We start from the raw sequence: 113347 nt of genomic DNA, 5'->3' as shown, positions 1-113347 counted from the left end.
GTACGCGGCCACGATCGCGATGAGCACGGAAAGCACGCTCGCGCCGAGCGAAATCCACAGGCTGTTCGCGAAATACTGAGCCAGCGGAACGGTCTTCCACATTTCCACGAACGGCGTGAACGTGATCGCCGAGGGCCAGAAGGTGAACAGACCCTGCACGTCGGCCAGCGGCTTCACCGAGGAAGTCACCATCACGTACAGCGGTACCACGACGAACACCGTCAGGACGACCAGGACCACGAAACGGATGGCCCGAACCCATTGAGGGTCACGCATTCCGCCTCTCCCCCCTTCCGGAAGCCCACATGTAGACCAGCGACACCACCAGCAGGAAGGCCAGCACCAGCACCGACATCGCGGAGCCGAGGCCGAAGTTCCAGGTCACGAACGAAGACTGGTAGATGTGCACGGACAGCACGTCCGCCTGGGCGGGCGCGGAGTCGCCGAACAGGGTGAAGGGCACGGTGAAGTCGTTGAAGCTCCACAGAAAGAGCACCAGCACCAGCACCCGGTTGACCGGCCGCAGCATCGGCAGCGTGACACCACGCAGTTTCCGCCACGGCCCGGCGCCGTCCATCTCGGCCGCTTCGTAGAGCTCGTCCGGGATGCTCTGCAGCCCGGCGGTGATGGTGAGGAACGCGTAAGGCCAGATCCGCCAGACCATCACCACAACCAGGCTGAGGAAACTGTTCCCACCGACCAGCCAGAACGGCCGGTCGTGGCTGAGGCCCAGCATGTCCACGATGACGTGGTTCACCACGCCGGTGTCCCGTTGCAGCATGAACTGCCAGGTGATCACCGCGGTGAACACCGGCAGCGCGAACGGGATCAGGAACAGCGTGCGAAGCAGTCCGCGCCCGGGAAACGGTTTGTTGAGCGAGATGGCCGCGGTCAGCCCGAGCACCCAGCTCACGGTGACCACCACAACGGTGAACGCCGCGGTCACGCCGAACGAGCGCAGCAACTGCTGGCCCACCGGTGAGCCCAGGTCCGCCGCGAGCTGGAAGTTCTTCGGACCGACGAACGGTGCCCTGGTCCAGTTCCGCAACGTGAACTGGGTGACCTGCTGAACGCTCATCCAGACCCCGACCAGCATCGGGATCACGTGCACCGCCAGCTCGGCGATCAGCGCGGGCAACAGCAACAGATAGGGAAACCAGCGGATCGCCCGCCGCCGGCGCGAAGCCGACGGCGGGGCGACCGGGGCGGTTCCCGGAGGGGAAACCAAGGTGGTACTCATCAGCCACCGCTACGCATCTGCTGGTTGGCGGTGGTCAGCTTCGCCTTGATCGCGTTGTCGTCCGGCTTCTGCCCGACGGCGGCCTGCGCCAAGAGGTCCTTGACCGCGTTGCCGATCAGCGTCTCGAACTGAGACTCCTGCGGGATCATCGGCATCGACTCGGCCCGGTCGGCGAGAACCTTGCGATAGGTGCTGATCGCCGGCGTGGAGAACTGCGGATCGTTGTAGGCATCCTTCACCACGGGCAGCGATCCGAGCTGAGCGTTGAGCACCTTCTGCTCGTCCAGGCTGGTCATGAAGTTGATGAACTTCAGGGCGCCCTCGGAGTTCTGGCTGCCCGCGAACGCGGTGATGTCGATGCCGGCCACGTGGCTGGACACCGGCTTGCCCCCGGCGGGCAACGGATCGATCGTCGGGATGGGCACCACACCGTACTGGCTCTCGTCCATGTTCTGGGTCTTGAGCGTAGCGGCCGCGTTGTTCTGCATCATGATCATCGCGGCCTTGCCCGCGGCGAACTGACCGGTGGTGTTGGTCTGGTTCTGAGCCTGGGCGTCACTCGGGTTGGCGACCCCACTGGTGATGAGGTCGGTGTACTGCTTGATACCGGCCACCATCTCCGGCGAGTCGAACTGCGGCTGGGTGCCGTTGAACAACTGCGCTCCGTGCTGACGGCCGAACATGAAGGCGAAGTGCGCGCCTTCGGTGTAGCTGGCGCCCTGGACGGCGATGCCCCACTGGCTCTTGGCGGGGTCAGTAAGCCTCTTCGCGTCGTCGAGGAGCTCCTGCCAGGTGGTCGGCGGGTTCAGATGGGCGTCGCTGAACATCTTCTTGTTGTAGAAGAGGGCGTACGCCAGGCCGTAGAGCGGAACGGCGGCGGGATCCTGCCCCGGGGCGCCGGTGGCCGTCATGCTGCTGGCCAGGAACTTGTCCTTGCCACCCACCTTGGCCAGGGTCGCGGCGTCGAACTTCTGGAACGCGCCGGTCGCCTGCAACGAGGCCGACCAGGTGTTACCGATGTTCAACACGTCGGGCCCCTGGCCGCTGGTCGTCGCGGCGAGGATGCGGTTCAACAGGTCGGACCACGGGATGACCTCAAGGTTGACGTGGATTCCGGTCTGCTTCTCGAACTTGTCGAGCTCGGGCTGAAGGATCTTGCGGTCGGCGTCCAGGCTGGTCGACTGGTTACTCGCCCAGTAGGTCAATGTCTTGCCGTCGCCCGAGGAGGAACTCGAACATGCGGTGACTACTCCAACTATCAGTGACAGGGCGACCATGATGGCCGCGGTCTTCGGTGACCTCACGTTTTACTCCCCAGGAATATGGGCTGCTGAAACGTGGGACACACGATGTCAGTTAACCGGTTAAGTGTCAACGATCGTGTCGCGATGGGATAGTTTCGAAACCTTTGAGGCCCCTCCCCGGCCAACGGAGGAGCGCTCTCATCCGTCCGCCACCAGCCCAGGGGCCCCTCCGTCGCAGTCCGGCCGCAACGGCACTACCTCGCGAAAGCCCTTTCACGCCAGGCAAAACGTCCCTGGGCGCCGTTGCCTGGGAGCGCTCCCCGTCCGCGGCCGGGTCCCCTTGTCAAGGAGTGTGCGCCCCGTTACAGTCGGGATGTGGGAGCGCTCCCAGACAGTGATGTCGAGCAAGGGGTCCCTATGAGATCCGATCCTGTCCACCCGCGCCTGAGACCTGCCTGGTGCGGGTCGGCGGTCCTCGCCGCCGGCCTGCCGGTCGCCGGCCTGATCGCCGCACCGGCCGCCGGTGCTCAGGTCGCGCCCGGGCCCCGTGCCCATCTGGACGCGGCGCTCGCGCAGGGCGCCAACCTCGTCGTCCACGACCTGCCCGGCCGGGACCGCTCGGCCCTGGCGTCCAACGGTGAACTGGGCCCCGACGACCTGCCCCGGTACGAGAAGGAGTTCATCGACCCGATCGCGGAACTACAGCGCCTTGAAGGAGCCGTACTTCACGATCGACGACAGCGTCAACGGCACCTCCGTGCGACAGTCCAAATGGGTCGACTGGAACCGCTATGTCGACGAGTTGTCCTTCGCGCAGGCGTTCCGGAAGCAGTTCGTGAGTGCCGGGTTCCCCTCGGACATCGGCATGATGATCGACACCTCGCGGAACGGCTGGCCAGCTCGAAGATCGACGACAACGAGGGCAAGGGGTTCGACCAGATGTGCGACCCCAGCTACGGCGGTACTGTGCCGCTCGTTGCCAATCCGACGGCAGCCACGGCGGAAACGGATGTCTGAAGGTGGTCGGCCGCACGCCCCGGCTCCGCCTGCTTTCGGTCCGATTGACAACGGGCGCAACGGCAACAGCAAATCGGGTGCGCTGCCCGGCGCGCCACTGTCCGGGCACGGGTTCTCGGCCCGGTTCCAACAGCTCCTGGCCAACGCCTACCCACCACTGTAGGCGTCGGGAGGGTGGCTTCCGGTGACCCGTCCCCTCACCGGAAGCCACCCTTGTGAACTGCGGAAAGGGCTCAGGAAAGCGCTTGCGCGGTCATCTCCCCGGGAAGGCATGGCGATACTCGGGGCTGACGTAGCGCCGCCGCTGAACCGGGACCCGCACCACCGGCTGACAAGCGTCCTCGTCCTGGTCGCGGTCGGGCCAGACCCGGCCGCGCGCCAGGGCGCCGCGCGGACGGCGCAGCCGTGGGGTGGAGGTGGACTCGGCCGCCCGCTCCCATGCGATCCTGGCCAGAATCTGCGAAACGGGTACGCGGGGCTCGCCGGATGGCGCCGCCATGGCGGCGCGACGGGCCAGGACCCTTCTCCGCACGATCAACAGGATCAGGAAAGCGACCGGCAGACCGGCCACCAGGAGTAGATAGACCGCCAGCAGGACATTCATGGCTGCCGCCCCTCCCACGTGCACGTTCCCCTCAACGCGAACACGAAGAAGGGCCGCAGACGGTTCGGTTCGGCAAGATCACCACCGGATCGGCTCAATCACGTGACCACGGGAGTCACTCTCCGCAGTCACCTGTCGTTCGACGCGACCGAGCGCACCTGCCGGACCCGCGCGGGCGCGAACCCGGCGACCAAGGACACGGTGAAGACCGAATAGGCGGTTCCGGCCGGACCACGGGTGACGCCGCCGTCTCCGAGGCCGGCCGAAACCGCCTGGCAGGCACTCGAACCGGGGAGCGGGCGCCTCTATTCCCTGCAATAGAAACGACCATCTGCGAACCCGGGCTGAGCGCCACGCTGAACGGGCAACTCGGTGCTTTATGTTGAGTCCGAGTGTATTACCACCCTATCGCCACGTCAATATTTCGGTTACCACGAATTCATTCGAAACACTTTCGAATGAAGACGGCCCGCGTCCGGCGAGAGGACCCCGACAGTCGGCACAGCCGGCCGCGGGCCGAGGGGAACCGGCGCGGCCCCGCGCCGGCACCGGATCCCCAGCAGGCGAAAACCCGCTTACCCCGTGTGGAGAAGCCTCCACCTCCCTCAATGATTGGGAGCGCTCCCAGCATGCCGTCGGCGAAGTCGCCTGTCAACAACCGGACGGGTTCGCCGATCTCGCCCGGACGGCGGTACCGCCGAGCACTCCCTCACTCACCGTGGGAGCGCTCTCACAGCACTGATCCAAAACGGTCGGAGGATGCGTGAAGTGTGCACTTCCGTGTTACCGATCGCCTTTGCGGGAGTCACCGTACCGCCGCCATACACGCTCCGCGAAATGGGGGGTAAAAGGCGGAAAACCTTCCGGTCCGTGCGCCAAAAAAAGCGCCGACATTCTGGTTGACTTGTCCATAAGGGAAAGAACGACCGGCCGGCCAAGGCAAAAGAGATCCCGTGATGTCGAATAGTCCCGAAACCGGAGACCATCCCCGGCTACCTCGGGCGAGCGGGCTCCGCCGGAAATCACTCCGACGCGCGGAGCCCGGTACACCAACCGGAGCGGGTGGTCGCGACATGACGCCGGCGAGGCGGGACCAGACGCCCGTGCAGCCTGCCATCCAGACCCCAGTGCAGAAACTCCTCTTCCCACGGCCGGTTCAGCAGCGCCTGACGTTCGATCAGCTCCACCTGCTCGTCGTGGAACTCCCGGAAACCGGCCAGCAGCCGCCGCAACCGTGTTCGTACTGCCAGAACACTCATAAGGCCCATGGTCGCGCCGATCCGGGTGGCCGCAAAGTGGCAGATCTGCACGCCTCCATCAAGATGCTGCCAGCGCGTGCCGTGCCGGATATGCGGCGTCCGTCGCGTTCGGTCACCGTGATCGGCTCCACGCTGAACCACCTGTCACCGAAAACCGTAGTGAGAATGACCGGCACTTGTCCCGACCGGACGAAAGGAGCACCAGCCTTGCGGTCCCTCGCACGCTTCCGGCGGCTGCTGTCCCACGACGACGCGACCGGGTGGCGCCGGGCCCTGGCCTGGACGGTCACCGTCCTGGCAGGCCTGCTCGTGCTCTTCGCCCTGGTGGCACCGAACCAGGTGGACCATCTCACCCCCGCGGCGTTCGTGCGCATCCCGTTGGAAGGAATCCTCGGGGCAGCGCTGGTACTCGCCCTCCCGCCGAAACCGAGGCGGATCACGACCGCGGTCGCCGGGGCCGTCCTCGGTCTGCTGACCATCGTGAAATTCGCCGACATGGGCTTCTTCACGGCTTTCGACCGGCCGTGGGATCCGGTGTCCGACTGGAGTTTCGTCTCCGCGGGAATCGACCTGCTGACCAACGATCTCGGCCATCTCGGCGCGGTCGCGGTGGTCGCCGCGATCGCCCTGCTCGTCGTCGGCCTCCTCCTCGTGATGGCGCTTTCAGCCCTGCGCCTGACCGACCTCGCCGCCGGGCACCGCGCCGCGACCACCCGGACCGTGGCCGTGCTGACCGCCGCGTGGCTGGTCTGCGCGATGCCCGGGGCGCAGCTCACCCCGGGGCAGCCGATCGCCTCCACCAGCGCGGCGGGACTCGCCTACGCCGAAGCGCGCCAGGTGCGAACGGAAATTCAGGACCAGCGCGCCTTCGCCAAGGAGGTGACCGCCGACGCCTTCCGGAACACGCCCGGCGATCAGCTGCTGACCGGCTTGCGTGGCAAGGACGTCCTGCTCACCTTCGTCGAAAGCTACGGACGGGTGGCGATCCAGGACTCCGACATCGCGCCCCGTATCGACGCGCTGCTCGATGACGGCACGAACCGGTTGCGCGCGGCCGGATTCTCCGCACGCAGCGCCTTCCTCACCTCACCGACCTTCGGCGGCGGGAGCTGGCTGGCGCACTCCACGTTGCAGTCCGGTGTCTGGATCAACGGCCAGAAGCGTTACGACGACCTGATGAAGACCGACCGGCTGACGCTCAGCAGCGCGTTCGGCCGGGCGGGCTGGCAGACGGTCGCCGACGTGCCCGCTCATTTCGACGACTGGCCGGACGCGTCGTCGTTCTATCACTTCGACCGGTACTACGACGCCCGCAACGTGGGTTACCAGGGCCCGAAGTTCTCCTACGCGTCCATGACCGACCAGTTCGTGATGTCGAAGTTCCAGCAGAACGAGATGCGGCCGGGCCACGCCCCGCTGATGGCGGAGATCGACCTGGTGTCGAGCCACTGGCCGTGGGCGCCGCTTCCCCAGTCCGTCGACTGGAACGCCGTGGGCGACGGCTCGGTGTTCAACCCGATGCCGGCCGAGGGGAAGACACCGGACCAAGTCTGGACCGACAAGGCGAACATCCGCGCCGCCTACGGCCAGTCGATCGAGTACTCGCTGAACACCTTGATCTCCTACCTGCAGAACTACGGCGACGACAACACGGTGCTCGTCTTCCTCGGCGATCACCAGCCCGATCCGGCCGTCTCCGGTGCCGGTGCCAGCCGGGACGTGCCGATCACCATCGTGGCCAAGGACCCGGCCGTGCTCGACCGGATCTCCGGATGGAACTGGCAGGACGGCCTGCGGCCGGACCCGAAGTCCCCGGTGTGGCAGATGAGCACCTTCCGGGACAGGTTCCTCACCGCTTTCGGCCCGCAGGTCCCGCCCGCCCGCTGAGTGAGGAGACCCCGCGGCCGCGAGGGCCGCGGGGTCCGCGATCGGTGCCGGCGGGTGGCGCTTACGCCGCGTCCTGCCGGGCGTGCACCCGGCGGCGCTCCCGTTCGGTCAGCCCACCGAAGATTCCATGATCCAGCCCATTTTCGAAGGCGTAGTCCAGGCACTCGGCGCGTACGGGGCACCGGGCGCACACGGCTTTCGCCCGCGCGGTCTCCCGTGCCCCCGGGCCCGTCTCGGACACGGGAAAAAACAGTTCAGGATCCTCATCCCGGCAGGCGGCCCGATGCCGCCAATCCATCATCACTCGGTTCATCCGCTGCCGCCTCCTTCCGGCGTGGTCGGGGCACGGCTCATCCCCTGTGGAAAAGCGCGTCATGAGCCCGAACTGGTACAACGCGCTTCCCCGGGGGCTTTGTTCCCGTGCCCTGGCTATGGTCCTACCCCCTGGGCCCGAAACCCAACCTCTTTTTCCCACGATCGTGCTCGCCGGTGCCCGAATCCCCCGGACCGGTGATCAGGACGGGCGGCCGCCGGCCGCCCGGTCTCCACTGTGGACCGGCTCGGGCGCGAGATGGAAGTCCGCCGGGTTCACCCGCGCGGTCCGCCGGTGGTACTCCCAGACCAGACCCGGCCAGTTCGTCGAGATCCGTCCGTCTTCGTCGACGTACCAGCTGTGGCAGCCGGTCCAGACGGTGTCCGCGAGACGACGCTGGACCTCGTCGTCGAACCGCTCGGCGACCTCGGCCCGCACATCCACATAGGACAGATGATGGGTGAGGATCTGGAGGATGTACCGGAACTGGTGTTCCATCATGAAGATGATCGAATTTCCGCCGAGGTTGGTGTTCGGCCCGTACACCAGGAACATGTTGGGGAAGCCCGGGACGGTCATCCCGAGATAGGCCCGTGCGCCCGAAGCCCACTCGTCGTGCAGTTCCCGTCCTCCGAGCCCGCGGATCCGGATCGGCGTGAGGAACTCGGTCGCCCGGAACCCGGTGCCGTAGATGATCACGTCGGCCGGATGCTCCCCCGACGCGGTACGAATGCCGTGCTCGGTGATGGCCTCGATCTTTTCGGTGACCAGGTCCACATTGGAGGCGGCGAGGGTGGGGAACCACTCGTTGGAGAACAGGACCCGCTTGCACCCCGGCGGGTAGTCCGGGATGAGCTTGGCACGCAGGGCCGGGTCCGGCACCTGCCACCGCAACATGAGGCGGAACGCCAGCTCGACCAGCTTGCCGAGCGGCTTGGCGCTGGTCAGCGCCAGCGTCAGCAGTTCGCCGAGCAACCAGGTCAGCAGGCGCATGGCCGCCTGAGTGCCCGGCACCCTCCGGAACAGCTTGTGGTGCCAGGGCTTGTAAGCGATGTCCGGCTTCGGCACGACGTAGGGCGGGGTCCGCTGGAAAACGGTTACTCGCGCGGCGTCCGGCCTGATCCGGGGGACGAACTGGAGCGCGCTGGCGCCGGTGCCGATCACCGCGATGCGCTTGCCGGTGAGATCGACGTCGTGGTCCCATCGGGCCGAATGGAACGCCGGGCCGGAAAAGCGGTCGGCTCCGGGGATGTCGGGCAAGGCGGGGTGGGACAGCTGTCCGACGGCGGGCACCAGCACATCGGCCTCGAACCGCTCCCCGGAAGCCGTCTCGATGTGCCAGCGACCGTCGTAGCTGGCCCCGGTCACCTCGGTGTCGTACCGGATGTGATCCACCACTCCCGCTTCGGTCGCGGTGCGGCGGAGATACGCCAGGATGTCCGGCTGCTCCGAGTACCGGCGCGGCCAGGCCCGGTTCGGCGCGAAGGAGTACGAGTACAAAGAGGACGGAATGTCGACCGCCGCTCCGGGATAGGTGTTGTCGCGCCAGACGCCACCGAGATCACCGGCCCGCTCGAGAATCGTGAAGTAGGTGAAACCGGCGCGTTTGAGCGTCATCGCCAACCCGAGCCCGCCGAAGCCGGCGCCGATGATGACCACCGAGGGGTGTGCCGTACTCACCGGTAACATGATAGCCACACCAGGAGTCCAGACCAAACACCGGGTACGCCCAAATGATCTTGGGCTTCGGTCGCGCAATCCGGATCACTTCACCGAGAGGTTTGAGCCTGTCCCCTGCGGGCACTCCGGGGTCCGTCACCGAAGACCGGGAGTGAGACATGGCAAGGCATCGGTTCGAAGAGAAGGACGACCGGGTGCGTTGGGGCGGCCCGGCACTCGTCGAGGACTACGTCCGCCGTGCCCACCAGGGCGGTGCTCACAGCGTGAAGGCTCCCCACGAGCCTCCCGCGCACGAACGGCTCGCGGAGCACAGCGTGTTCGCCGGCTCCTTGCCCGCCGGGGCGTGATCCTTCCTCCAGAGACGGTCCGCGCTCTCGTCAGGGCGCGTAGGCGGCCAGCCCGAACAGGTCGAACAACCGTTGCTGTGTCTGCCCTCGCATGGTCAGTACGCGGCGAGTGCGCGGCCTGCCGCCGGTCGACGGGTACCGCAGCACGGTTTCCCCGATCCCGGAAAGCTGGTCCAGCAGTTCCCGTACGGACAGGTCGAGGCCGGCCCGGTCCGCTTCGCGTCGCATGAGGTGGGTGACCGCGGTCGTCAGCACGGTGACCAGCGCGTGCACCGCGATCCGCCGGTCACTCCAACGGCCTTCCACGAACGAACCGTTGAGCATCCGGAACGTCGAATCCAGGTGGTAGCGGGCCCGGTAGGCGCTGATCACGTCCGCGACCGGCCAGTCGTCGCGGTCGGTCACCAGCAACTGCTTTCCGAAGAACTCCTCGTCCAGGCGCGCCCGCCCGTTTTCGTCGAGGCGTGATTCGAGGCGCAGTTCCCCCGGCCTGGTCCCGGTGAGCCGCGCCGTGAGCACTCGGTCGACCCAGCGCACGCGGGTGATCCGGGCGATCTCGGTCAGCAGTTCCTCGCGGGGCCTGCGGTTGCGGCCGGTGGCCAGCGCCAGCGCGAGCCCGTCGAGTTGCCGGGTCGCGCCGCTCAGTGCCTGCGCGAGACCGCGCGCCTGAGCGGCATGCAGGCGGGCCGAATGGGTGAGGACCACCCTGCGGTCGGCGCCGGAGATCATCGCCCGGGTGTCCAGCGCGGTCAGCCCGGCGAACCGCGCGGGATCCACCGGGCGCCGGGCCGAGGCGGGCCGCGCGAGCAGATCGGGATAGTCACCGAGGGGAAGCGCGCCGACGAACGGCATTCCGGCGTCGAGGTCGAGTTGGGCGTGCTGACCGGTGTCGAAGACGAGCGTCACCGGACCGCGGCGCCGTCCGGCCAGCCGATCCGCGGCGACCCCGAACGGCACCACACCCGCTCCGCCGCGGCGGTACACGTTGGACACCAAGGGAATCGCGCCGTCCCTGGTCACCACCGCGCTCAGGCCGACCAGTGTCGCGGCCGCCGTCTCGGACTCCGCGTAGGTGGCGAAGTTCGGCACGTCCACCGCGAGCGTGGTCGGTTCCCCTTCGCCGATCCGATCGGCAACCGCCTCCTCGATGCGCCTGAGACGGGACTCGTCGAGGCGCCGGACCGCTCGCCAGAACTCTTCGTCCCGCACCGGGTGCGCCGGCCGGGGGCGCACGAACCGGCCTGCCGCGGTGCCGGCCCACCAGTCTTCGAGTGTGGCCCCTCCAGCCGTGGCCCGCTGGAGTACCGCGAGCGCGAAATGACCGCCGATCGAAACCCTGCGGGCACCCACGGCTTCGTCGATCGCGGCGACCACCTGGAGTCGCTCCAGGGTCGACCACACCGCGGCCACATCGCCGAAGGCCAGATGCCGAGTGGATTCGGGCACGCCGTGGCCGCCGTCGAGCGCGGCGGCGATGTCTTCGGCGGATCCGAGGTAGCGCTGCGCGGTGATGCGGGGCCTTCCCGACACCCGCGCCGAGGAGACCAGGTAGTAGTAGGTCCTCCCGTTGACTCGCTTGCCCACCACCGATGCCACCCTTTAGGTAATACGCGCGCCCGTACCCCCGCGCAACGTGAGCCCACACTCTGAGCAGGAAAAACGGGCTCGCCGGAGTAGCACGTGACGAAATCGCCCGGACCGGTCCTGGAGAACGCTCGCCAGGCGCACCTAGCGTTTACGGTATGGGATCCGAGTATTCGCAGGCGCCTTCCGCCTCCGCGATGCGGCGTGCGCTCGCCCGTGCCCGCGACGGCAAGACCCTCGACGTCACCGAGGCCACCGTGCTCCTGCACGCCCGCGGTGAAGACCTCGAAACCCTTTCCGGGCACGCGGGCCGGATCCGTGACGCCGGCCTCGCCGCGGCGGGCCGTCCCGGTGTCATCACCTACAGCCGCAAGGTGTTCATCCCGCTGACCCGGCTGTGCCGGGACCGGTGCGGCTACTGCACGTTCGCCACCGTCCCGGGCAAAGTGGACAGTCCATTCCTGACTCCGGACGAGGTGCTCGACATCGCCCGCCGGGGCGCGGAGATGGGCTGCAAGGAGGCGCTGTTCACCCTCGGCGACCGGCCGGAGGACCGGTGGAAGGCCGCCCGTGAGTGGCTGGACGCGCACGGCTACGACGACACCCTCTCCTACGTGCGGGCGATGGCGATCCGCGTGCTGGAAGAAACCGGCCTCCTTCCGCATCTCAACCCCGGTGTGCTCACCTGGCAGGATTTCCAGCGCCTCAAGCCGGTCGCGCCGTCGATGGGCATGATGCTGGAGACGACGGCCGCGCGGTTGTTCACCGAGAAGGGCGGGCCGCACTACGGCTCTCCGGACAAGGATCCGGCGGTGCGGCTGCGCGTGCTGGAAGACGCCGGGCGCTGCTCGGTCCCGTTCACCACCGGCATCCTGATCGGCATCGGGGAGACCATCGCCGAGCGGGCCGACGCGTTGTTCGCGATCCGCGGTTCCGCCCGCGCCTACGGCGCGATCCAGGAAGTGATCGTGCAGAACTTCCGCGCCAAGCCGGACACGAAGATGCGCGCGACCCCGGACGCCGATCTGGAAGAACTGGCGGCGACCATCGCGGTCGCACGGCTGGTGCTGGGGCCGAAGACGCGTATCCAGGCGCCGCCGAACCTGATCGGCAGCCAGTACGGGGCGATGGTGCGCGCCGGGATCGACGACTGGGGCGGGGTTTCCCCGCTGACCCCGGACCACGTCAACCCCGAGCGCGCCTGGCCGCAGATCGACGAACTGGCCAGGCGCACCGAGGAAGCCGGCTTCCGGTTGGCCGAGCGCCTGACGATCTACCCGGAATACGTTCTCGCCGGCGAGCCCTGGCTCGATCCCCGCGTGGCGGGTCACGTCGCCGCGCTGGCCGAGCCCGACACCGGGCTGGCCCGTGCGGACGCCATTCCGTCCGGGCGGCCGTGGCAGGAACCGGACGGCGGCTGGCAGGCGAGCGGGCGCACCGCGCTGCACGTCGAAGTCGACACCCTGGGGCGCACGGACGATCGGCGCGGTGACTTCGACTCCGTCTACGGGGACTGGAACGAACTCGCCGCGAAGGTGCCGTCCGCGCCGCGCCGGATGGACACCGACATCGCGGAGGCCCTGCGCCGCGCGGAACGCGATCCCGCCGGGCTCTCCGACGACGACGCGCTCGCGCTGCTGCACGCCGACGGCGCCGAACTCGAGGCACTGGCCGGAATCGCGGACGGTCTTCGCCGGGACACGGTGGGCGACGACGTGACGTTCGTGGTCACCCGGAACATCAACTTCACCAACGTCTGTTACACCGGCTGCCGGTTCTGCGCGTTCGCCCAGCGCCGCACGGACGCCGACGCCTACACGCTTTCCCTGTCCCAGGTCGGAGACCGGGTCGACGAGGCATGGGCGGCGGGGGCGACCGAGATCTGCATGCAGGGCGGCATTCATCCGGACCTGCCCGGCACCGCGTACTTCGACCTCGCGGCCGAGGTCAAGCGGCGGCAACCCGGAATCCACCTGCACTCCTACAGCCCGATGGAAGTCGTCAACGGCGCTTCGCGGACCAATCTGTCCATTGAGGACTGGCTGGCCCGCGCGCACGAGTCCGGAGTGGACTCCCTGCCGGGCACGGCCGCGGAGATCCTGGACGACGACGTGCGCTGGGTGCTCACCAAGGGCAAGCTCCCCACCTCGAGCTGGGTCGAGGTGATCACGACCGCGCACCGGCTGGGCATTCCCACCACGTCGACGATGATGTACGGGCACGTCGACACCCCGGCGCACTGGGTCGGCCACCTCAAGCTGATCGCCGATCTCCAACGGCGCTCACTCGAGAACACCGGTCGCCGGGGGTTCACCGAGTTCGTGCTGTTGCCCTTCATTCACCAGAGCGCCCCGATCTACCTGGCGGGCCTGGCCCGGCCCGGCCCGACACCGCGTGAGAACCGGGCGGTGCACGCGCTGGCGAGGATCCTGCTGCACGGCCTGATCGACAACATCCAGTGCTCGTGGGTGAAACTGGGCGAGGACGCCTGCCGGGCGGTGCTGCGAGGCGGCGTGAACGACCTCGGCGGGACGTTGATGGAGGAGACCATCAGCCGCATGGCCGGCGCGGCCAACGGGTCGTACAAGACCATCGGGCAACTGGAAGCGCTCGTCGAGCCTCTGGGCCGGCCGCTGGTCCAGCGCACCACGACCTACGGGACGCCCTCCGACGAGCGCGTCGCGGCCGCTCGCGCCAGCGACGGCGTGACACCGGCGGTGATCCACCCGCTGCCACTGGCGACCTGACCGGGTCCGAGCCGGTTCCGGCAAGCGTGCTGGCTAGGGTGCGGGCATGCGTTCGCCGAGCTATCTCTCGGAGCTGTTTTCGCTTGATGGCCGCGTTGCCGTGGTGACCGGCGGTAGTTCCGGCATCGGCCGGGCCATCGCCGCGGCCCTGGCGCAAGCGGGTGCGAGTGTGGTGGTCGTGGCCCGCAAGGAGGCGGAGCTGGCCGCCACGGTCGACGCGCTCACCGCAAAGGAATGCCGGGCGGCCTGGGTGAGCGCGGACCTCAGCACGCGCGACGGGGTCCGTGCGGCGGCAGAGCAGGCGTCGGCGGTGTTCGGCGAACCCGACATCCTCGTCAACAGCGCCGGGATCAACCTGCGGCCGCCGATGGGCGAGATCGGCGACAGCGTGTGGGACGCCACGATGGCGGTGAACCTGGAGGCGCCTTTCCTGCTGGGGCAACGGTTCGGGCCCGGCATGGCCGAACGGGGCTTCGGGCGGATCATCCATATCACCTCACAACAGGCGCACCGGGCGTTCGTGCAAAGCGGTGCCTACGGGGTCTCCAAAGGGGCGCTCGAGTCGCTGGCCCGTTCCCAGGCCGAGGCGTGGTCGCCCTACGGCGTCACCTGCAACACGCTGGTTCCGGGCTTCGTGATGACACCGCTCAACGCGCGGCTGTCATCCGACCCGCACAAGGTCGCCGAACTGGCCGCACGCACGATGATGGGGCGCAACGGCCTGGCCGAGGACTTCGCGGGTGCCGCGGTGTTCCTGGCCGGCCGCGCCTCCGCCTACATCACCGGGCAGGCGATCTTCGTCGACGGCGGGCTCTCCGTCCACTGAATCGCAAAACAGGGTCCTTCGGCCCTGGTGCACGTGCGCCGGGTCGAAGATCCTGTCATCGGGCAACAACGTTCCCGGACTTGTGGGTCGACTTGACCGGGGACGTGGCCGGAGGGGCGCTACTCCCATTGCCCTGCCTCTCCGGCCGCCCAAGCCCTCTTCGTGACGACGCTCACGTGAGGTAGGTTCTGGGCCGACCGGGGAACCTTGCCCAGGAGGCCGCTCATGTCAGTCCTGCCATCCGTCGCGCATCTGTCCGAGGGCCAGACCATCCCCGCGCTGTTGCGCCGCAATGCGGTGGAATACGGCGATCTCCCGGCGTTGACCTCACTCGACGAAGCGGACCGGCCCACGTTGAGCTGGGCGGAATTCCGGCACGAAATCGCGATCGTCTCTCTCGCGCTGGCCGATCTCGGGCTGCGGCCCCGCGACCGGATGCTGATCATGGCGCCCAGCAGCCCCGACCACCTCATCGTCGATCTGGCGGCCGTGCACCGCGGCGCCATCCCGTGCACCGCCTACGCGACGCTCAGCCCGGACCAGATCCGTTACGTCGCCCGGCACAGTGCCGCCCCGGTCGTGGTCCTGCAGGGCACGGCGGAACTGGACCGGTGGGCACAGGTGCTCGACGACCTGCCCGCGCTGCGGCGCATCGTGATGATCGACGAAGCGGCGATCCCGGCAGGCGACGACCGATTCGTCAGCCTGGCGGCGCTCCGGCGTCGCGGCGCCGAACTGCACGCGGCGGATCCGGAGGCCTTCGAGCGGTCGTGGGCCGGCATCCAGCCCCACGATCCGTTGTCGATGATCTACACCTCGGGCACCACGGGCGAGCCGAAGGGTGTCGTGCTCTCCCACCAGAGCGCGATCCACGAGGCATACGCCGTGCACAGTGTGCACGGGAGCCCGATGCACCTGTCCAACATCGCCTACCTCCCGCTGGCGCACGTCGCCGAACGCGAAGTGTCGATCTACATGCCGATCGTCCACGCGGGACACGTGCACACGCTCGCGGACCCGACCGGGATAGCCGCCGCGCTGCCCAAGGTGCGTCCCCAGGGTCTCTTCGCGGTACCCCGGGTCTGGGAGAAGATGACCGCCGCGCTGAAGACCATGCTCGCGGCCGCGCCGGAGGACCGCCGGAAGACTCTGCTCGACGCGAGCGAACTCCTGCTCCGCGGTTACAAGGCACGCGAAGCGGGCGAGGAGGTGCCGCCCGAACTGGCGGAACAGATCGCCGAAGCCGACCGGAACGTGATGGCGCCGGTGCGCCAGTTGCTCGGCCTGGACCGGCTGCTCTTCTGCAGCAGCGGGGCCGCCGCGCTGCCCGTCGAGGTGCTGTATTTCATGGCCGGGCTGGGCGTGGAGATCCACGAAGTGTGGGGCCTGTCGGAGACGACGGGCGCGGTCACCACGAACAGTGCTGAGGCGTTCCGGGCAGGCACCGTCGGCCGCCCCGTGCCGGACACCGAGGTGAAGATCGCCGAGGACGGCGAGTTGCTGGTGCGCGGGCCGTTGGTGTTCCTCGGTTATCTCGCCGAGGACGGCACGATCGAGCCCGCGACCGATTCCGACGGCTGGTTCGCCACCGGGGACATCGGCACCATCTCCGACGGGTTCGTCAAGATCACCGACCGCAAGAAGGAACTGATCATCACCTCCGGCGGGAAGAACATCGCACCCACCCGCCTCGAAGGCCTCCTCTCCGAGCACCCGCTGATCGGGCAGGCGGTCGCCATCGGGGACGGACGGCCGTATGTCACCGCGCTCATCGTGCTGGACGACGAGATCCTGCCAGGCTGGGCGAAGGCGCGCGGCATCGAAGTCACCGACATCGCCGCCCTCGCCGAGCATCCCGTGGTGCGCGAGGAGATCGAAAGCGCGGTCGCGTCGGCCAACGCACGGCTGGCACGGGTCGAGCAGATCAAGCGGTACCGCGTGCTCCCCCGTGCCTGGACCCCGGAATCGGGCGAGGTCACCCCGACGCTGAAACTCAAGCGCCGGGTCATCGCCAGCCGCTACGCCGACGACATCGAGGCGCTCTACCAGGCCGTCTGAAGCCGCGGAAGTCTTTCCGCCCTGGGTGAGTTCGCGCGCCTCGAGAAGGCAGAGTCAGGCCGAGCGCAGCGGTGTGGTCGGCGGGGTCTCCGTCCACTTGCGCAGGCGCGGCGGGACCCGTTTCTCCAGGCCGTAGGGCTCCAGATGCGCGCCGAAGACCTCGTCGAAGGCGCGGCGGACGGTGTCGGCGTCCCACGTCGTCCGTTCCAGGATCGGGGCCTTCAGGTGAGGCTGGCCCACGATGTGCAGTTGCGGGCCGTTGCACCGGACCATCTGCCCGGTGATTCCCTCGGCGTCGTCGGAGAGCAGGAACAGCACCAGCGGCGCGATCCGCGAGGGCGTCCGGTCGGGCGGGCATGACCGCAGCGAACGCTCGGACTGCCACACCATGCGCGTGTGCGCCAGCGGGCAGACGGCGTTGACCCGGATGCCGGCCTCTTCCAGGTCGAGCGCCCACGAGTAGGTCAGCGACGCGACCGCGCCCTTGCTCGCCGAATAGACGCCGAGCTTGCGCTGCCCCAGCGAGGCGCCGGAAGAAACATTCACGATCGCGCCGCCACGGCCCCGCGCCATCATCGCCTTCACCGCCGCGATCCCGGTGTAGATCACCCCGAGCACGTTGACCTCGACGAGTTCGCGCACCCGGTCCGGCTCCTCCTGCCACGGCAGCGCCTCATAGTTGAGCCCGGCGTTGTTGACCAGACCGTCGACGGCGCCGAACTCGGCGACGCAGCGCTCCACCATCTCTTGCGCCTGTTCCGGATCGGTCACCGTGTGCCCACTGGCGATCGCCCGGCCACCGAACCCGCGGATGGTTTCCGCCGTACGTTCGGCCAGTTCGGCGTCGATGTCGTTGACCAGGACCGCGGCGCCGGCCTGCGCCAGGTGCAGGGCGAACGCTTCACCAAGGCCACGACCCGCGCCGGTGACGACCATCGCCCGGTCGCGCAGGCCTCGCAACTGCGTGTTCATAATCCGCTCCCCACTGGCCGGCCCCGACGAGAGCCTTTATCGGCTCCTACCGGCCTTCACTCAGTCTCTGCGGGCCGCGCGTGCCCAGGGAGGCGAATGCCGACGAGCGGTGGCCGGACTGCGCTGAGCGAAGCGGTGATGACCAGTGGGGCATACCGGTGCACCGGTCACCCCCTGGAACGATGCCCGCCGTTCGTCGTAATCCGAATGCCCGACTCCGTTCCCCCGATGGCGGGCGATCCCATCAGGTGCCGTGCAGTGACTGGCTGCTTTCACTCAGTAGCGGCATACTGGCCGTGGTCTCGCCTGCCGGTCGGGCACGGCCCTTGGCTCACTGCGCGGCTGACGAGGCGACCACTGTGGACGCCGGCGCGCGTTCACTTGACCAGGGGGAGATCGGAAAGGTGAAGACCGAGAGCCGCCCCTCGTTGGGGGCCACGCTTGCCAACCACGAGTTCCGCACCGTCTGGCTCGCCGAAGCGCAGTCCGTGCTCGGCGACCAGCTCACCACCGTCGCGCTGGCACTGACCGTCTACCAGCGCACCCATTCGGCGCTGCTGGCGGCGGTCGCCTACGCGCTGACCTTCCTGCCCGCGCTGGCCGGCGGGCTGGGTCTGAGCCACCTCGCCGACCGCTACCCGCGGCGGACCGTCCTCGTCGCCACCGCCGCCGCACAGGCGGTGTTCGTGGGCGCGATGGCGATTCCGGGAATGCCGCTGGTGCCGCTGTGCGGGTTCCTCGTCCTCGCCCGGCTCGCGGGCTCTCCGTCCAACGCCGCGCAGAACGCGCTCACCCGGGAAATCTTCACCGACGACGAGTTGTACCTGCGCAGCCAGGACATCCGCGGGATCACCACCAACACCGCGCAACTGGCCGGACTGGCCGGCGGTGGCTTCCTGGTCACCATGGCGGGCCCCTCGGTGGCGCTGGCCGTCGACGCGGCGACCTTCGCGCTCGCGGCGGCCGCGCTGTACCGGTGGGTGCTGCCACGGCCGGCGGCGGGAGACGGAACGGCCCGATGGTCCGGGGCGATCCGCTGGGTGGCGGCGCAACCGCGGTTGCGGGTCCTGCTCGGACTGTCCTGGCTGGTGGGACTGGCGGTGGTGCCCGAAGGTCTGGTGGCGCCGCTGGCGCGGGAAATCGGGGCACCGGACGAGGCGGTGGGGTGGCTGCTGGCGGCCGACCCGCTCGGCTTCATCGCCGGGGTCTTCCTCCTGTCCCACTACCTGTCCGCGGAAAGGCGCAAGCGCGCTCTGGGCGTCCTCGCCATCGTGCCGCTCGTCGTCCTGCTCACGTTCGCGGGCAGGCCCTCGCTGGGTGTCGCGCTGGCGATCATCGCGGCGGCGGGGGCGGCCGGCGCCTATATCGTCACGGTGGGCGCCACGTTCATCACGTGGGTGCCGAACGAACTTCGCGGTGGCGCGGGCGGGCTCTACCGGACAGGGCTTCGGGTGGCTCAGGGAGTGGGGGTCGCGATCGGGGGCGCACTGGCCGAGTGGACCTCTTCGGCGAGCACGGCGATCACCATCGCGGCCGCGACGGGGGTCGCTCTCGGGGCTCCGGTCGCGGTCTCGTGGGCGCGTGTCCGTCTCCAGGAAACAGGAACGCCGGGGTGAAAAGTACTCTCCGCGCTCAGCCCGCTCGCGCGAGCAGGGCGGTTTTCGCCACGTCGGCCTCCCGACCCCGCGACACACCGTCGCCGGGCGGACTCACCTGGTATCCGGATTTCCCGGTCTTCGGCGCGGACATCTCAGAAATCACGGCTCGACACCTTGCACACCTCCCCGGCGATCGAATTCGAGCGGTTACGAGCGGTCACGGATCGTCAGAAGTCGCGGCTGGACAACTCAATCACCTCTTACCTGTTTCAAAAAGCATGAGCAGTTCCACGGAACGGGATTCAGAAGTCACGGCTCGACACGAGAAGCACCTCCACAGACACGAAAACGAACGGGCACGTCCCAAAGGTACGGATCAGAAGTCGCGGCTGGACAATGAGAACACCTCCGATCGACGTTCTCGCGATTGGCGAAGCGGCCGCGCAGGCCCGGGTCCTCGCCGGCACGACCCGTCTGGTGCGGTGGAATGATACCTGTCGGGGAAGTCGCCGGGTCCCCGAGTGGGTACCGAAGATGTTACCTACACACCATGGCCGGCGGGGAGAGGAGGTAGCCGATGACCCCGGGCCCACGCCGCCCCGCACCCGCTGCGTCCTCCGTCGGAGAGGCGGCTCGCGGTGCCGCGGAAAGCGACGGCACACGGAGCGGAACAGAACGGACGCCCTCCGCCACACCCGGCCCGGGCAGTGAGCGGACCCCTACTGTCCGAGACCGAAAATGGCTTCCCGGACAATGGGCGCTGTGGCGACGGCCGAAGATTTTCATCGGCTACCTGCTGGTAATGGAAACGCTCGCCATCGTCTGTCTCGCCTACGTGTTCTCGGCGACCGCCACGATGCCGAAAACGCGCGATTGGATCGGGCTGGCGATCCTCGCCGCGGGCGCCACCGTTCATATCCAATTAACGCAGCGGCAGGAGGAGCGCAGACGAAATCGGACGCGCACGGTACTCATCGACCTCACCGCGGTCTGGACATTTCCGGCGGCCCTTATTCTGCCGGCGCCACTCTCCGTATTGCTCGTGGTGGGCCTGCGTATCCAGCACTGGTTCATCGCCCGCCGCCCGGCGCACAACTTCATCTTTTCCTCGGTCTCGCACTGTGTGTCCGTCGCGCTCACCAGCCTGACCTTCACCGCGCTCGGCGGGCAGCACTGGAGTTCCGGCGGCTGGGGGTCACTGCGCGAGTTCGGCATCGTGGTGCTCGCGGGCCTGGTCTTCGAACTCGTCCAGCTCGTCTACATCAGCGTGATCCTGGCGCTGAGCGCCCCCGGCAAGGTCTCCGTCCACAACGTCCTGGGCAGCAAGGCCGACAACCTGCTGGAGGCCATCACCATCGGCCTCGGCGCGGTGACCGCGGTACTGCTGGTGGTGCTGCCGCCCGCGGTGGCGATCATGGCGGTGGTGACCGTGGTGTTCAACCGGCTCGCCGAACTGGACCAGTTGCAGGACGACGTCCGCACCGACCCGAAGACGCAGGTCTTCAACATGCGCGGCTGGACCGAGTCGGCGGAGCGCGCGCTGGCAAGAGCGGTGAAGTCCTCCGACAGCCTCGCCATCCTGATGATCGACCTCGACCACTTCAAGTGGATCAACGACACCTACGGCCACCCGGCCGGTGACGACGTGCTGCGTCACCTCGCCCATCTCCTCGACGAGGTCACCAGGCCCACCGACGTGGTCGGCCGGTTCGGCGGTGAGGAGTTCCTGGTGCTGTTGCCCGACACCGACCAGGCCGCCGCCGTGGTGGCCGGCGAACGGATCCGCGGCGCGGTGGCCGGGCAGCGCATCGCGACCACCGACAAACGCGGCGACGAGATCGCCATCGTCGAACGGACGACGTCCATCGGCGTAGCCGTCTACCCCGACCACGGAACCTCGCTCAAATCCCTCATGCAGGCCGCCGACGCGGCGGTCTACGAGGCGAAGGAGGGCGGCCGCAACCAGGTCCGCGTCGCAACCGGTCTCAACCAGCCCTCGGTGACCCCATCTCCGGTTAACAAGGTCACCCACTAAGGTGGCGACCCAACTCGGGGGTTTTCCCCATGTCCGCCGGCCGTCGCCTTTGCCACTCTGGAGATCATGCCTGCCACCGCCGAAGTCCCACGGTTGAGACAACGCCTGTCGACGACGGCGTGGCTGCTGGTGCTGGCAGTCAGTCTCCTGGGGTTCGGGTTCGTCGCGTCCCGTCCGACCGCCCCGCCCGAGCGGCCGCTCACCGGGGGTGCCCTCGCCGCGCAACACGCGATCGACGCGCTGGCTTCGCCGGGCCCCCGCGCGACCGCCCTCGATCTCCTGCCCGCCGACTTCACCGCGGTCACCGGCGTGGTCCCGACGGTGTTGCGAGCGCGTGACGGCACCGTCCGCGCGGCGCATCCGGACGGCGGTTGTTCGGCGCCGTGGGGCGACGACGACACCGAATGGGACTACGGCGTCCCGTGCAAGGCCCACGATCTCGGCTACGACCTGCTGCGGTACGCGGACAAGATCGGGCAGCCGCTTCCCGCCTCCGCGCGGGCGGCCCTCGACAACCGCCTGACCGCGGACATGCACGCGACCTGTCACCTCAACCCCATGGGCTCGCCCGGAACCTGCCAGGTGGTCGCTTCCCTGTACGCGGCGGGCCTGTGGCTGAACTCCTGGCACCAGCGGTGGGGACCGCCGGTCGGCGATCCGATCGGGCCGCTGTTCACCGGCGTGGCGGCCATCGGTTGCCTGCTGATCTTCCGTCTGCGCGGCTGGCTGAGCGTCCGTCGCCGTGGTCGTCCGTCCAGGCGGACGGAGGCGGCCAGGGCGGGCGTGGAGTCGCCTTGGGTGACGCTCGGCGTGGCCGGCCTGGTAACGCTGATCTCCGGCGAATCCGTGATCGCGCTGGCGCGGTGGGCCGGCGCGAACGGCGCGTGGCTGTGGCCGTTCACCTGGCTCGTCCAACTCGCCCCGGTGTTCTTCTTCGCCGGCGGCCGGGCCAACGCCGTCGGCTGGCACGAGGTGCGCGAAAGCGGCGGTGGCTACCGCCAGTACCTGGCGCACCGCGCGTCCTGGCTGTTACGCCCGGCCCTGGTCTTCGTCGCGGTGGCGGTGATCGTGCCGATGGCGCTGGAACTGCTCGGCATTCCCGACGGCACCAACAACGCCGTCGTGCGCATCGCGCTGCATCCGCTGTGGTTGCTCGCGGTGTACCTGCTCACGGTGGTGGCGACCCCGGCCATGCTGGTCCTGCAGCGCCGGGCGGCGAAGACGACGGCGCTCTGCCTGCTCGGCTTCATCGTCCTTGCCGAACTCGGCGCCACCTGGCTCGGTTCGCCGGTGCCCCGCTATCTGGCCGCGTTCGGGCTGGCCCTGCTCGCGCAGCAACTCGCGTTCGGCCGGGTACCGGGGCGGCGCACGCTCGTGACGGGCGCGGTCGCCGGTGCGGCCGGGCTGGCCCTGCTCTGCACCGTGGGTGGTGCCGACCCGAATCTGCTCGGCACGCCGGGCGCGCCACCGGCGCTGGCCGCGAACGCGGTGCCGTTGGTTCTCCTCGGAACCATTCAGCTGTCGGTGCTGGCGCTACTGGCCAAACCGCTGTCGGCGCTGGCGTCACGGCCCGCGCTCGGCTCCGCGGTGCGGTTCGCGTTACGCGCGCCGATGAGTCTCTACCTGGGTTTCCTGGCCGCGATGCTGCTCGTCGTCGCGCTCGTCTACCTCCCGGACAGTCCGATCGACGCCGTCGCATGGCTCTCACGGCCGCGCACGCTCACCGCGCTGGCGATGCTCGCGGCGCCCGCGTTGATCGTGTTCTGGTGGTTCGAACGACATTCCGACGGCTATGCCCCGCTGCACCTTTCTCGGCCGGAAGGCTGGCTCGCGTACGCGGCGACGGCACTCGGCATCGGCTTCGCCACGCTCGGCCTGTTCGGTTTCGCGCTCACCAGGTTCGGCGGTGACGGTGGCGCGACGTTGCTCGGCATGCCCCTGGATCCGGTCCAGAACCTCATCCAGCTGCTTCTCGGGGTATTCCTTCTGCACACCGCGCGAATCGGTACCAGTGCGGCGGCAAGTACCTGGGTCGTCGCATGCTTGGCTTGCGTGCCTGCTCTACTGGAAGCAGCGGACAGCTACGACGCCGACGCGATAACCGTTATCGTGCACGGCGTCACGGCGGTGTTCGCGGTCGCCGCCGCGGCGAGCACACTGCTCACGCCGAGACCGGTGGCCGGGAACACGTGATCCTGGTGGTGTCGATCAGCGTCGGAACCGGGTGTGCGACGCTACAAACGGGTAGGTAGAGCCGGGGAAGGGAGACCGGGCGTGAGTCATCCGCCGCGAGACCCACGGGGCGGCCGCCGACCCACCCCTCCGCCGCGACGGCCGATGCCTGCCGACGCGCGCCACGAAGGCCCCTTGCCGGGCACACCCGCCAGGCCACCGCGCCCACGACCGATGCCGCGCTCACCGAAACGGAAGGGCGGCAAGATCGCCCTCGGCGTGGTGTCAGTCCTCGTGCTGAGCCTCACCGGCTACGCGTGGGCGCAGATGCAGGGCCTGATCAACGGCCTCACCACGGCAGACGTGATCAATTCGAACCGGCCCGCGGACGGCGCCACCGACATCCTGCTCGTCGGCATGGACAGCCGGACCGACACGCAGGGCAATCCACTGCCCGAAAAGCTGCTGCGCGAGTACAACGCGGGTTCGTCGGACGGTGAGGAGAACACCGACACGCTGATCATGGTGCACGTCCCCAACGACGGCAGCAAAGCGGTCGCCATCTCGTTGCCGCGTGACTCGTACGTGGCCATCCCCGGCTACGGCAAGCACAAGATCAATTCGGCGTACACCCGTGCCAAGAACGACGCTCGCCAGAAACTCCAGAACAATGGCGTCACCGACCCCAAGGACCTCGAGGTGAAGAGTTCGCAGGAGGGTGCGAAAGAACTCATCTCGACGGTGGAGCAGCTCACCGGCTCCACGATCGACAACTACGCGTCGGTCAACCTGGCCGGCTTCGCCGACATCACCCAGGCCATCGGTGGTGTGGACGTCTGTCTCAAGGCCAGCGTCAACGACCAGTTCTCCGGCGCCCACTTCACCGCGGGCCGCCACACCCTCTCGGGTGCCGACGCGCTCAAGTTCGTGCGTCAGCGGCACGGGCTTCTGCGCGGTGACCTCGACCGCGTGGTGCGGCAGCAGGTGTTCATGGCCGGGATGGCATCGAAGGTCCTGTCCGCGGGCACCCTCACCGATCCCGGCAAGCTGTCGAATCTGGTCGCGGCCATCCAGAAGTCGGTGGTGATCAACCAGGGCTGGGACATCTTCGGCTTCGCCCAGCAGATGAAGGGTCTCACCGGCGGGAAGCTGGAGTTCCGCACCATCCCCGTGGTGAACCCGGACTACACCACCCCGGAGGACGGGAGCGCCGTTCAGGTCGACCCGGCGCAGGTGCACGCGTTCGTCCAGGGCACCACCGGCGCCCCGGTTCCGCCCAAGCCCACCTCCAACCCGAACGCGGGGATCACGGTGGACGTGCACAACGCCACCTCGACGCAGGGCCTGGCGGCGACGGTGTCCCAGTCGCTCGCCGGCAAAGGGTTCACCGCCGGCGAGGTCGGTGTCGCGAGCGGCCACACGAAGACCACCGCCGTCCGCTACCCGGCCGGCGCGAAGGACTCGGCGCAGAGCGTGGCCGACGCGCTGGGCTCGAGCCCGTCACTCACCCTGGACTCGTCGGTTCACAGCGGTCACATTCTCGTCGTGGTCGGCAGCGACTACTCCTCCTCGTCCGGCCAATCGGGATTCCGGCAGGCGGTGGTTTCGCAACAACCTCCGTCACCGTCACCCGATGGTGTGGGCGATGGTGACAAGCCCATTACGGCCGACGGCCTCACTTGTGTGAACTAATTACACTTTTCGGTCTAACGTCAGTCGCCCATTAGGCCTAATCGCACAAGACTCGCCCGCAGCCGCGTAAGAGTCGGCTTGTTACTGGCTTACATACCCGTGGACACGGCTGAGCGGCCGCGATCGCCGAAGCAGGGGTCGGCGGATACGTCAAGGCAGGGACGGGAAGTGCACATCGACAGCGACATTTACCAGCGGGTTCTGGGGGAGGAACTCCGCGATCTCCGGCGGAGACGCGGGTGGACGCGCAAGGAGCTGAACGAGCGTCTGCAGAGCGACATCTCCCTGCAGACGCTGGCCACCTACGAGCTGGGCACCCGGCAGTGTTCGGTGCTGCGCCTGGTCGAACTGTGCCTGGCGATGGACGAACTGCCCGCGGACCTGCTCGCGCGGGTGCACCGGAGGGTGTTCGTGGAAGAGCCCGGCAAGGTGCGGGTCGACCTCGTCAAGATCGTCGGCGACCACCAGCCCGAGTTGCTCTCGCTGCGGAGATGGGCCGAAGACCGCCTACGGCAACCCGGTTCGCCGCACGCCGTCCAGCTGGACAGCTCCGCGGTGGCCCGGATGGCGGAGCTGTGCGACCTCTCGCCGGGAGAACTGGTGGACCGGCTGAAGGCGCTCGAAAGTGGTTGACTCCGCGCCCCCGGCTCCGGGCGCACGCGTCACCGCGTGCTCCCGGTCAGTTCGAAGTCCTCCGGCCGCACGTGGCGGGTGGTGAGCCAATAGCGCCAGGTGAATCCGGGCCAGATGGTCCGGTTGACTCCCTGGGCGTCGAGGTACCAGCTGGTGCAGCCGCCCTGGGTCCACACCCCCCGGTCCAGCTTGCGCTGGATCTCGGCGTTGAAGCGCTCCTGCACGCCGGGCCGTGGCGCGAGTGCCCCGGCACCGGCGGTCTCGACCAGCCGCATCGCCTCGGCCACGTACCGGATCTGGGACTCGATCATGAAGACCACCGAGTTGTGCCCGAGACCGGTGTTGGGCCCGAGGAGGAAGAACATGTTCGGGAAACCGGAGACGGTGATGCCGAGATGCGTCTGCATCCCCTCGGCCGCCCACTCCTTCGACAGGTTGCGGCCGTTCTCGCCGATGATGTCGAGGTGATCGAAAGCGTCGGTGACATGGAATCCGGTGCCGTAGATGATCGCGTCGACCTCGCGCTCCACACCGGCGGAGTCCACCACGCCGTGCTCCCGGACTTCGGCGACGCCGTCGGTGATCACCTCGACGTTGTCCCGGTTGAGGGCGGGGTAATAGTCGTTGGAAATCAGCGCGCGCTTGCACCCCATGACGTAGTCGGGCGTGAGTTTGGCCCGTAGTGCCGGATCGGTGATGGTCCGGTCGATGTGCGCCTTGGCGATCTTCTGGACGATCTTGAGCAGGCGAAGATGTCCGTTGAAGCCGATCGCGCGCACCTCGAGGAGCCAGTAGAGCAGGGTGCGGTAAGCGCGCTGCGCGACCGGAAACCGCTGGAACAGGTTCTTCAGCCGATCCGGAACCTCGTGGTCGGGCTTCGGCATGATCCACGGCGGCGTGCGCTGGAAGATGTGCAGGCGCTCGACCTCGGGCGCGATCCGCGGCACGAACTGGATGGCGCTGGCGCCGGTGCCGATCACCGCGACCCGCTTGCCGCGCAGGGAAAAGTCGTGGTCCCAGCCCGCCGAGTGGAACGCGCGGCCGGCGAAGTTCTCGATGCCCTTGAGTTCGGGGATGTGGGGCACGTGGAGCGCCCCGACACCGTTGACCAGGAAGCGCGCGACGAACTCGTCCCCGCGGCGCGTGGTGACGTGCCAGCGATGTTCGTCGGCGTCCCAGCGGGCTCCCGTCATCTCCTGTCCGAACCGGATCCGGGGGTACAGGTCGTATTTCCGGGTCACCCGGCGGAGATAGTCCCAGATCTCCGGCTGGGGCGAGAAGGCACGGGTCCAGTCCGGGTTCTGTTCGAAGGAGAACGAGTACATGTGCGACTGGATGTCACAGGCGCAGCCGGGGTAGGTGTTGTCGCGCCAGGTGCCACCGACGTCGTCGGCCTTCTCCAGCACCACGAAGTCGTCTCGACCTTCCTTCCGCAGCTGGATGGCCATGCCGAGCCCGGAGAAACCACTCCCGACGATGACCACGCCGGTCTCGGTCCGTTCGCCCATGCGCCTACCTCCGTGACGGGATCAGGTGTTACCGCGCGTCCATCTTACTTGGAGTAGGTTACGTGCGGTAGGGTAAATCCGTGACCAGCCCGAGTCGTAAACGCATGCCCCGGGCCGAGCGCGAACGCCAGATGGTCCAGATCGCCGAAGAGGTGTTCGCCGAGCGGGGTTATGCGGCCGCGTCGATGGACGACATCGCCGAACGCGTCGGTGTCTCCAAGCCGATGCTCTACGAGTACTTCGGGTCCAAGGAGGGCCTTCTGCTGGCCTGCATCGCGCAAGCGAGGGCGGGGCTGCGCGAGCGCACGGAACGGGCGGTGGTCGACGCGCCCAACGCCGAAGAAGCGCTGCGGCGTGGGTTACAGGCGTTCTTCGTCTTCGTCCGCGAGCGCCGGCGCGCGTGGTCGGTGCTGCGGCAGGAGATGAGCTTCCCGGGCGGGTCCGCATGGGCCGAATTCGAGGCGACCAGACGGCAGCAGACCGACCTCATCGCGAAACTGATGGCCGCCTATTTCGTTTCGGATTCACCCTTACGGGTAGAAGCGGACGCGGAATTCGTGGTCGGAGCGTGCGAACGGCTGGCCATCTGGTGTGAACAGCATCAGGAGATGACCCCCGAACAGGTGACCGGCTTCGCGATGGACCTGCTCTGGAAGGGGCTTTCCGGGCGCGCAAGGTGACAACCTGCCCGGTCGCGGCGGTTCTTCTCCCCATCTGGCAGAGCGTTCGTGACCCGCTGAACACGGTGGGTACTCGCTTGTGACCCTGAGTCGCGTGGGGTATCGATAAACCCAGGCAGGAGGCGGGGATGTCGTCGACGTGCGTACGCCCGATCGGGTGAATATGATCTAGCGAGGCTAAACCACGGCGCAGCACTCCTCGTGTCAGGAGCATGCAGCCAGAGAGGGGTGCGAGAGGCATGGCCGAGCCGATCGTGGCGACCTATGGTCAGGACGAGGACGACTGGGTGATCACCGTGTCGGGGCACGGCAAGGAGCTGACCGCCCGCGCACCGGGGATCATCGCCGCGCGGGACCGTACGGACCAGCTCGTCGAGCAACTCGGCCCGAGCGCCCGCAGCGCGACGGTGGTGCACCTGCTCAACGGCAGTGCACTCGAGTTCACCGAGATGTACATGAAGGCACGCCTCACCCGCAGCGAGCCATCGGCGGACGAGGGGAAACCCGCCGCGGCCCGGGCACCGCAGAGCAAGTCGGAGCGGCGGCTCAAGGCCAAGCTCACCACCGACATCGGTGACGCGCTCGCGACGCGGACGCCCGCGGCGGCCCCGGAGCCGGCGGTGGCCCCCGTCGCCACGGCGCCCGCCACTCCGGCCGCCGTGGCCGAAGCCGGGGCGCCGACCGCCTAGCCGGGGTTCAGCGGAAGAGCTTGCGCAGCAGGAGCAGCGCGATCAGCACCGCGGCGCCGATCAGGGGGTACTTGACCTTCGGCTCCTCGACCTTGGCCCGCACGCTGACCTTGGCCGAGTCCGCCAGCCGCTTCGGGCTGGCCTTCTCGCCGAGCTGGTCCAGCGTCGACGCCAGCGCGTTCCTGGCCTGCTCGATCTCACGCTCGATGGTGTCCGGGTCGCGCGCCACAGATCCTCCTCAGCTTCGCAGGGCACCACAGTAGATCACGGCCCGCGCGATAGGCTGACAGGGCTGGGGCCCGTAGCCCAATTGGCAGAGGCACACGGTTTAGGTCCGTGCCAGTGAGAGTTCGAGTCTCTCCGGGCCCACAGGATTACCGAGTCGGAGCATGACTGGGTGGAAATCACCGCCAACACGTCGACGACGGCGCCTACCACCGTCACCACGGGAAAACCAGCAACGCGTTGCCGTAGAGCGCGCGACTAGCGCCATGCCGCGATGATCTCTTCGGGACCGAACGATGCAGCCGGCCTCAGCCCTTGTTCGACGCCGTTGCGGGAGACGGCGATCAGTGGGGTGCTGTGGTCGCGCCCGGGGATCGACATGGATCCGGCGAGCAGGCGTTCCCATTCGCGTTGCCCGAAGGGCTCGTTCTCCAGCCACTTGATGGAACCTGTGAAAGCGATGCGAGTCGCCGCGGGCCGGTCGCGGTCGGCACCGACCAGGTCGATCTCGGGGTTGTTCTGCCGGTTCCACCAACCTCCTACGACCTCTGCCCCGGGCAGGCGTTCGTCGGGCAGAAGCCGCGTGAGGCCCGCACGGATGACCGGCTCGACAGCGCGGCCACGCCAGGACGACCAGGATCTTTCGATTCGCGCGGCAGCCAAGTCACCGCGTCCGCGTTCGGCTTCGGCGATGCTCCGCTGCAGGAACGCGAGCCAGAACCGCAAGTAAGGATCCTCGATCCGGTAGCGCTTGTTCTTGGTGTCCGGGCGAGTGGCCAGGGGGGTGTCGACGGCGACGATGCGCTTACTGATCAGCGTTTTCAGGATGGGAGCGAGAGTGCCTGAAGGGATCGGGTTACCGACGCCGAGGCGGTTGGCGATCGTACCGAACGTGCGTTCGCCGGTACCGATCGCTTCCAGGGCCGAGCGGCTGTGCGATGGCTCGGGGACCTCGCCGAGCAAGGACAGTTCTCCTGCCATCAGCAGCGGCGAAAGCGGGTCGGCGAGTTGGTCACGGAGGAACTCAGTGCGGCTGGTACCGGGGTTCCAACGTTGGACGATCTCCGGAAAACCGCCGGTGATCAGGAACGCGTCGATGGTTTCGGCCGGGTCGAGCGCGGTCATCCGCTGCACGTCGGCTGGGTTGAGGGGACGCACAATCATGCGCGCGGAGCGACCGTGAAACGGGCGGCCGTACTCCTGGAGGGATTCCATCGTCGCCAGGTCACTGCCGACCAGCAACAGCAGTACAGGCTTGGTCGACAGGTACCGATCCCAAACGGTTTGAAGGGCGCCTTCGAACTCATGGTCCTGCTCGACCAGCCATGGCACCTCGTCCAACACGATGATGCTGGGTGTTTGCTCGGGCACCGCGACGGCGAGGGCGCGCAGGGCCTGGTTCCAGTCGGCGCTAACAACCCCGGCAACCAGATCCGCGCCTGGCATCGCGGACTGGGCGAGCGCGGCAGTAAAGTCGGCACGCTCCGCAACTGGATTGCGGCCACGGGACGCCTGGAAGATCAGGTACGGCACACCGGACCGGTCACAGAACTCCTGGACAAGCCGGGACTTCCCCACCCTCCGACGGCCGGTGACGATCACAGCCTGACCAGGAGTAGTCGCGGCGGCATCTCGGACCAGGCGTAGTTGCCTGGTCAGCACCGCGAGATCGTTCGCGCGCCCCTGGAAGGCTACCATAAAGTCTGACCTCAACTAAGTATGATTGGTTCTTACTTAGATTGAATCATACTTTGTCTCAGGATGGCGGATCAGTCGCTCGTCACTCGATCTGAGTGAGGTCAACAGGGGTGAGGCGAGTACGGCTCGCCTGATAGGTGAACGGGCCAGGCTCGCCGAGGCATTTCTCGATGTCGCGCCACCGGCACATCACGACCTCAAGCTGATCGAACTTCGTCCGCGCATCGGCTCCGACCAAGGCGATCATGCGCGCGCCCGACTCGCGAACCGCTGCGATCTCCCGCCTGTGCTGCTGGATGTTGCGATCTCGGGTGATGATCAGCCATTGTCGGCGGGCGGCCTCGGGCAGCCACTCGACATCCAGGGCGCCGCGCTGGATAGGGTACGGCGGTCGGCACTTCTTGAAAACGATGCCTCCGCGATCCCCCGGAAACGTGACGTCGCTGCGAAGTTCGGCCAGGATACGCGCCAAGCCAAGCAGGTCAGCGTCGATGGAGAACCGGATTGTCGCCGATTTGGCGTGCGGGGTCACGCGGCGCGAGCGCTCTCATAACTGACCGCCCACCGGACATCGCGGGGGCTGATCCCGAAGTCAACGGCGACCTCGTCGATCGAAACTCCGGCGTCGACCTGCTCCCACAGCACATTGGTTTCGCGGACGATCGGTTCGTACAGCTTGCCTCGGCGTTCGCCGCCTTCCAGCCAGTAGTTGAGAGTGCTGGGCGACACGGCGAGCAGCCGGGCCGCTTCGGCCTCGGTGTACATCTCCTGATCCAGCACCGTCACGCTCACATCGACAGAGTCGCATGACGAGGCAAGCCGCGACTCCGCGGTCGCCGGAATCACCCGGACGGATCTTCTTCGATGTCGGCTGGATCCGAACCGCACAGGAAACCCGCCAACGGCGAGGCAGTCAGCGTGGGGTGTTGCCGGTTTCGACGACTTGGTGGATCTGGTGCCGGAGCCATTGGTGGGCAGGGTCGTTGTGGTGCCGCGCGTGCCAGGCCTGTGAAACGGGCAGACGCGGCAGGTCGAGGTCGATGGGGAAGACCCTGGCGCCGCTGATTCCCGCGACCTGGCGGGCGTATCGCTCGGGGAACAAGCCGATCAGGTCCGAAGTGAGCACGATGTGCGCGGCGCTGGTGTAGGTCGGCACGACGACCGCGACGGTGCGTTCGAGGTCATGTCGCGCCAGGGCGGTATCCAGTTCGCCCCGTGGCAGGCCACGGCGCGAGACCGCGATATGGGGTACCGAAACGAGCCGTTGCGGCGTGATCTTGCGCCGTGCGAGCGGGTGGCCTGCCGCCATCATCCCGACCAGCCGCTCCTCGTAGAGCGGGCCACTGTGGATCTCGGGCGCGTCGTGCGCGATCACGCCGAGGTCCAAATCGATCCGGCCGTCGCGCAGCGGCGCGATGTCCTCCTCGCCTTCGGCCACGAACCGCAGCCGGACCCCGGGCGCGGTGCCACGGAGGCGTTCCGCCAGAGCGGCCGTGAGCAGACCGACGAGAGTGTCGTTGGCGCGCAAGGTGAAGGTGCGTTCCAGGGTGGCCAGGTCCACCTCGCGCCCGGTTTCCATCAGGGCGCGAGCGTCCTCCATCAGGTGATGGAGGCGCGCCTGGATCGCGAGCGCCCATGGCGTTGGCACCAGTCCACGGCCGGCCCGGACCAGGACCGGGTCGTCGACCGCCTTGCGGATGCGGTCCAGCGTGCGGCTCGTGGCCGGGATGCTCAGGTGCAGCCGCTCGGCGGCTCCGGTCACGCTGCCCTCGGCCAGGAGCACGTCGAGGGCATGCAGCAGGTTCAGGTCCATTTGCGTCATAGACAAGTGATTATTGTGAACATTGCAATAGACACAAGTATCGGCGCGACCGAGACTGGCGGCATGCCTGATTCGCCTTCCGATTCCGCCGGTCACCGGCGCTGGTGGATCCTGGCCGTGCTGTGCCTGGGGGCCCTGCTCGTGGTGGTCGCGAACATGGGGCTCAACGTCGCGCTGCCGAGTCTCGGCCACGACCTGGATGCCGGCACCACGTCACTGGCCTGGATCGTCGACAGCTACGTCCTCTGCTTCGCCGGCCTCCTCCTGCCCGCAGGCGCTCTCGGCGACCGGTTCGGGCGTAAGGCCACTCTCCAACTCGGTTTGCTCATCTTCCTGGCCGCCGCGGTCCTTGGCGCCTACAGCCGCCACACCTGGCAACTCATCACCGCACGGGCCGTGATGGGCGTGGGCGCCGCTCTGGTCACCCCGGGCACATTGTCGATCCTGACCCACGTCTTCCCGCCCGCTGAACGAGCCAGAGCCATCGGAATCTGGGCCGCCGCGGCGGGCGGCAGCGTCGCGATTTCGTTGACATGGTCGGGCCTCATGCTCCAGCACTTCTGGTGGGGCTCGATCTTCCTGGGAATGGCCGGAGTCGCCGGGCTCTCGTTGATCGCCGGGCACTTCGTGCTACCCGAGTCCAAGCCCCCCGGCTCCGCGCGCCTGGACCCGGCCGGTGCGGTGTTTTCGATCGTCGGCGTCACCGGCCTGCTCTATGGGTTCATCCAGGCACCGGACTACGGCTGGACCAGCACGCGCGTGCTGACCGGTTTCGTGGCCGGAGTCGCCGGCTTGGCCGTCTTCGGTGCGATCGAGTCGCGCAGCGCGCATCCCATGCTCGATCCGCGGTTCTTTCGCAGGCGTGGCTTTTCCGCCGGCTCGCTGTCGATCGCGGCGGCCTACTTCGCCCTGTTCGGGATGTACTTCCTGCTCACCCAGTACCTCCAGTTCGTTCGCGGTTACCCGCCTCTGCCTGCCGGTCTCTGTGCCCTGCCCGCCGGGCTGGCTCAGTTCGTCATCGCCACGGCCGGGAAGCCTTTGGTCGCCCGGTACGGCATCAGGACCGTCCTCGCCGGTGGTCTGGTGGCGAGCACCGCCGGACTCCTCGTCCTCGCCACCTCCGGCACCACCACCAGCCCGTGGACTTTGGAGATCGGCCTCGCCCTCACCGGCGCCGGCATCGGACTGACCATGCCACCCGCGACCGAGGCGATCATGTCCTCGCTGCCGCCGGAGAGGGCCGGTGTCGGCTCCGCGGTCAACAACCTCGTCCGCGAACTCGGAGGCGCGTTCGGTATCGGACTGCTCGGCAGCATCACCTTGCTGTGCTACCAGCGGCAACTCACCGACCGCGTGGGCCGTCCGCCCGGAAGCGCCGGCGAGGGACTCGCCCAGGCCTTCGCGGCCGGTGGCGGCGCCGACAGCACAATCGGTGCCGCTGCGCGGCAGGCCTACACCGCGGGCCTCGACCTGGCCATGATCGCCGGAGCGGCCGTCGTCCTGCTCTGCGCAATCGCCGCGTATTTCGCCGTGCCACGCAAAGAATTCGCGCCGGTCACGAGCCCGGCGGGTTCCTGATTCCGCCACGAGATCGAAGGAGATTCGTCCATGACTCGCGTCGCACTCATCACTGGTGGAAACCGGGGCATCGGCCGTGCCGCCGCCCACGCCCTGGCCGACGACGGCATCGATATCATCGTGACCTATCGCTCCAACGAAGAGGAAGCGAATTCGGCCGTTGCCGAACTCTCCGGCCGCCGCCGGAAAGCGATCGCCCTACGGCTCGACGTCACCGACCACGAAAACTTTCCCGCATTCGCCGACGAGCTCCGTAAACGGTTGCGGGAACATTGGCGGCGAGAAGATTTCGACATCCTCGTGAACAACGCCGGATTCGACGGTCTCACGCCGTTCGGCCGGACCCGTGCCACGACGCTCGACTCGCTCTACACCGTGCACGTGAAGGGGCCGATTCTCCTGACCGAACTGCTCGCTCCAATGCTCCGGGACGGAGGCCGCGTGGTGTTCACCTCGACCGGACTCACCCGGTATGTCGCGAATCCCGCCTACTCGGTGTATGCCTCCATGAAAGGTGCCATCGAGGTTTACACCAGATACGCCGCGAAGGCGCTGGGCGCTCGTGCGATCACGGTCAACGCCATCGCGCCCGGAGCCACCGCGACCGATTTCGCGGGCGGGATGATCCGGGACGACGAACAGTACCGGGCCATGGTCACGGCCAACCATGCTTTCGGCCGCGTCGGAGAACCGGACGACATCGGCGGCGCGATACGCGCCATCGCCTCCGAAACCGCCGGATGGATCACCGCTCAGCGAATCGAAGCCTCCGGCGGGCAAAACATCTAGAGGCGTGATCGCGCCGGTTCGGCTTCCCGTGTGTCGCTGACTGTCCAATCGGGACAGCACCTGGATCGCGCGTGGAGTGCGGACGGGAACTCGGGCACGGGTGCGTAACTTACGCGCACAAGTGGGTTGGACCAGGTGGCGACGGGACACGGCGCGAAATGCCGGGTTCCGTGCCCTTTCCCGTCGTGAACGGCTATCCTTGCTGCCTGGTGCGCGTGGGCCAACCCGCCCCGGCGGCTTCCGGTGGCGCCTATGCTTGCGGGCGCAGTGATCACGGGAGGCAGTACCGATGACTTATCCACCGCAGCCGGAGCAGCCGTCCGGGCAGCAGCCCGGCGGGTCTGGCCAGTCCGGAGCGCCGGGTGGTCCGGACTCCTCCGGATTCCCCCAGTTCGGGCCGCCTGGTGCGCCTGATGCCTCTGGGTTCCCCCCGTTCGGACAGTCCGGTGCTCCGGACTCCTCCGGGTTTCCCCAGTTCGGGCAGCCCGGTGCGCCGGACTCGTCCGGGTTTCCTCAATTCGGGCAGCCCGGCGCTCCGGACTCCTCCGGGTATCCGCAATCCGGTGGCTTCCCGCAAGGCGGTTTCCCGCAGGGTGGTTATCCCCAGTCCGGTGGCTTTCCGCAGGGTGGTTATCCCCAGAACTTTCCCGCGAATTTTCCCCAGAGCGGCGGCTACCAGGACCAGTTCGGCCAGCCCGCGTACGGTCAGCCGGCCTACCCCGGCTATGGGCAACCGGGCGGCTTCGGTGCTCCGCAGGAAGAACAGCGCAAGAGCAAGACGGGTCTCTGGATCGGCCTGAGCGTCGCGATCGTCGTCATCCTGGGGGCGGTGGGCGTCACCGGGTTCGTGGTCCCTGGCTTCTTTCTCGTCACCTCCCAGAGTTCCACGCCCCACACCACGTTGCAGGCCATCACCGATGGCCTCAACAAGCACGACCAGGCCGCGCTGCGCGGGACGATCTGCCAGGACGGCAACCCCCAGCTCGGCAACGCGGTCACCAGGGTCGACTCGGTGAGCGACGCGAAGATCACCAGTGAGCCGACCAAGGTCACGGACACCGAGTACACCGGTGTCATCGATGTCGTTTACGACGGCGCCCCCGACACCATCACCGCGAAGCTGGCCAACGAAAACGGCAAGTGGTGCTGGAAGGACGCGAGCGACGCACCGAAGACGCCGGCCGGCGGTTAGGCAGGGGTTTGAACACGCGCCAGGTCCGGTGTTCCGGGTTCGCCGCACCCCCAGCGCGGCGAACCCGGAACACGCTCACGGGCGACGGCCGAGGAACGCGAGCAGGCAATCGCCCGGTGGAGCTCCGGACGGGAGCGTGACCGGCGGGGCGAAGCGTCCCGGCCGGTCGGTGGGAGCGACGAACAACGGCGCCAGTTCCAGCAGTTCTTCGGCCAGTCCGGCGGGGAGCGGGTGATCGGTTCCGCGGGCACGGGCGAGATCCCAGCCGTGCACGGCCACTTCCAGCGCGCCGGTGCCGGTGACGATTCCGGCGGTCAGCGGTGAACCCGCGACGAACACCGCCCCGGGCGAGGACGGGCACGCCCAGGCACCGAGCAGCCGCCCGGCGTGTTCCCGTACCGATGCCACCGGATCACCGTCCACAGAGGACATTTCAAGCCCGACGGACCCGGTCCACGCGGCCTCGTGCAGCGCCAGCACGGCATCGTCGATGTGGGCCAGCAGTGCCCGGAGATCCCACCGAGGACAAGGTGTCGGCCTCGCCAACTGCCGCTGATCCAGTCCTTCCAGACTCCCGAGCAGGTAGGCGACGGCACGTTCGAGCAGGCCGACGCCGCCGCGCAGCGCCGCCCTGTGCGGCTTGGTCATCGTGTTTCCAGGATCTCCGGGAGACCGAACTTCGCGAACAGCCGGGTGTCGAAGAACGAAACCACGTGGGAGACCGCTGCCCCGTCGAGCGTCAGAACGTGCAACTGGAAGGGACGGTGCACGTCACCGTCGATCATGTAGAGGCCGAACGCGGGCTGCCCGTTCGCGGTGGTCGGGATGAGCCGCATGTCGCCGGGGCCCTTCGCCGGGCACTGGGTGTCGATGAGCCGGACGATGTCCTCGACACCGGAGTACCAGCCGGTGAACGGCGGCATCTCCCACACCGCGTCCTTGGTGAACAACTCGACCATCGCCGCGATGTCCTTGCGCTCGAACGCAGTGACGTAGGCATCCAGCAGCGCCCGCTGCTCGGCTTCGGTGGGTTCGGCGACCTTGTCCTCGGCCGGAGTGGCCTCCTGCAACTGGGCGCGGGCCCGCTGGAGAATGCTGTTCACCGCGGCCGTCGTGATGCCCACGGCTTCGGCCACCTCGGCGGCCCGCCACTGCAGGACGTCACGCAGAATCAGTACCGCCCGCTGCCTCGGAGGCAGGTACTGGAGCGCGGCGATCAGCGCCAGCCTGATGCTCTCCTTCGAAGTGACGACGGCGGCCGGGTCGCCGCCGATCAAAGCGTCCGGCACGGGCTCCAGCCACGGCACTTCGGGCCGCTCCTCCAGCGCCCCTTCCGGGTCGGAACTCTCCCCGCCGAGACCGCTCGGCAACGGCCGCTTGCTCTGCTTTTCCAGCGCGGTCAGGCACACCCGGGTGGCGATCCGGTACAGCCAGGTGCGCAGTGACGACCTGCCCTCGAACTTCTCGTACGACCGCCAGGCGCGGATGTAGGTCTCCTGCACCAGGTCCTCGGCGTCGTGCACCGATCCGAGCATGCGGTAGCAGTGCGCGAGAAGTTCGCGCCGGAACGGGTCCGCCGCGCGAAGGAAGTCCTCGTCGGCCGGCCGCTCGGTCAGAGTCATGGTCATAGCTTCTCCCTTGCTCGCCCTGCCTGTACAGACCGGACCGGCGGAAAAAACTCATCGCCCGGCCGTCCTCCCGACGCGTGTCGTGGAGCGGCCCGGGGCCTGGACCAGGGCCATCAAACGGCAGATGTGATTTACATCACCAATGACGAGATGGTGGCGGGGCTTCTGGGTAGTCGTAGTCCGCGCCTGGCCGGGCGCGGACTCTGGGAGGAACGAATGCGCCGGAAGATGGGGGCCGCCGGAACCGTGCTCGCGATGGCCGGGCTGGTGGCGACGGCTTGCACGAACAACAACACCCCGAGCGGGAGCCCCGCGGCTCAGCCGGACTCCGGCACCTCGGACCAGGTCGTGGCCGCCGCCTACGACAGGACGACCGCGGCGAAGACCGCGAAGACGACGATCACCACGGAGATCGGCACCGGCGGGCAGAAGGTGCCGGTGAACGCGTCCGGCGTGATCGACTTCGCCGGGCCGAGCGCCGATCTCACCGAGAACATGGGGCTGGGCAGCATGGAGGTCCGGTTCCTCAACGGGTTGGTCTACGCGCAACTACCGCCACAACTGGCCCAGCGGATGGGCGCCGGAAAGCCGTGGAGTTCGCTCGACCTGAACAGGATCGCCCAGCAGCAGTACGGCGCGTCGTTGGCCGACCTGCAGTCCAGCCTCCCGGGTGACCCCACCGACACCCTGGGCTACCTGCGGGGTGCCGGCGACCAGGTCACCAAGGTGGGCCAGGAGACGGTCGACGGGGTCCAGACCACTCACTACAACGTGACGCTGGACCTCGACAAGGCCGCCGCGAACCAGTCACCGCAGCGGGAACAGGCCGTGCGGAAACTGGAGCAGCAACTCGGCACGCACACGGTGCCCGCGCAGGTGTGGATCGACGATCAGGGGCGGCTACGCAAGATGACGTTCACCGAGACGATGGCGAACCCGCCGTCGCGGCCGAACGGGCAGAGCGGACCGATCACCATCGACGTGACCGAGGTGCTGTCGGACTTCGGTATCCCGGTGAACGTGACCGCGCCGCCCGCGGACCAGACCACTGACGTGACCGACCAGGTCCTCAAGGGCGGCCACTGACCAGGCGGGGGCTACCTCAGCAGTCGTAAGACCCCCAGGCTCTCCAAAAGTCGCCACATTCCTGTCGAGGGGTCCTGGTCAAGCAGTCCGCAGCGCGATGCCGTACCACGGTCATGAACGCAGCGATCGTCCTCGCATCGTTTCTCCAGCTTCCGCGCGTGTCTAACCGCCGCTCCGGCCCGTGGCCGAAGCTCATCGGCTCGTGCTTGAGTGATCTTCTTGTCGCTCGGGCCGAAACCGGTGAACCCGGGACACGCTGCCAGCCTGGTGAGGACGTCGTCGTTGTGGCCGTCCTGTGGCACGTCGAACAACGAAAAATGCAGGAGGAGCCAGAAGTCGAAGGACGGATGGGAGAACGCGATCTTGATCTTCGGATGATCCTTGACCGCGTCGCGTGCCGTCAGCACATCCGGGTGCTCGTCCCGATCGAAGATCGCCCAGATCTCTTCGTACTGACCGCGCCGATGCCTGGCGTCGTCTTCCGCGACCACGAGACCCTGCCCTCGGCCACGGCCACGGCATAGGAGACTCTGGTGGCGGCGCGGCGGTCAGGCTCGTGCCCCGCTGCCGCTTCTTTCTGATCTTGTCAGGGCTCACGCCAGTGCCTCTTCGACCGCCCTTGCCAGCTCGCCGGGGACGACGCGCGGCGTACCGCCGTACCTGCCGAGCAGGTAGCCGCGTTCGAGGTTCTCGTCCTTGCGAGGCAGGGGCCGCAGGCTGGCCAGCGGGTACAGGCCGGTGGCGCCGTCGGCGCCCTTCTCCGTGAACCATACGACGTCGCGCCCCAAGACATGGCCACCTCCGGCGAGCGTACGCAGCAGCGTCGCGTCGTGAGTGGTGAACAGCATCTGGGCGGTGCCGGGGTTCGCGTCAGCGCTCTCGAACATCCGGATGACCTCAGCGGCCATTGTCGGATGCGAGCTCGCGTCGAGTTCGTCGACGAGCACCGTGGTGCCGCGGTCGAACGCGTCGAGCAAGGGGCCGAGCAGCGCGAACCAGGCCTGTGTCCCCATGGACTCGGCCGCGAAGTCGATTGGTACCCGCCGGTCGTCGGCGCGATGCACCAGACGGATCTCCTCATCGGCGACCGACGTGATCTGGATGTCCACAATGCCCAGATCGGCGACGGCCAGCAGCCGGGTGACCCTTTCCTTGGCGACCGCGTCGCGTATCACCTTTTGCTTGGTGTGGGCCAAACGTTGCGGCCGGTCGTCTTCCGGGCTGATGAGCCACAGGTTGTCCCTGAACCAGGCATGCACCGGAAGCAACTGCTCGTGATTCCATTCCGCGCCCACCGTCAGGAAGAGCGCGTCCGGCCGCGTGCGGCGTGCGAGTTCCAACTTCTCGCCGCGCAACCCCTCACCGGGGAACTGGATGTCGTCTCCGTCGCGGTCGAACCAGACCTGCCGTCGCCCCTTGGGGTAAGCATGCAACCACTCGCCGAGCACCCGGTTGTCGTCGATTTCGAAGCCGTACGTGTAACGGACGTCGTCCACTACGATGTCGATCTCGTAGAACGACGGTTCGTCAATGTACTTCGGGTGCAGCGCGAACGGTGTCCGGCGAGCCGGACTCGGCTGACTGATCCAGGACACCGACTGCAGGACAGCGTCGCGCATCAAGCGCAGCGCGGCGAGCACGTTGGTCTTGCCGGAGGCGTTGGCTCCATAAATTCCGACGACGGGAACGACCGAGACGGGTTTACCGTTCTCCCGCACCGAGGTCGGACGGGCCGAGCCGTCGTCCAACTCCGTAGCGACGAAGGACAGCCGTTGCTCATCGCGCAGTGACAATACGTTCGCGGCGCGGAAGCTGAGCAGCATGACACCTCCTTCGTGGGCTCATGCAGCCCATCATGCCCTCGTTCGTGCAGTTTTTCCTCCTGAGATGGCCTGAAGTGGGTTTGGCCATGCGATCAGGTGACCGGCGGCCTCGGCCGGTGAAGGGCCGCGGGCGTGACGTGATCACCATAGGCAACCGTCTAATCGGCTCCCCGGGCTTCCCGTAGTAGCTCCCATCCCTGGGTGGCGGCTTCTTCCGCCAGCTGACGCGGGTCGCCGTCACCGGCGAGGACCCGGTATTCGGTGCGCCCGATGAGTTTCCAGGCTTCGCGCATCTCCGGCCACGACGGCATTACCAGACCCGTGCGGCACTGGTCGACATACGGCGCGAGGGCGGCATCCCGTTCGGCGACGCGGGACATGGCGTCCTGCTGCACCGGCACCAGCGGCTGGATGCGGTTGAGGTCCAAGCCTGCCTTGGGTTGCGCGACATAACTGCTCACCAGATCGCGCGCGGCGGGGATGTTCAGCCCGCCCTCGTAGATGTAGAAACCGTAGGCGGAGACCATCGACCGCGCGGCGTGGTGACCGGCGGCCGGCACCGCGGCGACGGTCACCTTCATCCCCCGGGCACGGATGGCGGCGAGGCCGCGGGACGAGCAGATGAAGAACGGCGCACGCCCGCCCAGAAACAGCTCCAGCGCTTCGGTACGCCCGAGCGCGGGCGGCAGGACACCGTCACCCCCGAACTCGGCCAGCCGGGTGAACGCCTCCACGAACCGATCCCGCCAGTCCGAGATGTCGTCGAAACGGCCACTGTCCTGATAGCCGAAGAAGGACCCGCCCAGGCTGGAGAACAGGGGCCACATGTGGTAGGGATCGCCGGCATTTCCGTTGGCGTCCGGGGCGCCGACCTGGAGTGCGACGGGCATGCCGCCGGTGATGTCCTTGCCTCGCATCACTTCCGTCCCGGCCTCAACGGCTTCGACCAGCGTCCGCGGCATCGGACCGGTACCGGCCAGGGTGTCGTTCCTGATCAGGGCGACGCTGTCGAAGACGTACGGGATCGCGTAGAGCCGGTCGTTCCTGCTGAGCGCGTCGAGCGCGGCGGGCGCGATGCGCCGGGTCCAGCTGCGGCTGATGGGAGGCTCGACCACGGACTCCTCGCGGGCGACCCGGCCGATCCAGTCGTGGGGCCCCACCACGATGTCCGGGATTCCGTGCTCCGGCGACGGATCCCCGGTCGCTGCCAGGGTCGTGAAAGCCTGTTCGAGCGCCTCGGTCCGCTCGAATGCCCGCACCGTGACCGACACCGGGTAAGCGCGCTTGAACGCGCTCCGTCGCCCGAAGTAGCGCTTCAGCGTGACGGCTCGGGTCTTTTCGGCCCAGATGACGAGCTCGTCCACTCGTCCCGTTTGCTCCTCGTCCCGGAACCAGAAGGCCTTGCCGTTCCGGAACGTGGCCTGCACCCCGTGCGGCTTGGTGATGTGCGTTTCTCCCGCCTCCACGACGACCGGGCGGTCGGAACGTTTCGCCGCTATCGCGTCGTGCACGAGCGGACCGGCCCACAGGTAGTCCTGCCCGCTTCGAAGGAGCCCGATGTCCCGCCGTACCTCACGTCCGCGCAGTCCGCAGGTGACCGTGAGGACCACCTCTTCGAAGGACTCTTTGGATTCGTTGTACGCGAGGGCGCCCGTTTGCTCGACGTCCGGCCCTACCTGCCAGCAGATCTTGAGTTTACGGGCGATGTCCCGACGAGATCTCGAGGCGACACCGCGAACCAGGACCGTCACCCCGGTCACGGCCGCGCAGATGGTGACGATGGTCGACGCGGTCGTCCCGATGGCGGCGATGGGGGAACCCAGGCCGGCGAGCACCGATGATTGCACGACATGAATATATCCGCGGCGGCGCGCTATCAGCCCCATGTCGGACAAATAGCCCGATCGGCTCAAGATCGGAGTCGAGCACGGCACCCTGGGTCGACGGGTCGGCGCCCGGCAGGCTGATCAACCGCGCGTTTCACGCGGCAGTTCCTCACCGACCGCGCACGACGACGAGGCGAACGTCCGCCCTGAACCGCCCCGGTCAGGACGATCGAGCTTGACACAACCGCCACTTAACCGGTTAACCTCGTCGGGCAGCGTGGAGCGCGGAGGAGAGGAGTTCGCTCGCGCGGGTGTCCGAAGTGGATGATCGAATCCTGCCCGGCGACCGCCGAAAAGGACGAAAACCCCCACATACACACCGAAAAAGGAGAAGGGAAGCGATGAGGCGCACACCGCTGCATGATGGCTGGACGCTGCGCGCGGCGGGCGGTTCCGTCCCGCCCGAACAGTCCGGACGGGTCGTGCCCGCGACCGTGCCGGGCTGCGTGCACACCGACCTGCTGGCCGCCGGCCTCATCCCCGACCCCTACCTGGACGACAACGAGGCGAAGCTGGCCTGGATCGGGCGTACCGACTGGCGCTACGAGACGACCTTCGACTGGACGCCGTCCGGACCGAACACCGACCTGGTGTGTGAGGGCCTCGACACGGTCGCCCACATCGAACTCAACGGCGTGGAGATCGCGCGCACCCGCAACATGCACCGGTCCTTCCGGTTCGCTCTCGCCCCGGCGCTGCGCGAAGGCACCAACCACCTGGCCGTGACGTTCACCAGCGCGCTCGACCACGCCGAGGCCGTGCGGGCGGAGGTCGGCGAACGTCCGCACACCAACCGGTTCCCGTTCAACATGATCCGGAAGATGGCGTGCAACTTCGGCTGGGACTGGGGTCCCGAGCTGGTCACCGCCGGGATCTGGCGGCCGATCGCGCTCGAGGAATGGCACACCGCCAGGTTCTCCTCGGTCCGCCCGCTGGCCACGATGGACGGCACGACCGGGCGGGTCGCGGTGCACGCCGAGTTGAGGCGGGACGGCGAAGGGCCGGTCGTGGTCAAGGCCAGGGTCGGCGAGCGTGAGACCACCGTGGTGCTCGACGGCGACTCCTCGACCGCCGTGCTGCGCCTCGGCATCGACGAGCCGGAGCTGTGGTGGCCGCGCGGATACGGCTCCCCCGCGCGTCACGACCTCGCCGTCACCTTGTCCACAATGGACGGGACAGTGCTCGACGAGTGGTCGGGACGGATCGGCTTCCGCACCGTCGAACTCGACACCACGAAGGACGAGCACGGGACGCGGTTCACCTTCGTCATCAACGGGGTGCCGGTGTTCGCGAAGGGCGTCAACTGGATTCCCGACGACTGCTTCCCGCATCGCGTCGATCGCGACCGCTACGCTCGACGGCTCACCCAGGCCGTCGACGCCGGGGTGAACCTGGTGCGGGTGTGGGGCGGCGGGATCTACGAGTCCGAGGACTTCTACGACCTGGCCGACGAGATGGGCCTGCTGGTGTGGCAGGACTTCCTGTTCGCGTGCGCGGACTATCCGGAAGAGGAGCCGTTGCGCCGGGAGGTCATCGCCGAGGCGCGCGAGGCGGTCACCAGGCTTTCCGGGCGTGCGAGCCTGGTGCTCTGGAACGGCTCCAACGAGAACGCCTGGCTGCACGAAGCACGTGGCTGGAACGACCTGATCGGCGACGCGACCTGGGGCATCGGTTACTACACCGAGGTACTGCCCGCCATCGTCGACGAACTCGACGGCACCCGGCCCTACATCCCGAGCAGTCCGTGGTCCTTCTCCGACGACATCCTTCCCAACGATCCCGATCACGGTTGCGCACATATCTGGGACGTCTGGAACCTTCGTGACTACACCGCCTACCGGGACTACATCCCGCGGTTCGCCAGCGAATTCGGGTTCTGCGGAGCGCCGGCGTTGACCACGCTACGGCGTGCCCTGCCCGGCGAAGAGCTCTCCGAGTCCTCGCCCGGTGTCGTCGGGCACTACAAGGCCAACGCGGGGATGGAGGGGCTGGACCGGAGGCTGGCCGAGCACTTCCCGCCCCCGGCCGGGTTCGAGGACTGGCACTGGGCGACCCAGCTCGCCCAGGCTCGCGCGGTCGCCCTCGGCGTCCGGCACTTCCGGTCCCACACGCCACGATGCGCGGGGACGATCGTGTGGCAGCTCAACGACTGCTGGCCGGTCATCTCCTGGTCCGTTGTGGACGGCGACGGTCGCCTCAAACCCGCTTGGTACGCGTTGCGGGACTCCTACGCCGAGAGGCTGATGACCATTCAGCCCCGTGCGGGACGGCCGGCGGTCGTCCTGGTCAACGACACCGGCGACCCCTGGGAGACGCGCGTCGAGGTCCGGCGGGCGGCCTTCGACGGCGCCGAACTCGCCCGCGCCGAGTTGACCGCCACGGTGGACGCCCGTGGCGCGTCCACTCTGGAGCTTCCCGGCGAACTGGTCACCCCCGGGGACCCGACGGCCGAACTGCTGGTCGCGACCAGCGCGGGCGCGCCGGTGTCGACCTGGTTCTTCGCCGAAGACCTGGAGCAGAAACTCCCGGTCGCCGAATACTCGGTGAACGCGGACGAGGTACCCAGCGGGTACCGGGTCACCGTGACGGCGGAAACCCTGCTCCGCGACCTCACGCTCGCGGCCGACCTGGTGGCCGAGGACGCCGTCGCCGATCAGGCCCTGCTCACGGTCCTGCCGGGAGAAACGGCCACCTTCACGGTGCGCGCCCCGGCCCGCCTAGACCCCCGCGCGTTCACGTCAGCCCTGCGCACGGCAAACCAACTGGGAGGCAAGCGATGACGAATCCGGCGAAACTCATGCCCGAGGGATTCACCTGGGGCGCGGCCACGGCCTCGTACCAGATCGAAGGCTCGGTGACCGCGGACGGACGCGGACCGTCCATTTGGGACACCTTCTCGGCCACCCCGGGCGCCGTGCGGCACGGTGACACGGGCGCGATCGCCTGCGACAACTACCAGCGGTGGGAAAGCGACCTGGACCTGCTCACCGATCTGGGCGTGACGGGCTACCGGTTCTCGCTGGCCTGGCCGCGGATCCTGCCCGAGGGCACCGGTGAGGTGAACCAGGCCGGCCTCGACCACTACCGCCGCCTCGTGGACGGCCTGCTGGAACGGAACATCACCCCCGCGGTCACCCTCTACCACTGGGATCTTCCGCAGCCCCTCCAGGACAAGGGCGGCTGGGCCGAGCGCCTGGTGATCGACGCCTTCGCCCGCTACACCGAGGTCGTCGCGGAAGCGCTCGGCGACCGGGTGCCACTGTGGATCACGTTGAACGAGCCGTGGGTTTCCTCGTTCGTCGGCTACGGCAGCGGACGGCACGCCCCGGGGCTCACCGACGGTCCGTCGGCGCTGCTCGCCGCGCATCACCTGCTCTGCGCGCACGCGGCCGCCGTGCCGATCCTGCGGCAGACCAGCGGTCAGGTCGGCATCACGCTCAACCTGACGCCGACACGGGCGGCGACGCCGGACGACGAGGAAGCGGCCGTGCGGATGGACGGCTGTCACAACCGCTGGTTCCTCGATCCGCTCCTGCGCGGCGAGTACCCGGAGGACATGCTGCGCTGGTACGGGGGCTCTGGGGGCTTGCCCCCAGCGGGGGGTGTGGGGGGCGGTGCCCCCCACAAAGCACAGTTCGACGGCGTCCTCGACGGCGACCTGGAAAAGATCAGCGCTCCGCTGGACTTCCTCGGGGTCAACTACTACACGCGAACCTGGGTGAGGACCGGCGACGACCCGGACGCCAGGCACCCGTTGCGGCCGAGCCTCGACGCCCACCAGATCCGCCCGGACAACCTGCCGCTGACCCAGATGGGCTGGACGGTCGAACCCGACGGCCTGGAAGAACTGATGGTGCGGCTGAAGCGGGACTACCCCGCGCTGCCGCCGATCTACATCACCGAGAACGGCGCCGCGTTCGACGACTACATCGACCCCGAGGGCGGTGTGGACGACGAAGAGCGGATCGACTTCCTGAAAGGACACCTGCTCGCGCTGCACAACGCCATCGAGGCCGGTGTCGACGTCCGTGGCTACTTCTGCTGGTCGCTGATGGACAACTTCGAGTGGGGAGAGGGCTACGCGCGCCGCTTCGGACTGTACTTCGTCGATTACCCGACCCAGCGGCGCGTGGCGAAGGCGAGCGCTGGATGGTACTCGCAAGTAATAGCGCGAAACGGCATCGTGCTGTAATCGGCGGGCGCGACGTACGGAACAGCCAAGGAGTGCGGTGAAGCGACCGACGATGTCCGATATCGCCCGGGCCGCCGGGTTGTCCAAGGGCGCGGTGTCCTACGCGCTCAACGGGCGGCCCGGCGTCTCCGAGCCGACCCGCCGCCGTGTGCTGCGGATCGCCGAAGAACTGGGCTGGGTACCGAACACCGCCGCACGGGCGCTGTCGGCGGACCGGGCGGGCGCGGTCGGGCTCGCGTTCGCCCGCCCCGCGCGGATTCTCGGCCTCGAACCGTTCTTCATGCAGCTCATTTCCGGGATAGAAGCGGTGCTGGCGGAGCGATCCCTGGCGTTGGTGCTCCAGGTGGTCCCGGACGTCGACGCGGAATGTGAGGTGTACCGGCGGTGGTGGGCCGCCCGCCGGGTCGACGGGGTGATCATGGTCGACCACCGGGTCTCCGACCCGCGCCTGGACGTGCTGGCCGAACTCGGGCTGCCCGCCGTGGTCGCCGGAGGACGGCCGGAGCGCGCCGGAATCGGTTCCGTGTGGGCCGACGACCGGGTGCCCATGCGCTCGCTGGTGGAGTTCCTCGCGGAACTGGGCCACCGGAGCGTCGCCCGCGTCGCCGGCCTGACGGAACTGCGGCACGTGACCACACGGACGGCCGCCTTCGAACGGGTCGCCGCGGAGCGGGGGATGCGGGTGCGGGTGGTGGACGGCGACTTCTCCGCCGAGGAGGGCGCCCGCCTCACCCGCGAACTGCTCCGCGGACGCAAGCGGCCGACCGCCATCGTCTTCGACAACGACGTGATGGCCGTGGCCGGGCTCGCGGTGGCTCAGGAACTGGGCGTCGCGGTGCCCACGGAACTGTCCATTGTGTCCTGGGAGGACTCGCCGCTGTGCCGGCTCGTGCACCCGCCGTTGACCGCGCTCGCCCGCGACATCCCGGCCTTCGGGATGACCGCGGCCCGCACCCTCGCCGACATCCTCGACGGCGGCGAGCCGCACGCCGTTCAGGCGGAGACGCTCAGCCTCGCCGTGCGCGGAACCACCGCGCCGCCGCAGGTCACCGCCAAACGGTGACGGGTGCCTTCGGCGAGCCGAACTGGACGATCTTGTCGTCGACGAGCTGAACGGCCAGCGGCTCGGCGCTGCCGTCCTGGCCCCCGCCGAAGGTCGGTCCCTGGCCCATCGCCCCGTCGGCGAGAGCGAACGACAGAATCTGCTGTGTGTCGTCGCTGTCCGGCGGCGTGTAGTCGACCTTCACGTTCCCGTTGTCGAGACCGGCGACGACCGCGGAGGAATCGGGATCGAACTTGTGTGTCCACAATGGCTTACCGGTGGTGATGTCGTAGGCGGTCACCGAGTACGTGGTGTGCATCGTCTCCTGCTCGCCGGTGTCCACGGTGACCATGGTGGTGCCGGAGAACACGGACGTACCGTATTCGTGGTGTGACGACGCGTACCGGCCGCTGGTCACGCCGATCGGGACGGGTGGCATGCCCTGCCCGGGGAGGTAGTACATGCCGGTCCTGGCGTCCACCGCGACCACGGGGTTCGACGACAAGAGCCACCACGAGCCGGGCGCGCGGTCGTTCGACGCGTCCTCCGTCCACTTCACCTGGCCGGTGGCGGTGTCGTAGGTGACGACCTTGACCCCACCGGAATCGCAGTCCAGGATCTGCGCCGTCTGGTTGCCGGTCGCCAGCGCGTCCAGCGAGGTGCAGTCGCCGCCGAGGTCGGACCCGTCGGGCACCTTCGGCGCCTCCCAATGCTTCGCGCCGTCGGCCGCGCCGAAGCCGAAGGCGGTTTCGGGATCGTCGACGACCACGGTCGTTTCGGCGACCGACAGTGCTCCGACGAGGCCGGTGTAACCCTGGAAATTGCTCGGCAACGTCAGCTGGGTGGTCCAGAGTTGCTTGCCTGCCTTGGCATCGATCGCCGCGACCACGGTGCAGTGGTCCTTGTCCGGTCCGAAACCGACGGCGCCGATGCCGCTGTCGGAGGCGTGGCTCATCGCGCAGACCTGTTGCCCGGCGGGCGGGTTCACCTGCCACACCTGATGTCCGGTAGTCAGGTCGTAGCCGGTGATTCCCGATTGGGCGAGGTAGGCGACCGTGTGGTCGTCGACGATCCAGCCGCCGTGTACCTGACTCGAGTCGGCACCGACCGGCGGTGCCGCCCAGAGCTTCTTCGCGGCATGGGAACCGCCGCCACCACTACCTGCCGACGACGAACCGTGGTTTCCCGAGGAGAAGACACCAGTGGCCGCGAGCGTGATCCCCGTTCCCGCGATCACCACGACCACCACGAGGAGCGCGATCAGCAAACCCTTGCGGCTCTGGGGTTTCGGGGGGACGCCCCCGACACCGCCCGGCATGGGCTGCCAGTACGCCGGTTGCCCGGGCGCCGGATTCCAGCCTGGGGGATACCAGGTTTGGGGGTTCGCGCCTGGGGGATACCCGCCTTGCGGGTTCGTGCCCGGGGCGGTCCAGCCTTGGGTGCTCCAACCTTGGGGATCGCCGCCCTGCGCGTTCCAGCCCTGCGGGTTCGGGTTTCGCGGGTTCGAGTCCTGGGGAGGAACGGGGTTGCCGGGCGGTTCGGTCATCCCCGTTTTCTATCACCAAGACCACCGTCATTCGGGACGTTTCGGGGAAACTCGGTGGTCTGGAGCGCGGCGGCGATCCGGTCGACCGCTTCGGCCACCCGCTCCGGCGCGGTGGCGAAGTTGAGGCGTGCGAAGCCCTGGCCCGCCGCGCCGAAGCGTGGTCCCGGGGACAGCGCGACGCGGCCTCGCTCGAGGAAGACCTCCGCCGGATCGGCACCGAGGGCGAGAGCCCGGCAGTCCAGCCACGCCAGGTACGTGGCTTGAGGGCGGTACCAACGGATCGCGGGAACCTTGTCGACGAGCGCTTCGCCCAGGAGACGCCGGTTGGCGTCGAGACCCGCCATGAGGCCCGCGAGCCACGGTTCTCCCTCCGCGAAGGCGGCTTCCGAAGCGAGCACGCCGAGCAGTCCGGCACGCACGCTCACCTCCTCCGGAATCCGGGCGAGTTCCGTGGGGGTTTCCGGGCCGGGCACGGCCAGTGCCGTCTTGAGGCCGGGAAGGTTCCACGCCTTCGTCGCGGAAACCAGCGTGATCGCGCGGGCCGAGGCCGCGGTGTCCAGCGACGCGAACGGAACGTGCCTGGCCTCCGGATAGGTCAGCGGCGCGTGGATCTCGTCCGCGATCACCCGCACGCCGTACCGGTCGGCGAGGCCGGCGACCGTGGCCAGCTCTTCTTCGCCGAACACCAAGCCGGTCGGATTGTGCGGGCTGCACAACAGGTAGGCCTCGGCCCCGGCGGCGAAATCCCGCTCCAGGCGGTCGAAATCGAGCCGGTAGCCGCTTTCGCCCAGCGCGAGCGGGCTTTCCACGATGTGCCTGCCGATGCGGTCCAGCCAGACGAAGAACGGCGGGTAGGCCGGGGTGTTGACCACCACGCGATCTCCCCTGGTGGTGGTCAGCAACATCGCTTCCACGACGCCGCTCATCACGTCGGCGACCAGCCGCATCCCGGCGGGATCGGGGCGCCAGCCGTAGCGCCTCGACGCGAACTCGGCGTAGACCTCCGGCAGCCGGCCCGCGGCCGCGTAGCCGGTGTCGCCCCGCCGGATCGCGGCGGTGAGCGCGGACGCGATCGGCTCCGCGAGCGGCGTGTCCATCTCCGCCACCCACATCGGCAGCACGTCCGGCGGGTAGGTGGCCCATTTGACACTCCGGCGCTCGCGGAGCGAGTCGAGATCGTAGGCGGACAGAGGACCGTCACCGTTCGCCCCCGGCGAGCGTGTCATAGGGGAAATCATCCCCTGGGTGGCGGTCCTTGTCCTGCCGGAGAACCCTGACCTGGGCGAGCGCCGAGGACTCAGGAGTCGTCGGGCCTCTTCACCGGGAACCGGCCGAACCCGCCCCCGTCGAGCACCAGGGTCTGTGCCGTCACGTAACCGGCCGCGTCGGAAGCCAGGTACGCCACGGCGCCCGCGATGTCCTCGGGCAGCCCGACGCGGCCGACCGCGATCGCCTTTCCGCGCTGCGCGAGGACTTCCTGATCGTCCAGGGCGGGATCGGGACTGAGCACGGCCCGGCTCGTCCCGACCAACCCGGGACAGATCGCGTTGACGGTGATGCCCCACGGAGCCAGGTCCATCGCGAGCGAACGGGTCAGCCCGAGCACCCCTGCCTTCGACGCCGAATACGCCGCCGCCGCGGGAGCGGCGGACATCCCGGCCATCGACGAAATGTTGACGATCCGGCCCCACCGCGCCTTGCGCATCACGGGCACCGCGAAGCGCGACATCAGGTACGTGCCGCGCAGGTTCACCCGGATCACGCGATCCCACGCCTCGATGGGAGCGTCTTCGACGTCCTGGCGGTCGGGCCCCTGGGGCGCGGCCGCGTTGTTGACCAAGATGTCGAGGCCGCCGTGCCGATCGACCGTCTCGCCGACCATGCGGCGCGCGTCGTCCTCTTCGCCGATGTCCCCCACAACGCTGGAGGCCGTACCGCCGCCGGCTTCGATCTCCTCCACCAGGCTTTCCACGCCACGCCAGTCGTCGCCGGTTCCAGCGACTCCCAGACGTTCCTGCCGCTGGTTCGCCACCCCCGCGGGCAAGACGTCCGAGACCACCACCGCGGCCCCGCTCGCCGCGAGTGTCCGCGCGATCGCCTGCCCCATCCCGTCCCGCTTGCCGCACCCGGTGACCAGCGCGACCCGTCTCTCAGACTGTGTTTTCAAAGGCGCGCGATCGGATTTGCGTAGACGGGCCGTGGCCCGCGAGGCACCATCACCTTCGCGCGCAGGCGGCCCGCCTCCGAAAATCCGAGCCTCCGGCACTCGCGCGCACCTCCTCACCTCGGGCTCTAACACGGACTTGTGAGACACGCATTAGTCATGGACCGAATCGGCGGGGTAGGTGAGGTCGATGGACTGCTCGGGCACGCCCAGGGTCTGCTGGAGGATGCCGCGCATGATCGGCTCCGGCGCCAGGCAGTCCGCGCACGCGTCCGGATCGGCCACCGTGATCCGCACCGACACCCGCTCCCCCGCCTCGCTCACGTCCATCGCGTAGCCGTCGGCGGCGAGCGTCGTCCGCATCGCTTCGAGACCGTCTTGATTGATCATGCCGTGCCTCCCACCGGGACCGATTTCCCCGACCATTCCCCGAAAACCCGCACCACCATCGACATCGCGGCGTTCCGCGCGCCCGCCACGACCACCGGAACCTGGACCGGTGCCGACATGAACCGCTGGAACTCCTCGTCGCCACCGGGTTCGGCCGAAGCGTGGCGGACTCCGTTGTTCCCCAGGCCGTTCTTGCCCGTCCCGCGCAGGTCCGCACCGGTGCGCCCGACGTGGTCGAGCAACCAGGACTTGACGTCCGCCTTGGAGAAGCCCTCCTTGGCCAGCATCTGCGCGTGCTCGGGGCAAAGCACCACCCCGCACGACATCTCGCGGAAGATCAGCGCACCGATGCGGGCCATCGTGTCCGCGATGTCCGCGAGCACCTGCTCGGGGTCCTGAGTATGCCGGTTGTCGACATATTCACAAGTCCGCAGCAGTGTCGCCGAGACCGCGCTGACGTTCTCGCCGAGCCCGGTTTCGACCGACAGCGGCTCCCACGGGCTTTCCTCTTCGTTCTCCGCCAGGCAGATCTGCCACCGTCCCGGAAGACCCTGCGTGGCCTGCTCCAGCACGTGCGGGCGAATACCGAACGCGTTGCGCACGATCAGCCCGATCGCCCGCGCGACCGTCGCGTTAGGACGGAAGCCGGGCCCGAAAACCCCTCCCGTGCTGTTGAAACCCAGCTCGGCGCGCACCGGCCCGTTGACCACGATGAGCGGCGCCGGACCGCTGGTGCTCTGCCAGCCACCACCCCGAGCGGCCCGCTCCAGCATCAGCGCCTCCCACGCGGCGAGCACCACCGGGAAGTACTCCGGCAGGCACCCGGCCATCGCCGCGTTGATCGCCGCCTGCTCGACCGTGCACTCGCGGTCGAGCTGCTCCACCCGCCCGATCACCGTCTCCGGGGGCAGCGTGGTCCGGGCCAGGAACCGGTCCACCAGTGGACGGGACGCGGGCACCACCGGCAGGCCGTCCGTCCAGTCCTGCTCGTAGCAGTATTCGATGGCTCGCTGGGCAGCCCGGGGATCAAGGTCGGGATCGGGTGGCGTCATGAGCCGGTCAGGATCTCGACGACCGCGGGCAACGCCTCTTCCGCACGCTTGCGTATCTCCTCGGGCGTCAGCACGGCGACCGGGTGCGCGGTCTTGGCATACCGGTAACCCTTCGCCTCGCGCAACTCGGCCATCGCGTCGGCGGTGACCGTGAAAGCGTCGCTGCAGATCACCGCCGCCGGGATACCCTGTCGTTCGAAGGCGACCCCGTCGGCGACCGCGGACGCGCTGCACGACCCGCAGTCGCCGACACCGGTGATCACGGCGTCACAGGCGTCCGCCAGCTCCCGCATCAGTTCGGCGCTGACCGGCATGGCGAAATTGGTCTTGGTCCGCGCGACCGTGGTGGCCACACCATGTCGCTCGCGCAGAAGCTTTCCCAGTTCTTCCAAGAAGAGCGCGGCGTTCTGCTTGGTGTTCTCCAGCAAGCCGATCGTCGCGCCCGCCAGCCGCACGCGCTGTGGCGTCAGGACCGCCGAAGCCGCCTTCACGCGGGTGCCGCCGGTCGGGTCGAGAATCGCGTCAACCATGGATGATCACTCCCCGGATGTTCTTGCCCGCCATCATGTCCCGGTAGCCGTCGTTGACCTCGTCGAGCCGGTAGCGATGGGTGATCAGCTCGTCGAGCTTGAGCTGTCCCGCGCGGTAGAGGTCGAGCAGGCGCGGGATGTCGTGGAGCGGATTCGCGTTGCCGAAGAGCACTCCGTGGATCTTGCGGCGGTACAGCGCCATCATGCTGCCCGGCACGCCCAGTTCGTACTTGCCGACGCCGGTGATGGTGACCTGGCCGTCCTTGCCGACCATCTCCGCGCCTTGGAGCACCACCTCGGTGGTCATGAAGCCGACGGTGAGGATCGCGTGCTCGGCCAGCTGACCACGAGTGTGATCGATCAGGAACTCCTTGGCCGCGGCCGGATCGGTGAACGTGTGGGTGGCGCCGACCTTCTTCGCCATCTCCAGTTTGAACGGCACCGGGTCGATCGCGATCACGGTCTTCGCCCCGGCGTACCGGGCGCCCTGCACCGCGTTGATGCCGACACCGCCGATGCCGAAGACCACCACGGTGTCACCGGCCCGCACGCCCGCCGCGTACACCGCCGAGCCCCAGCCGGTCGTGACACCGCAGCTCACCAGCGCGGCGGCTTCCGGCGGGATGTCCGGCTCGTACCGCACGCACGAGGTTTCCGACAGCACCGCGCGTTCGGAGAAGGTGCCCAGCACGCACATGCCCCCGAGGTCGTCACCGCCGGAATGGAAGCGGAACGTGCCGTCGGGAAGGCAGCCCTTTCCGGCGTTCAGCCCCGCGTCACACAGGTTCTGGCGGCCCGTCGAGCAGTAGCGGCACTTGCCGCAGACGGGGATGAACGAGCACACGATGTGGTCGCCCTCGGCCACGCGGGTGACGCCGGGACCGACGCGTTCGACGACGCCAGCGCCCTCGTGGCCTCCGACCATCGGCAGCCGGGCGGGCGAATCACCGGCCCGGATGTGTTCGTCGGAGTGGCACAGCCCGGCGGCTTCGAACCGGACCAGAACCTCACCGGCCTTGGGTTCGTCGAGATCGAGTTCCTCGATCGCCCACCACTTCTCCGGGCCGGCCTCACGGAGAACAGCGGCCTTCGTCTTCATCATCGGGCGCATCCCCTCCTCGACGGCAGTGCTCTTTCGCGCGATTTCGCCGATCTCCCGATGGTCGGGCACGCACCGCCGGTGCTCAAAGGACCTTTTCGCCTGGCGGCAGAGCCGGTGACGCCTCCGCTTGAACAGCGAGCGCACCCGGGAGATGCCAAGCTGGGCCCATGACGAAAGATCGCAACGTGCTCGGCGGGGAACTCGAGCCTTGCGGCAACGACCCGCTCACCGGGTTCTACCGGGACAACTGCTGTCGCACCGGTCCCGAGGATCTCGGTAACCATACGGTCTGCGCCATCGTCTCCCGCGAGTTCCTCGCCCATCAGCTCCGGTCGGGCAACGACCTGGTCACCCCGAGACCCGAGATCGGCTTTCCCGGCCTGCGACCCGGAGACACCTGGTGCGTGTGCGCGGATCGCTGGCGGGAAGCCCACGAGGCCGGCGTGGCCCCACCCGTCGTGCTCGCCGCCACCCACGCCCGTGCGCTCGAGGCCGTCGATCTCGAAGCGCTGCGGGGCCACGCGGCCGACATCCCGGCCGACCCCGGCTCACTCATGTGACCGAGCGCCCCTGCGGGCGAACGTGATCGTCGCGGCGACCGCTCCGAGCGCCACCACGATCATCACCACGTCGACGGCGAGATGGTGACGGCTCGCGAAGTCGGGTTCGAGCACACCGTGCGGATCGGCGAGGATCTCGGCCGGCGCGCCGGCCGGCTGACGGTCGGTGGAGTCGGTCCGGATGGACACCGGACCGGCGGCCGGACAGCTGAGGGCGTGCACGAAATCGTGGTGCTTGTAACGGGCGCTGGTGTCGACCTGCTGACGGCTCACCACCTGGCACGGCATCGCCTCGCCGAACAGTCGTAGTGCCAGGCCCCGGCCCGCCACGATCAACGCGGTGCACAGGATCAGCCCGCTCAGCGCTCCGACGATCAGCGCCCACCACGGCCCGCCGGCGAGCTGCACCACGCCGAGCGCGTAGACGACCACCCCCACGATGCCGAGCACGATCGCGGCGATCGTGCTGTGCGGCGGCAAGAGGAACAGCAACGCGCCGGCGAGCATCACCAGCAACCCGGTGGGCACGGCGACGCGACCGGTCCGGATCCCGAGCCGCCGGGCCGTCACGCCCGCTGCGGAAGCTGCCACGGCGCAACTGTACTGCGCCGTTCACCGCGGATCGGCAAGAGAAATCCTGCGCGAGGTGTCACGGTATGGTGCCCGCGTGCACGATGCCGGCTATTACGAGCTGCTCGGCGTAAGCAGGGATGCGTCGACCGTTGAAATCAAGTCGGCCTACCGGGCCAAGGCCCGGTACGTCCATCCGGACGCCGGCGGGTCGCCGGACGAGTTCCACGCGCTCCAGCTGGCCTATGAAACGCTGAGCGACCCGTCCCGCAGATCCGCTTACGACCAGGGAAAACTCCGGCGGTCGGCGCTGGCCGCGCCGGCGCGTTCCCCTCGGCAGCGGGACTTCGGCGAGGATCCGTCGTTCACCGCCGAAATCCCCGTGCTCACCGTGCGGGCGCTGCCGTGGTGGCATCGCGGGACCGAGTGCGCCCGGCCCGCCACCCCGATCGCGCCCGGGCATGCCCCGGTCGCGGTCCTGCTCGGCTGGCTCCTGCTGGTGATCGTGCCGATCATGGCGGGCCCGCTGCTGCTGACGTTCTGGCTGCTGCTCGCGACTTCAGTGGCGATCTGGCTGGTGCGCGGCCATCTCGCGCTCGTCCACGCGAGCCGGGAGTTCGCCGCCGAGTTCGGCCGGACGCTGGTGTTCGGCCGGCCCGGCGGCGATTCCGACCAGTGGGGCGAACGGCTGACCGCGGACCTGCTGGAGCGCTATCTCACCCGGCTGCCCGCCGTGCGTGTCTTTCACGGGCTCGCGCTGCCGGGCTCGGTGTTCGCCGATGTCGACCACGCGGTGCTGGCCGGGCGGCGGCTCGTGCTGATCGAGTCGAAGACCTGGCTGCCCGGGCACTACGAGGCCGACGAGACGGGCACGTTGTGGCGCAACGACCGCCGGTTCCGGGGTGGCGCGACCCGGTTGCCCGAGTCGATCGAGGCTTACCGGGATCTGCTGCCGGACGTGGAGATCCGGGGCGTGCTGATCCTTTACCCGAGCCGCGCCGGCGAGATCACCACCGAACCCGGCGGACCCGTCTCGGTTCCCCAGCCGATGACGCCGGAGCAGTTCGTCCACGAGATCGGCGGGTGGCTCGCCGCGCAGCCGTCCACAGTGGACGTCGACGTGCTGCGCCTGGTCCGCGCCCAGGTGGTCTAGATCACTCGTCCGCCCTACCCCGGCGCGCCCCAGAGGCAGATCGGCGGTGACGCGTCGCGCTTGAGCACGAAGGTGCCCTTGGACCGGATGGTGACGACGAGTCCGCGCTCGCGCAGGACCCGCGTGGCGTGCCGGGCGGTGCCGAGGGAGACGCCGTACCGGCGGGCGAGATCGAGTTCCGCCGGGAGCGGAGTGTTGGGTGCGAACTCCCCCGCGCGGATGCGGCGCGTGAGGTCGCTCGCGACCGCTTCGTAGAGGTAGCCGGGGGGTTCGGGATCGATGAGTTCACTGATCATGAGACCGAAGTTAGCATAGAAACGACAAATTGTCCGTCAGGAACGGCCGTTGGTAGGGTGGCTTCGACTGGAGGGGTTCACGAAGCGGAGAGGCGGCGCGCAGACGAACGATGACTCGCGGAGAGACACGGGTGACGAGCGGAAACGACGAGGACGGGCACGGTCTGGACGACCGGTTGCGCGCACTGGCCACCCGGATACGGAAGGTGCGCCGCGATCGCGATCTCAGCCAGGAGGACCTGGCCGACCGCGCCGGCGTCTCGCGCTCGGTCGTGGCCGAACTCGAACGTTCCCGGCTGGATCAGCCGAAGCGCCGCGAAGATCCGCGGAAGCGACCGCCGCGGAACATCACCCTCGACTCGCTCTTCCGAATGGCGGACGCCCTCGGCGTCCATCCGGCCGACCTCCTCGACGACCGGTGAGCCGTATTCAGTGTCCGCGAACGCGCGTCACATCGATCCGAAGGGCCACCGGATAATCAGCACTGAAATTCTTCGCACTGCCCGCGACGCGGATCATGGCTTCGCCATACTTTTCTTCATAATCGCGTAATTCGTGGGGCGGCGGTTGACCGTCCAGCCTTCGCGCCTCACCGGCGAACACGATGATGTCCCCACCGCGTCCGTCACCGTCGAAGTTGAGGGAAACCTTTGGGCGGGCGGCGATATGCGCGAGCCGATTCGCGTCGGATCGGTTGTATATCAGGAAACCTTCCTGCTGCCACAGGAACCAGACCGGGTTCGGCTGTGGCGTGCCGTCGGCGCCCACGGTGGTGAGCCAGATTATCGCCTCGGTCCGCAAGCGCTCCCGGACCCGTCGGCCGAATTGGCCATCTGCTAGCACGATCATGTCGTCCAGCATAGGTCTTCGCAAAACTTGTGCAGAAAATGTGGCCGTGACCCTTGTGGGTTACCTCAGTCGGGACGATAAGGTGCTCCGGTGCTCAATCGGATGAAGCGTTTTCTGACACTGAGACGCGGCGGGCGGACAATCCGGGCACGAGTGCTGGTGATCGCACTCATCCCGTGCCTCGCGCTGCTTGCTCTGGGCGTCGGCGGGGCAAGTTACCTGGTGGTCCAGGGGACCTCGGCGAAGGATTACGCCAGCAAGCTTCGCGAGGTCATTCCGCCGAGCATCGTGTTCCTCAACAACCTCCGCGAAGAGCGGAGAGTGACCATGCTGGCCATGGCCGGCGACCCGCAGGCCGCCTCGCAACTCGGGCAGACCCGGGCGGCCACCGACCAGACGGTGGCCCAGATCTCCCAGATCGCCGACCAGGTGGTGACCCTCAACCCGACGGGCATGGCCAAGGTGATGCCGGTGCTCGGCCAGTTCCTCGGCCAGATGCCGGATCTTCGCAAGAAGGCCGACGCGAACCAGGTCTCCGAACTCGACGTCGCCAACTACTACTCGGGCATCACCGGCGTCCTTGCGCTCGCGATGCCCGAACTGGCGCGCACCTCGCCTGACTCGTCCGCCGCCGTGGACGAATCGCTGTCGGCGGACATCGGCGTGGCCGCCGACGAGATGTCGACCGCGAACTCGATCGGGATCGCCGGGATCACCGGGGGCGGACTGACCGTGGACGAATGGCGCGCGTTCCGGCATCACGTCGAGGGTTACCACGCGCTGCTCGAACAGATCACCGACCGGTTGCCCGACCAGTCGAAGTCCGACCTCGTCGCGCTCACGAAGTCGGATGCGTGGCAGAAGGTCGTCACCGTGGAGAACACGTTGATCGACCGTGGCCCGCGGCCCTCGGCCACTTCCCGGGACACCAGGTCCATTCCGGTGGCCACGGCCGACTGGCAGAACGCCGCGCATCAGGTGACCACCTCGCTCGCGGACCTGTGGGGCAAGCAGCACGGCAACGCCAACGCGACCATCGTGGCCAGCGGTCAGCGCACGCAGATCAACTCGCTGCTGGGCGGCGGGGCCATCCTCGTGGTGACCGCGCTGGCGCTGCTGATCGCCGTCCGTCTGTCGAACAAGCTGGTCAACCGGTTGAAGCGGTTGCGGCAACAGACACTGACGATCGCCGACGAGGCCCTGCCGATGATGGTCAACCGGCTCCGGGAAGGCAGGCAGGTCGACGTCAGCGGTGATCTGACCACTTTGGACTTCGGACGCGACGAAATCGGTCAGGTCGCCGACGCGTTCAACAAGGCGCAGCGCACCGCGACCGCGGCCGCCGCGCAGGAAGCGAAGACCCGTGCCGGGGTCAACGCGGTGTTCCTCAACATCGCGCACCGCAGCCAGGTCGTCGTGCACCGCCAGCTGGAAGTGCTCGACCAGGCCGAGCGCCGGGAAGAGGACCCCGACCAGCTCGAGCTGCTGTTCAAGCTGGACCACCTGGCGACCCGCAGTCGCCGCAACGCCGAAAACCTGATCATTCTCGGTGGCCAGCAGCCCGGACGGCAGTGGCGGAACCCGGTGCCGTTGATGGAGGTCGTGCGCAGCGCGGTCGCCGAAACCGAGGACTACGCCCGGGTCCGCACGGGACGGCTGCCCGCCGTGTCCATGGTCGGGGCCGTGGTCGCCGACCTCGTCCACCTGCTCGCCGAGCTGGTGGACAACGCGACCTCCTTCTCCCCGCCCGAATCGCGCGTCGAGGTCCGCGGCAACGTGGTCGGCACGGGCATCGTCGTCGAGGTCGAGGACCAGGGACTCGGCATCACCAAGGAGGAACGCGAACGGATCAACGAGTCGTTGCACGAGACGCCGGACTTCGAAGTGATGTCGCTGTCCGGGGACGCCCGCCTGGGGCTGTTCGTGGTCGCGCGGCTCGCCGCGCGGCACGGCATCAGCGTCACCCTCGCCGAGTCCGCCTACGGAGGCACCAGGGCGATCGTGCTCATCCGGCAGAATCTCATCGCCCCGGTGGAACGCATCGACGACGACAACGCGGAGAACGCCAGCGAGGTCACCGATATCGCCTCTCTGCGCACCCCACGGCCCCGCCTTCCCAGCGCCAGCGGGGCTTTCGGCGGCAACGGGGTATCCAACGGCAACGGAGTCCCCGCCGGGGGATACGGTGGCGACGGCGGCACGTACGGCGATGAAACCGACGCGAGCGGCCGCTCGCTTTTCGAACCTGCGCCACCGAAGGCGCCGGTGGACTGGCCGCGCGAAGAAGCCGTCGAACCGCCCAGCACGGGCCCGCGGCACGCGCAAACCGTCACCCCCACCGACGGCCGACCGCCGTTGCCGCGCAGGCGTCGCCAGGCCAACCTCGCGCCACAGCTCGCGGCGGAGGTGAACACACCGACGGTGTCCGAAGAGCGTCCGCCCGAACAAGCACGGGACACGATGGCCGCATTCCAGCGGGGGACGCGCCAAGCGCGCGATGACGAATGAGGGAACATTGTGGAACCGCGCGATTCCCGGTCATGGTGAGTCGTCGCGTACTGACCCGAGGTCTGCGACAACGAGGAGAGAACTGAGACGTCATGGCCGATCCCACTACTACGAGTGAGCTCGACTGGCTGCTCGACGATCTGGTCAAAAGAGTGGCAGGTGCCCAGCGCGCGGTCGTGCTGTCGTCGGACGGTCTGCTGATCGGCCGTTCCCGGGAGCTGACCCGTGAAGACGCGGAACACCTTTCCGCGGTGGCATCGGGGTTCCAGAGCCTCGCCAAAGGAACCGGGAAACATTTCGGCGGCGGTAACGTGCGACAGACCGTGGTCGAGATGGACAACGCGTTTCTCGTGGTGACCGCCGCGGGACAGGGCGCCTGCCTCGCGCTGCTCACCAGCGCGGACGCGGACATGGGGATGGTCGCCTACGAAATGAACCTGCTCGTGAAGAAGGTCGGTTCGTTTCTGATCGCGGCCCCACGCGGCAATACGGTGGACACGCGCAGCTCATGATTCCCCGCGGCGAATCGTGGTTCGATGAGGACGCGGGCCCACTGGTCCGGCCTTACGCTCTGACGCGCGGTCGAACCCGGTCGGGCCGGCACGACCTGAACATGATCACTCTGGTCGTGACGGTCCGGCCGGACGCCGACGCCGCCTTCCTGGTGGAACCGGAATACTCGGAGATCCTGCTGATGTGCCAGACTCCGTTGTCGGTCGCCGAGATCTCCGCGAAGCTGAACCTGCCGATGGCGGTGGTCAAGGTTCTGCTGAGCGACCTGATCGAACACAACCTTGTCGTGTTCCGTTCCCCACCAGTGCGCACCCCCACTCCCGATCGGAAACTACTGCAGGCGGTACTTGATGGCATCCGTAGGCTCTAAGTCACCGGTCTCACCGGTCCTCGCCACCTCGGCGGTCAAGGTGCTCATCGCCGGAGGGTTCGGCGTAGGCAAGACCACGATGGTGGGATCGGTGAGCGAGATCGTGCCGTTGCGCACGGAGGAAGCGTTGTCCCAGCTCGGTTCGCGGGTCGACGATCTGTCCGGTGTGGACGGTAAGACGACCACGACGGTGGCGCTGGACTTCGGCCGGATCACCATCAACCCGTCGATCATCCTGTACCTGTTCGGTACGCCGGGCCAGGAACGGTTCTGGTTCATGTGGGACGAACTGGCCCAGGGCACGCTCGGCGCGGTCGTGCTGGCCGACACCAGACGGCTCGAAGGCTGTTTCGCCTCGGTGGACTTCTTCGAGCGCAGGGGGATCCCGTTCATCGTCGGGGTCAACTGCTTCGACGGAAGTCAGCTCTACACCGTGGACGAGGTGCGGTCCGCGCTCGACGTGGACGAGAGCCTCCCGATCGTGCTGTGCGACGTCCGGCGTCGCGAGTCCAGCAAAGAGGTTCTGGAAACCCTGATGCAGCACGTCATCGCCAGGACCCCGTAAAAGGCGGCGAAGAAGGGGGCTTGGTGGGATCGCCACCAAGCCCCCTTCTTTTCGTTTCGACGCCGGCGGTGACGGCGGGGTCAGGGTTTTCCGCCGTCACCCCCGGCGATGATCTTCCTCAGTCGCGCCGTTCCAGCTTCATCACCAGGTCACGCGGACCCAGCGCCATCGCGGCCAGCGGCTCGACTTTGGCGTTCGTGGGCTGGAAACGCCACCGCCCGGCGATCGTCGCGACGGCGAGGCTCGCTTCGACGACGGCGAAAACGTCTCCGATGCACTTCCGCGGCCCGGCCCCGAACTGCACGATGGCCTCCCGCGGGATCTCCGCGGCTCGGTCGGGCGACCAGCGGTCCGGGTCGAACTTGTCCGGTTCCCGGTAGAGCTTCGGGTCGTGGTGGATGACCCAGGGGCTGAACATGACCGAAGTACCGGCAGGGATGTGGTGTCCCTTCAGGTCGATGTCCTGCTTGGCCCGCCGGGTCAGGATCCACCCGGGCGGGTAGTAGCGCAGCGTTTCGCTCACGACCTGGGCCGTGTAGGTCAGCTGCTTGAGGTCCGCGTATTCGGCGGGCCTGCCGTCGAGCACCTCGTCGATTTCGGCGTGCACCCGCTTTTCCACGTCCGGATACTCGGCGAAGAGGTGGAACACCCACGACAGCGTGGACGCCGTGGTCTCCGTCCCGGCGACCAGGATCGTCATGATCTGGTCGTGGATCTCCTGGTCCGACAGGGTGTCGCCGGTCTCGGCCTCCTTGGCCAGCAACAACATGGTCAGCAGGTCGTGCCGGTCGGAATCGGTGTCGCTCCGGTAACTGGCCACGAGCTCGTCGGCCAGCCGGTGCATCCGCGACAGCACTTCGGTGAATTCCCGGTTCCGGCTCGTCGGCAGTTTCCCCATGGCCTTGACCAGCGGGTTGACCATCCGTTTGTACATCACGTCGAACACGAAGGGCATGCCGTGCTGCAGTTCGCGGACCAGTTCGTCGGCCGCGTCCGAGGACATCATGGCCCGGCAGGTGACCGCGAGAGTGAGCGCGCTCATCTCCTTGCGGACGTCGAGCTCCTGCCCGTCCTGCCACCCTTCGATGGCGTGCACTATCTCGTCGTGCATCAGCTTCGCGTAGTCGGCGATCCGGTCGCGCCGGAACGCCGGCTGCATAAGCAGCCGATGCCTTCTGTGTGTCTCTCCGTCGGAGTTGGCCAGGCCGTTGCCCAGCATGGAGCGAACCTCGTCGAACTGAGCCCCTTTGTCGAATTCACGAGGCTTCACGACGAGTATTTCGCGTACGAGCTCGGCCGAAGTCACGACGTAGGCGCGCTGCGGACCGAGCTTGATCTCCACGATGTCACCTTGCTCGCGCAACGAGTTGAAGAAGCTCAACGGATCGTTACGCATCTGAAGGGCATGTCCCAATACCGGAAGACCGCCTCGGGCAGGGGCGATCGCGGGAGAAGACAAGAATAACTCCAATCCATAAAATTGATCTCGGGCTAAGGACAACAATGTTCCATGGAACACCACGATGGGAGCAGTATCTACGCCCGAACGGACTATCTTCACAGCGCTGGAGACAAGAAGGTCAGAATGAAACGACTCTCCCGCTGGACGACTGAGGGCAGCACGAGAAAACGTTCACTCGCACTTGCCGGAGATCGGCTTTGCGAACGCGTTTCCCGGCAGGATCCGGGAATATTGAATATTGAACCAGTTGCGCCCGGGAATCAGGATTTGCGCGCGACTCCGGCCAGGAGACAGGCCTTCGACGGATCGTCGGCGTAGGAACCGAGAGTGTCCGGCCGCCACGCGACGGTGAAGGTCACTCCGGGATCGACCAGTTCGAACCCGCCCAGCAGCGCCCGGGTCTGCGCGTGCGTGCGGGCGTAGATCGGCCTGGTGGTGTCCTTGTACGCCGCGATCGAGTCCAGGTACGAGGGATCGCTCGCCTCGCTGGTCGCCAGGGAAATGGCGAAGTAGCTGCCCGGCGCGATGTGGTCGGCGTAGCGGGCGAGCAGTTCGACCGCCTCGTCCCGCTCTCCTTCCGGGGAGGTGAAATGCAGGAACGCGGCCATGATCACCATCACCGGCTCGTTCAGGTCGAGCAACCGCCGCGTCTCGGGGTGGCCCATGACTTCGTCCGGCTCCAGGCCGTCCGCGTTGATCATGATCGCCCGGTCGTTGTCCTCGAGCACAATCTCGCTGTGCGCCACCGCGATCGGCTCGTTGTCCACATAGACGACCCGGCACTCCGGCGCGATCCCCTGGGCGACCTCGTGGACATGCCCCTCCGTGGGCATCCCCGAACCCACGTCCACGAACTGCCGGATCCCCTGCTCAACCGCGAACCTCACGACACGGCGCAACCAGTACCGGTTCAGCAGGCAGATCTCGGCCGACAGCGGCACGATTTCGAGGATGCGGTGCGCGAACTCGCGGTCGATCGCGTAGTTCAGCTTGCCACCGATCAAGTAGTCGTAGACCCGCGCCGGGTTCGGCTTGTCGAGCTGTAGATCCTGCTCGCTGGTCGACATGCCGGAACTATACCCAACCGGAGAGAGCGGATCGATCCCGTCACCCGGGGTAATCCTCCCTCCACAATGGACGGTACGGGGTCAGGGCTTGCGGACCACCGCGGTCAGCAGAAACGCCTTGGAGGGGTCGGGAAGAACGTCTCCGGCCCGGTCCGGCCGCCATTCCGGAGTGAAGACCACCCCCGGCTCGACCAGCTCGTAGGCGTCCGTCAACGCGCGCACCTGAGCCCGGGAACGCAGGTAGAACGGCCTGCTGGTGTCCTTGTACATCGCCGTCGACTCCAGGTACCTCGGATCGCTCAGCTCGTCGGTCGCCAGGGAAATGGCGAAGTAGCTGCCCGACGGGACGTGGTCGGCGTAGCGGGCGAGCAGTTCGACCGCCTCGTCCCGCTCTCCTTCCGGGGAGGTGAAATGCAGGAACGCGGCCATGATCACCATCACCGGCAGGTCCAGGTCGAGCATCGCCTGTGTCTCCGGGTGCGTCATGACCTCATCGGCCCGCGTGCCGTCGGCCATGATCATGGCCGCCCGGTCGTTGCCCTCCAGCACGATCTCGCTGTGCGCGACCGCGATCGGCTCGTTGTCCACATAGACGACCCGGCACTCCGGCGCGATCCCCTGGGCGACCTCGTGGACATGCCCCTCGGTCGGCATCCCCGAACCCACGTCCACGAACTGCCGGATCCCCTGCTCCACTCCGAATCTCACGACACGGCGCAACCAGCGCCGGTTCAGCAGGCAGATCTCGGCCGAGAAGGGCACGAGCTTGAGGATCCGGTGCGCGAACTCGCGGTCGATCGCGTAGTTCAGCTTGCCGCCGATGAGATAGTCGTAGACCCGCGCGGGATTCGGCTTGTCGAGCTGCAGGTCCTGCTCGTCGGAGGCCATGCGGAAACTATAGCGAGCGGTATGATCAGAGCTGAAATAGGCCGTTTCCGAGACGCTGGTGTCAGGATCGGAAGACCATGACGCACTGGGTGAGCGCGATCCGGCACGGCTGGGTGGTCGACCGCGAGGTACCGGGCCCCGATGTCGACGAGTTCGCCGAGCCCGCCGACGTGATCGCGGCGCTGGCCCGATGGCGGGGCGACTCGCTTCTCGCCGTGCAGCATCCCCATCGCACGCCCCGGGCCCTCGCCGAAGGGCTCTCGCCCGCCGACGCGTTGCCGGAGGCCCGGCGCGAACTGGACCGGCTGCTCGCGACCGCGTACCGGCCGGTCACCGACATCGTGGCGCCCTACCGCGTGGACGGGCCAGACGGCACCGCCGTGGGCGTGCTCTGCCTGGTCGATCCCCGCGCGATGTCGGGCGTGCGGCACAGCGAAGAGGTGTACCCCCGGGTGGTCGCCGAGCGTGCCGAGATGTTGTCCGGGCTGGGGTGCGCGACCAGCGCCGCGATGCTCATCCCTCTCTCGGAAGGCGAGAAACTGACCGAAGCCGTGCTGCGCGAGACCGATACCCCCGAGGCCGTGCGCACCGTCGATCCGGCCGGGCGCACCCACCGGTTGTGGCTCAACGGCCCCGGTCACGGCCAGGACGCACTCCTCGCCGTCGCCCGGAACGCGCCGTTGCTGGTCGCCGACGGCAATCACCGGGTCGCCGCGGCGGCCCGGGCGGGCACGAGCCTGCTGGCCCTGATCACCGCGGGACCGGATCTGCGCGTGGGCGGGTTCCATCGCGAACTGACCGGAACCGGGCTCGGCCCGGCCGAACTCATCGCCGCCTGGCGGCGAAACGGTTCCCGAGTCCACGAAGGCGGCGGGCCCGCCGTTCCCGGCGTGGTGGCCGTCCACGCCGGCGGGACCCGTCTGCGGGTCGAGCTGCCACCGCCGGGACCGGGCGAACCACTGCCCCGCATCGACCACGGCGCCGCCGAGCGGGTGCTGATCGCGGAAGCGCTCGGCATCGACCCGGAAGGCCCGCGAGTCCGCGCGCTTCCCGCCGGGCATCCGCCGGATCCGGGTGCCGACGCCGTGCTCGAGTTCGCCCCGGTCCCCCTCGCCGATGTTCTCGCCGTTCACGCGCAGCGCAGGCTGATGCCGCGCAAGAGCACGTATTTCACGCCCAAACCGCGCACCGGGCTGCTGCTCGCCGACCTGGATTCAGAGTCCACAAAGGACTGAAACCATCGCTCCGGTGAAGAAAACCGAGGTGCCCGACGACGCTCCAGCTGTCACGATGACCGCATGCTGGCCGACCACTTCCCGCTCTTCGGGCTCCGGCTCACCACCCCCCGGCTGGAACTGCGCCTGCCGTCGGACGTCGAACTGGCCGCGCTCGCCGAACTCGCCGCCCAGGGCGTCCATGATCCGGAAAAGATGCCGTTCTTCGTGCCCTGGACCGACGGACCGCCTTCCGGCGTGGCTCGTGGCGTCATTCAGCACCACTGGCTCCGTCTCGGCGAATGGGAACCGCGTGGCTGGGAGCTCAAACTCGCCGTCTTCCACGAAGGCGCCGTGGTGGGCCAGCAGGCGATCGGAGCGCGGGACTTCGCCGTGACCCGCGAGGTGAGCACCGGGTCGTGGCTGGGCCTGCGGTACCACGGCCAGGGCATCGGCACCGAGATGCGGGCCGCCGTGCTGCATCTCGCCTTCGCGGGTCTGGCCGCGCAGGATGCGGTGTCCGGCGCGTGGCAGGACAACCACGCGTCCTTGGCCGTCTCCCGCAAGCTCGGCTACCGGCCCGACGGCGTGGCGAGGCGGACGGTTCGCGGCGCGCTCGCGATCGAACAACGCCTTCGCCTGCCCCGTTCCGACTGGGAAAACGGCCACCGGCCGCCGGTGACCATCGACGGTCTCCCGCCGTGCCTGCCGCTCTTCGGAGTCAGCGCTTCGTGAGCCTCCCGATGACGATCCCGAGCAGCAGGCCGACGATGAACCCGATGGCGATGAAGAAGATGATCGTGGCCGCCGCGATCTTGCCGACCGTCCCCAGGAACCCCTTGGCTTCGATGTCCTGGGCGACGAGGACGGCTTGCGTCAACACTAAGTTGTTCACGATCGCCAGAATGGCACAGCCCGAGCCGGCCCGCCCAGGGGCCGACCGCTACGCGGAGCGTGTCCGTTGAGAGTGGTGGGAGACGGGCGGGTCAGTGGTTACCAGGCAGAACCCGGTGCAACGCGCCCCAGCCGGTGTCCCGTTCCCGCTCGGCCTTCTCGGCCCGGCCGCCGCCGCGCAGGCCGAAGAGGCGCTTGGCGAACAGCAGGTAGACGATCACGGCGAGGTTGATCACCAGCGTCACGATCTTCAACGCGGAGACCTTGTGCGAAAGTTCGTACAGCTCGGGGATCAGCAACACCGTGGTGGCCACGAAGGTCAGGTACTCGGCCCACCGTTTCGCCAGCCACAGCCCGATCGCTTCGACGCCCTCCAGCACGGCGTAGCCGGCGACCACCACGCCGACCAGCCAGATCGTCGACGAGCGGGCGTTGAACGCCTTCGTCAGCTCGCCCAACATGCCCTCGCCCGACCCGCCGGTCCGGCCGCCGACCCCGCCCTGGATCGCGTCCAGTACCCGGAAGAAGGGGTGGCTGAGCACGGCTCGTTCCTTCGCGAACACGAAGATGCCCACCGCGAGCAACGCGAGCACGACGAAATGGAGGACCCGGTCGAGCGCGATCAAGCGGAGTACGTACCGGTCACGCAGGAGTTTTCCGCGCTCCGGGACCTCGATCGCACCCGGCTCCGGCAGGAACTCGGCCTCGGTGTGGTCCGGTGGCCACGCGGGCAACCACGCGTCGCAGCGGAGGCAGCGATGCCAGCGCAACCCGCCGTCCTCCCGGACCACGATCGCGTCGCCAGGACGGATCGACGCCACGTCGCGCCCGATCAGCACGTGACCGCGCCACGCGCAACCGAGCAGCTCGTAGGACAACTTACGACGCCCACACCCCGGCGGAGCCTGCAGCTCGTTCACGCCCCAGAGGTTAGTCGCCTTCCGGACGAGGTCGCGGGTCGCCCGAACCCCAGGGACGGTCACCGCCACAATGGGAGTCTTAGGCACAGGAGGTGGCGGTCATGGCGGACTCGGCGGCGCGGCCGAGAATGAGCAGACGGCGCGAGGTCAGTCATACCAGCGCCCGGTCGTTGCTGATGACCGTGCTCGGTGAGTTCGTCCTGCCCCGTGGCCGCCCGGTGTGGACCTCCACCCTGGTCGACGTGCTCGGCACGTTCGGTATCGAGGAGAAGTCGGCACGGCAGGCGCTGGCGCGTACCGCGGCCGAAGGCTGGCTGGTCTCCGAACGGGTCGGGCGCCGCGTCCGCTGGTCGCTCACGCCGCCGGGACGCCGCCTGCTGACCGAGGGAGCCGAACGGATCTACGGTTTCGGGCGTTCCAACGGGGAATGGGACGGCCGCTGGCTGATGGTGCTCGTCTCCGTGCCGGAGGCCAAGCGCGACCTGCGGCACAGTCTGCGCACCCGGCTCACCTGGGCCGGTTTCGGGTCGCCGACGCCGGGCGTCTGGATCAGCCCTGATACCGGCAGGCAGGACGAAGCCGGCGGGATCCTGACCGAACTCGGACTGGATGCCGAGGCGATGTCCTTCGTCGCCGCCTACGCCAAAATCGGCGATGAAGACGCGATGGTGGCCCGTGCGTGGGACCTCACCACGCTCGAGGAACGGTACGAGGGCTTCATCGACGAGTTCACCGGCCTCAACCCGGACACCGGCGATCCGGTGCTTCACGCGCAGACCCGGCTGGTGCACGAGTGGCGCCGTTTCCCGTTCCTCGACCCGCAACTGCCCGCCCGGCTGCTGCCGCCCAACTGGAGCGGCGCGCAGGCCGCGGAACTGTTCCACCGCAAGCACGTGGAGTGGCGCCCGGCCGCGCGCCGCCACTGGGAACTCCTCGTCGCCGACGAGGAGAAGGAATAGGGCGGGCCGGTCCGCCACGCGTGACGGGTGCCTGACATAGAGTCCCCCGCGTGACCGAACACCTGACCATTTCCACTCCCGCCGGCCCGTTCGACGCGATCGCGGCCGGTCCGGCCGACGGCAGGCCGGTGTTGCTCCTGCACGGTTTCCCCGAAGCCGGAATCGCGTGGGAACACCAGGTCGCGGTGCTCGGCGCGCGTGGTTTCCGCGCGGTGGCACCGGATCAGCGGGGTTACTCGCCCGCCGTCCGGCCGGAGCACACGGCCGAATACGGCCTCGGCACGTTGACGGCCGACGTGCTCGCGATGGCCGACGCGCTGGAATGGAGCCGCTTCGACCTCGCCGGTCACGACATCGGTGGCACGGTCGCCTGGTGGACGGCCGCGGAGCACCCCGAGCGGCTCCGGACGCTGACGGTCGTGTCGGCTCCGCACCCCGCGGCGCTCGCGCACGCTCTTCGCACCGATGAGGACCAGCAGTTGCGGTCCGGCTATCTGACGCAGTGGCGTGATCGGAGCACCGAACGGCGAATGCTCGCGAACAACGCCGAGGCGCTGCGCAAGATGTTCGAATGGCGGGTCCCGCCGAGCCGCGTCGACGAGTACGTGCGGCGGCTGTCCGAACCCGGGGCTCTCACCGCCGCGCTGAACTGGTACCGGGCGAGCAGGTCCACGGGAGAGACGGACAAGGTCGAGGTGCCGACGTTGTACGTGTGGAGTACCGAGGACGTGGCCTTCGGCTCCACGGCGGCGCTCGACACCGAGAAGTGGGTCACCGGCGCGTACTCGTTCCAGATGCTGGAGGACGTCACGCACTGGGTCCCCGAAGAGGTCCCGGAAGTCCTCACCGCCCTGATGATCGAACATCTGTCGTGACCGAGGTGGCCGCCACGGACCGCGTGCGCGGCCTGGTGACCGAGTTGGACTCGGCGGGCACTTGGCCCGCCGAGTTCCACCCCGCTTTCCTTGCTGTCGCCCGGGAATGGTTCGTCCCGGCGCGGTTCTGGTATCAGCCCGGTGAGGGGCGACCAGGACGTGGCGGTGGACCGGGCCGGTGATCCGGACCTATGGCTGTCGGCGGTGTACTCGGACCGGGCGCTGGTGACCCAGTTCGCGGGTGCTCAAGCCCCGGCCAGGGGACGCGGTGCTGGAGATCGGCACGGGGACCGGATGGAACGCGGCCCTGCTGGTCGAAATCGTCGGCGAGTCCGGGCACGTGACCACGGTGGAGATCGACCCGGAGGTGGCCGGCCAAGCGCGGGTGAGCCTGCGCGCGGCGGGATATGAGCGGGTGGAGACGATCGAAGGGGACGCCGCGACCGGGTTCATGGGTGATCGCCGGTTCGACCGGATCATCGCGACCGCCGGTGTCCATCTTGGACAGTTTTCGTACTCTCCTTCGGTATCCCCCGAGGACCACCCGCGCGGACGCACGCCTCTCGCCATACGCTCGATTTTGCCGCAGATTTTCTGGCTCAGGTCGGCGGTCTACGCGCTCGCACCAGAAGCGTCCCCGAGTCGGCGCGTTGGCCGGGGCCGGGGCCGGGAAGAACCTCTGTGCGAGCATCGCCGAACCCGTGCCGCTCAAGCGCACCGCGCCACATTGACGCGGTGTAGTCCCACCGCCGGACGGTCAACGGATTCCGATTCGGTTCTCTGTGGACGAAGGCGGGCCGACTCCCGTAGTGGTTCTTCGTCGGCGGATGGTGGGAGAAAACGAATCGACCGCCCGGCGTGAGCCGGTCGTACACGGCGGGTAGGAGTAGCGCAGGGTCGAGAAACCAGACGGCGCCGAACACCGAGTAGATAGCGTCGAATCGCTCGATGCAGGTCTCCAGGAACCGCAACGCGTCGGACCGACAAAACCTCAGTGTGGTCAGGTTGCCCCATCGTGTCCTGGCTGCGTCGAGTTGCACGGACGAGATGTCGACGCCGATCGCCTGGACGCCGAGCGTTGCCAGGTGGGCGATATTGCCGCCCTTGCCACAGCCGAGGTCCAGGATCCGGTCATCGGGCCGGGGTCCGAGGAGGTCCTCTCCCGGCCCGTGATCCGGGTGCTGGGTCCAGTTGAACCAACTTGTGCGGCCTGTCGCATTCGTGGCACGGCGTTGTGGTTTGGTACGCGCGTAGGCGTCCCAGGCGACGGCGACCTCGGTCATTGGTTCGTCGTTCACTTCTTCTTCGGGCTGTCGGCACAACCCTGGTGACATTGGTGGCAGTCCTCGCAGTCAGCGTGCGACTCCTGCCACAAGGCAGTGTCCACGGCGAATCCAGCCTGTTGGATGGCACGAACGGTGCGCCATCGAGTGGCGCAAGCGTCCGACGGGCTGACACTCGATGAGGTAGTCGGCACGTGATGCAGGAACCGGCCGGCGATTTGATGGCAGAACCTGGCGTAGTCCTTGGTGTGGAGGATAAACGTATGCCACCCGAGGTCCACCTGCGAACTCGGGGCGAACGGCTCGTCGTGGTCGGTCGCGCATGCGGCCAAGAACGCCAGCGCCTGGTCCACGATGCGCACGGCAAGATCGGATGACAGCCGCTCATCGGCCGCGACCCGTGCCGTAAGCCGGTCGAACAGATCTCCGTCGAGAAGCGAGCGCCCTGTCCTGCACTCGCTGATCACTGTGGTCACCTTCGTTCCTTCCGTGGGGGCTCGTCGGAATCGACATCACATCGCCGGCACCTGAGATCATTGCTCACCCACCGTGACGATCCAATACCTGGACGGATATCTCAACCGATCGCGTTGCCGCGCACTGCCGCAGCTGAACCGCGGTAAGACGCGAAGGGACGTGCGTTACCAATCCGACCGAAAGTAGGCGGAGACGGTTAGCGACGGACCTGCTTATAGACACCGTTTTCCGCCGTGGCTGGCGTCGCAAAGCGTTAGGGCAAGGGAGAAACCGCTCAGCGGTTGGCTCGGTACCACCGTGGTGAAGTGTTGCGCGGCGGTTTGAGCGCCGCGTGGACGACCAGGACATTGGGTTCGTCCGAGGCGACGAACTCGGTGAGCAGACGGCGGAAGGCGCGGCCGAAACCGTCGACGCGGTCGGCGTGGATGCCGAAGGATTTCGCGAGGCCGACGAAATCGGGGGTGTGCAGATTGACTCCGCGTTGCGGCAGCCCCTCACGATCCTGGTCGTAGCGCAGCATCCCGTAGCCGCCGTCGTCGACGATGATCACGGTCACCGGAAGGCGTTCCTGCGCCGCGGTGGCCAGTTCGCCGCACGCGTACAGGAAGCCGCCGTCACCGCTGACGCAGACCACGCGGCTGCCCGTGGCCGCCGCGGTGCCGAGCGAGGCCGGGAAGCCGAATCCGAGAGTGCCCCAGCCCATCGGATAGGCCAGGCGGCGAGGCGCCCTCACCCGGTGGTAACCGCCGGCCCAGTATCCGGCGACGCACATGTCGGCGACCAGCACGGTGCCCTCGGGGAGGGTTTCCTCAAGCGTGCCAAGGAAATCGGCGGCATGCGGCTCGTCCGCGCGGATTCCGCGGCGGACCTGGTGACCGAGGCGGCGCATGCGGAGCGCGAGATCGGCGAGCCCGGGCCGGGGAGTGAGTCCGGTCATGAGCCGGCTCACGACCTCACGCGCGTCACCGATCAGGGTCACGTCCGGCGGATAGTTCTTCGCGGCGTCCTTGGCGTCCACGTTGATCGCGATCAACTTGGGCGGCTGGGGCATGAGCCAGTTCTGGGTCATCAAGCCGTCGAAGTCGCTGCCGATGCCCAGCACCACGTCGGCTTCGTCCCACAGCGCCCCGACTTCCGGCGCGTGCACCGGGTTCGGCGCCGCGCACGGATGGTCGGGCGGGATCAGGCCGCGAGCGCCGAAGGTGGTGATCACCGGGGCGGCCAGGGTCTCGGCGAGATCGCCGATCAACGAACCGGCGTCGGCACGAAGGGCGCCGCCACCTGCCCAGATAACCGGCTTCGACGCGGTCGACAGCAGGGTCTGGGCGTAGGCGAGTTCGTCCAGACCGAGCGTGGGCACCTGCTCGACGAGTTCGTGCCTGGTGCGTCTTTCCGTTTCCTGGCCGAGGAAGTCCGTCGGGATCCCGACATAGACCGGTCCGCTCTGCGGGCGCTGGGCGAACCGGGCCGCCCGCAGCACCTCCGCCGCGATCGACTCCGGCGTGTCGACGGTGACCGCGGACTTGGTCACCGGGGCGAACAGCGCGGCCTGATCGCTGGTCTCGTGCAGTACGCCGCGCACCACGCCGCGCTTGCGCAGGGTGGACGGAATGTCGGTGGCGAGGACCAGCACCGGGGAAGCCGAGGCCATCGCCTCGCCGATCGCGGCAAGGGTGTTCGCCGCGCCGGGCCCGGTGGTGACGATCGCCACACCGAGTTTTCCGGTCGCCCGTGCGTAACCGTCGGCGGCGTACCCGGCGGTCTGTTCGTGCCGGACGCCGACCAGCCGGATGCCACTCCCGGAAAGCGCTTCCCAGATCGGCAGGTTGTGCACCCCCGGCAGGCCGAAAGCGACCTCCACGCCGAGTTCGGTCAGCACGTCCACGAGATGTCGCGCGCCGGTTTTCCTCACCGCGCCAGACTAGGCCAGCACGCAACATGGCGACGTCCGCCACACCGCGCCCGGCCGTCACCGAACGCGGCCGCATTGGCACCCTTCGAGGCGACTACCTGCTACCACTGAGGCGGAAGCGTTTCCGCCTCGGGCGCCGGGCCGGGCGGAGTGCCGTCGCCGAACGGGCGCCCGCCGAGTTCCTCCCGCCCGTGCGGTGTCGCCCACTCCGCCAGAACCGGTCCGTTCGGCACGATCCTGCTCGGGTTGATCTGCTCGTGCACCTGGTAGTAGTGCCGTTTGATGTGGTCGAAATCCACCGTGTCGCCGAAACCGGGCGTCTGGAACAGATCCCGCGCGTAAGCCCAGAGAACCGGCATCTCGGCGAGTTTCCGGCGATTGCACTTGAAATGCCCGTGATACACGGCGTCGAACCGGACGAGCGTGGTGAACAACCGGATATCCGCCTCGGTGATGGTGTCCCCGACGAGATAGCGCTCCCCGGCCAGCCGTTCGGACAACTCGTCGAGCCTGGCGAACAGCCGCGAATACGCGTCGTCGTAGGCCGATTGCTTCGACGCGAAACCCGCTTCGTAGACGGCGGCGTTCACGTCCCGGTACACACCGCGATTCACCTCGTCGATCTCGTCACGGTGCTTCTCCGGGTAGAGATCCGGCGCGCCTTCGCGGTGGTAGGCCGTCCACTCCGTCGAAAGATCCAGCGTGATCTGGGGGTAGTCGTTGGTGACCAGTTTGCCGCTGGGGATGTCCACCACGGCGGGCACGCTGACGCCGCCGTCGTAGTCCGGTTCGGCCGCGCGGTAGGCCTCGGCGAGGAAGGCGATGCCGAGGACCGGGTCCCGGCCGTCCGGATCGAGGGTGAACCGCCAGCTTCGCTCGTCCTGGATCGGGTCGGCGACCGCGAGGGAGATCGCCTCCTCCAGCCCCAGCAGCCGCCGCACCACGAGCGCCCGGCTCGCCCATGGGCAGGCCCGGCTGACCACCAGGCGGTAGCGTCCGGATTCCACGGGCCAGCCGTCACGGCCGTCGGCGGTGATCCGGGCCGCGAAGTGGTTGGGGGAGCGGACGAACTTGCCGGTTTCGGGATCCGTCGGAATGGTCATTCTTCTACCCTAGGGTCGGCGGCAATGACGGTGCTGTGCGTAGACTCAGCCATCCGCGGTAGAGGTCGAGAGGTGGTCAGGATGGCGCTGATGCCGGTCACGGACTCGATGTTCCTCTTCGTCGAAAGTCGCGAACATCCGATGCATGTGGGCGGTCTCCAGCTCTTCCGCAAGCCCGAGGGCGCGGACGACGATTTTCTCCGCGGCCTTCGTGAAGACATGCTCAAGAAGACCGAAGTGGGCCCCCTGTTCCGGCGTCGGCCGGCGAACCCGGTCAGCTCGGCGGGCTATCTCGCCTGGGGTGAAGACACCGACGTCGATCTCGACTACCACTTCCGGCATTCCGCGTTGCCCCAGCCCGGCCGCGTGCGGGAACTGCTCGAACTCACCTCGCGCTGGCACAGCATCCTGCTCGACCGGCATCGGCCGCTGTGGGAGATTCACCTTGTCGAGGGCATGCGGGACGGCCGCTTCGCGATGTTCAGCAAGATCCACCACGCCCTCATGGACGGGGTGGCGGCGCTACGGCACCTCCAGAGCACGCTGAGCCCCGATCCGGACGATTTGGACTGCCCCACCCAGTGGACTCAGACGACGACCCCTCGCCAGAGCAGGGCTCCGCGCTCCCCCGCGGATTCCCTCCGTGGTGCGCTGGCCCAGCTCGCGGGGCTCGCGCCGGCCGCGCTCAAGGTGGCCAACGAGGCGTTCCACGAGCGCAGGCTGACCATGCCGATGCAGGCGCCGAAGACGATGCTCAACGTCCCGATCGGGGGCGCCCGCCGGTTCGCGGCGCAGTCGTGGCCGCTGGAGCGGGTACGCGCGATCGCCTCCGCGACCGGTACCTCCCGCAACGACGTGGTACTGGCGATGTGCGGCGGTGCCCTGCGTGACTACCTGATCGAGCAGGCCGCCCTGCCGGCCGACCCGCTGATCGCGATGGTCCCGGTCTCCATGCGCGGCGTTTCGGACACCTCCGCCGCCACCGGCAACCGGATCGGCGCGGTGCTGTGCAACCTGGGCACGCACCTGTCCGATCCGGCCGAGCGGCTGGGAGGAGTCCACCGCTCGATGCGCGACGCGAAGCGGATCTTCAAGGAGCTGACGCCGTTGCAGGCGCTGCTGCTGTCCGCGGTCAACGTCGCTCAGCTGGGCATTTCGACGGTGCCGGGAGTGGTCGGCAACACCAGGCCGCCGTTCAACCTGGTCATCTCCAACGTGCCCGGGCCGCGCCAGCAGATGTACTGGAACGGCGCCAAACTCGACGGCATCTACCCGGCGTCGGTACTGCTCGACGGTCAGGCCCTCAACATCACGCTGACCAACAACAACGACAGCCTCGACTTCGGCATCACGGGTTGCCGCCGCTCCGTCCCCCACCTGCAGCGGCTGCTCCTCCACCTCGACACCTCGCTCGCGGAGCTCGAACACGCCACCCTCTGACGCCCGCGCTCGTAGTGGAGCAAGGTGGATTTACTACGGATGATCCGTAGTAAATCCACCTTGCTCCCAAAAAAGCTCGAAACAAGCGCTAACGTAGGCCGGCGGGGCGGTCGAGCGCCCACGGCCGGACCTCTTCGAGCAGTTTCGCCACGGCGAGCACGAGGTCGTCCGAGTGGCGGGGGCCGACGATCTGGAGACCGACGGGGCGCCCGTCCGAAGTGAACCCGGCCGGCACCGAGATCGCCGGCTGCTGCGTCATGTTGAACGGGTAGGTGAACGGTGTCCACTCCGGCCAGCCCGACAACCCGCTGCCCGGCGGCACCTCGTGCCCGGCTTCGAACGGCGGGATCGCCACGGTCGGGGTGAGGAGCACGTCGTAGCGCGTGTGGAACTCGCCCATCAGGATGCCGAGCGCGGCCCGCTCCCCGGTCGCGGTGAGGTAGTCGGCGGCCGAGTACGTCTTGCCCTGTTGCCAGACGCGACGGAGGCCAGGGTCCACCTTTTCCTCGGAGCCGGGCGGGAAGGTGTCGAGCCACTGCGCGGCACCGGTGGACCACAGAACGTCGAACGCTTCCTTCGGGTCGGCGAAGCCGGGGTCGGTCTCCTCGACCCGCAGACCCGCTTCGTCCAGCGCCTGCACGGCCGACCGGACGACCCGCGCCACCTCCGCGTCGACCTCGACATAGCCGAGCGTGGGCGAGAAGGCCGCGACGAGGCCGCGCACGTCTCGCCGCACGGCCTCGCGGTAGGCGCCTTCGGGCGGTGGCAACGCGGCCGGATCGCGGGGGTCGGGCAGGGCGAGCACGTCGAGCATGAGGGCGGCGTCGTCCACCGAGCGCGCCATCGGCCCGGCGTGCGACAGCGGGCCGAACGGGCTCGCCGGGTACAGCGGGATGCGGCCGTGGGTCGGCTTGAGCCCGACGATCCCGCAGAACGACGCCGGGATCCGGATCGAGCCACCACCGTCCGTGCCGACCGACAGTTCTCCCATGCCGGCCGCGACCGCCGCCGCGCTGCCGCCGCTGGAGCCGCCGGGCGTCAACTCGGGTTTCCACGGATTACGGGTGATGCCGGTGAGCGGGTTGTCGGTGACACCCTTCCAGGCCAGCTCGGGCGTGGTCGTCTTGCCGAGCAGGACCAGGCCGTTCTCCCGCAGGCGCGCGGCGACCGGGCTGTCGACCTCCCACGGCTGGGCGGGATCGACGCAGGTCGAGCCGCGCAACGTCGGCCAGCCGCGGGTGAGGAACATGTCCTTGATCGACGTCGGCACCCCGTCGAGCCAGCCGATCGGGTTGCCCTGCTGCCACCGCGTTTCCGAGGCGCGGGCGTCCTCCAGTGCCGACTCGCGATCGACGAGGCAGTAGGCGTTGATCTCGGCGTCGCGCTCCTCGATCGCCCGCAGGGCGGCCTCGGTGGCCTCCACCGGGGAGATCTCGCCGGAGGAATACGCGGCGACCAGCTCACTCGCCGTCAACAGGTTGCTCATCAATCTCCCGAAGGCACATAGCCCAGTTGCTTGTTCACCACATTACGAAGCGGTCGCCCACTCTGCCAGCGCTGGAAGTTTTCCGCGAAGAGTTCGACCAGAGTGGTGCGCCAGCCGATGACGTCGCCGGACATGTGCGGTGACACCAGCACCCCTTCCATTGTCCATAGTGGACTATCCGGGGGCAGCGGCTCGGTGTCGAACACGTCGAGCGCGGCCGCGGCGGGGCGGCCCGCCCGCAGCGCGTCGATCAGGTCCGAGGTGACCACCAGTTCCCCGCGCCCGACGTTGACGAACCGCGCGCCCGGCTTCATGGCCGCGAACGCCTCGGCGTCGAACATCCCCTTGGTCTGCTCGGTCAGCGGCGCCACCGCGACCACGTAGTCCATCCCGGACAGATGCCGCGTCAGTTCGGCGGAGGAGTACACGGTGCCGAAGTCCGGATCGTCGTCCCGCGCGCGCCGCCCCATGCCGGACACGCTCATGCCCGCGGCGCGCAGCATCCGGGCGATCGTCCGGCCGATCGGGCCGGTGCCCACCACGAGCACCCGCTTGCCCGCGATGCGCTCGGTCTCCCGGTGCAGCCAGCGGCCCTGCCGTTGCAGGTCCACCGAGCGGGCGAAGTCCTTGGCGAACGCCAGGATCACTCCGAGCACGTACTCCGCGATCGAATCGTCGAAGACGCCACGCGAGTTGGTCAGCACGACGTCGCTGTCGCGCAGAGCCGGGAACAGCACCGGGTCGACCCCCGCGCTGGCGATGTGGACCCAGCGAAGCCGGTCCGCGGCGGACCAGGCCGCGCGCAACGCGGTGGAGAGAAAGTCATAAAGAAACAGCGCATCGGCACCGCGTAACGCCTCCGCGAGACCGTCTTCCCGGGTGTAACGAACGACCGCCGCCGCTTCGATGGGCTTCATAGCCCCGACGTCACCGGGATGCTGCTTCCCGTGCAACACCGCCAGCACGGGCCTTTCCGCGACGATCACGTTGACACGGTAGGAGCGGGTCGTATGATTGTCAACAATCCGAGGAGCCACCCCGGAGGCTTACTCCTGCAAAGCGCAACCTCCGGAGGGCGAGCCTTGGATTTGGACTTCCCTGCCTTCGACGGGCCGCTGGCCCAGCGTGGCATCGGCGTGATCGCCCCGTTCGACCTCGCTCTCGAACGCGAACTGTGGCGATGGGTGCCGATGGAGGTCTCGTTGCACCTGGCGCGGACACCGTACGAGCCGGTGCCGGTGAGCATGGAGATGGCTCATCTGGTCAGCAACAATCTCCACCTCGCGGCGGCGACCCGGGACGTGCTGCACGTCGAACCCGAGGTCGTGGCCTACCTGTGCACGTCGGGAAGTTTCGTCAACGGTGTGGACCACGAGCGTTCGCTGTGCAAGGCGATCTGTGACGCCGGCGCCCCCGACGCGGTGACGACGTCGGGCGCCCTGGCCGAGGTGCTGAGACGGCTGGATCTCCGCCGCGTCTCGGTGATCACTCCCTACGACGCGGACCTGACCGCGAAGCTGCACGACTTCCTCACCGAACTGAACGTCGACACGGTCTCCAGCGACCACCTGGGACTCGGCGGTGGCATCTGGCGGGTGAGCTACCGCACCATCGCCGAACGGATCCTCGCCGCAGATCACCCCGACGCCGAAGCCATCTTCGTCAGTTGCACCAACCTGCCGACCTACGATCTGGTCGAACCGCTCGAAAACGCACTGGGTAAGCCGGTGCTCACCGCCAATCAGCTGACCATGTGGGCCTGCCTGAAGCGCATGGCCCTGCCGATCGTCGGCCCGGGCAAATGGCTCAGGGAAGTGTAGGATCGCCGACTCTTGGGAGGAGCCGCATGCCGGTCGCCGGTTTCATCTACCCCGACCACGCCGCCGAGGACGACTACCCGTTCGCCGAGGGGCTGTTCGGCCGCCAGGTGAGCTTGCCCGTCGAGCACATCTACGGCACGGACCTGCACGCCGTGGCCGAACTGCTCGACCTCGGCAGTGAACGGCGGCTGGCCGAAGGCGCCTCGCTGCTGGCGAAGCACGAACCCGATGCGGTGGTGTGGGCCTGCACCAGCGGCAGCTTCGTCTACCGCTGGGACGGCGCGCGCGAACAGGTGGAAAAACTGTCCGCGGCGGCGGGCAAACCGGCATCGAGCACCTCGTTCGCGTTCGTCCACGCGGCCGCCGCGCTGGGGCTGCGCCGGGTCGCGGTGGCGGCGAGTTACCCGAGGGACGTGGCGGAATATTTCGTGGAATTCCTCGCCGCGGGCGGCGTCGAAGTGATGTCGATGTCCAGCAAGGACATCGACACGGCTGCCGAAGTGGGCCGGCTGTCGCCCGAGGCGGTGCTCGAACTCGCGGTGAGCCACGACCATCCCGGCGCCGACGCCGTGCTCATCCCGGACACCGCGATGCGCACGCTCGGTGTCATCCCGGCGATCGAGGACCGGCTGGGCAAGCCGGTCCTCACGGCGAACCAGGTGACGATATGGGAAGGACTGCGCCTGATCGGGGACGTTCCCGTGACGGCCGGACTGGGGGCGCTGTTCCGCGACGGCGCGGGGCAGCGGTGAAGGGGGAGTGGGGGCCGTGCCCCCACGGAACACGGTGGTGTGGGCGCTAGCCCCCACACCGGACACCGAAAGGCAACAGTCACTTGACCATTGACAAAGCATCCGCCGACGGCGACGGGGCCGTGGCGGCGGGGCGGCCGCGCGGGAAGGCGGTCCGCCGTGGCGCGGTGGTCCGGCCGCGCGAACGGACCGCGACGCTTCCCGCCCCGACCCTGACCGACCTCGAACCGGTCAACCGGGAGTCGACCGCCGCGATCATCGCGCGCCAGTTGCGCGAGGCGATCATGAACGGCTCCCTGCCACCCGGCACCCAGTTGGGCGAAACCGAACTGGCGGGCCAGTTCGAGGTTTCCCGTGGACCACTGCGGGAAGCGATGCAACGCCTGGTGTCGGAGGGTCTGCTGCGCAGTGAACGCCACCGCGGGCTGTTCGTGATCGACCTCGAACCGGAGGACGTGCGTGACATCTACGCCGCCCGCCTGGCGATCGAACGCGAAGCGGTGTTGCGCGTCCTGCGTGGCGACCCCGAGCGTGTGGCGGACCTGTTGGCCGAAGCGGTCAGAGACATGGCCGCCGCGACCGATGGTGCCCAGGTGGGCGAGGCCGACATCCGGTTCCACGAGACATTGGTCGCCGCCTCGGAAAGTAAGCGCTTACAGCGCATGGCACGGACCCTCCTGATCGAGACCCGGATGTGCCTGTCCGCGCTTCGGCGCACCTACTCCAGCGACGAGGAGCGCGTCACCGAACACAAGCGGATCACCGAAGCGATCCGCATCGGCGACGAGGACGCGGCGTTGACCCTTCTGGAAGCACACATGGACGACGCCGTGCGCCGCCTGGCCCCCGGTTCCACGCTCCGCTCGCCCGCCGTGAGCCGGCCACAAACTTGAACCACACCCCTGCTGATTCAAGTCCCGGCGTTACACGGCAATGGCGATCTTGCCGCTGGCGTGATGCGCCAGCACGTGTGCGACGGCACCGGCGGTCTCGTCGAACGGAAACGTCCGTTCGACGACCACCCTGACGTCGCCGGTTCCTCACCGACGGCGGCGGGCTCAGATCTGGTTCTCGCCGCCGTCGACGTAGAGGTTGCTTCCCATGATGTAACTGCTGTCCGCGGAGGCCAGGAAGGCCACGGTCGCGGCGACCTCCTCCGGGCGTCCCACCCGGCCCATCGCGACCCGGGCACCCTCGCTGGCCTTGAACGCGGCTGAGTTCTCCTCGCCCACAAGTTCGGTGACGCCCGAGGTGTCGATCGGACCCGGTGAGATCGCATTGACCCGGATGCCCCGGCCCTTGAGTTCGTTGGCCCAGGTCCGCGCGAAGGAGCGAACAGCGGCCTTGGATGCCGCGTACGCACCGAAGGCCGATGTGCCGCGGTCGAGCGTGGTGGAAGCATTCAAGATCACTGAGGCGCCGTGGTTGAGCAGCGGCAGCGCTTTCTGCACGGTGAACAGCGTGCCCTTGACGTTGACCCCGAAGATGCGATCGAGCTCCTCTTCGGTGATCTGCTCGATCGTCGCGAACGACGCGGTGGCCGCGTTGGCGAACAGTATGTCCAAGCCCTGTCCGTGATCGCGGACCGTGTCGTACAACCGGTCCAGATCGGCCGGGTCCGTGATGTCGCCGGGAACCGCGCGAACGCCGGGCCCGATGGCCTCGACGGCCTCGTCCAGCTCGGTCTTGCGGCGGCCGGTGATGAACACGTGCGCTCCCTCGGCGACCAGCCGGGCGGCGGTGGCACGGCCGATTCCCCGCGTGCCGCCGCCGGTGACCACCGCGATCTTGCCTTCAAGCCTTTTCATGTGTCGAACTCGCCTTCGTTCTGTTCCGTTCGGACCGGAACAGAACAGTAGCAGTTCCGGTCCGGTCGGTACAGAAGTGATACGCTGGCCAGCGTGGAAGACGTCCGGAAGGCGCCGATCGGCCGGCCACGAGGGTTCGACGCCGACGAAGCCCTGGAGCGGGCCATGGTGGTCTTCTGGAAAGAGGGCTACGACGGTGTCAGCCTGACCGAACTGGCCCGTGCCATGGGGATCACGAAAACCAGCTTGTACGCGGCCTACGGCAACAAGGAAGATCTGTTCCGCAAGGCCCTCGAGCGCTACGCCGAAGGCCCCGGTTCCTACACCGCCCGAGCCTTGAAGGAACCCACGGCCAGGGAGGTGGCCGCGGCCTACCTCACCGGTTCCGTCCGGACGTCCACCCGGGCGGACTGCCCCGCCGGATGCCTGGTCGTGCAGGGCTTCATGGCTTCCGGGCACCTCGGCGAGGCCTCCCGTGACGCCCTGCTCGCCCGGTGCGCCGAGGACCGTGCGCACCTCCGCGAACGGTTCCGGCGAGCGGTCGACGAGGGCGATCTGCGCCCGGACGCCGACCCGGAGATCCTCGCGCGCTACCTCACGACCATGGCGAACGGTATCGCGGTGCAGGCCGCGGGCGGCGCCGACCGCGACGAACTCCTGCGGATGGTCGACGCCGCGCTGCGCACCTTCCCGCCCGTCTAGCCGTATTGTCCCGCAGCGTTGTTCGCGAGGCTGATGGGCGATTGGCCGCCAAGTGCGGTATGACACCGGTGGTAGTTGTAGGTGTGCAGGAAGTCCGCCAGGGCTTCGGTGCGTTCGGCAGTGCTGGAGTACGGGCGCACGTAGGCCCTGGAGAGCCGGAAGTGAGGCCAGGCCCAGGACGCTCGGCGCTTTGGCCTGGCCTTGTGAAGGACGGCTACGTGTCGAGGTCGGACATGTCCAGCACGAAGCGGTAGCGGACGTCACCGTTTGCGAGGCGGTTCAAGGCCGTTTCGATCTTGTTCGAGGGAAGGATTTCGACGTCGGCCGTGATGCCGTGCGTGGCACAGAATTCGAGCATTTCGGTGGTCTGCCGCAGCCCTCCGGTGCCGGAGGAGGTGATCTTCTTGCGGCCGGCCCCCAGCTCCCAGAGCTTTGGCCCGGCCATCAAGGGGTTGCCGAGCACGCACAGGGTTCCGTCGAGTCCCAGCATGCCGATGAGGGGCGTGAGTTCGTGGTCGGCCGAGACGGTGTCGAGGATGAAGTCGAAGCGACCCCGTGCGGCAGCGACCTGGGCCTCATCGGTGGTTACGAGCAGTCCGGTCGCCCCCAGACTCAGGGCATCTTGCTCTTTGGCCGTGCTGCGACTGAGAACGGTCACCTCGGCTCCCAGCGCAGAGGCGAGCTTCACCGCGATGTGGCCGAGTCCCCCGAGACCGGCGACGGCGACATGGCTGCTCGGGCCGACACCGGCGGCCCGCAGGGGCTCCCAGACGCTGACACCGGCGCACATGAGCGGTGCCGCGGCAGCCGGGTCGAGCCCGTCGGGCAGGCGGAAGGCGAACTTCTCGCGCAGGACGTACTCGCGGCTGTAGGCCCCCTTCGTCGGGGTTCCGTCGATACGGTCGGTGCCGCCGTAGGTGGTGGTCGGGCGGTTGTAGCAGTAGTTCTCCTGCCCGGCTTCGCACATGGCGCACTGGCCGCATGAGTCGATGATCGTGCCGATGGCGACCCGCTCGCCCACGACGAACCCGGTGATCGCCTGACCGGTGGCGACGACAACGCCGGTCGCTTCGTGCCCCGGGACCAGGTCCTTTTCTCCGAGCATCCCGTGGATGCGGTGCAGGTCACTGTGGCAGACACCGCAGTAGTCGATCCGCACGGCGATGTCGTCGGGGCGCAGGTCGCGCCGTTCGATGGTGACGCGCGCCAGCGCGTTGCTGTTCTGTTCAAGGCTCTGCCAGCCGGTCGTGGTCCTCATGAGCAGCTCCCTCTCATCAATCCGGAATCTTCATTCAACTTAGCATGATGCGGAATGCAGGTTCCGTTTTGGGTACACTGGCGAGGTGAACCCACGCCCCAGCCCTTCGGGCTCCCGCCGCGCTCCGCGTCGGGACGCATTGCGCAATGACGCGATCGTCATCAACGCCGCGCGCGCGGTCTTCGCCGAGCAGGGACCGCAGGCCAGCATGGAGGCCATTGCCTCCCGCGCCGGCCTTGGCGTCGGCACGATCTACCGGCGGTTCGCCGGCAAGGACGCCCTTCTCGACGCCATCGCGCAGCTCTTCGTCGAAGAGCTGGACCAGGCCGCCGCGGCCGCCCTGAAGGATCCCGACCCGGCCGCTGGCCTTGAAGGATTTCTCGAATTCGTGGGGGCCTTCAACGCGGAGAAGCGCCGGTACGCAGCCGCCTTGACCGACCGGGCCTCCAGCGATGGCGAGGTGAGCGCGCGGACAGCGGACAGCGTCCGCCAGCTCACGCAGAAGGCGGTCGACGCGGGATATCTCGCGCAGCATGTGACGGCAGACGACATCAAGGCGCTCATCGTCGCAACCCGTGGAGTGGTCGCCGCTTCACCCGACGGTGATGATGCTCCGTGGCGTCGCTTCCTCCGCATCCACCTCGCGGGGCTTCGCGCCGGTTGATCGCACGGACGGCACCCGCACGATGAAGAGAACCGGTCACAGCCCAGGCACGGCCACGTACGCGCGAGAGAGCGCCTTGCCCCTGTCAACAACGCTCGTGGTCAATACATCTGGCCCCGGGATTCCTTACCGGACAACGGAAACCGCACGCGCACCGATGTCGGTCCTTAAGCGCCCTCCGGCTGTTCCTGGTTGCCGGTGCGGGATTCGAGCAGGCCGCCGAACAGGGTCGCGCCCGCGGCGCTGCCCAGTGCCATGCTCCAGCCCACCGGTCCCAGCGGCGTGCAACCGAAGAAGCGGGAGACGCCCGGAGTCTGGATGACCAGGGCCAGCGCCGCCGCCGACCCGAGCGCGGTGACCGCGGTCGTGCGGTCGGCGCCGGCCAGCACGGTTTGCCCGAGTTGGGTGCCGACCAATCCGGCCAGCGCCACTGTGCTCGCCCGGCGCCGTCGCCCGGTGAAGCGGGCCAGCGACCACGCCGCCGTGGCGCCCAGCGTGGTGACACCGGCACGTACACCGATCTCGGTGTCCAGCGACTTTCCGAGCGAACGCTCCGGGCCTTCGCCGAGCGGGGTGCCGCCAGGCTTGCGCAGTGCGATGGCCAGTGCCGGTGCCAGGTCGGTGAGCAGGTTGACCAGCAGGAGTTGCCGGGCCGTGAGCGGGGACCGGCCGGTGAGCACCGATCCCAGGACGCTGAACCCGATTTCGCCGAGGTTCCCGCCGAGCAGGATGCCCAGTGCCTTGCGCACCGACGCCCACATCGCCCGGCCCTCCACGAGCGCCGCGATGATCGTTTCGAGCCGGTCGTCGGTGACCACCAGGTCGGCCGCGGCCTTGGCGGCCGGGCTGCCGTGTCCGCCGAGCGCGATGCCGACGTCGGCGAGCCGGATCGCCGGTGCGTCGTTGGCGCCGTCACCGGTCATCGCGACGGTCCGCCCTTGCCGCTGATAGGCCTTGATGATCCGCACCTTCTGCGCCGGGCTGCACCGGGCGACGACGTCCACCGTCCGAAGGGTTTCCTCCAGCCGTTCCTCGTCCATCGCGTCGAGTTCGGCGCCGGTGACCACATGCGGTTCGCCGTCGTCCGGACCGACCTCGCCCGCGATCGCCTTTCCCGTCTCCGGGTGGTCCCCGGTGATCATGACAATGTGGACACCCGCTTCGCGGAGTTTCGCCGCGGCGGGCGCCGCGCTGCCCCGGACCGGGTCCGCGATGGCCACGAAACCCAGGAATTCCAGGTCTGCCACCGCTTCTTCGTCCACCTGCCGATCACGGGGGTGGCCTTCGGCGACCGCGAGCACACGGCGGCCCGAACTCGCGAGCCGCTTCATCCGAAGCGACAGTCGCGTGCGCTCCGCCTCGTCGAGCGCGCAGCGCGGCAACACGGCTTCCGGCGCGCCCTTGACGCTCAACACCGGCCGGCCGTCCGCCACTGTTCCGACGGTCGCGTGGTAACCGCGCGAGGGCTCGAACGGAATGGACTGGACCTCTTTCCAGTCGGTCCGCACTCCCGCCTCTTGCCCGGCCTCCAGGATCGCCTGGTCCGTGGCGTGAGGTACCTCGGCGGGGTCGTCGGCGTGAGGGGTGGCGCGGAGCGCGGCGGTCAGCACGGCACGGGATCTCCCGCCCAGCTTGCCGATCGGGTGGCGGCGACGCCCGTCGTCGACCTCTTTGACGGCGAGCTTTCCTTCGGTGAGCGTGCCCGTCTTGTCGAAGCACAACACGTCCACCCTGCCGAGCGCCTCGATGCTCCGCGGATTGCGCACCAGGGCGTTGTGCGCGGCGAGCCGCCGTGCCGCGGCCAGTTGCGCCGCGTTGACCAGGAACGGCAGTCCTTCCGGCACCGAGGCCACCGCCAGGTTCACCGCGGCGGAAAGGCTTTCCCGCACCGGGACACGGCGGACGAGACCCGCGCCCACGACGGCCACCGCGGACCCGACCGCCAGCGGCATGCTCTTGCGGGTGAGCTCGGTCAGCCGGCTCTCCACCCCGGTGACCGGCGCGTTCTCCCGCGCGATCGCCATTCCGCGGCCTGCCTCGGTTTCCGTGCCCGTGGCGACGACGAGAGCGACGGCGTGGCCTGCCGCTACGGTCGTCCCCTCGTAGAGCATCGACGTGCGGTCCGCGACGTCGGTCGCGATCACCGGCGGGGAATCCTTGGCCACCGGCAGGGATTCCCCGGTCAGCGACGACTCGTCCGCCTCCAGCCCGCGTGCCTCGAGCACCCGGCAATCGGCGGGCACCACATCCCCCGCCGTCAGCACGACCACGTCACCGCGCACGAGTTCGTCGGCGTTCACCACCCGCTCTTCCCCGTCGCGGCGAACCGTCGCACTGACGGCCGACCGGTTCAACAACGCGGCGAGTTCCCGCTCGGTATAGACCTGCTGAACGCTGCCGACGAGGGCGGACAACGCGGTCACTCCGGCGACGAGCGCCGCGTCGACCGGAGAACCCACCGACGCCGAAAGTGCCGCGCCACCAAGGAGGACCGGGGTGAGCGGGTTCGCCAACTCGGCGAGGAACGCGGCGGTGAAACCGGTCGCGGAGTCGGGTTTCTCCTCGCGCCTACGGCGTCCGGCTTCAGGGGAGGTCAGCCCATCGCGGTCGGCACGCAGTCGTGTCAGCACCACGTCCACCGGCATCAGGTGCCACGGCGGAGGTTCCGTGGCGGGCTTGGGCGTTCGCAGAGACCGGGCACGCCGGTGCGCGTTGGCCAGCGCCACCGCCGCGCCCGCGTTCACCACCCGAAGACCGCGGCTCGCCGGACTGGTCCGTCCCGCCTGCAACGCGCTCAGCGCGGCCACTCCGCTGGTGCCCTGCGCGAGCCTGATGCTCTCCCGGGTCACATCGCGGGCGACGCCCACCGACCGCACGAGAAGTGCCGCCACCGAAAGATCGTCACGGACGAGCACGTGCGCTCCCCACGGAGGAGCTTCGCCGTCGCGGTGCGTGCCCACACCACAGTCGGCGGCACCGAGCGCCCGTCGGTCACCGGAGACCAGCAACACCACGTGCCCCTCGGCCTGCAGGTCACGCACGGAGGCGGTCAGGCGTGCGCCGCCGGGCACGACCCGGTCGGCCTCGAACGACGGCTCGCCGTCGTTGGCGCCGATCACGGTGACCTCCGCGGCACGGGCCGCCGCGACCAGCGTGCCGATCTCGGCCGGAGTCCGCCGCCTCACGGTGAGCACGGCCTGCAGCGCATCGCCGCGGGCGAGGCCGAGCATGCCCTCCTCACGCCGGGGCACCTCGCCCGTCGCGTGGATTTCGCCGAGCGGCCCCATCCGCCAGCCGTCGGATTCCCGGACCTCACCGGTTCGCGACGCATCGAACAGCCGCCACGCCCATGCCGCCACCTCGTGCGGATCGGCGCCTTCGGCCGGAATCAACTCGTCGAGCTCCGGACGGGCCTCGCCGATCGAACCTTCGTCGATCACCACCACGTCGACGGTGTCCAGCCCGCGAAGTATCGCGCGGTCCATCACCAGCGCACCCTGCGAGGCCAGCACCCGGCCGAGATGCGCGCCGAACGCCGCCCGGCCCGCCTCCGCGGCCTTCGGCTGTGCCGCCAGCCCGACCCCCATCGCCCGCCGCGGCCCGAACGGCAGAGCCACCGCGGTCGCGGCGGCGCCGAGCTTCATCACCCGGCGCTGATAGGTCTCGACCGGCCCCTCCGGCACGGGCCGCGGCCGTTCGGTGATCACCGGCGGGGCGCCCGCGCTGTCCGGACCGTCGATCAGTTCGCTTTCCAAGGCACACCAGGCTTTTTCGTGCGCCTTGGTCTCTCGCCACTGCTCGATCCGTTGGGTGGCGTCCAGGAGAGATCCGTCGCTCCCGGTGGCCAGGCCCTGCGCGAGCGCCGCCGCGATGGAGGTCGCCGAGTCCGCTCGCTCGTGGCCACCGGCGCGGCCCGCCGCCAGTTCGCGCAGTTTCGGGTGCATGTCCAGCAAACCGGGAAGCGCGGCGATTTCGGGCGGCAGAGGCGCCCACGGAGCGAGCCGGGTGATCACGGAAAGTCCGATGCCCAACGCGTCGGCGGCGAGCGTCTGCACCAGCCGAGTGCCTCGCATGCCGTCGGCCGGGTGGTGCTTCTCGAGCTCCTCCGGGGCGGGTTCGGCCTCCGCCCGCTTGACCGTCTCCACGAGTTCCGCCGGGCGTGGCGCGGGTTCGCCGACTTCGATGATCACCCGGGAGGCCGGTGCGTTCACCCTGGCCCACTTCACCCCGGGGTGGTTCTCCAACTCGCGTTCGATCCGTTCGGCCACGGCCTCGCCGCCCGGTCCGCTCACGCCATGAGCCTCGATGTGCAGTCGCCCCTCACAGGACCAGACATGGCGCTCCGCCGACGTCATCAGCGGTGAAAGCAAACTCTTCACCACCGACACCGGTCCCGGCACCCGCACACCAAGAAGCCTCATGACACCACCCCGATCACCTGTCACATCACGAACTCGTGATCAGGAAGTGCCCAATTCCCGTCGAAGCTATGCGTGCCGGGCAGCGGAACGGCCTCTTGCCCCTGTTTCCGGGGCAAGAGCCCGTCGGCTCGGAAAGCGCTTTCCCGTCAACCGCGCACGGCGGCCGCGATGGCGTCACCGAGTTCGGTCGTGGTCGCCTTGCCGCCCAGATCCGGGGTGGCGACCACCCCTTCGGCCAGCACGGTCTCGACCGCGGCGTCGACGGCCGCCGCGGCGGCGGTTTCCCCGAGGTGCTCGAGCATCATCGCGCCGGCCAGGATCTGCGCGACCGGGTTGGCGATGCCCTGACCGGCGATGTCCGGGGCACTGCCGTGCACGGCCTCGAACATGGACGGGTACTCGCCGGGAGGGTTGATGTTTCCCGAAGGCGCCATCCCGAGCCCTCCGGTCACCGCCGCGGCGAGATCGCTGAGGATGTCGCCGAAGAGGTTGGAGCCGACCACCACGTCGAGCCGGTCCGGCCGCTCCACCATCCGGGCGGCCAGCGCGTCGATATGACACTGTTCGCTCGCGATGTCGGGGTAGTCCGCCGCCACCTCGGCGAAGATCTCGTCCCAGAACGGCATCGTGTGGATGATGCCGTTCGACTTCGTGGCCGAGCACACCCGCCCGGTGCGGGTCCTGGCGAGATCGAACGCGTAACGGATGATCCGTTCCACGCCCGCGCGCGTGAAGACGGCCTCCTGCACCGCGAACTCGCCCGGCCTGCCCCGGTCGTGCCGCCCGCCGATTGTCGAGTATTCGCCCTCGGAGTTCTCCCGGACGATCACCATCTCCAGCTCTTCGGCCGTCCGGCCCGCGAGCACAGTGGAGGTCCCGGGCAGCAGCCGCACCGGCCGGAGGTTCACGTACTGCGCGAACGCGCGGCGCACCGGAATCAGCAGGCCCCACAGGGAAACGTGATCCGGCACACCCGGGAAACCCACCGCGCCGAGGAAGATCGCGTCGAAACCGGAGAGCTGTTCGATGCCGTCCTCCGGCATCATCGTCCCGGTACGCGCATAGCGCTCACAGCTCCAGTCGAAGTCCGTCCACTCCAGACTCGAGCCGTGCGCCGCGACCGCCGCGTCGAGCACCTTCCGGGCCTCGGCCACGACGTCCACCCCGATCCCGTCCCCGGGAACACAGGCGATCCGGTACCCGCTCACAGTGCTTCCTCCGCGACTTCGCCGTGGCCGACTTGGCTGCCGCGGATCGGCAGAGGGCGCCTCACAGGGCTACCGCGACGTACTTGGTCTCCAGGAACTCGTCGATGCCCACGCGGCCGCCTTCCCGGCCGAGCCCGGACTCCTTGACCCCGCCGAAGGGCGCGGCCGGGTTGGACACGATGCCCTGGTTGAGGCCGATCATCCCGGCTTCCAGGCTTTCCGACACGCGCAATGCCCGCTTGAGGTCGTTGGTATAGACGTAACTCACCAGGCCGTACTCGGTGTCGTTGGCGGCGGCGACCGCTTCGTCCTCGGTGTCGAACACCGAGATGGGGGCCACCGGGCCGAAGATCTCCTCGGTTCCCATCCGCGCGTCGCGCGGCACGTCGACCATCACGGTGGGCTGGTAGAAGTGACCAGGTCCGTCCACAGTGGCCCCACCGGTGAGCACCTTGGCGCCCCGCTCGACCGCGTCCCGCACCAGTTCGCCGACCTTCTCGACCGCGTCCGCGTCGATCAGCGGGCCGACGGTCACGTCCGGCTCGGTGCCGCGGCCGACGGCCAGCGCGGACATCCGCTCGGTGAGCCTGCGCGAGAACTCGGCCGCGATACCGCGCTGCACGTAGAACCGGTTGGCCGCGGTGCACGCCTCACCGATGTTGCGCATCTTGGCCTGCATGGCGCCTTCGATCGCGGCGTCCAGGTCGGCGTCGTCGAAGACCAGGAACGGCGCGTTGCCGCCGAGTTCCATCGACGTGCGCAGCACCTTGTCGGCGCACTGTTCCAGCAGCCTCCGGCCGACCGAGGTGGAACCGGTGAAGGAAAGTTTGCGGGCACGGCCGTCGCGGATGAGGGGCTCCATCACGCCACCGGGATCGGTCGTGGTGACCACGTTCAGGACCCCGGCGGGCAGGCCGGCCTCGGCGAGGATCGCGGCGAGCGCGAGCATCGACAGCGGGGTCTGCTCGGCGGGCTTGATCACCATCGTGCACCCGGCCGCGATGGCGGGCCCGATCTTGCGGCCGCCCATCGCCATCGGGAAGTTCCACGGCGTGATCAACAGCGTCGGCCCCACCGGCTGCCGGGTGACCAGGAACCGTCCGCTGCCGTTCGGCGCGACCTGGTACCCGCCGTCGATCCGCACCGCCTCCTCGGAGAACCAGCGGAAGAACTCGGCCGCGTAGGCGACCTCACCGCGCGCTTCGGCCAGCGGCTTGCCCATTTCCAGCGTCATCAGCAACGCGAGGTCTTCGTTGCGCGCGAGAAGCACTTCGTAGGCGCGGCGCAGGATCTCGCTGCGCTCCCTCGGCGCCGTCGCCGCCCAGTCGGCCTGCGCGGCGACCGCGGCATCCAGCGCCGCCATACCGTCACCGGGACCGGCGTCCGCGACCTCGCACAGCACTTCACCGGTCGAGGGGTCGTCGACGGCGAAGGTGCGGCCGCCGGTCGCGGGCGCCCACTTCCCCCCGATGAACAGCTCTTTGCCCACGGCCTCGACCACGCTGGCTTCACTCATTGACGTCTCCTGATTGCACCCGGTCCGGCAGCCATGCTATGCATGATTGTCAACAATCTACAACTCGCTCATGGCCGCGACGGCCACCCGGGCGAGTTTCCGGGTGACCGACCACGAACGTCCGTTTCACCATGACCATCGCTCCCCAGCCGCGATAACACAAGGAGCCCGCCTCATGGCCCAGCTCTCACCTTTGCTCAAACAGGCCACCCCGGTCGTCGCCGATCACGGCGAGGGAGCCTGTCTCTACGACACCGAGGGACGCCGCTATCTGGACTTCACCGCCGGTATCGGGGTCACCAGCACCGGTCACTGTCACCCCCGTGTGGTGCGCGCGGCCCAGGAGCAGGTGGGCAAGCTGATCCACGGTCAGTACACGACCGTGATGCACCAGCCACTGCTGCGGCTCACCGAGCGGCTGGGTGACGTGCTGCCCGACGGGCTCGACTCGCTGTTCTTCTCCAACTCGGGCAGCGAGGCGGTCGAGGCCGCGCTTCGGCTGTCCCGGCAGGCCACCGGCCGGCCGAACGTGGTCGTCTTCCAGGGCGGCTTCCACGGCCGCACGGTGGCCGCCGCCACCATGACCACCTCGGGCACCCGGTTCAGCGCGGGCTTCTCCCCGCTGATGAGCGGCGTGCACGTCGCGCCGTTCCCCTACGCCTACCACTACGGGTGGGACGAGCAGACCGCGACGAAGTTCGCGCTTCGCGAGCTGGACTACCTGTTCGCCACGGTCACCTCACCCGGCGAGACGGCGGCCTTCTTCGTCGAGCCCGTCCTCGGTGAGGGCGGCTACGTGCCGGGCAACGAGCGGTTCTTCGCGGGACTGCGGGAGCGCGCCGACGAACACGGGATTCTGCTGGTGATGGACGAGATCCAGACGGGTTTCGGCCGCACCGGCCGGTTCTGGGGCCACGACCACTTCGGGGTCCGTCCGGACATCATGACCATCGCCAAGGGCCTGGCGAGCGGGTTCCCGCTGTCCGGCATCGCCGCGTCGAAGGAGCTGATGGCCAAGGCGTGGCCGGGATCGCAGGGCGGCACCTACGGCGGGAACGCGGTGTCCTGCGCGGCGGCGCTGGCCACGCTCGACGTGATCGAGGAGGAAGGCCTCGTCGACAACGCGGCGGCACGGGGCGGGCAACTGCTCGAAGGGGCGCGGCTGGTCGGCGACAAGACCCCCGCGATCGGTGACGTGCGCGGGCTCGGGTTGCTGGTGGGCTCCGAGTTCAGCACCGCCGACGGCGAGCCCGACACCGCCACCGCGCAGGCGGCGCAGCGGGAAGCCGCGCAGCGCGGCCTGCTGCTGCTGACCTGCGGGGCGTACATGAACGTGGTCCGGATGATCCCGCCCTTGGTGGTCACCGCCGAGCAGGTGGACGAGGCACTGGGGATCTGGAGCGAAACCGTCGCAGCCGTCACCGCGTCCGCCTGAGAAGTCATCGCGCTGCCCGAAGGAAGAGGATGAGTCGGTACATCACGATCACATTGGACAAACGGGGCGTTTCCTGCCGGGCGATACTGCTCGACAACGAAGCGCCGCGCACCTGCCGCGCGGTCTGGGACGCGTTGCCGCAGAGCGGCTCGGCCTATCACGCCAAGTACGCGCGCAACGAGGTCTACACCCTGGTTCCGCCGTTCGCGGATCCGAAGCCGGGCCGGGAGAATCCGACCGTCACCCCCATTCCGGGTGACGTCGTGTATTTCGGCTTCGAGGCCTGGGAAATCGGCAACCCGGCCTACGGTTACGAGGATTCCAGTGAAGCGCACGGCGAGGGCGGCGCGACCGATCTGGCCATTTTCTACGGGCGAAACAATCTGCTGATCAACGGGGACGCCGGCTGGGTTCCGGGCAACGTCTTCGCCACGATCGTGGAGGGCCTGCCGGAAATGGCCGCGGCGGCGCAGGACCTGTGGCTGCGCGGAGTCGAGGGGGAAACCTTGTCGTTCGCCAGGGCAGAGGACAACTAAAACCCGAACGTGTCAGGCAGTTTACCCGAACGGATTTTCTTTGCGGGCTCCCCGCCCGGAAACGGTGACGATCGGTTGTGGTTCCGCGCGAACCGGACATAGCATGTTGGTCGCTTTCGAAAGCGGAAAACCAGGCATTAACCTCACCGATTCTGACAGGGAGCTCATCAATGAACCGTTGCTGCCCGGAACAGACCACCGCCGTCCTCGACCCGCTGACCATTCTCGTCGGAGTGGGCATCCTGCTCTGACCCAGCGGACTCGGCCGGCTTTTCGCTCACGGCTTCGTGTGGGCGGAAAGCCGGCCGTTTTCTCGCCCGGGTGCCTCCGGCTCGCACGCTGCCCCTCCACGTCATGAGAGGGAGCACTAGGGTGAGCCTATGGACGACGCTGTCGTGGCCCGGTTCGCCGAGATCGTCGGCGAGAGCGAACTGCTGACCGGTGGCCGGATCTCCGAGGACTACGCGCGCGACGAATCCCTTACCTGCGAACCCCGGAAACCGGCCGTCGTGGCCAAACCCGCGACGGCCGCCGAGGTTTCCGCACTGCTCACCACGGCCGCCGGGCACGGCGTGCCGGTCACCGCGCGCGGGTCCGGCAGCGGGTTGTCGGGCGCGGCCCGCCCCCGCGAGGACGGTCTGTTGATCTCCTTCGAACGGATGAATGCCGTCCTGGAGGTCGACGCCGTGAACCAGGTCGCCGTCGTGCAGCCGGGCGCGACCCTGGCCGAGTTGGAGCAAAAGACGGCCGCGGCCGGGCTCGCCTACACCGTCTATCCCGGTGAGCTGAGTGCCAGTGTCGGCGGCACCGTGGGCACGAACGCCGGTGGCATGCGCGCCGTGAAGTACGGCGTCACCCGGAACAACGTGCTCGGCCTCGAAGCCGTGCTGCCCACCGGGGAGGTCATCCGCACCGGCGGCAAGACGTCCAAGGTCTCCACCGGCTACGACCTCACCCAGCTCATCATCGGCTCGGAGGGCACGCTCGCCCTGGTCACCGAGGTGATCGTCAAGCTCTACCCGCGGCCCGCGCACAGCGCGACCCTGCTCGCCCCGTTCCCCGATCTGGACAACGTGATGGCCGCGGTGCCCCGGATCATCTCCAGCGGCGTCGCGCCGGACATCCTGGAATACATCGACAATCTGACGATGGCGGCGATCAGCCACAACGAGAAGCTCGAACTCGGCGTGTCCGATGAAGTCCGGGACGCGACGCAGGCGTATCTGGTGGTGGGACTGGAAAATCGCGATCGCGACCGGCTCGACGGCGACATGCTGCGCACCGCCGAGGTGATGAGCGAACTCGGCGCGTCCGATGTCTACGTGCTCGACGGCGGCGGCGCCCGGAAACTCATCGAAGCGCGGGAAAAGGCCTTCTGGGCCGCGAAGGCGGCCGGGGCCGACGATGTGATCGACGTCGTGGTGCCGCGCTCGGAAATGCCCGGTTTCCTTGCCAGGGCGCGAGAACTGGCCACCGCGGCCGAGGGCGGGGTGGTGGGCTGCGGCCACGCCGGTGACGGCAACGTGCACCTCGCGATCTTCTGCAAGGACGCGGCAAAACGGCACAAGCTGCTGCACGACATCTTCGCCGCGGGCATCGCCGCCGGGGGCGCGATCTCCGGCGAGCACGGCATCGGCCAGGCCAAGAAGGACCATTTCGCGGCGCTGGAAGACCCGGCGAAACTGGCCCTGCTGCGCCGCGTCAAGCAGGCCTTCGACCCTCGGAACATCCTCAACCCCGGCGTCCTCTTCGACTGAGACGTCCCCTGTGTTACCAATCCGACCAAAAGTAGGCAGCAGACCCCGGGCAAGGCGTGACCGTTGCTACGCAAGCCGATAGCCGTGACTGTGGTCGGATTGGTAACGAACAGCACAGTAGGGAGCGAAATGAACGGCGCACAGTCCCTGATCCGCACGCTGGTCGACGCGGGTGTCGACGTGTGCTTCGCCAATCCCGGCACCTCGGAAATGCACTTCGTCGCCGCGCTCGACACGGTGCCCGAGATGCGTGGCGTGCTCACCCTGTTCGAGGGCGTGGCCACCGGCGCCGCCGACGGCTACGCGCGGATCGCGGGCCGTCCCGCGGCCGCGTTGCTGCATCTCGGTCCCGGTCTGGGCAACGGCCTCGCGAACCTGCACAACGCCCGCCGTGCGCGCACCCCGGTCGTCACCGTCGTCGGTGACCACGCGACGTACCACAAGAAGTACGACGCGCCGCTGGAGTCCGACATCGACTCGGTCGCGGGCACGCTCGGCTGGGTCCGCCGGTCGGTGAGCCCGGCCGAGGTCGGTGCGGACGCCGCCTTCGCGGTGGCCGCCTCGCAGGAGCCACCGGGCGGAGTGGCCACGCTCATCCTTCCGGCGGACATCTCCTGGACCGACGGCGGGACCGCGGTGAAACCGGTCCCCCCTCGCTCACCGCAGCAGGTGCCGGAGACGACGGTCAAGGCGATCGCGGAAGCCCTGCGCACCGGCGAACCGGCGGCGCTGTTGATCGGCGGGTCCGCCACGCACGAACCCGCGTTGCGCGCGGTGAGCCGGATAGCCGCGGCCACGGGAGCCAAGCCGTTCGCGGAGGTGTTCCCGGCCCGGATCGTGCGGGGCGCCGGGGTGCCGAACGTCGAGCGGCTGGGCTACCTCGCGGAGCACGCCAGCCACCAGCTCACCGGGATCAAGCACGTCATCGTGGCGGGGATGAAGCCACCGGTGTCGTTCTTCGCCTATCCCGGCAAGCCCAGCGACCTCGTGCCCGAAGGCGCGCGCGTGCACACCCTCGCCGAACCCGGCCAGGATGTCGTGGAAGCACTGGAAGCACTGGCGGACGAGGTCGCGCCGGACACCGCGCCGATCCTCCAGGAGGCCCAGCGGCCGGAGCTGCCGAGCGGTCCGCTCACCGTGCAGAACTGGGTCGAAGTGATCGGCGCGCTGCTGCCGGAAAACGCGATCATCGCCGACGAGGCCCAGACTTCGGGTGTGCTGCTGCCGGCCGCCACCGCGGGCGCGCCGCGTCATGACGTGCTGACCCTCACCGGCGGCGCCATCGGCCAGGGCCTGCCGGTCGCGGTCGGCGCCGCCATCGCCGCGCCGGATCGTCCGGTGATCGCGCTGGAAGCCGACGGCAGCGCCCTCTACACGATTTCGGCGCTGTGGACGATGGCGCGGGAAAACCTCGACATCACCACGGTCGTGCTGAACAACCGGGCGTACGGGATCCTGCGCGTGGAGTTGCAGCGGGTCGGCGCGGAAGGCTCGGGCCCGAAGGCGAACGACCTGCTGGATCTTTCACGCCCGGACCTCGACTTCGTCAAGATCGCCGAGGGCATGGGCGTTCCCGCCAGCCGGGCCACCACCGCCGAGGAACTGGCCGAACAGCTCTCGCGCGCCCTCGCCGAGCCCGGCCCGCACCTCATCGACGCGATCGTTCCGCCGTTGGTCTAAATAGGTCTATACCGCGGCGAAATGGTGAGCTACGTTACTCGACGCGCATATGTTGTGTCGCGCAACAAAACTCGTGCGTCGAGGAGGACTCACCGATGCGTCTTCGTCCCCGCAGATCCGCGCTCACCGTGTTCGCCGCCGCCCTCACGCTGGTCTCCGGCGTGGCGGCGGCGTCGGCCGCACCGGCTCGCGGACCTGCCTACCTCAATCCCCACCTACCCGTCCGCCTCCGCGTCGACGACCTGATGTCGCGGATGTCGCTGGACGACAAGCTCGGCCAGATGACCCAGGCGGAACGCTCCGCGATCACCGACCCGGCCGACATCGCCACCTACCGGCTCGGCTCGCTGCTCTCCGGCGGCGGCTCCACCCCGACGCCGAACACGCCGACCGCGTGGGCCGACATGTACGACGGGTTCCAGCAGGCCGCGTTGCAATCGCCGTTGCACATTCCGGTGATCTACGGCATCGACGCGGTGCACGGGCACAACAACGTCGTGGGCGCCACGATCTTCCCGCACAACATCGGCCTGGGCGCGACCAGGGATCCGGCGCTGGCCCAGCGCATCGGCCGCGCGGTCGCCGAAGAGGTCTCCGGCACCGGGATCGACTGGGACTTCGCGCCCTGCCTGTGCGTCGCCCGCAACGACCGCTGGGGCCGCACCTACGAATCCTTCGGTGAGACACCGGAAATCGCCTCCTCCATGACCACGCTGATCACCGGTCTGCAGGGCGATTCGCTGAGCGACAGCGGTTCCGTGCTGGCCACCGCGAAGCACTACGTCGGCGACGGCGGCACCACCGGCGGAGTCAACGAGGGCAACACCGAACTCACCGAAGACCAGTTGCGGGCGATCCATCTGCCTCCGTTCCGCGCCGCCGTCGACCGTGGCGTCGGTTCGGTGATGATCTCCTTCAGCAGCTGGAACGGCGTGAAGATGCACACCAACCACTACCTGATCACCGACGTGCTCAAGAAGGAACTCGGCTTCTCGGGTTTCGTGGTGACGGACTGGCAGGGCATCGACAGGATCGACGGGCAGCCGGGCTTCACCACGGACGAGGTCGACGCGGCGATCAACGCCGGGATCGACATGGTGATGGTCCCCTACGACTTCAAGAAGTTCATCGACACGCTGCGCTCGGAGGTGCAGGCGGGCCGGATCCCGCTGTCCCGCATCGACGACGCCAACCGCCGCATCCTGACCAAGAAGTTCGAGCTCGGCCTGTTCGAGCACCCGCTGACCGACCGCCGGTACACCGGCACCATCGGTGACGCCCAGCACCGCGCGCTCGCCCGCCAGGCGGTCCGCGAATCCCAGGTGCTGCTGAAGAACGACGGCGCGCTCCCGCTTTCCCGTCACGACAAGATCTTCGTGGCCGGCAAGAACGCGGACGACATCGGCAACCAGACCGGCGGCTGGACCATCACCTGGCAGGGCAGCAGCGGCCCGATCACCCCGGGAACCACCATCCTGCAAGGGATTCAGCAGAAGGCCGGGACGGACAACGTCACCTACAGCAAGGACGGCACCGGAATCAACGGCGACTACGACACCGCGGTGGCCGTCGTCGGCGAGACCCCGTACGCCGAAGGTCAGGGCGACCGCCCGAACGGCATGGGCCTGGACGCCGACGACCTGGCCACGCTGAGCCGGCTCAAGGCCTCCGGGGTGCCGGTGGTCGTCGTGCTGGTCTCCGGCCGGCCGTTGGACATCACCCAGCAACTGCCGGACTGGAACGCGCTGCTGGAGTCGTGGCTGCCGGGTACCGAAGGCGCCGGAGTCGCCGACGTCCTCTTCGGCGACTACAACCCGACCGGCAAACTGCCCGACACCTGGCCGCGTTCGGCGTCCCAGGAGCCGATCAACGTCGGGGACGGCCAGCAGGGCCTGTTCCCCTTCGGCTTCGGTCTCCGGTACCACCGCTGAACAAACAACTCGGGCGCCCGGTGTCGACCGGGCGCCCGAGTGCTGTGTCTCAGCAGGTCACTCGAAGATCTCACCCTTCTCCGCCTTGTCCACAAGGGACTGCGGCGGAGTGAACTGGTCGCCGTAACGGTCGGCCAGTTCCCGGGCGCGGGCCACGAATCCGGCGAGCCCGCCCGGGTAGGAGTTGATGTACTGGACCACGCCACCGGTCCAGGCCGGGAACCCGATACCGAAGATGGACCCGATGTTCGCGTCCGCCACCGAGTTCAGCACGCCTTCGTCGAAGCACCGCACGGTTTCCAGCGCTTCGGCGAACAGCATCCGCTCCTTCAGGTCCTCGAACGAGACCTGCGCGCTGCCGGAATTGAATGCCTCGCGCAGTCCTGGCCAGATCCCCGCGCGCTTGCCGTCGGCGTATTCGTAGAACCCGGCACCCGACGACTTGCCCTTGCGATCGAACTCGTCCACCATCCGGTCGATGACGGCTTCGGAGCCGTGGGCCTTCCAGACGCCTCCGGCGGCCTCCACCGCGGCGCGGGTCTCCTGCCGGATCTTCTTCGGCAGGGTCAGGGTCAGTTCGTCCATCAGCTGCAGCGGCGGCGCCGGGTAGCCGGCCTGCGAGCCCGCCTGCTCGATCGACGCGGGTTCGACGCCCTCGCCGACCATGGCAACGGCCTCGTTGAGGAACGTGCCGATCACCCGGCTGGTGAAGAAACCGCGGCTGTCGTTGACCACGATCGGGGTCTTCTTGATCTTCAGCACGTAGTCGAAGACCTTGGCCAGCGTGGCGTCCGACGTCTTCTCCCCGCGGATGATCTCCACCAGCGGCATCTTGTCCGCCGGCGAGAAGAAGTGGATGCCGATGAAGTCCTCCTGCCGCCGCACGCCCTGTGCCAGGCCGGAGATGGGCAGCGTGGAGGTGTTCGAGCCGAGCACCGCGTCCGCGTCGACCACGTCCTGGATCTCGCCGAACACCTTGTGCTTGAGCTCCTGGCTCTCGAACACGGCCTCGATCACGAAGTCGACACCGGCGAAGTCGGCCGGGTCGCCCGTCGGCTTGATCCGCGCGAGCAGCGCCTCGGACCGCTCCTTGGTGGTGCGGCCGCGGGAAAGCGCTTTCTCCTCCAGCTTTTCCGCGTAGCCCTTGCCCTTCGCCGCCTGCTCGGCAGAGACGTCCTTCAGCACGACGTCGATCCCGGCCTTGGCGGTCACGTAGGCGATCGCGGCGCCCATCATCCCCGCGCCGATCACACCGACCTTGGTGGGCGTGTACTTCTCGAAGCCGTCGGGCCGGGAGCCGCCCGAGTTGATCGTCTGGAGGTCGAAGAAGAAGGCCTTGGTCATGTTCTTCGCGACCTGGCCGGTGGCCAGGTTGACGAAGTACCGGGTCTCGATGACCGTGGCGGTGTCGAAGTCGACCTGGGCGCCTTCCACCGCCGCCGCCAGGATGGCGCGCGGCGCGGGCATCGGCGCGCCCTTGAGCTGCTTGCGGAGGTTGGCCGGGAACGCGGGCAGGTTCGCCGCGAACGACGGGCTCGACGGCGTACCGCCGGGGATCTTGTAGCCCTTGACGTCCCAGGGCTGAGTGGCCTCGGGATTGGCCTTGATCCACTCCTTCGCCTTCGACAGCAGATCGTCCACAGTGGACACCAGCTCGTGCACGAGGCCCAGTTCGGCGGCCTTCGCCGGCTTGTGCCGCTGCCCCTGCACCAGCCAGTTCATCACCGCGTTCTGGATGCCCAGCAGCCGCACCGACCGCGCCACGCCGCCACCGCCGGGCAGCAGGCCCAGGGTGACCTCCGGGAAGCCGATCTGGCTGCCCGGCACGTCCGCGGCGATCCGGTGGTGGCACGCCAGCGCGATCTCCAGCCCGCCACCGAGCGCGGCGCCGTTGATCGCCGCGACCACCGGCTTGCCCAAGGTCTCCAGCCGGCGAAGCTGGGCCTTGAGCTCGTTGGTGGAGCGCGTCATTTCCTCGGCGTACTCCGGCGTGGCCTGGATCAGGTCCTTGAGGTCACCGCCCGCGAAGAACGTCTTCTTCGCGGAGGTGACCACCACTCCGGTGATGGAGTCCTTTTCGGACTCCAGCCGGTCCACGATCGCCCCCAGCGACTCGCGGAAGTCGGCGTTCATGGTGTTGGCCGACTGGTTCGGATCGTCCAGGGTGAGCACGACGATCCCGTCGTCGCCGGTCTCCCAGCGAATGGTCTTCGACTCTGTCATCTCTATGTCCTTGTCAGCGCCGCTGAGGTGGTTGGTCGTTACACGCGTTCGATGATGGTGGCGATCCCCATGCCACCGCCGATGCACAGCGACAGCAGCGCGCGCCGGGCCTGGCGGCGCTCGAGTTCGTCGACCATGGTGCCCAGGATCATCGCGCCGGTCGCGCCCAGCGGGTGTCCCATCGCGATGGCACCACCGTTGACGTTGACCTTCTCGTCGGGCAGCTTCAGGTCCTTCATCCACTTCAGCACCACGGCGGCGAAGGCCTCGTTGAGCTCGAACAGGTCGATGTCGTCGAGCGTCAGCCCGGCCACGTCGAGCACCTTGAGCGTCGCGGGCGTGGGACCGGTGAGCATGATGGTCGGGTCCGAACCGGTGACCGCGGTGGCCACCACCCGGGCGCGCGGGGTGAGCCCGAAGCGCTTGCCGACCTCCTCGTCACCGAGCAGCACGAGCGCCGCGCCGTCGACGATCCCCGACGAGTTCCCGCCGGTGTGCACGTGGTCGATCTTCTCCACCCAGTGGTACTTCTGCAGCGCCACGGCGTCGAAACCACCGAAGTCGCCGATGCCCGCGAAGGACGGCTTGAGCTTGCCCAGCGCCTCGACGGTGGTACCCGGCCTGCGGTGCTCATCGTGGTCGAGGATGGTGACCCCGTTGATGTCCTTGACCGGAACCACGGACTTGGCGAAGTAGCCGCCCGACCACGCGGCCTCGGCCCGCTCCTGCGACCGCACGGCGAAGCGGTCGACGTCCTCGCGGGAGAAGCCCTCGATGGTGGCGATCAGGTCGGCGCCGATGCCCTGCGGCGCGAAGTAGGTGTCGTAGTTGGTGGCCGGGTCGGTGAACATCGCGCCGCCGTCGGACCCCATCGGCACACGCGACATCGACTCGACACCGCCGGCGAGGATCAGGTTCTCCCAGCCGGAGCGCACCCGCGCCGCGGCCTGGTTGACCGCCTCCAGACCGGACGAGCAGAACCGGTTGAGCTGCACCCCGGCGACCGTGTCGGGCAGGCCGGAGGCCATCGCCGCGGCGCGCGCGATGTCGGCGCCCTGATCCCCGATCGGCGTCACCACACCGAGCACGATGTCGTTGATCGCGGCGGGGTCCAGGTCCGGGTTGCGCGCCTTCAGTTCCTCGATCAGGCCCACCACCAGGTCGACCGGCTTGGTCCCGTGCAGGGACCCGCCCTTGTTCTTGCCCCGAGGCGTGCGGATCGCCTCGTAGATGTATGCCTCGTTCACCGGGACGGTCCTTCCTGCGAAAGGCTAATACTCACTAACATAGACCGGCGAAACCGCTGGAGCAACGGTCACGACTATGGCTACAGTGTGCTCACTATGGACCAGCACACCCGGCGCAGGAAAGACCGGCGGAGTCAACTCGCCTCGGTCGCGGCCGAGCTGTTCCGTGCCCGCGGATACTCCGGTGTCGGCATCAACGACATCGCCGCCGCGGCCGGCGTGACGGGCCCCGCGCTCTACCGCCACTTCACCGACAAGCAGGCGATCCTCGCCTACGTGCTGCTGTCCGGCCTCGACGAACTGGAGCGCAGGACCGCCGAAGCGGCCGCGACTCTCGACGCCGGACGGCTCGGCGTCCTGCTGAACGAACTCGCCGCCGTGGCCGTCGAACGCCGTGACGTCACGGCCCTGTGGCGCTGGGAAGGCAGGCACCTCTCTCCCGAAGACCAGCGAAAGATCGCGAAACGCTCCAGCGGCTTGCTCTCCACGTGGGCCAAGATGTTGCTTTCGCTGCGACCCGAACTCAGACCTGAGGACGCGGAGTTGCTGTGCTGGGCAACGCTGAGTGTCTTCGGCAGCGTCTCGGTGCACCGGACGAGCGTGGCGAGGCAGCGTTACGTCACACTGCTGGTCGGACTCGCGAGACAGGTGCTGCACGCGGACCTTCCGGCCACCGAAGCCGTCCCGAGCGCCACCCCGCCGTCGCCAGGGGTCGGCACGCCGTCACGGCGCGAGCAACTGCTGTCTTCGGCGGCCGAACTGTTCCACCAGCGGGGCTTTCACGCGGTGAGCATGGAGGACATCGGCGCCGCCGCGGGCATCGCGGGGCCCAGCGTCTACAAGCATTTCCCGAGCAAGTCAGGGTTGTTCTGCGCGATCGCCCGCCGGGTCGCGGGCCGCCTCGCGCTCGACGCCGAGCGCGCCCTGCAGCGCAGCGCGAACGAGACGGAAGCGCTCCAGCGACTGGCCGAGTCCTACGTCCGGGTGCTGACCGGATCTCCCGAGCTCCTGGTGAGCTTGTCCGTTCCCGGCGCGAACATCCCCGAGCAGGACCGAGCCGATCTGATCCGCGCCCAGCGGGACTATGTGGCCCAGTGGGTCGATCTGCTCGTTGCCGCGAGACCTGGGCTGCCCGCCCGTGAGGCCACCATCACCGTGCACGCGGCGCTGACCATCGCGAACGACCTCACCCGCACCCGGCGGCTCGCCGCGCGGCCGCGGCTGGCGGCCGAACTCGTCGCCCTGATGACGGCGGTACTCGGCGAACCACGAGAACCCCGCGCGTGAACCGCGGAATCGTGCTAACCTACTCGCCAGTAGGTTAGCTGCGGGATTCTCAGGAGGGTGACGTGGTACTGCGCCGTTCGTTACCAATCCGACGGCAGTCACGGCGGAAAAGGGTGTCCACGAGCAGCTCAGCTGCGGACCGCATCCGCCTGCTTTCGGTCGGATCGGCAACACCCGGGCGAAAACGAGACGCGATGGGCTTGGGCCTGGCCGCGCTCACCCGGCTCGCGGGCAGCAAGACGCTCGCGCGCGCCGGACTTCGCGAACCGCTCCAGCATCTCGTCGGCTCGGCGACCCGGAACGGTTTCCGTGCGGCGGGCGCGGTCAGCCGCACGTTCTCCTCCACGAGGACGGCCGGCCAGCCGGCGCGGCCGGCGGAGGCGGCGGACAAGGGGTTGTTCGACCTCACCCCGACCGAAGAACAGCAGATGATCGTGGAGACGGTCGCCGAGTTCGCCGCCGAGCAGCTCCGGCCGGCCGCCGCCGAGGCGGACGCGAAGCTGACGCCTCCCGACGGCTTGGTGGGCAGGGCCGCCGAACTGGGCGTCACGCTGCTGGGCATCCCGGAAGAACTCGGCGGTGCGGGCAGCGAACGTTCCGTGGTCACCTCCGCGCTGATCGCCGAGTCCCTCGCGCACGGCGACCTCGGTCTGGCGCTGGCAGTGCTCGCCCCGTCCGCGGTGAGTAGCGCGCTGGTGCTGTGGGGTGACGCGCAGCAGCAGGCCGACTACCTGCCCGCGTTCGTCGGCGACAACGTGCCCGCGGCCGCGCTCGCGCTTCAGGAAACCAAGCCGTTGTTCGACCCGTTCAAGCCCGCGACGCGCGCCCGCCGCACTCCGGGCGGGTACCGGCTGGACGGCGTCAAATCGCTGGTACCGCGCGCCGCGCAGGCGGAGTTGTTCATCGTCTCGGCCGCGTTGGAAGGCCCGGAAGGCGACCGGCCCGCCCTGTTCCTGGTCGAGTCTTCGACCTCCGGAGTGACCGTCTCCGCTGAGCCCGCGATGGGCCTGCGAAGCGCGGCGACCGGAGCGCTCCATCTCGACAAGGTCGACCTGCCCTCGGGCGCATTGCTCGGCGGCGCTTCCCCGGACGTCTTCACCGAAGCCGTCCGGCTTTCCCGGCTGGGCTGGGCCGCGCTGGCGTGCGGCACCGGCAAGGCCGTGCTCGACTACGTGATCCCCTACGTCAACGAGCGCAAGGCCTTCGGCGAACCGATCAGTCACCGGCAGGCCGTCGCCTTCTCGGTCGCCGACATCGCGATCGAACTCGAAGGGATGCGGCTGGTCACCCTGCGCGCGGCGGCACGGGCCGAGCAGGGCAAGCCCTACGCCCGCGAGGTCGCGCTGGCCCGGAAACTGGCCGCGGACAAGGGAATGCGGATCGGCAGCGCCGGCGTGCAACTGCTCGGTGGGCACGGGTTCATCAAGGAACACCCGGTCGAACGCTGGTACCGCGACCTGCGCGCCATCGCCATCCTCGAAGGCTGCGTCCTGCTCTAGGGAAGTGACATGATCAATCTCGAACCTCCGAAGAAAGCGGCCGCGCTGATCAACCAGGCGTACCAGGCCGCCGTCCACGTGTTCCGCCCGATCTCCCGTAAGTACGACCGGGCCGAGCACGCTCATCCGTCCGAATTGGACATGTTCGCCGAGGTCCTGGACGGCCTGAACTCCTCCGGTGAAGGCGGCGCGGGCGCTTCCGGCGTCCGTGGTGACTCCGCGAAGAAGGAGAAGGAAGGCGGCAACCGCAACGGCGGCAACCTGAGCACGGTGCTCGGCACGATCGAGATGTGCTACGGCGACGTGGCGCTGTTGCTTTCCCTGCCCCGCCAGGGTCTCGGCAACGCCGCGATCGCCTCCGTGGGCAACGAAGACCAGCTCAAGCGGTTCGCGAAGACGTGGGCCGCGATGGCGATCACCGAGCCGGACTGCGGTTCGGACTCGGCCGCGATCACCACGACCGCGAAACTCGACGGCGACCACTACGTGCTCAACGGCGAGAAGATCTTCGTGACCTCCGGCCAGCGAGCCGACGCCGTGGTCGTCTGGGCGACCCTGGACAAGAGCAAGGGCCGCGGGGCGATCAAGTCCTTCGTCGTGGAGAAGGGCACACCGGGCTTCGAGGTCGTGCGCCTGGAACACAAGCTCGGCATCCGCGCGTCCGACACCGCCGTACTCAGGTTCGACAACTGCCGTGTCCCCAAGGAAAACCTGCTCGGCAGCCCGGAGATCGAATCCCAGAAGGGATTCGCCGGGGTCATGAAGACCTTCGACAACACTCGCCCTCTGGTCGCGGCGATGGCCGTCGGCCTGGCGCGGGCGGCGCTGGAGGAGACTTCCCGGATCCTCGAGGAAGCCGGGATCACCGTCGACTACGACAAGCCGGCCAACCACCAGCACGCGGCCGCCGCGGCCTACCTGGAACTGGAAGCCGACTACGAGGCCGCCCACCTGCTCACCCTCGAAGCCGCCTGGATGGCCGACAACCGCAAGCCGAACTCACTCCAGGCCTCGATGGCGAAGGCGAAGGCAGGTCGCTCGGTCGTCGACATCACCCTGCGCTGCGTCGAACTCGCCGGCGTCTTCGGATACACGGAGGAGTCCCTGCTGGAGAAGTGGGCGCGTGACGCGAAGATTCTGGACATCTTCGAGGGCACCCAACAGATCCAGCAGCTGATCGTGGCCAGGCGAGTGCTCGGGAAAACCTCGGCCGAACTGAAGTGACGGTGCTGGCCACCTCAATTGGGGACATACAGCCCCCGCCATCGGCGTCCGCCTCACTGGCCGGCGGTGGTGGCCCCTTGGAATGCCCCGGCCACGACGGGGACTAGTTGCCGTTCGATTTGCCGGGCGGGCATGGCGGCCAGTTCGGTGCCGATGGGTGCCATCGCGAGCCAGTTCAGCAGGCCGGCCGCGCATCGGGTCCGGAAGATCAGTTCGTGTTCGTCGGTTCCGGGGAGGTTGGCCGTCAGCACGCGGAGGGCGATCCGGCGAGTCTGGTCGAATTTGTCGTCCAGCCGCTCCCATCCCTGGGGCGGGCCGACGCTGACGCGCGCGACAGCCCGCATCACGGCGAGGTCTTGTCCGCCGGCCGCCAGGGCGCGCACCATCGGCTGGGCGAACGCCGCCGCCAGCTCCTGCAGCGTCGAGGTGGGGCCGAGGGCGTCGAGGGCCCGGATCTGCGCGTCCAGATACTGTTCCAGCGCCTGCTCGATGGCCGAGTCGCACAGCGCCTTCAGCGACCCGAAGTGGTAACTCACCGCGGCGACGTTGGCTCCGGCGATATCGGTGATATCGCGCAGTGTCACGCCCTCCTCGCCGCGTTGCGCGAGCAACTCCAGGGCGGCCGCCAGCAGGCCGTCCCGCGTGCGCCGCCCAGTCTCCCGGCGCAGATCCTTCTTCTCCGCACGCACCACAGAAGTCACTCAAACACTCGATTAATATCTTCGTCAAGGGCTGGACCCTGGCTACGGCCCGACAAGTGGGCACGACCACGTAACTCAAGCATTTGATTGACATCTCCGCGGCGGCACTCCTACGCTCATACACATCAAGCAATCGTTTGATTTTGTAGTCCGCCGCGGGTGGCTCGGTCCCCCGCGGTGGCGCCGGAGCAGGAGGAACACGGCAATGAAGATCGCTAGCGTGAAGATGATCGCGGCTGCGGCCACCCTCGTCGGCCTGAGTGGTCTCGCTATCACCGCGGGACCGGCACGGGCCGCCAACCCCGCCGGCACCCAGGCCCACACCGTCACCAGCGGAGCAGTCCCCACAGACCTCAGTCCTCGCGACCTGTCCACGCTGCCGCTGGCCAACAGCCACCTCACCGAACGTGAGCGGGCCAACCTCGCCGTCGTCCTGGCCCAGTACCACGCGGCCGAGGGCAACAGCATGGACGTCCCCACGTTCGTCGAAAACTTCGCCGGCGACGGCGTCTTCACCGACGTCGTCGCCGGCCAGACCTACAAGGGCAACACGCTCGGTGACGTCCTGTACAAGATGCACCACCTCTTCCCCGACGTCCACCGCGACCTCAAGCGCATCACCGTCAGCGGCGACGTGATCAGCATCGAACTCTCGATCCAGGGCACCTTCTCCGGAACGCTGGAAACCCCAGCCGGCACCGTCCAGCCCAACGGCGCGAAAATCGACGTCCCGACCGCCGACTTCTGGTACCTCAAGGACGGCAAAATCGAAAAGTTCAACTGCTACGTCGGCTACTCCGACCTGTGGACCCAACTCGGCATCAACATCGACTGGGCCTCCGCGGTAGCCAAAGGTTGAACCCACGGCCCGGTGCGGGGCACTACCAGTCGATAGCGCCCCGCACCGGGCCATCCAACTCGACCGCAACCTGCTTGTTCGTTCCCCCTTGCGGTTTCTCACCTTCACGAGGTGATGCACGCCGCGCGATCGCTGCGACCCTGGACCCTGTCCAAGCAGGCAGCAGGGCCAAGGAGGAATCATGACCAAAGCCGCGCCACAAGAAACCCTGACCGGTGTCGCACAAGGCGACGCACCCGTCCTGGAACGCCTCGTCGAAATCAACCTCGACACCATGGAACGATCCGGCCTCGACCAAAGAACCTACTTCCTCACCCGCGTCGCCGCACTCGTCGCCTTGGACGCCGCACCAGTCTCCTACCTCACCAACCTCGGAATGGCCGCCGACGCCGGCGTCACACTCGACGAAGCCAGAGGCGTACTCATCGCCATCTCACCCATCGTCGGCACCGCGAAAGTCGCCTCAGCCGCAGGAAAAATCCTGCGCGCCTTCGGCTTCGCAGTAGCCATGGAAGAAGAGAACACCTGAACACCCACCCCCACCGCGCGCCAGGCACGCCGATCAGACGGCCACCGGATTGCGTTCACAGGCAAGCGGCTACTTCAGGATGCGCGGCATCCTGGTTGAGCATGAAGCCAGGCTTGCGCCGCGGCAACGGTCTCGCCTGCCGTAGCGTCCTCGGGAAGCGGTTGGTCCGGCGGAATCGGGACATTGCCGTAGAGCGTCCCGGTGCGGTCCTCGTCACGAACCTCGGTCACCACGAGCACCGCTCCGTCGCTGAGCGGGAAAATCGTGTTGCCGGTCGCGAATCCCGCGGTCGGACGACCGAAGGTCCTAGCGCGGTTCAGACCACGGAACGCGACGAGGACCGCTTCGGCGGCGCTTGCCGTGACGCCCGAGGTAAGGAGAGCCACCGGTGGGTCCTGATGGGTCAGCATCAGCGGGTTCGCCTCGGCGACCATGTCGGTGCCGTCCAGCCGCGCGTCCTTCACTCAGGCTCCACGTCGTCCTGCGGCCGTCGGCGGAGACGAAATGACCGATCGTGCCGTTGCCGAGCAGCGGCGCCAGCACGGTGACCATGGGCCACATGTTCCCGCCGCCGTTGTGCCGCAGATCCACGATCCAGCCGCAGCGAGCACTATCGCTCACCGCACGAACCGCGGTCATACCCGCTTCTACATAGCGCCGGGCATCGGCGGGGTCGGGAGAAAGAAGGCCGGGAATGGTGAGCATCGCGATGTCGTGATCGACCATTCCCGCGGTGGGCAAGACGATGGAGGACGCGTCACCGGCACGGGCTTCCTCCGGCGTGAGAAGCATTGTGTGCGGATTGCCCAAGGCTTGGATGACATACCGGGTCGCCGGATAGGTGTCCGCCGTCGTCCTGGCCCGCCCGGCCATGCGATGCGCCTGTGTTTCGACGACCGGCCAATCGACCTTGCCCCGATCGAGCGCGTTCTCCCGTAACAATGCGATCGCGAAATCGAGATACCTCGCCGCCGCCTCAGGTCCGGCCGCCGGAGCCGCGCTGACAACGCCGAGCAGCACCACCACCAGCACGAACACTGTCAACGCCGAGCGCCGACCGGCCCCAGTCCCCACACCGACACGATAACCCCGTTACCAGAGATGCACACGGAAGGATGAAGAAGGCAAGCATCTCTAGGTTTCCTCGAACACGCGTTCTACGCTGAGGCGGTCAAGATGACCGTGGGAGACAACCGCGGTCATGTGAGATGGTAGAAGTCTCACCGTAACGCGGTGGAGAGGTGCGTGGACAACGTGGAGCGCGAAAGGGGAGAACGCGATGGCGAGCGCACATGATGTGGCGGCGTACATTCTCGCCCAGCGTGGTCCGATGACGGCGATGAAACTTCAGAAGTTGGTGTACTACAGCCAGGCCTGGCATCTGGTATGGGAAGAAGAGCCACTTTTCGAGGAGCGTATCGAGGCGTGGGCCAACGGCCCCGTGGTGCCAGAGCTGTATCGGGCGCATCGTCAGCGCTGGGAACTCAAGGCCGGCGAAACACTGGGTGGTGACCCCGCCCGGCTGACCGAAAGCGAACGAGAAACCATCGACATCGTCTTGCGTTCTTACGGCAACAAACCGGCGCATTGGCTGAGCGAGTTGACCCATCTTGAACCCCCGTGGAAAGACGCGCGGCAAGCTGCCGGACTCGATGACGGTCAGCGAGGCAGCGCGGTGATCAGCCGTGCCGCCATGTACGAGTACTACGACAGCTTGACCAGTACGGCCGCCGAGGAAGTATGACAAAGCGCGTCAAACGTGCGCCGATGGCAACGGTTCTGCCGAAGAACATTCGGAATCCCCGTTCGGATGTCGTCGCTCTCGTGCCCGACGACCGCAAGCTTCGCCGGGAATTCACGCCCGGCATGGCCGCGGATAAACTGATAATCCTCTTCAGCCGAGTTGACCTCGACTGTGAATGGTGCTTGACCAGAATAACGGCGGAAGATCACCGCTGCCTTCTCGATCGCATACGCTCCATCGAGAGCATGACCCTGTTCCAGGTATTCAGCAACGATGGCAAGATCGGGAAGGACTACGAAATACCGACGCTCCCGAACGCTCGTGCGCGCCGACGGCTGGAAGAGCTCGAATACGACGATCGCGACAAAATCAGCCGTCTCCAGATCACCGGAGAACGGCGACTGTATGGCTTCCGCGCGGGAGCACGTTTCTACGCGCTTTGGTGGGACCCGCATCACAGGATCTGGCCGAGCAAAAAGAAGTGACACGAACGGCGAGGCCGGAGCCCGGGCAGAGACGCACGGTTTCTTACCTTCACGAGGTGATCACCAACCTCGGAATGGCCGCCGACGCCGGCGTCACACTCGACGCGCCGGGCACGCCGATCAGACGGCCGTGTCGAGGAACTCGTCGATGTGACGCCAGGTGGTTTCCCGCGCGCGGCGGCCGGTGAGGACGCCGAGATGGCCGCCGGGGGCCGACTCGAACCGCACCAGGGGCGCGTTCTCCAGGAGGTCGGTGAGGCGCTCGACCGCCGGCAGCGGGGCCAGGACGTCGTCCTCCCCGGCGATGATCAGCGTGGGCACCTTGACCCCGGACAGCGAAATGACCCGGCCGCCGAGGTCGACCGAACCCTCGGCCAGGTCGTTGGTGCGGAAGAACCGGTGGTAGAGCTGGCCGAAGGTGCGGCCGGGGTAGGCGATCATGTGGTCCATGAAGTGCTCGACCGCCTCGATCTGCGCGAGGTAGTCCCGGTCGTCGAGATTGCGCAGGATGGCCAGCGGCTTGGTGATCTCCTTGGTGATTCCGGTCGCCCAGAACGCCCGCCCGACCAGGTACGCCGGCGCTCCGCCGAGCAGCCGGTAGACCGGGGTGAGCAGGTAGCCGCCGGTCAGGTCGATCAACGGGCGCAGCGGCGCGACGATCGGGATGGCGGTGAAGTCGACCGGTGAGGCGATGCTGACGATCGACTCCAGCGGCAGGCTGGGCTGATCGGCGGCGGCGAGCAGCGAAAAGAGTCCGCCGAGGCACCACGAGACCACCCGCACCGGGGCGCCTCCCGCGTCCTCGCTGACCTTCCGGATGGCGCGCGGCAGCACCTCGTCGATCCAGTGCTCGACCCCGAGGCCACGGTCGGCGAAGGCGACCGTGCCGTAGTCCACGAGGTAGGTCGCACGACCGCCGGTGACCAGATGCTCGGCGAGGCTGCAGCCCCGCCGGAGGTCGAAACACAGCGACGGCGCGGCCAGTGGTGGCACCAGCAGGACGGGGCCACCGGAGGGCTCGACCGGCGTCGACATCCGGTAGACGGAACGGTTCGGGCCCTGGTCGATGAGCACCCGCGGCACCGGCCGCAGGTCCGCCAGCCCGCCACGCAGCTTCCCGGCCACGTTCGACGCGGCGGCCGCCAGGCTTCCCGGGGACAGGGAAAGAGTCACGGCTTCCCGACCTTCGCCTCGTACTCGGCCCAGGCTGGTTTCCGGTTGCCGCACGGTGTCCGCGCCAGTCGGGATTTCGCCATGCGGCCATCCTGCCTTGCCCGCCACGGAGCCGACAACAATGTCACAGCCGTTCTTCGAAGATCTGGACCGTGGTGTTTTTCACCGCAACCTCGACGGTCGGGGTGAATCCCTGGTCGCAGCAGGCCGACACCACGTTCACGCGTGCGGTCACGGGCGAAGTCCGGACCCCAACCGTCCAATGTAGACATCAGGCTCACCACCGGACCGGATGGTGATCATGGCACGGTCAGCACTCGCGGGCCGTCCTCGGTCACCGCGACGGTGTGCTCGACGTGGGCCGCCCGGCTGCCGTCGATGGTGTGGATCGTCCAGCCGTCCTCGCCGTACCGGTAGTCGTCGCGGCCGCCCGCGGTGAACATCGGCTCGATGGCGAAGACCATGCCCGCCCGCAGCGTCAGCCCCTTGCCCGGCGGGGCTTCGTTGGGCACGTGCGGCGGCTCGTGCATCGCGCGCCCGATGCCGTGGCCACCGTGATCGGCGGTGAGCCCGTACCCGGCGGCACGCCCGATGACGCCGATGGCGTGCCCGATGTCGCCCATCCGGTTTCCCGGCCTGGCCTGGGCGATCCCCGCGGCGAGTGCCTCCTCGGCGGTCGCGATGAGGTCCAGGTCGGCCTGCTCGGCGTTGCCGACCACGAAACTGATCGCCGCGTCACCGTGCCAGCCGTCCACGGAGGCACCGAAGTCGACGCTCATCAGGTCGCCGTCGCGCAACCGGTACTCGGTCGGGATGCCGTGGACGACGGCGTCGTTGACGCTCGTGCACAGCACCCCAGGATAGGGCATCGGCGCCCAGTTCGGGTGGTAGTTCAGGAACGACGACTTCGCCCCGGCGTCGGCGAGCATGTTCGCCGCCAGGTCGTCCAACTCCCGCAGGCTCGTCCCGGCCGCCGCGTGGTCACGGACCGCGT

The 113347-nt window shown here is 68.2% G+C and carries 105 protein-coding genes, 1 tRNA gene and 3 pseudogenes (2 of these 109 only partly in view); 53 read left to right on the top strand and 56 right to left on the bottom strand.

All coding sequences use genetic code 11. From position 1 onward, the window contains the following. The 3 genes in view from ACFSXZ_RS23965 to ACFSXZ_RS23955 are tightly spaced (each overlapping or abutting the next) and all read right to left on the bottom strand, a layout consistent with a single transcriptional unit that may run on beyond the window. Positions 1-276: the start of a carbohydrate ABC transporter permease gene (locus ACFSXZ_RS23965; protein ID WP_378267384.1), read on the bottom strand. The gene continues 567 nt to the left of window position 1, outside the view; the window shows 276 of its 843 coding nt (coding positions 1-276); the start codon lies at positions 274-276; the stop codon falls past the left edge of the window. Then, positions 269-1240: a carbohydrate ABC transporter permease gene (locus ACFSXZ_RS23960; protein WP_378267383.1), complete on the bottom strand. Its 972-nt coding sequence runs from the start codon at positions 1238-1240 to the stop codon at positions 269-271. The genes ACFSXZ_RS23965 and ACFSXZ_RS23960 overlap by 8 nt, the downstream gene beginning before the upstream one ends. Continuing rightward, positions 1240-2544, bottom strand: a complete 1305-nt coding sequence (locus tag ACFSXZ_RS23955; protein ID WP_378267382.1) for an ABC transporter substrate-binding protein — start codon at positions 2542-2544, stop codon at positions 1240-1242. Before ACFSXZ_RS23955 ends, ACFSXZ_RS23960 begins: the two co-directional genes overlap by 1 nt. 357 nt (positions 2545-2901) lie before the next feature. Here ACFSXZ_RS23955 and ACFSXZ_RS23950 point away from each other — a divergent pair. Both ACFSXZ_RS23950 and ACFSXZ_RS23945 read left to right on the top strand, forming a co-directional pair. Beyond that, positions 2902-3126: pseudogene (locus ACFSXZ_RS23950) on the top strand (hypothetical protein); the annotation flags it as partial. After that, positions 3032-3664: a glycoside hydrolase family 6 protein gene (locus ACFSXZ_RS23945; RefSeq protein WP_449224288.1), complete on the top strand. Its 633-nt coding sequence runs from the start codon at positions 3032-3034 to the stop codon at positions 3662-3664. The pseudogene ACFSXZ_RS23950 and the gene ACFSXZ_RS23945, both read left to right, overlap by 95 nt. 90 nt (positions 3665-3754) lie before the next feature. On the opposite strand, the gene ACFSXZ_RS23940 is transcribed toward ACFSXZ_RS23945, so the two are convergent. Both ACFSXZ_RS23940 and ACFSXZ_RS23935 read right to left on the bottom strand, forming a co-directional pair. Continuing rightward, the gene (locus ACFSXZ_RS23940) at positions 3755-4105 is read right to left on the bottom strand and encodes a hypothetical protein (RefSeq protein WP_378267381.1); all 351 of its coding nucleotides are present in this window, start codon (positions 4103-4105) and stop codon (positions 3755-3757) included. Positions 4106-5127: 1022 nt separating this feature from the next. Next, on the bottom strand, positions 5128-5364 hold the full coding sequence (locus ACFSXZ_RS23935) for a hypothetical protein (RefSeq protein WP_378267380.1): 237 nt from the start codon (positions 5362-5364) through the stop codon (positions 5128-5130). A 207-nt stretch (positions 5365-5571) separates the two neighbouring features. Here ACFSXZ_RS23935 and ACFSXZ_RS23930 point away from each other — a divergent pair, with 207 nt between their 5' ends. Then, positions 5572-7251, top strand: coding sequence for a sulfatase-like hydrolase/transferase (locus ACFSXZ_RS23930; protein ID WP_378267379.1), 1680 nt, complete (start codon positions 5572-5574; stop codon positions 7249-7251). Between the two features lie 61 nt (positions 7252-7312). Here ACFSXZ_RS23930 and ACFSXZ_RS23925 read toward each other — a convergent pair whose 3' ends face one another. Continuing rightward, complete coding sequence (locus tag ACFSXZ_RS23925; protein ID WP_378267378.1) at positions 7313-7564, bottom strand: WhiB family transcriptional regulator; 252 nt, start codon at positions 7562-7564, stop codon at positions 7313-7315. 201 nt (positions 7565-7765) lie between these two features. Continuing rightward, a complete protein-coding gene (locus ACFSXZ_RS23920; protein ID WP_378267595.1) occupies positions 7766-9253 on the bottom strand; it encodes a flavin-containing monooxygenase in 1488 nt (495 codons plus the stop codon). Positions 9254-9402: 149 nt separating this feature from the next. On the opposite strand from ACFSXZ_RS23920, the gene ACFSXZ_RS23915 reads away from it, so the two are divergent. Then, positions 9403-9591, top strand: coding sequence for a hypothetical protein (locus ACFSXZ_RS23915; RefSeq protein WP_378267377.1), 189 nt, complete (start codon positions 9403-9405; stop codon positions 9589-9591). Between the two features lie 30 nt (positions 9592-9621). On the opposite strand, the gene ACFSXZ_RS23910 is transcribed toward ACFSXZ_RS23915, so the two are convergent. Then, positions 9622-11187: an IS1634 family transposase gene (locus ACFSXZ_RS23910; RefSeq protein ID WP_378267376.1), complete on the bottom strand. Its 1566-nt coding sequence runs from the start codon at positions 11185-11187 to the stop codon at positions 9622-9624. A gap of 146 nt (positions 11188-11333) precedes the next feature. Here ACFSXZ_RS23910 and ACFSXZ_RS23905 point away from each other — a divergent pair, with 146 nt between their 5' ends. The 3 genes from ACFSXZ_RS23905 to ACFSXZ_RS23895 all read left to right on the top strand — a co-directional run bounded on the left by ACFSXZ_RS23905 (position 11334) and on the right by ACFSXZ_RS23895 (position 16806). After that, complete coding sequence (locus tag ACFSXZ_RS23905) at positions 11334-13922, top strand: bifunctional FO biosynthesis protein CofGH (protein WP_378267375.1); 2589 nt, start codon at positions 11334-11336, stop codon at positions 13920-13922. A gap of 46 nt (positions 13923-13968) precedes the next feature. After that, positions 13969-14748, top strand: coding sequence for an SDR family NAD(P)-dependent oxidoreductase (locus ACFSXZ_RS23900; RefSeq protein ID WP_378267374.1), 780 nt, complete (start codon positions 13969-13971; stop codon positions 14746-14748). 225 nt (positions 14749-14973) lie between these two features. Then, positions 14974-16806, top strand: coding sequence for an AMP-dependent synthetase/ligase (locus ACFSXZ_RS23895; RefSeq protein WP_378267373.1), 1833 nt, complete (start codon positions 14974-14976; stop codon positions 16804-16806). Between the two features lie 54 nt (positions 16807-16860). Here the strand turns inward: ACFSXZ_RS23895 and ACFSXZ_RS23890 are convergent, their stop codons facing one another. Then, entirely contained in the window at positions 16861-17778 is a 918-nt protein-coding gene (locus tag ACFSXZ_RS23890; RefSeq protein ID WP_378267372.1) for an SDR family NAD(P)-dependent oxidoreductase, read from the bottom strand. A gap of 428 nt (positions 17779-18206) precedes the next feature. Between ACFSXZ_RS23890 and ACFSXZ_RS23885 the strand changes: the two genes are divergently transcribed. Continuing rightward, the gene (locus tag ACFSXZ_RS23885; protein WP_378267594.1) at positions 18207-19394 is read left to right on the top strand and encodes an MFS transporter; all 1188 of its coding nucleotides are present in this window, start codon (positions 18207-18209) and stop codon (positions 19392-19394) included. 16 nt (positions 19395-19410) lie between these two features. Here ACFSXZ_RS23885 and ACFSXZ_RS23880 read toward each other — a convergent pair whose 3' ends face one another. Beyond that, on the bottom strand, positions 19411-19539 hold the full coding sequence (locus ACFSXZ_RS23880; RefSeq protein WP_378267371.1) for a hypothetical protein: 129 nt from the start codon (positions 19537-19539) through the stop codon (positions 19411-19413). Between the two features lie 639 nt (positions 19540-20178). Between ACFSXZ_RS23880 and ACFSXZ_RS23875 the strand changes: the two genes are divergently transcribed. The 4 genes from ACFSXZ_RS23875 to ACFSXZ_RS23860 all read left to right on the top strand — a co-directional run bounded on the left by ACFSXZ_RS23875 (position 20179) and on the right by ACFSXZ_RS23860 (position 25908). Next, positions 20179-21411, top strand: coding sequence for a GGDEF domain-containing protein (locus tag ACFSXZ_RS23875; protein ID WP_378267370.1), 1233 nt, complete (start codon positions 20179-20181; stop codon positions 21409-21411). A 66-nt stretch (positions 21412-21477) separates the two neighbouring features. Next, on the top strand, positions 21478-23604 hold the full coding sequence (locus ACFSXZ_RS23870; RefSeq protein ID WP_378267369.1) for a phospholipase: 2127 nt from the start codon (positions 21478-21480) through the stop codon (positions 23602-23604). 213 nt (positions 23605-23817) lie between these two features. Then, on the top strand, positions 23818-25275 hold the full coding sequence (locus ACFSXZ_RS23865) for an LCP family protein (protein WP_378267368.1): 1458 nt from the start codon (positions 23818-23820) through the stop codon (positions 25273-25275). Between the two features lie 168 nt (positions 25276-25443). After that, positions 25444-25908 carry a helix-turn-helix domain-containing protein gene (locus ACFSXZ_RS23860; protein WP_378267367.1) on the top strand — a complete coding sequence of 155 codons (465 nt, stop codon included), beginning with the start codon at positions 25444-25446 and terminating at the stop codon, positions 25906-25908. Between the two features lie 29 nt (positions 25909-25937). Here the strand turns inward: ACFSXZ_RS23860 and ACFSXZ_RS23855 are convergent, their stop codons facing one another. Further along, a complete protein-coding gene (locus ACFSXZ_RS23855) occupies positions 25938-27416 on the bottom strand; it encodes a flavin-containing monooxygenase (protein ID WP_378267366.1) in 1479 nt (492 codons plus the stop codon). Positions 27417-27496: 80 nt separating this feature from the next. Here ACFSXZ_RS23855 and ACFSXZ_RS23850 point away from each other — a divergent pair, with 80 nt between their 5' ends. Beyond that, positions 27497-28096: a TetR/AcrR family transcriptional regulator gene (locus ACFSXZ_RS23850; RefSeq protein WP_378267365.1), complete on the top strand. Its 600-nt coding sequence runs from the start codon at positions 27497-27499 to the stop codon at positions 28094-28096. A gap of 239 nt (positions 28097-28335) precedes the next feature. Continuing rightward, positions 28336-28785: a hypothetical protein gene (locus ACFSXZ_RS23845; protein ID WP_378267364.1), complete on the top strand. Its 450-nt coding sequence runs from the start codon at positions 28336-28338 to the stop codon at positions 28783-28785. A 7-nt stretch (positions 28786-28792) separates the two neighbouring features. Here ACFSXZ_RS23845 and ACFSXZ_RS23840 read toward each other — a convergent pair whose 3' ends face one another. Then, on the bottom strand, positions 28793-29014 hold the full coding sequence (locus tag ACFSXZ_RS23840) for a DUF3618 domain-containing protein (protein WP_378267363.1): 222 nt from the start codon (positions 29012-29014) through the stop codon (positions 28793-28795). 66 nt (positions 29015-29080) lie between these two features. On the opposite strand from ACFSXZ_RS23840, the gene ACFSXZ_RS23835 reads away from it, so the two are divergent. Further along, positions 29081-29154 (top strand) — tRNA-Leu (locus tag ACFSXZ_RS23835). A gap of 114 nt (positions 29155-29268) precedes the next feature. Here ACFSXZ_RS23835 and ACFSXZ_RS23830 read toward each other — a convergent pair. The 4 genes from ACFSXZ_RS23830 to ACFSXZ_RS23815 form a co-directional block, all read right to left on the bottom strand. Then, positions 29269-30612, bottom strand: coding sequence for an ATP-binding protein (locus ACFSXZ_RS23830; RefSeq protein ID WP_378267362.1), 1344 nt, complete (start codon positions 30610-30612; stop codon positions 29269-29271). Positions 30613-30790: 178 nt separating this feature from the next. Continuing rightward, positions 30791-31240, bottom strand: a complete 450-nt coding sequence (locus ACFSXZ_RS23825; RefSeq protein ID WP_378267361.1) for a PIN-like domain-containing protein — start codon at positions 31238-31240, stop codon at positions 30791-30793. Next, entirely contained in the window at positions 31237-31500 is a 264-nt protein-coding gene (locus ACFSXZ_RS23820) for a MerR family transcriptional regulator (RefSeq protein ID WP_378267360.1), read from the bottom strand. The genes ACFSXZ_RS23825 and ACFSXZ_RS23820 overlap by 4 nt, the downstream gene beginning before the upstream one ends. Before the next feature lie 121 nt (positions 31501-31621). Then, complete coding sequence (locus ACFSXZ_RS23815) at positions 31622-32530, bottom strand: LysR family transcriptional regulator (RefSeq protein ID WP_378267593.1); 909 nt, start codon at positions 32528-32530, stop codon at positions 31622-31624. A 63-nt stretch (positions 32531-32593) separates the two neighbouring features. On the opposite strand from ACFSXZ_RS23815, the gene ACFSXZ_RS23810 reads away from it, so the two are divergent. The 3 genes from ACFSXZ_RS23810 to ACFSXZ_RS23800 all read left to right on the top strand — a co-directional run bounded on the left by ACFSXZ_RS23810 (position 32594) and on the right by ACFSXZ_RS23800 (position 36089). Further along, positions 32594-34108, top strand: coding sequence for an MFS transporter (locus ACFSXZ_RS23810; RefSeq protein ID WP_378267359.1), 1515 nt, complete (start codon positions 32594-32596; stop codon positions 34106-34108). A gap of 30 nt (positions 34109-34138) precedes the next feature. Then, positions 34139-34897 (top strand): SDR family NAD(P)-dependent oxidoreductase, encoded by a 759-nt coding sequence (locus tag ACFSXZ_RS23805; protein ID WP_378267358.1) that lies wholly within the window; start codon positions 34139-34141, stop codon positions 34895-34897. Positions 34898-35186: 289 nt separating this feature from the next. After that, complete coding sequence (locus ACFSXZ_RS23800) at positions 35187-36089, top strand: hypothetical protein (RefSeq protein ID WP_378267357.1); 903 nt, start codon at positions 35187-35189, stop codon at positions 36087-36089. 75 nt (positions 36090-36164) lie between these two features. Here the strand turns inward: ACFSXZ_RS23800 and ACFSXZ_RS23795 are convergent, their stop codons facing one another. Both ACFSXZ_RS23795 and ACFSXZ_RS23790 read right to left on the bottom strand, forming a co-directional pair. After that, on the bottom strand, positions 36165-36737 hold the full coding sequence (locus ACFSXZ_RS23795) for a TIGR03086 family metal-binding protein (protein WP_378267356.1): 573 nt from the start codon (positions 36735-36737) through the stop codon (positions 36165-36167). Continuing rightward, positions 36734-37711 carry a sigma-70 family RNA polymerase sigma factor gene (locus ACFSXZ_RS23790; RefSeq protein ID WP_378267592.1) on the bottom strand — a complete coding sequence of 326 codons (978 nt, stop codon included), beginning with the start codon at positions 37709-37711 and terminating at the stop codon, positions 36734-36736. The genes ACFSXZ_RS23795 and ACFSXZ_RS23790 overlap by 4 nt, the downstream gene beginning before the upstream one ends. A gap of 222 nt (positions 37712-37933) precedes the next feature. On the opposite strand from ACFSXZ_RS23790, the gene ACFSXZ_RS23785 reads away from it, so the two are divergent. Next, positions 37934-38803 carry a hypothetical protein gene (locus ACFSXZ_RS23785; RefSeq protein ID WP_378267355.1) on the top strand — a complete coding sequence of 290 codons (870 nt, stop codon included), beginning with the start codon at positions 37934-37936 and terminating at the stop codon, positions 38801-38803. Positions 38804-38814: 11 nt separating this feature from the next. On the opposite strand, the gene ACFSXZ_RS23780 is transcribed toward ACFSXZ_RS23785, so the two are convergent. The 3 genes from ACFSXZ_RS23780 to ACFSXZ_RS23770 all read right to left on the bottom strand — a co-directional run bounded on the left by ACFSXZ_RS23780 (position 38815) and on the right by ACFSXZ_RS23770 (position 42473). After that, positions 38815-39294: an RloB family protein gene (locus ACFSXZ_RS23780; RefSeq protein ID WP_378267354.1), complete on the bottom strand. Its 480-nt coding sequence runs from the start codon at positions 39292-39294 to the stop codon at positions 38815-38817. A 102-nt stretch (positions 39295-39396) separates the two neighbouring features. Continuing rightward, positions 39397-40626 carry an AAA family ATPase gene (locus tag ACFSXZ_RS23775; RefSeq protein ID WP_378267353.1) on the bottom strand — a complete coding sequence of 410 codons (1230 nt, stop codon included), beginning with the start codon at positions 40624-40626 and terminating at the stop codon, positions 39397-39399. A 158-nt stretch (positions 40627-40784) separates the two neighbouring features. Beyond that, entirely contained in the window at positions 40785-42473 is a 1689-nt protein-coding gene (locus ACFSXZ_RS23770; RefSeq protein WP_378267352.1) for a sugar ABC transporter substrate-binding protein, read from the bottom strand. 380 nt (positions 42474-42853) lie between these two features. Here ACFSXZ_RS23770 and ACFSXZ_RS23765 point away from each other — a divergent pair, with 380 nt between their 5' ends. Genes ACFSXZ_RS23765 through ACFSXZ_RS23755 form a run of 3 tightly spaced genes read left to right on the top strand, consistent with a single transcriptional unit; the run spans position 42854 to position 47767 of the window. Continuing rightward, complete coding sequence (locus tag ACFSXZ_RS23765; protein WP_378267351.1) at positions 42854-45292, top strand: glycoside hydrolase family 2 protein; 2439 nt, start codon at positions 42854-42856, stop codon at positions 45290-45292. Continuing rightward, positions 45289-46704, top strand: coding sequence for a glycoside hydrolase family 1 protein (locus tag ACFSXZ_RS23760; protein WP_378267350.1), 1416 nt, complete (start codon positions 45289-45291; stop codon positions 46702-46704). Before ACFSXZ_RS23765 ends, ACFSXZ_RS23760 begins: the two co-directional genes overlap by 4 nt. 37 nt (positions 46705-46741) lie before the next feature. Next, on the top strand, positions 46742-47767 hold the full coding sequence (locus ACFSXZ_RS23755) for a LacI family DNA-binding transcriptional regulator (protein WP_378267349.1): 1026 nt from the start codon (positions 46742-46744) through the stop codon (positions 47765-47767). Here ACFSXZ_RS23755 and ACFSXZ_RS23750 read toward each other — a convergent pair. The 7 genes from ACFSXZ_RS23750 to ACFSXZ_RS23720 all read right to left on the bottom strand — a co-directional run bounded on the left by ACFSXZ_RS23750 (position 47751) and on the right by ACFSXZ_RS23720 (position 54527). Then, positions 47751-49292: an outer membrane protein assembly factor BamB family protein gene (locus ACFSXZ_RS23750; protein WP_378267348.1), complete on the bottom strand. Its 1542-nt coding sequence runs from the start codon at positions 49290-49292 to the stop codon at positions 47751-47753. The two genes, ACFSXZ_RS23755 and ACFSXZ_RS23750, sit on opposite strands and share 17 nt — an antisense overlap. Continuing rightward, on the bottom strand, positions 49289-50518 hold the full coding sequence (locus ACFSXZ_RS23745) for a MalY/PatB family protein (protein WP_378267347.1): 1230 nt from the start codon (positions 50516-50518) through the stop codon (positions 49289-49291). The genes ACFSXZ_RS23750 and ACFSXZ_RS23745 overlap by 4 nt, the downstream gene beginning before the upstream one ends. Before the next feature lie 71 nt (positions 50519-50589). Beyond that, positions 50590-51459, bottom strand: a complete 870-nt coding sequence (locus ACFSXZ_RS23740) for an SDR family NAD(P)-dependent oxidoreductase (protein WP_378267346.1) — start codon at positions 51457-51459, stop codon at positions 50590-50592. Positions 51460-51609: 150 nt separating this feature from the next. After that, positions 51610-51846, bottom strand: coding sequence for a hypothetical protein (locus ACFSXZ_RS23735; RefSeq protein ID WP_378267345.1), 237 nt, complete (start codon positions 51844-51846; stop codon positions 51610-51612). Beyond that, on the bottom strand, positions 51843-52898 hold the full coding sequence (locus ACFSXZ_RS23730) for a hypothetical protein (protein WP_378267344.1): 1056 nt from the start codon (positions 52896-52898) through the stop codon (positions 51843-51845). The genes ACFSXZ_RS23735 and ACFSXZ_RS23730 overlap by 4 nt, the downstream gene beginning before the upstream one ends. After that, on the bottom strand, positions 52895-53428 hold the full coding sequence (locus ACFSXZ_RS23725; protein ID WP_378267343.1) for a UGSC family (seleno)protein: 534 nt from the start codon (positions 53426-53428) through the stop codon (positions 52895-52897). Before ACFSXZ_RS23725 ends, ACFSXZ_RS23730 begins: the two co-directional genes overlap by 4 nt. Next, complete coding sequence (locus ACFSXZ_RS23720) at positions 53421-54527, bottom strand: NDMA-dependent alcohol dehydrogenase (protein ID WP_378267591.1); 1107 nt, start codon at positions 54525-54527, stop codon at positions 53421-53423. Before ACFSXZ_RS23720 ends, ACFSXZ_RS23725 begins: the two co-directional genes overlap by 8 nt. 170 nt (positions 54528-54697) lie before the next feature. Here ACFSXZ_RS23720 and ACFSXZ_RS23715 point away from each other — a divergent pair, with 170 nt between their 5' ends. After that, on the top strand, positions 54698-55090 hold the full coding sequence (locus ACFSXZ_RS23715; RefSeq protein WP_378267342.1) for a DUF2237 family protein: 393 nt from the start codon (positions 54698-54700) through the stop codon (positions 55088-55090). Here ACFSXZ_RS23715 and ACFSXZ_RS23710 read toward each other — a convergent pair. Continuing rightward, on the bottom strand, positions 55079-55681 hold the full coding sequence (locus ACFSXZ_RS23710; protein ID WP_378267341.1) for a hypothetical protein: 603 nt from the start codon (positions 55679-55681) through the stop codon (positions 55079-55081). The two genes, ACFSXZ_RS23715 and ACFSXZ_RS23710, sit on opposite strands and share 12 nt — an antisense overlap. 55 nt (positions 55682-55736) lie before the next feature. Between ACFSXZ_RS23710 and ACFSXZ_RS23705 the strand changes: the two genes are divergently transcribed. After that, the gene (locus ACFSXZ_RS23705) at positions 55737-56813 is read left to right on the top strand and encodes a J domain-containing protein (protein WP_378267340.1); all 1077 of its coding nucleotides are present in this window, start codon (positions 55737-55739) and stop codon (positions 56811-56813) included. Positions 56814-56827: 14 nt separating this feature from the next. Here ACFSXZ_RS23705 and ACFSXZ_RS23700 read toward each other — a convergent pair whose 3' ends face one another. Next, the gene (locus ACFSXZ_RS23700) at positions 56828-57109 is read right to left on the bottom strand and encodes a GntR family transcriptional regulator (RefSeq protein WP_378267339.1); all 282 of its coding nucleotides are present in this window, start codon (positions 57107-57109) and stop codon (positions 56828-56830) included. A 131-nt stretch (positions 57110-57240) separates the two neighbouring features. On the opposite strand from ACFSXZ_RS23700, the gene ACFSXZ_RS23695 reads away from it, so the two are divergent. Continuing rightward, positions 57241-57531 carry a helix-turn-helix domain-containing protein gene (locus ACFSXZ_RS23695; protein WP_378267338.1) on the top strand — a complete coding sequence of 97 codons (291 nt, stop codon included), beginning with the start codon at positions 57241-57243 and terminating at the stop codon, positions 57529-57531. Positions 57532-57538: 7 nt separating this feature from the next. On the opposite strand, the gene ACFSXZ_RS23690 is transcribed toward ACFSXZ_RS23695, so the two are convergent. After that, positions 57539-57958 (bottom strand): TIGR03667 family PPOX class F420-dependent oxidoreductase, encoded by a 420-nt coding sequence (locus ACFSXZ_RS23690; protein ID WP_378267337.1) that lies wholly within the window; start codon positions 57956-57958, stop codon positions 57539-57541. A 159-nt stretch (positions 57959-58117) separates the two neighbouring features. On the opposite strand from ACFSXZ_RS23690, the gene ACFSXZ_RS23685 reads away from it, so the two are divergent. From ACFSXZ_RS23685 to ACFSXZ_RS23670, 4 genes are all read left to right on the top strand, one after another. Next, entirely contained in the window at positions 58118-60466 is a 2349-nt protein-coding gene (locus ACFSXZ_RS23685; protein ID WP_378267336.1) for a sensor histidine kinase, read from the top strand. A gap of 92 nt (positions 60467-60558) precedes the next feature. Continuing rightward, complete coding sequence (locus tag ACFSXZ_RS23680; RefSeq protein ID WP_378267335.1) at positions 60559-60978, top strand: roadblock/LC7 domain-containing protein; 420 nt, start codon at positions 60559-60561, stop codon at positions 60976-60978. Beyond that, positions 60975-61349 carry a DUF742 domain-containing protein gene (locus tag ACFSXZ_RS23675; RefSeq protein ID WP_378267334.1) on the top strand — a complete coding sequence of 125 codons (375 nt, stop codon included), beginning with the start codon at positions 60975-60977 and terminating at the stop codon, positions 61347-61349. The genes ACFSXZ_RS23680 and ACFSXZ_RS23675 overlap by 4 nt, the downstream gene beginning before the upstream one ends. Continuing rightward, a complete protein-coding gene (locus tag ACFSXZ_RS23670; RefSeq protein WP_378267333.1) occupies positions 61330-61914 on the top strand; it encodes a GTP-binding protein in 585 nt (194 codons plus the stop codon). Before ACFSXZ_RS23675 ends, ACFSXZ_RS23670 begins: the two co-directional genes overlap by 20 nt. 118 nt (positions 61915-62032) lie before the next feature. Here the strand turns inward: ACFSXZ_RS23670 and ACFSXZ_RS23665 are convergent, their stop codons facing one another. The 3 genes from ACFSXZ_RS23665 to ACFSXZ_RS23655 all read right to left on the bottom strand — a co-directional run bounded on the left by ACFSXZ_RS23665 (position 62033) and on the right by ACFSXZ_RS23655 (position 65331). Continuing rightward, a complete protein-coding gene (locus ACFSXZ_RS23665; protein WP_378267590.1) occupies positions 62033-63433 on the bottom strand; it encodes a cytochrome P450 in 1401 nt (466 codons plus the stop codon). A gap of 203 nt (positions 63434-63636) precedes the next feature. After that, positions 63637-64443 (bottom strand): SAM-dependent methyltransferase, encoded by an 807-nt coding sequence (locus ACFSXZ_RS23660; protein WP_378267332.1) that lies wholly within the window; start codon positions 64441-64443, stop codon positions 63637-63639. A gap of 81 nt (positions 64444-64524) precedes the next feature. After that, positions 64525-65331: an SAM-dependent methyltransferase gene (locus ACFSXZ_RS23655; RefSeq protein ID WP_378267331.1), complete on the bottom strand. Its 807-nt coding sequence runs from the start codon at positions 65329-65331 to the stop codon at positions 64525-64527. Positions 65332-65408: 77 nt separating this feature from the next. Here ACFSXZ_RS23655 and ACFSXZ_RS23650 point away from each other — a divergent pair, with 77 nt between their 5' ends. Together ACFSXZ_RS23650 and ACFSXZ_RS23645 are read left to right on the top strand one after the other, a co-directional pair. After that, the gene (locus ACFSXZ_RS23650) at positions 65409-66566 is read left to right on the top strand and encodes a DUF1015 family protein (RefSeq protein WP_378267330.1); all 1158 of its coding nucleotides are present in this window, start codon (positions 65409-65411) and stop codon (positions 66564-66566) included. A gap of 63 nt (positions 66567-66629) precedes the next feature. After that, positions 66630-67280: a GNAT family N-acetyltransferase gene (locus ACFSXZ_RS23645; RefSeq protein ID WP_378267328.1), complete on the top strand. Its 651-nt coding sequence runs from the start codon at positions 66630-66632 to the stop codon at positions 67278-67280. On the opposite strand, the gene ACFSXZ_RS23640 is transcribed toward ACFSXZ_RS23645, so the two are convergent. Next, positions 67267-67440: a hypothetical protein gene (locus ACFSXZ_RS23640; protein WP_378267327.1), complete on the bottom strand. Its 174-nt coding sequence runs from the start codon at positions 67438-67440 to the stop codon at positions 67267-67269. The genes ACFSXZ_RS23645 and ACFSXZ_RS23640 overlap by 14 nt on opposite strands. Positions 67441-67531: 91 nt before the next feature. Beyond that, complete coding sequence (locus tag ACFSXZ_RS23635; protein WP_378267326.1) at positions 67532-68359, bottom strand: DUF2127 domain-containing protein; 828 nt, start codon at positions 68357-68359, stop codon at positions 67532-67534. Positions 68360-68487: 128 nt separating this feature from the next. Here ACFSXZ_RS23635 and ACFSXZ_RS23630 point away from each other — a divergent pair, with 128 nt between their 5' ends. The 4 genes and pseudogenes from ACFSXZ_RS23630 to ACFSXZ_RS23615 form a co-directional block, all read left to right on the top strand. Next, positions 68488-69318, top strand: coding sequence for a PaaX family transcriptional regulator (locus ACFSXZ_RS23630; RefSeq protein WP_378267589.1), 831 nt, complete (start codon positions 68488-68490; stop codon positions 69316-69318). A 50-nt stretch (positions 69319-69368) separates the two neighbouring features. Next, a complete protein-coding gene (locus ACFSXZ_RS23625) occupies positions 69369-70193 on the top strand; it encodes an alpha/beta fold hydrolase (protein WP_378267325.1) in 825 nt (274 codons plus the stop codon). Next, on the top strand, positions 70190-70375 hold the full coding sequence (locus ACFSXZ_RS23620) for a hypothetical protein (RefSeq protein WP_378267324.1): 186 nt from the start codon (positions 70190-70192) through the stop codon (positions 70373-70375). The genes ACFSXZ_RS23625 and ACFSXZ_RS23620 overlap by 4 nt, the downstream gene beginning before the upstream one ends. Before the next feature lie 59 nt (positions 70376-70434). Continuing rightward, positions 70435-70680 (top strand): annotated as a pseudogene (locus ACFSXZ_RS23615) (protein-L-isoaspartate O-methyltransferase family protein); the annotation flags it as partial. Between the two features lie 112 nt (positions 70681-70792). Here ACFSXZ_RS23615 and ACFSXZ_RS23610 read toward each other — a convergent pair. The 4 genes from ACFSXZ_RS23610 to ACFSXZ_RS23595 form a co-directional block, all read right to left on the bottom strand. Then, positions 70793-71491, bottom strand: a complete 699-nt coding sequence (locus ACFSXZ_RS23610) for a class I SAM-dependent methyltransferase (protein WP_378267323.1) — start codon at positions 71489-71491, stop codon at positions 70793-70795. Next, positions 71488-71952: a glycine-rich domain-containing protein gene (locus ACFSXZ_RS23605; protein ID WP_378267322.1), complete on the bottom strand. Its 465-nt coding sequence runs from the start codon at positions 71950-71952 to the stop codon at positions 71488-71490. The genes ACFSXZ_RS23610 and ACFSXZ_RS23605 overlap by 4 nt, the downstream gene beginning before the upstream one ends. A gap of 275 nt (positions 71953-72227) precedes the next feature. After that, positions 72228-73865, bottom strand: coding sequence for a thiamine pyrophosphate-binding protein (locus ACFSXZ_RS23600; protein WP_378267321.1), 1638 nt, complete (start codon positions 73863-73865; stop codon positions 72228-72230). Positions 73866-73966: 101 nt separating this feature from the next. Beyond that, positions 73967-74968: a glutathione S-transferase family protein gene (locus ACFSXZ_RS23595; RefSeq protein WP_378267320.1), complete on the bottom strand. Its 1002-nt coding sequence runs from the start codon at positions 74966-74968 to the stop codon at positions 73967-73969. 81 nt (positions 74969-75049) lie between these two features. Here ACFSXZ_RS23595 and ACFSXZ_RS23590 point away from each other — a divergent pair, with 81 nt between their 5' ends. Then, positions 75050-76408, top strand: a complete 1359-nt coding sequence (locus ACFSXZ_RS23590) for a WS/DGAT/MGAT family O-acyltransferase (protein WP_378267319.1) — start codon at positions 75050-75052, stop codon at positions 76406-76408. An 88-nt stretch (positions 76409-76496) separates the two neighbouring features. On the opposite strand, the gene ACFSXZ_RS23585 is transcribed toward ACFSXZ_RS23590, so the two are convergent. After that, a complete protein-coding gene (locus tag ACFSXZ_RS23585) occupies positions 76497-77894 on the bottom strand; it encodes an amidase (protein ID WP_378267318.1) in 1398 nt (465 codons plus the stop codon). Beyond that, the gene (locus tag ACFSXZ_RS23580) at positions 77894-78811 is read right to left on the bottom strand and encodes a D-2-hydroxyacid dehydrogenase (protein ID WP_378267588.1); all 918 of its coding nucleotides are present in this window, start codon (positions 78809-78811) and stop codon (positions 77894-77896) included. The genes ACFSXZ_RS23585 and ACFSXZ_RS23580 overlap by 1 nt, the downstream gene beginning before the upstream one ends. A 165-nt stretch (positions 78812-78976) precedes the next feature. On the opposite strand from ACFSXZ_RS23580, the gene ACFSXZ_RS23575 reads away from it, so the two are divergent. From ACFSXZ_RS23575 to ACFSXZ_RS23565, 3 genes are all read left to right on the top strand, one after another. Beyond that, entirely contained in the window at positions 78977-79714 is a 738-nt protein-coding gene (locus tag ACFSXZ_RS23575; protein WP_378267317.1) for a maleate cis-trans isomerase family protein, read from the top strand. Between the two features lie 26 nt (positions 79715-79740). Beyond that, positions 79741-80466 (top strand): maleate cis-trans isomerase family protein, encoded by a 726-nt coding sequence (locus tag ACFSXZ_RS23570; RefSeq protein ID WP_378267316.1) that lies wholly within the window; start codon positions 79741-79743, stop codon positions 80464-80466. A gap of 167 nt (positions 80467-80633) precedes the next feature. After that, positions 80634-81359, top strand: a complete 726-nt coding sequence (locus tag ACFSXZ_RS23565; RefSeq protein ID WP_378267587.1) for a GntR family transcriptional regulator — start codon at positions 80634-80636, stop codon at positions 81357-81359. Between the two features lie 30 nt (positions 81360-81389). Here ACFSXZ_RS23565 and ACFSXZ_RS23560 read toward each other — a convergent pair whose 3' ends face one another. Beyond that, the gene (locus ACFSXZ_RS23560) at positions 81390-81488 is read right to left on the bottom strand and encodes a hypothetical protein (RefSeq protein ID WP_378267315.1); all 99 of its coding nucleotides are present in this window, start codon (positions 81486-81488) and stop codon (positions 81390-81392) included. A 36-nt stretch (positions 81489-81524) separates the two neighbouring features. Next, positions 81525-82274, bottom strand: coding sequence for an SDR family NAD(P)-dependent oxidoreductase (locus ACFSXZ_RS23555; protein ID WP_378267314.1), 750 nt, complete (start codon positions 82272-82274; stop codon positions 81525-81527). 93 nt (positions 82275-82367) lie between these two features. Between ACFSXZ_RS23555 and ACFSXZ_RS23550 the strand changes: the two genes are divergently transcribed. Continuing rightward, entirely contained in the window at positions 82368-82976 is a 609-nt protein-coding gene (locus tag ACFSXZ_RS23550; protein ID WP_378267313.1) for a TetR/AcrR family transcriptional regulator, read from the top strand. On the opposite strand, the pseudogene ACFSXZ_RS23545 reads toward ACFSXZ_RS23550, so the two are convergent. Both ACFSXZ_RS23545 and ACFSXZ_RS23540 read right to left on the bottom strand, forming a co-directional pair. Further along, positions 82973-83122, bottom strand: a pseudogene (locus tag ACFSXZ_RS23545) (IS3 family transposase); the annotation flags it as partial. The gene ACFSXZ_RS23550 and the pseudogene ACFSXZ_RS23545 sit on opposite strands and share 4 nt — an antisense overlap. A 68-nt stretch (positions 83123-83190) precedes the next feature. Further along, positions 83191-84234: an NAD(P)-dependent alcohol dehydrogenase gene (locus ACFSXZ_RS23540; protein WP_378267312.1), complete on the bottom strand. Its 1044-nt coding sequence runs from the start codon at positions 84232-84234 to the stop codon at positions 83191-83193. An 85-nt stretch (positions 84235-84319) separates the two neighbouring features. Between ACFSXZ_RS23540 and ACFSXZ_RS23535 the strand changes: the two genes are divergently transcribed. Then, on the top strand, positions 84320-84898 hold the full coding sequence (locus ACFSXZ_RS23535; RefSeq protein WP_378267311.1) for a TetR/AcrR family transcriptional regulator: 579 nt from the start codon (positions 84320-84322) through the stop codon (positions 84896-84898). Between the two features lie 167 nt (positions 84899-85065). Here ACFSXZ_RS23535 and ACFSXZ_RS23530 read toward each other — a convergent pair whose 3' ends face one another. The 3 genes from ACFSXZ_RS23530 to ACFSXZ_RS23520 all read right to left on the bottom strand — a co-directional run bounded on the left by ACFSXZ_RS23530 (position 85066) and on the right by ACFSXZ_RS23520 (position 92043). Next, positions 85066-89319 (bottom strand): HAD-IC family P-type ATPase, encoded by a 4254-nt coding sequence (locus tag ACFSXZ_RS23530; protein ID WP_378267310.1) that lies wholly within the window; start codon positions 89317-89319, stop codon positions 85066-85068. A gap of 146 nt (positions 89320-89465) precedes the next feature. Beyond that, entirely contained in the window at positions 89466-90527 is a 1062-nt protein-coding gene (locus ACFSXZ_RS23525; RefSeq protein WP_378267309.1) for a tartrate dehydrogenase, read from the bottom strand. A gap of 61 nt (positions 90528-90588) precedes the next feature. Continuing rightward, positions 90589-92043 (bottom strand): NAD-dependent succinate-semialdehyde dehydrogenase, encoded by a 1455-nt coding sequence (locus ACFSXZ_RS23520; protein ID WP_378267308.1) that lies wholly within the window; start codon positions 92041-92043, stop codon positions 90589-90591. 175 nt (positions 92044-92218) lie between these two features. Between ACFSXZ_RS23520 and ACFSXZ_RS23515 the strand changes: the two genes are divergently transcribed. From ACFSXZ_RS23515 to ACFSXZ_RS23495, 5 genes are all read left to right on the top strand, one after another. Further along, positions 92219-93478: an aspartate aminotransferase family protein gene (locus tag ACFSXZ_RS23515; protein WP_378267307.1), complete on the top strand. Its 1260-nt coding sequence runs from the start codon at positions 92219-92221 to the stop codon at positions 93476-93478. A 29-nt stretch (positions 93479-93507) separates the two neighbouring features. Next, the gene (locus ACFSXZ_RS23510) at positions 93508-94014 is read left to right on the top strand and encodes a DUF3830 family protein (protein ID WP_378267306.1); all 507 of its coding nucleotides are present in this window, start codon (positions 93508-93510) and stop codon (positions 94012-94014) included. 380 nt (positions 94015-94394) lie between these two features. Continuing rightward, positions 94395-95771 carry an FAD-binding oxidoreductase gene (locus ACFSXZ_RS23505; RefSeq protein ID WP_378267305.1) on the top strand — a complete coding sequence of 459 codons (1377 nt, stop codon included), beginning with the start codon at positions 94395-94397 and terminating at the stop codon, positions 95769-95771. 129 nt (positions 95772-95900) lie between these two features. Further along, positions 95901-97451 (top strand): acetolactate synthase large subunit, encoded by a 1551-nt coding sequence (locus tag ACFSXZ_RS23500; RefSeq protein ID WP_378267304.1) that lies wholly within the window; start codon positions 95901-95903, stop codon positions 97449-97451. Between the two features lie 95 nt (positions 97452-97546). Continuing rightward, positions 97547-99382: a glycoside hydrolase family 3 protein gene (locus ACFSXZ_RS23495; protein WP_378267303.1), complete on the top strand. Its 1836-nt coding sequence runs from the start codon at positions 97547-97549 to the stop codon at positions 99380-99382. 57 nt (positions 99383-99439) lie between these two features. Here ACFSXZ_RS23495 and ACFSXZ_RS23490 read toward each other — a convergent pair whose 3' ends face one another. Both ACFSXZ_RS23490 and ACFSXZ_RS23485 read right to left on the bottom strand, forming a co-directional pair. Beyond that, the gene (locus ACFSXZ_RS23490; RefSeq protein ID WP_378267302.1) at positions 99440-101605 is read right to left on the bottom strand and encodes a 3-hydroxyacyl-CoA dehydrogenase NAD-binding domain-containing protein; all 2166 of its coding nucleotides are present in this window, start codon (positions 101603-101605) and stop codon (positions 99440-99442) included. A 38-nt stretch (positions 101606-101643) separates the two neighbouring features. Then, on the bottom strand, positions 101644-102852 hold the full coding sequence (locus ACFSXZ_RS23485) for an acetyl-CoA C-acetyltransferase (RefSeq protein ID WP_378267301.1): 1209 nt from the start codon (positions 102850-102852) through the stop codon (positions 101644-101646). Between the two features lie 96 nt (positions 102853-102948). Between ACFSXZ_RS23485 and ACFSXZ_RS23480 the strand changes: the two genes are divergently transcribed. The 3 genes from ACFSXZ_RS23480 (at position 102949) to ACFSXZ_RS23470 (ending at position 106862) form a co-directional block, all read left to right on the top strand. Beyond that, entirely contained in the window at positions 102949-104139 is a 1191-nt protein-coding gene (locus ACFSXZ_RS23480) for a TetR/AcrR family transcriptional regulator (RefSeq protein ID WP_378267300.1), read from the top strand. Positions 104140-104333: 194 nt separating this feature from the next. Next, positions 104334-105638 (top strand): acyl-CoA dehydrogenase family protein, encoded by a 1305-nt coding sequence (locus ACFSXZ_RS23475; protein WP_378267299.1) that lies wholly within the window; start codon positions 104334-104336, stop codon positions 105636-105638. Between the two features lie 9 nt (positions 105639-105647). Beyond that, complete coding sequence (locus ACFSXZ_RS23470; RefSeq protein WP_378267298.1) at positions 105648-106862, top strand: acyl-CoA dehydrogenase family protein; 1215 nt, start codon at positions 105648-105650, stop codon at positions 106860-106862. Between the two features lie 53 nt (positions 106863-106915). Here ACFSXZ_RS23470 and ACFSXZ_RS23465 read toward each other — a convergent pair whose 3' ends face one another. Then, positions 106916-107563 (bottom strand): TetR/AcrR family transcriptional regulator, encoded by a 648-nt coding sequence (locus tag ACFSXZ_RS23465; RefSeq protein WP_378267297.1) that lies wholly within the window; start codon positions 107561-107563, stop codon positions 106916-106918. 205 nt (positions 107564-107768) lie between these two features. On the opposite strand from ACFSXZ_RS23465, the gene ACFSXZ_RS23460 reads away from it, so the two are divergent. Beyond that, on the top strand, positions 107769-108422 hold the full coding sequence (locus tag ACFSXZ_RS23460) for a nuclear transport factor 2 family protein (protein WP_378267296.1): 654 nt from the start codon (positions 107769-107771) through the stop codon (positions 108420-108422). A gap of 181 nt (positions 108423-108603) precedes the next feature. Beyond that, on the top strand, positions 108604-108951 hold the full coding sequence (locus ACFSXZ_RS23455; protein ID WP_378267295.1) for a carboxymuconolactone decarboxylase family protein: 348 nt from the start codon (positions 108604-108606) through the stop codon (positions 108949-108951). A gap of 74 nt (positions 108952-109025) precedes the next feature. On the opposite strand, the gene ACFSXZ_RS23450 is transcribed toward ACFSXZ_RS23455, so the two are convergent. Both ACFSXZ_RS23450 and ACFSXZ_RS23445 read right to left on the bottom strand, forming a co-directional pair. Continuing rightward, positions 109026-109361 (bottom strand): S41 family peptidase, encoded by a 336-nt coding sequence (locus ACFSXZ_RS23450; protein ID WP_378267294.1) that lies wholly within the window; start codon positions 109359-109361, stop codon positions 109026-109028. Next, entirely contained in the window at positions 109258-110025 is a 768-nt protein-coding gene (locus tag ACFSXZ_RS23445; RefSeq protein WP_378267293.1) for a S41 family peptidase, read from the bottom strand. Before ACFSXZ_RS23445 ends, ACFSXZ_RS23450 begins: the two co-directional genes overlap by 104 nt. 205 nt (positions 110026-110230) lie before the next feature. On the opposite strand from ACFSXZ_RS23445, the gene ACFSXZ_RS23440 reads away from it, so the two are divergent. Together ACFSXZ_RS23440 and ACFSXZ_RS23435 are read left to right on the top strand one after the other, a co-directional pair. After that, positions 110231-110695, top strand: coding sequence for a Panacea domain-containing protein (locus ACFSXZ_RS23440; RefSeq protein WP_378267292.1), 465 nt, complete (start codon positions 110231-110233; stop codon positions 110693-110695). 23 nt (positions 110696-110718) lie between these two features. Continuing rightward, positions 110719-111180 carry a hypothetical protein gene (locus tag ACFSXZ_RS23435; RefSeq protein ID WP_378267291.1) on the top strand — a complete coding sequence of 154 codons (462 nt, stop codon included), beginning with the start codon at positions 110719-110721 and terminating at the stop codon, positions 111178-111180. A 120-nt stretch (positions 111181-111300) separates the two neighbouring features. Here the strand turns inward: ACFSXZ_RS23435 and ACFSXZ_RS23430 are convergent, their stop codons facing one another. Both ACFSXZ_RS23430 and map read right to left on the bottom strand, forming a co-directional pair. After that, positions 111301-112353 carry an alpha/beta hydrolase gene (locus tag ACFSXZ_RS23430; RefSeq protein ID WP_378267290.1) on the bottom strand — a complete coding sequence of 351 codons (1053 nt, stop codon included), beginning with the start codon at positions 112351-112353 and terminating at the stop codon, positions 111301-111303. Positions 112354-112652: 299 nt separating this feature from the next. Then, positions 112653-113347, bottom strand: partial view of a type I methionyl aminopeptidase gene (map, locus tag ACFSXZ_RS23425; protein WP_378267289.1) — the 3' portion only. It continues 73 nt past the right edge of the window; only the last 695 of its 768 coding nucleotides appear in the window; the start codon falls outside the window, past its right edge — the gene reads right to left on this strand; its stop codon occupies positions 112653-112655.

Origin of the sequence: Amycolatopsis pigmentata, assembly GCF_042684065.1 — a bacterium.
Classification (GTDB): Bacteria; Actinomycetota; Actinomycetes; order Mycobacteriales; family Pseudonocardiaceae; genus Amycolatopsis_E; species Amycolatopsis_E pigmentata.
Note: the sequence above shows the minus strand (reverse complement) of the source record. Positions and strands in the feature narration are given on the sequence as shown.

Bases quoted from the DNA above. Each gene is read 5' to 3' on its own strand.
- ACFSXZ_RS23960 (WP_378267383.1), bottom strand. From the start codon at position 1,240: ATGAGTACCACCTTGGTTTCCCCTCCGGGAACCGCCCCGGTCGCCCCG.
- ACFSXZ_RS23940 (WP_378267381.1), bottom strand. From the start codon at position 4,105: ATGAATGTCCTGCTGGCGGTCTATCTACTCCTGGTGGCCGGTCTGCCG.
- ACFSXZ_RS23935 (WP_378267380.1), bottom strand. From the start codon at position 5,364: ATGAGTGTTCTGGCAGTACGAACACGGTTGCGGCGGCTGCTGGCCGGT.
- ACFSXZ_RS23925 (WP_378267378.1), bottom strand. From the start codon at position 7,564: ATGAACCGAGTGATGATGGATTGGCGGCATCGGGCCGCCTGCCGGGAT.
- ACFSXZ_RS23920 (WP_378267595.1), bottom strand. From the start codon at position 9,253: ATGTTACCGGTGAGTACGGCACACCCCTCGGTGGTCATCATCGGCGCC.
- ACFSXZ_RS23915 (WP_378267377.1), top strand. From the start codon at position 9,403: ATGGCAAGGCATCGGTTCGAAGAGAAGGACGACCGGGTGCGTTGGGGC.
- ACFSXZ_RS23905 (WP_378267375.1), top strand. From the start codon at position 11,334: ATGGGATCCGAGTATTCGCAGGCGCCTTCCGCCTCCGCGATGCGGCGT.
- ACFSXZ_RS23900 (WP_378267374.1), top strand. From the start codon at position 13,969: ATGCGTTCGCCGAGCTATCTCTCGGAGCTGTTTTCGCTTGATGGCCGC.
- ACFSXZ_RS23895 (WP_378267373.1), top strand. From the start codon at position 14,974: ATGTCAGTCCTGCCATCCGTCGCGCATCTGTCCGAGGGCCAGACCATC.
- ACFSXZ_RS23890 (WP_378267372.1), bottom strand. From the start codon at position 17,778: ATGAACACGCAGTTGCGAGGCCTGCGCGACCGGGCGATGGTCGTCACC.
- ACFSXZ_RS23875 (WP_378267370.1), top strand. From the start codon at position 20,179: ATGGAAACGCTCGCCATCGTCTGTCTCGCCTACGTGTTCTCGGCGACC.
- ACFSXZ_RS23870 (WP_378267369.1), top strand. From the start codon at position 21,478: ATGCCTGCCACCGCCGAAGTCCCACGGTTGAGACAACGCCTGTCGACG.
- ACFSXZ_RS23865 (WP_378267368.1), top strand. From the start codon at position 23,818: ATGCCGCGCTCACCGAAACGGAAGGGCGGCAAGATCGCCCTCGGCGTG.
- ACFSXZ_RS23855 (WP_378267366.1), bottom strand. From the start codon at position 27,416: ATGGGCGAACGGACCGAGACCGGCGTGGTCATCGTCGGGAGTGGTTTC.
- ACFSXZ_RS23845 (WP_378267364.1), top strand. From the start codon at position 28,336: ATGGCCGAGCCGATCGTGGCGACCTATGGTCAGGACGAGGACGACTGG.
- ACFSXZ_RS23815 (WP_378267593.1), bottom strand. From the start codon at position 32,530: ATGACGCAAATGGACCTGAACCTGCTGCATGCCCTCGACGTGCTCCTG.
- ACFSXZ_RS23810 (WP_378267359.1), top strand. From the start codon at position 32,594: ATGCCTGATTCGCCTTCCGATTCCGCCGGTCACCGGCGCTGGTGGATC.
- ACFSXZ_RS23805 (WP_378267358.1), top strand. From the start codon at position 34,139: ATGACTCGCGTCGCACTCATCACTGGTGGAAACCGGGGCATCGGCCGT.
- ACFSXZ_RS23800 (WP_378267357.1), top strand. From the start codon at position 35,187: ATGACTTATCCACCGCAGCCGGAGCAGCCGTCCGGGCAGCAGCCCGGC.
- ACFSXZ_RS23795 (WP_378267356.1), bottom strand. From the start codon at position 36,737: ATGACCAAGCCGCACAGGGCGGCGCTGCGCGGCGGCGTCGGCCTGCTC.
- ACFSXZ_RS23790 (WP_378267592.1), bottom strand. From the start codon at position 37,711: ATGACTCTGACCGAGCGGCCGGCCGACGAGGACTTCCTTCGCGCGGCG.
- ACFSXZ_RS23785 (WP_378267355.1), top strand. From the start codon at position 37,934: ATGCGCCGGAAGATGGGGGCCGCCGGAACCGTGCTCGCGATGGCCGGG.
- ACFSXZ_RS23775 (WP_378267353.1), bottom strand. From the start codon at position 40,626: ATGCTGCTCAGCTTCCGCGCCGCGAACGTATTGTCACTGCGCGATGAG.
- ACFSXZ_RS23765 (WP_378267351.1), top strand. From the start codon at position 42,854: ATGAGGCGCACACCGCTGCATGATGGCTGGACGCTGCGCGCGGCGGGC.
- ACFSXZ_RS23760 (WP_378267350.1), top strand. From the start codon at position 45,289: ATGACGAATCCGGCGAAACTCATGCCCGAGGGATTCACCTGGGGCGCG.
- ACFSXZ_RS23750 (WP_378267348.1), bottom strand. From the start codon at position 49,292: ATGACCGAACCGCCCGGCAACCCCGTTCCTCCCCAGGACTCGAACCCG.
- ACFSXZ_RS23745 (WP_378267347.1), bottom strand. From the start codon at position 50,518: ATGACACGCTCGCCGGGGGCGAACGGTGACGGTCCTCTGTCCGCCTAC.
- ACFSXZ_RS23735 (WP_378267345.1), bottom strand. From the start codon at position 51,846: ATGATCAATCAAGACGGTCTCGAAGCGATGCGGACGACGCTCGCCGCC.
- ACFSXZ_RS23730 (WP_378267344.1), bottom strand. From the start codon at position 52,898: ATGACGCCACCCGATCCCGACCTTGATCCCCGGGCTGCCCAGCGAGCC.
- ACFSXZ_RS23725 (WP_378267343.1), bottom strand. From the start codon at position 53,428: ATGGTTGACGCGATTCTCGACCCGACCGGCGGCACCCGCGTGAAGGCG.
- ACFSXZ_RS23720 (WP_378267591.1), bottom strand. From the start codon at position 54,527: ATGAAGACGAAGGCCGCTGTTCTCCGTGAGGCCGGCCCGGAGAAGTGG.
- ACFSXZ_RS23715 (WP_378267342.1), top strand. From the start codon at position 54,698: ATGACGAAAGATCGCAACGTGCTCGGCGGGGAACTCGAGCCTTGCGGC.
- ACFSXZ_RS23700 (WP_378267339.1), bottom strand. From the start codon at position 57,109: ATGATCAGTGAACTCATCGATCCCGAACCCCCCGGCTACCTCTACGAA.
- ACFSXZ_RS23690 (WP_378267337.1), bottom strand. From the start codon at position 57,958: ATGATCGTGCTAGCAGATGGCCAATTCGGCCGACGGGTCCGGGAGCGC.
- ACFSXZ_RS23680 (WP_378267335.1), top strand. From the start codon at position 60,559: ATGGCCGATCCCACTACTACGAGTGAGCTCGACTGGCTGCTCGACGAT.
- ACFSXZ_RS23675 (WP_378267334.1), top strand. From the start codon at position 60,975: ATGATTCCCCGCGGCGAATCGTGGTTCGATGAGGACGCGGGCCCACTG.
- ACFSXZ_RS23670 (WP_378267333.1), top strand. From the start codon at position 61,330: ATGGCATCCGTAGGCTCTAAGTCACCGGTCTCACCGGTCCTCGCCACC.
- ACFSXZ_RS23660 (WP_378267332.1), bottom strand. From the start codon at position 64,443: ATGTCGACCAGCGAGCAGGATCTACAGCTCGACAAGCCGAACCCGGCG.
- ACFSXZ_RS23655 (WP_378267331.1), bottom strand. From the start codon at position 65,331: ATGGCCTCCGACGAGCAGGACCTGCAGCTCGACAAGCCGAATCCCGCG.
- ACFSXZ_RS23650 (WP_378267330.1), top strand. From the start codon at position 65,409: ATGACGCACTGGGTGAGCGCGATCCGGCACGGCTGGGTGGTCGACCGC.
- ACFSXZ_RS23645 (WP_378267328.1), top strand. From the start codon at position 66,630: ATGCTGGCCGACCACTTCCCGCTCTTCGGGCTCCGGCTCACCACCCCC.
- ACFSXZ_RS23630 (WP_378267589.1), top strand. From the start codon at position 68,488: ATGAGCAGACGGCGCGAGGTCAGTCATACCAGCGCCCGGTCGTTGCTG.
- ACFSXZ_RS23595 (WP_378267320.1), bottom strand. From the start codon at position 74,968: ATGACCATTCCGACGGATCCCGAAACCGGCAAGTTCGTCCGCTCCCCC.
- ACFSXZ_RS23590 (WP_378267319.1), top strand. From the start codon at position 75,050: ATGGCGCTGATGCCGGTCACGGACTCGATGTTCCTCTTCGTCGAAAGT.
- ACFSXZ_RS23585 (WP_378267318.1), bottom strand. From the start codon at position 77,894: ATGAGCAACCTGTTGACGGCGAGTGAGCTGGTCGCCGCGTATTCCTCC.
- ACFSXZ_RS23580 (WP_378267588.1), bottom strand. From the start codon at position 78,811: ATGAAGCCCATCGAAGCGGCGGCGGTCGTTCGTTACACCCGGGAAGAC.
- ACFSXZ_RS23570 (WP_378267316.1), top strand. From the start codon at position 79,741: ATGCCGGTCGCCGGTTTCATCTACCCCGACCACGCCGCCGAGGACGAC.
- ACFSXZ_RS23555 (WP_378267314.1), bottom strand. From the start codon at position 82,274: ATGAAAAGGCTTGAAGGCAAGATCGCGGTGGTCACCGGCGGCGGCACG.
- ACFSXZ_RS23540 (WP_378267312.1), bottom strand. From the start codon at position 84,234: ATGAGGACCACGACCGGCTGGCAGAGCCTTGAACAGAACAGCAACGCG.
- ACFSXZ_RS23530 (WP_378267310.1), bottom strand. From the start codon at position 89,319: ATGAGGCTTCTTGGTGTGCGGGTGCCGGGACCGGTGTCGGTGGTGAAG.
- ACFSXZ_RS23520 (WP_378267308.1), bottom strand. From the start codon at position 92,043: ATGAGTGAAGCCAGCGTGGTCGAGGCCGTGGGCAAAGAGCTGTTCATC.
- ACFSXZ_RS23515 (WP_378267307.1), top strand. From the start codon at position 92,219: ATGGCCCAGCTCTCACCTTTGCTCAAACAGGCCACCCCGGTCGTCGCC.
- ACFSXZ_RS23510 (WP_378267306.1), top strand. From the start codon at position 93,508: ATGAGTCGGTACATCACGATCACATTGGACAAACGGGGCGTTTCCTGC.
- ACFSXZ_RS23505 (WP_378267305.1), top strand. From the start codon at position 94,395: ATGGACGACGCTGTCGTGGCCCGGTTCGCCGAGATCGTCGGCGAGAGC.
- ACFSXZ_RS23500 (WP_378267304.1), top strand. From the start codon at position 95,901: ATGAACGGCGCACAGTCCCTGATCCGCACGCTGGTCGACGCGGGTGTC.
- ACFSXZ_RS23495 (WP_378267303.1), top strand. From the start codon at position 97,547: ATGCGTCTTCGTCCCCGCAGATCCGCGCTCACCGTGTTCGCCGCCGCC.
- ACFSXZ_RS23490 (WP_378267302.1), bottom strand. From the start codon at position 101,605: ATGACAGAGTCGAAGACCATTCGCTGGGAGACCGGCGACGACGGGATC.
- ACFSXZ_RS23480 (WP_378267300.1), top strand. From the start codon at position 102,949: ATGGACCAGCACACCCGGCGCAGGAAAGACCGGCGGAGTCAACTCGCC.
- ACFSXZ_RS23475 (WP_378267299.1), top strand. From the start codon at position 104,334: ATGGGCTTGGGCCTGGCCGCGCTCACCCGGCTCGCGGGCAGCAAGACG.
- ACFSXZ_RS23470 (WP_378267298.1), top strand. From the start codon at position 105,648: ATGATCAATCTCGAACCTCCGAAGAAAGCGGCCGCGCTGATCAACCAG.
- ACFSXZ_RS23460 (WP_378267296.1), top strand. From the start codon at position 107,769: ATGAAGATCGCTAGCGTGAAGATGATCGCGGCTGCGGCCACCCTCGTC.
- ACFSXZ_RS23455 (WP_378267295.1), top strand. From the start codon at position 108,604: ATGACCAAAGCCGCGCCACAAGAAACCCTGACCGGTGTCGCACAAGGC.
- ACFSXZ_RS23450 (WP_378267294.1), bottom strand. From the start codon at position 109,361: ATGCTGACCCATCAGGACCCACCGGTGGCTCTCCTTACCTCGGGCGTC.
- ACFSXZ_RS23440 (WP_378267292.1), top strand. From the start codon at position 110,231: ATGGCGAGCGCACATGATGTGGCGGCGTACATTCTCGCCCAGCGTGGT.
- ACFSXZ_RS23435 (WP_378267291.1), top strand. From the start codon at position 110,719: ATGGCAACGGTTCTGCCGAAGAACATTCGGAATCCCCGTTCGGATGTC.